Origin of the sequence: Pseudomonas sp. TWI628 (genome assembly GCF_039673865.1) — a bacterium.
Lineage (GTDB): Bacteria > Pseudomonadota > Gammaproteobacteria > Pseudomonadales > Pseudomonadaceae > Aquipseudomonas.
The window spans coordinates 1-110,978 of sequence record NZ_JBDJMM010000020.1; the positions used below are offsets into that span (position 1 = coordinate 1).

Sequence of the window (110,978 nt, forward strand, 5' to 3'; positions counted from 1 at the left end):
ATCCCATCCCGAACTCAGCAGTGAAACGATGCATCGCCGATGGTAGTGTGGGGTTTCCCCATGTGAGAGTAGGTCATCGTCAAGATTCATTTCGCAAAACCCCTATCTGCGTATGCAGGTAGGGGTTTTGTCTTTTCTGGCTTTTACTGGGGCCAGTATCGGCAGCCAGCCGTGATATCGTTCCCCATTCTTCTCCCAGGGACTTTCCCATGCCCAACACCACCTCACTCCAGCCTGGTTTCATGATCGTCCACGGCAACCGCCTGGACGACCTGCGCAGTCTGGTGGTGAGTTGGATGCGCCGCTATCCGCTGGCACCGCTGGAAAACGAAATCGCCCTGGTACAGAGCAACGGCATTGCCCAATGGCTCAAGCTGGCCCTTGCCGAGGACCCACAGGACGATGACATGGGTGGTTGCGGTATTGCTGCTGCCATCGAAGTGCAACTGCCCGGTAGTTTCATGTGGCAGTTGTATCGCAAGGTGCTCGGGCGCGACGAGATCCCTGAAGTGTCGTTGCTCGACAAGGCACCGCTGACCTGGCGCCTGATGCGCCTGCTGCCAGCACTGATCGAGCGCCCACATTTCGAACCGCTGCGCCGCTTCCTCACTGATGATAATGACCTGCGCAAGCGCTATCAGCTGGCCGAGCGCCTGGCCGACCTGTTCGACCAATACCAGGTCTACCGCGCCGACTGGCTCAAGGACTGGGCAGCCGGCGAGCACATCCTCAATACCGCCCGTGGTGAGCGCAAGCCCCTCGCCCCAGGCAACCGCTGGCAGGCCGAACTGTGGCGAGCATTGCTCGAGGATGTCGGTGAACAGGGCATGGCGCAAAGCCGGGCAGGGGTGCATCAGCGCTTCATCGAACGCATCAACAGCCTGGACACCGCACCTCACGGGCTCCCTTCGCGGGTCATCGTGTTCGGCATTTCTTCTTTGCCTGCCCAAGCATTGGAGGCACTTGCCGGTTTGTCCCGGTTCAGCCAGGTATTGCTCTGCGTTCACAACCCCTGCCGCCACCATTGGGCGGACATCGTTGCCGACAAGGACCTGCTGCGTCACCAGTACAAGCGCCAGCAGCGCAAGCAAGGCATGCCCATGCAGTTGGATGACGAATCGCTGCATCAGCATGCCCACCCGCTGCTGGCTGCCTGGGGCAAGCAAGGCCGCGATTACATCAACCTGCTGGACAGCTATGACGACCCTGGCAGCTACCAGGGCGTATTCAGCGACGGCCGTATCGACCTGTTCAGCGAAGGCCAGCCCACCACGCTGCTGAACCAGTTGCAGGACGATATTCTAGAATTGCGCCCGCTCGCTGAAACCCGTGAGTTGTGGCCCGAGGTCGACCTGGCCAAGGACCGCTCGGTGCGTTTCCACGTGGCGCACAGCCCGCAGCGCGAGGTGGAAATCCTCCACGATCAGTTACTGGCCCGCTTCAGCGCCGACCCTACGCTACGGCCACGTGACGTCATCGTCATGCTCCCGGCAATCGACACTTACGCGCCGCATATCCGTGCGGTGTTTGGGCAATTGCAGCGCAACGACCCGCGCTACATCCCGTTCACCCTGACCGACCAAGGCCAGCGGGGCCGCGATCCTCTGCTGATTGCCCTGGAACACCTGCTCAAGCTCCCGGACAGCCGCTTCGCCGTCAGCGAAGTGCTCGACTTGCTCGACGTCCCGGCGGTCCGTGCGCGTTTCGGCATCCGCGAAAGCGACTTGCCCACCCTGCACCGCTGGATCGAAGGCGCGGGTATTCGCTGGGGTTTGAATGCCGACCAGCGTGCCACCCTCGGGTTGCCCCAGGGCCTGGAGCAGAACAGTTGGCGCTTTGGCCTGCGGCGCATGCTGTTGGGTTACGCAGTGGGCGTGGGGGAGGGATGCGACGGCATCGAACCCTACGATGAAATCGGCGGCCTGGATGCCGCCTTGATTGGGCCCTTGGTAGCGCTGCTCGATGCCCTGGAGGTAGCCAACCAGGCCTTGTCCCAGCCCGCCACTGCCAGCGAGTGGGGCGAACGCCTCAACGCTTTGCTGCAAGTGTTCTTCCTCGCCGAGGAGGAGCACGACGAATATCTCTTGATGCAACTGCAGGAATTGCGCGATAGCTGGCTGGAAGTCTGCGAAACCGTAGGCCTGCAGGACCAACTGCCCCTCACGGTGATCCGCGAGGCCTGGCTGTCGGGCCTCGATGAGGGCAAGCTGTCCCAGCGTTTTCTCGCCGGCTCGGTGAACTTCTGCACCTTGATGCCAATGCGGGCAATTCCTTTCCGCGTCGTCTGCCTGCTGGGCATGAACGATGGCGACTACCCGCGTGCCCAGCCGCCGCTGGACTTCGACCTGATGGCCAGCGACTACCGTCCCGGTGATCGTTCACGTCGCGAGGACGACCGTTACCTGCTGCTCGAAGCGCTGCTGTCGGCACGTGACCAGCTCTATATCAGCTGGGTGGGTCGTAGCATCCGTGATAACAGTGAGCGACCGGCCTCGGTGTTGATCGGCCAGCTGCGCGATCACCTGGCTGCCGGTTGGCGCCTCAAGGGCGATGCTGACGGCGAGCAACTGCTCCAGGCATTGACCCAGGAGCACCCGCTGCAGCCTTTCAGTGCGCGCTATTTCCAGAAAGGCAGTGCGCTGTTCAGCTATGCCCACGAGTGGCAATTGCTGCACCAGCAGACCACTGACGACGAGCAGCCAGTTCTCGGCCTGCCACCTTACGTCAGCGATGAAGCGCTGACGCTGAACCAGTTGCAGGACTTCTTGCGTCACCCAGTACGGCATTTCTTCAGCCAGCGCCTGAAAGTGTTCTTCGAAGCTCTGGAAGCGCCCACGCCAGACGAAGAGCCATTCGTCCTCGACGCATTGCAACGCTACAGCGCCAGCGAAAGCCTGTTGAGCGCCGCCCTGAGCGACCCGGACAACGCCGAACGCGCACTGCAGGCCCAGGCCCGCCGCCTGCAAGCCTGCGGCATGCTGCCCCTGGCGGGGTTTGGTGAACTGCTGCAGGCCGAACTGATCCAGCCTTTGCCCGATCTGCTGCAACGTCATCGCCAACTGTTGCAGCGTTGGCCAACGGTGGTCGACGGCGCGCTGCCGATCCATTTCGAACATGCAAACCATCGTCTTGAGGGCTGGCTGGGCCGGGTCTATCAGGCCGACGATCAAAGCCTGTTGAGCATCACCACGGTGCCCAACACCATCAGCGCCGGGCGCAACAACCTCAAGTGGCACCGCCTGATTGCCAGCTGGGTGATGCACCTTGCCGCCTGCGCCGCGGGTTATCCGCTGCACAGCGCACTGTTGGCCAGTGACATCACACTGCTGCTCGGCCCCTTGCCGCAGGCTCAGGCTGCCGAACAACTGGGGCACCTGCTGGTAGCGCGCCAGGCGGCGATGAATGCACCGCTGCCTGTAGCTGCCAAGACCGCCTTTGCCTGGCTGGCTCAGGACGATCCGGACAAGGCCCAGGCCGCCGCTGCCCGTGCCTATGAGGGGGATGGCCGCACCAGTTTCGGCGAGCGTAGCGAAAGCGTTGCGCTGGCCCGGCAGTTCCGCGATTTCGCCGCGCTCAGCGCCGACGAAACCTTCGAAGGCTGGTGTGAAGCCTTGTACCGCCCCCTGTTCAGCGCCGCCTGGCAAGCCCAGGGCAATCCGGAGAGTGAAGCATGACCCAGGCCCGTCCCCTGGCATTGAGTTTTCCCCTGCATGGCAGCCAGCTGATCGAAGCCAGTGCCGGCACGGGCAAGACGTTCACCATTTCCGCGCTGTACCTGCGCCTGATCCTTGGCCACGGCGGTGAGCAAGGCTTTGGCCGCGAACTGCTGCCGCCGCAGATTCTCGTGGTGACCTTCACCGACGCCGCCACCAAGGAGCTGCGCGAGCGTATCCGCGCCCGCCTGGCCGAGGCTGCGCGCTTCTTCCGCGGCGAGCTGGAAGGTGGCGACCCGCTGTTGCACCAGCTGCGCGACGACTATGCCGAAGAATACTGGCCACGCTGCGCCAATCGCCTGGAAGTCGCTGTGCAGTGGATGGATGAAGCAGCGGTATCGACCATCCATGGCTGGTGCCAGCGCATGCTCCGCGAGCATGCCTTCGACAGCGGCAGCCTGTTTACCCAGAGCCTGGAAACCGACCACAGCGACTTGCTCGGCCAGGTCATGCGCGATTACTGGCGGCGCTTTTGCTATGGCATGCACGGCGAAGCGCTGAACTGGGTGCGCAGCCATTGGGTCAGCCCCGATGCCCTGCTGCCGCGCATCCGCCCGCTGTTCGGCCGTGTGCGTGCACAGCAGGACGAAGCCGAACCGCAAGCGCTGATCGATGGCGCGCTGCAACAGCGGGTTGAGCAGTTGCGCCAACTCAAGGCGCCTTGGGCGAAATGGGCGCATGAGCTGCAGCAGATCTGCCGCGACGCCGTGGCCGCGAAACAGGCCGATGGCCGCAAATTGCAGGCGCGCTTCTTCGAGCCCTGGTTCGAGAAACTGCGCACCTGGGTCGGTGATGAACAAGAGGTGGAGCTCGACCTGGGTACCGGCTTTACCCGCCTGACCCCGGCCGGGATGGCCGAAGCCTGGAAAGCCGGTGATCCGCCCGACCATCCGGGGCTGCATGCCATGCAGAACCTGCCGCAACAGCTGCAAGCCCTGGTCAGCCCGGAAGCGCGTTTGCTCGAACACGCAGCGGCCTGGGTTGCGGCGCGCTTCGAAGTGGAAAAACGCCGCCGTGCCGAAATGGGCTTTGACGATATGCTGCTACGCCTGCAGCAGGCGTTGGGCACGGAGTCGGGCGAACGCCTGGCGGCGCTGATCCGCGAGCAGTTCCCGGTGGCGTTGATCGACGAGTTCCAGGACACCGACCCGGTCCAGTACGGCATCTTCGAAAGCATCTATCGCATCAGCGAGAACAACCCGGAAACCGGCCTGTTCATGATCGGCGACCCCAAGCAGGCGATCTACGCCTTCCGTGGCGCCGATATCTACACCTACCTGTCGGCCCGGCGCGCCACCGCCGGCCGACTGCATAGCCTGGACACCAACTACCGTTCCAGCCAGGCGATGGTCGCGGCGGTCAACCAGGTGTTTCTGCAGGCCGAAGCCCGCGAGTTGGGCAAGGGCGCCTTCCTGTTCCGCGAAGCCGACGACAACCCGTTGCCGTTCGTCGAGGTTCGCGCCAAGGGCCGCAGCGAACGCCTGCTGATCGACGGCGAGGCGTGTGCGGCACTGCAATGCTGGCAGCTGGAGAGCGAAGAGCCGGTTTCCAGCACGCTCTACCGCCAGCAGCTCGCCGCCAGCTGCGCGAGCCATATCGTTAGCGTATTGAATGGCGGCCAGCGCGGGGTAACCGGCTTCAGCGATGACCAGGGCGGGCTGCGCCCGTGCCAGCCTTCGGACATCGCCATCCTGGTGCGTGACGGCCATGAAGCGCAACGGGTGCGCAGCGAACTTGCCGCCCGCGATGTGCGCAGCGTGTACCTTTCCGACAAGGATTCGGTGTTCGCCGCCCAGGAGGCCCATGACTTGCTGGCCTGGCTCAAGGCCTGCGCCGAGCCGGACTCCGAACGCCTGCTCAAGGCCGCACTGGCCAGCCTGACCCTGGAGCTGTCGCTGGCTGAACTTGATCAGCTGAACCAGGACGAGCGGGTATGGGAAGGCTGGGTCATGCGTTTCCGTCGCTACCGTGAGATCTGGCAGCGCCAGGGAGTGCTGCCCATGCTGCGGCACCTGCTGCACGACTTCGAACTGCCGCGCATGCTGATCGGCCGCACGGATGGCGAACGGGTGCTGACCAACCTGCTGCACCTGGCCGAATTGCTGCAGCAGGCGGCCGGCGAGCTCGACGGTGAACAGGCGCTGATCCGTCACCTGGCCGAGCACCTGGCCAACTCCGGCCAAGCTGGCGAAGAACAGATCCTGCGCCTGGAGAGCGACGAGCAATTGGTCAAGGTGGTGACCATCCACAAGTCCAAGGGCCTGGAATACCCGCTGGTCTACCTGCCGTTCATCTGTACCAGCAAGCCGGTGGACGGCAGCCGCCTGCCACTGTCCTGGCACGACAGCCTGGGTAATGCACAGTTGACGCTGACGCCCGATGCAGCGCAGATCGCCCTGGCCGACGAAGAACGCCTGGCCGAAGACCTGCGCCTGCTCTATGTAGCCCTGACACGTGCCCAGCACGCCTGCTGGCTGGGGGTCGCCGACCTCAAGCGCGGTAACCAGAAGAGCTCGCAGCTGCACCGCTCGGCGCTCGGTTACCTGCTCGGTGGCGGCCAGGCACTGCCTGGCTCGGAGCACCTCAAGACGTGGCTGCAGCACTTGCTGGCAGGCTGCGAGACTATTGCCTGCCCGGCACTGCCGCAGGCTGGCGATGAGCGCTACCGTGCGTCCCAGGCCGAGCACCAGCTGTTACCCGCGCGCAAGCCACGGCGGGCTGCCGCCGAGCATTGGTGGATCGCGTCCTACAGTGCCTTGCGCGTTGGCGAACAGACCCTCGGCGCCGACAGCTCGCAGGCCCAGCAACTGCTCGATGACGAAGTTGCCGATACCCAGCTGATTCGCGAAGTGCCTGCCGAGGGTGGCGACATCCATCGCTTCCCTCGCGGCCCCAACCCGGGCACCTTCCTCCATGGGCTGCTGGAGTGGGCCGGCCGTGAAGGCTTTGCTGAAGTCGCCGGTAACCCCAAGCTCATCGAGCGTACGGTTGGCCAGCGTTGCAACCGCCGCGACTGGGCCGGCTGGATCCCGACACTCAGCCAATGGCTGCAGCGCCTGCTCAACGAGCCCATGCCGGCCGGCCCTTCGCAGCTGAAGCTGGCGCAATTGCAGCATTACCAGATCGAGATGGAGTTCTGGTTCGCCAGCCACAACGTCGACGCCGAGCAGCTCGACCGCCTGGTAGCCCGGCATACCCACCCCGGCGCAGCTCGCCCGGCTGCGCAGCCGACGGTGCTCAACGGCATGTTCAAAGGCTTCATCGACCTGGCCTACGAGCTCGACGGGCGCTACTACGTGGCGGACTACAAGTCCAACTGGCTCGGCCCGGACATCCAGGCCTACGACACCCAGGCCATGGAAAAAGCCATCCTCGAACATCGCTATGACCTGCAGTACGTGCTTTACCTGCTGGCCCTGCATCGCCAGCTGCGGGCACGGCTACCTGATTACGATTACGACCGCCATGTCGGCGGTGCCCTGTTCATCTTCCTGCGCGGCGCCAGCAGCAGTGGCCACGGTGTATATTTCGCCAAACCGCCACGCGAGCTGATCGATGCCCTCGACGCGCTGTTCCGTGGCGTGCACGCGCCCGAACAACAGGACCTGTTTGCCGGAGCCGCGCCATGAGCCGAACCCTCGACGATCTCTTGCCTACGCCACTGCACGCTGAGCACCTGCTGGCCCTGGCCCCCCAGCACAACAGTGCGGACCTGTTGCAGTTGCTCGATCGCTGGGTAGAGCGGGGCTGGCTGCGTGCGCTCGACCGGGCGTTCGTCAGCTTTCTTGAAGAGCGTGCTCCGGGCAGCGACCCGTTGCTCTTGCTGGCGGCAGCACTGGCCAGCCACCAACTAGGCCACGGGCATGTCTGCCTCGACCTGCAACAGACCCTCGCCGAGCCGGATTTCGCACTGTCGCTACCGCCGGAAGGCGATGCCCTGACCGGCCCGTTGCTGTTGCCCTCGCAACTGCTGGCCAACCTCGGCCTGCCCACCTGGCTGCAACGCATTGCCGCCAGCCAGCTGGTGGCGGCTGGCGATACGCCGGGCCAGCATGCGCGCCCGCTGGTGCTCAGCGGCCAACGCCTGTACCTGCGCCGCTACTGGAGCTATGAGCGGCAGATCGACCAGACCCTGCGCCAACGCCTGAGCCAGGACGAAGCGGCCCCGGCCGACCTGCCTGCGCGCCTGGCGCAGTTGTTCGACGAAGGCGCCCTGGCTGGCCAAGTGGACTGGCAGAAGCTCGCCTGCGCGCTGGCTACCCGTGCAGGCTTCAGCATCATCACCGGCGGCCCCGGCACCGGCAAGACCACCACGGTGGTGCGCTTGCTGGCACTGCTGCAGGCGCCTGCGGTGGAGCAGGGCAGGCCGTTGCGCATTCGCCTTGCCGCGCCGACCGGCAAGGCCGCCGCACGCCTGACCGAGTCCATCGGCCAGCAGGTTGAAAGGTTGCAGGTCAGCGCCGAGGTGCGCGGGCAGATCCCCACCGACGTCAGCACCGTGCACCGCCTGCTCGGCAGCCGCCCAGGCTCGCGGCATTTCCGTCACCATGCCGGCAACCCGCTGCCGCTGGATGTGCTGGTGGTCGACGAAGCGTCGATGATCGACCTGGAGATGATGGCCAACCTGCTGGAGGCATTGCCGCCCAAAGCACGGTTGATTCTGCTGGGGGACAAGGACCAGCTGGCCTCGGTCGAGGCGGGCGCCGTGCTCGGCGACCTGTGCCGGGATGCCGAAGAGGGCTGTTATTCGCCCGCGACCCAGGCCTGGCTGGAGCAGATTGGTGGTCAATCGCTGGCCGCCAGTGGCCTGAAAGCCGGCGATGCGCAACGCAATCCTTTAGCCCAGCAGGTGGTGATGCTGCGCTTCTCGCGACGTTTTGGTGAAGGCAGTGGTATCGGCCAGCTGGCGCGCCTGGTCAACCGCCAGGAGGCCCTGGCGGCACGCGACCTGCTGAGCATGCCGCCAGCAGACGTGTTCGGCCTGGCGCTGCGCGGCGAGCAGGATCGGGCCTTCGACCGCCTGATTCTCGACGGCCTCAACCGCGGTAACGATGGGCCCCAGGGCTATCGCAGCTACCTGCGCGCCATTGGCCGCTATCGCCCGGCACCGGGCAGCGCATTCGACGATCCGCGCTGGGAGCAGTGGGCCGCCAAGGTGCTGCACAGTTTCGAAGACTTCCAGCTGCTGTGCGCCGTGCGCAAGGGCGCCTGGGGTGTCGAAGGCCTCAACGAGCGGGTGGCGCGGGTGCTGCACAACGCCGGGCTGATCGACAGCCAGCAGCCCTGGTATGAAGGCCGCCCGGTGCTGGTGACGCGCAACGACTATGGCTTGGGCTTGATGAACGGTGACATCGGCATCGCTCTGCGCCTGCCGGATGAGCACGGTGAAGCGCTGCTGCGAGTGGCTTTCCCGCGCAACGACGGCAGTGGTGGGGTGCGCTTCGTCCTGCCCAGCCGTCTCAACGAGGTGGAAACCGTTTACGCCATGACCGTGCACAAGTCCCAGGGCTCGGAGTTCAGCCACACCGCGCTGGTCCTGCCGGATGCGCTCAACCCGGTGCTGACCAAGGAGCTGGTGTATACCGGTATCACCCGGGCCAAGCATTGCTTCAGCCTGATCGAACCGCGCCAGGGCATTTTCGAGGAAGCGGTGCTGCGCAAGGTACGGCGTATTTCCGGCCTCATGCTCGAACAGGTCTGACGCTCCTACGGATAGCCAGCGTTGTGCTATCGTTGCGCCGACTTCAGACAGGATTTTTGAGAGAATTCTCACATGACAGGCGCCAGGGAGTGGTTGACAGGCTGTGCGCTTTCGCTGCTGCTAGTTGCCCTGTCGCTATTGGCCGGTCCCGTCCAGGCGGACGGTTCGGCCACCTCCGCTCAGGCCCAGCAACGTGCCAGGGCGGTAACCCAGGTGGTCCTGGGTATCCTCAGCTATGCGCGCTGGCCGACCGAGCCAGTGCCCTTGCGCCTGTGCCTGGTCGGCCCCACCGAATATGCCGACGACCTGATCAAAGGCAACGTGCAGAATTCTGGCCAACCCTTGCAGGTACGCCGCCTGCTGGCCGACGACCGGCAGGTCGCCCAGGCCTGTGACGCCGTGTACATCGGCAAGCTCGACGATGCCCAGCGCGACCGCCTGTTCCAGGCCGTCAGTGGCCACCCGGTATTGAGCATCAGCGAAGCCGACGACCCGTGCACGGTGGGTAGCCTGTTCTGCCTGCGCGTCGGCGATCAGCAGGTCGCTTTCGAGGTCAACCTCGACTCCGTGGCCCGTTCCGGTGTGCGCATCCATCCCAGCGTGTTGCAGCTGTCACGGCGTCGCGGAGCTGTGCCATGAAGCGCTCGGCCAGGAAGGCTGGCGTGCGTCCAACCTTGCGCTCGGTACTCGGCCGTGGCCACCTCAGCGTGGCCCTCATGGCGGTGGGCCTTGCCGGTATCTCGCTGACCCTGCTCGGCGTGCTGGCCCTGCGAGCCTACGCCAACCACAACCTGCACCTGATTGCCCGCTCGATCAACTACACCGTCGAAGCCGCCGTGGTGTTCGACGACAGCGCAGCGGCTAACGAGGCGCTGGAATTGATCGCCAAAACCGAAGAAGTGGCGGACGCCAAGGTATTCAACAACGATGGGGAGCAGCTGGCGCACTGGCAGCGCCGCGAAGAAGGCGTGCTCGGGCACCTTGAGGCGCAAGTGGCGACGGCCTTGCTGGATGAGCCGATCAACCTGCCGATCCTGCACCAGCAACAGAAAGTTGGGCATATCGAACTGGTCGGCCAGGGTCGCAGCCTGCTGCTGTTCCTGCTCAGCGGCCTGGGTGGCATCCTGTTCTGTACGATCCTCAGTGCCTTCGTTGCCTTGTACCTGTCGCGGCGTCTGCTCGGCGACATCGTCCGCCCCCTGCGCGCCCTGGCCAGCGTCGCCCACGCTGCCCGTCGCGAGCGCAGCTTCGACCGCCGTGTGCCAGAAGCGCCCATTGCCGAGCTCAACGAACTGGGCAACGACTTCAATGCCTTGCTTGATGAACTGGAGGTCTGGCACAGCCACCTGCAGAACGAGAACGCCACCCTGGCCCACCAGGCCAGCCACGACAGCCTCACCGGCCTGCCCAACCGTGCGTTCTTCGAGGGCCGCCTCAGCCGCAGCCTGCGTAACGCCGCACGGCAGCAAGACCATTTGGCGTTGCTGTTCCTCGACAGTGACCACTTCAAGCAGATCAACGACAGCCTCGGCCATGCCGTGGGCGACGAAGTGCTGATCAACGTGGCCGACCGCGTGCGTGCGCAACTGCGCGAGCACGACCTGGTGGCCCGCCTGGGCGGTGACGAGTTCGCCGTGCTGCTGACCCCACTTCATTCGCGCGAAGACGCCGAACGCATCGCCGAGAAGATCATCGCCAGCATGCAACTGCCGATGCTGCTCGATGGCGGCGAAAGCCTCACCACGTCGCTCAGTGTCGGCATCGCGTATTACCCGGATGATGGCAGTGACCCTGCCAGCCTCCTCAATGCCGCAGATGCGGCGATGTACCAGGCCAAGCGCAAGCGCCGTGGCCAGTGGCAAGCGGCGCAGACGGAACGGTCCGCCGCCGATTTCCGGAACAGGAGTTGAACCGTGATACAGCGTTTGCGTTTTTCTTTCGCCGTGATGTTGCTGGCCTTGCTGGTATTGGCAGGGTGCCAGAGCACGCCCCCCAAAGGGCTGACCGCCGAGCAGATTGCCGTGCTCAAGCGTGAAGGTTTTGCCCCCACCGACGAGGGCTGGGCGTTCGACCTGTCGGGCAAGGTGCTGTTCGGTAGCGACCTGGACAGCCTCAACGGCGCGAGCCAGGCGATCGTCGAGCGGATCGGCAAGGCCTTGCTGGGCGTGGGCATTGAGCGTGTGCGGGTCGATGGCCATGCCGATGCCTCGGGCAAGGCGGCGTACAACCAGCAGCTGTCCGAGCGGCGTGCGCAGAGTGTGGCCAAGGCGTTGATTGACGTTGGCATGCAGGCGCAGAACATTCATACCCGCGGGCTGGGTAGCACGCAGCCGGTGGCGGACAACCGCACCAGTGCCGGGCGGACCGAGAACCGACGGGTGTCGATTGTGGTGGCGTCTTATTGACATAGCTGCAAAGAATGCAGCGCGGTGTAGCTGACAGGTGCCTGCCTTGAGGCTTTCGGCGCCTATGAGTCCCGCGCCGTCCGCGCGGCGCTCGGTCTCATAGGCGCTGAAATGCTCTGGCGAACCCCCAGAGGCCCCCATCAATCCTGAGCGAAGCGCATTTCTCGGGTCTCACCCATCAACAACGGCGCATTCGCCTCGGTCACCCCGCGAATGTAGTCCCACAACAAGGTAATCCGCTTCAACTTCCTCAAATCCTCCCGGCAATACATCCAGAACTGCCGCGTCACCTCGATCTCCTCCGGCAACACCGTCACCAGCCGCGCATCCTGCGCCGCCAGGAAGCACGGCAATATCGCCAACCCACGTCCCTGCAACGCCGCCGTGTACTGGGCAATCACACTGGTACTGCGCAAATGTGCATTGGCATTGGGAATCAGGTTGGCCAGGTACAGCAACTCCGAACTGAACGCCAGGTCGTCCACATAGCTGATGAACGGGTGGCTCACCAGGTCGCTGACCTGGCGGATCGGCGCATGGCTGTCGAGGTAGTCCTGGGTCGCATACAGCCGTAGCCGGTAGTCGCACAGCTTGCAGCACACATAAGGCCCATGCTCCGGTCGCTCCAGCGCGATGACGATGTCCGCTTCGCGCTTGGACAGGCTGATGAAGTGCGGCAGCGGCAGGATATCCACCGAGATCGCCGGGTAGGCATCGACGAAATGGCTCAGCTGCGGGGTGATGAAAAAGCTACCGAAGCCCTCGGTGCACCCCATGCGCACATGCCCCGACAGCGCCACGCCCGAGCCGGAAACCTGCTCGCAGGCCATGTGCAAGGTGCTCTCGATCGACTCCGCGTAGCCCAGCAGGCGTTGCCCCTCGGCGGTCAGGACGAAGCCGTTGGTGCGTGACTTCTCGAACAGCAGCGTGCCCAACGCCCCCTCCAGCGAGCTGATGCGCCGCGACACCGTGGTGTAGTCGACGGCCAGGCGTTTGGCCGCGCTGCTGGCTTTGCGCGTGCGCGCCACTTCAAGGAAGAACTTCAGGTCGTCCCAGTTCAGCGAACTGAGGGAGGTCAGGTCTTTTTGCATGTTGATCCGGTTTTTTTGTGCGTTCTTGTTGGATGTTTGCACATCTATACTCGAAAAAAGCCCCAAGGCGCCACCTCGCGTTTGCCCGGCGCTGGCGATCTCGTCCTGACAATAATTCCAAGGAGAACGCAGATGAACGCACCACAATCCCCTGACAAGACCAAGGTCGAGCAGGTCAAGCTGCTGATCGACGGCCAGTGGGTCGAGTCGAAAACCAGCGAATGGCGCGATATCGTCAACCCGGCCACCCAAGAGGTGCTGGCGCGGGTACCGTTCGCCACTGTCGAAGAAGTGGATGCCGCCGTGGCTGCGGGCCAGCGCGCCTTCAAGACCTGGCGTGACACCCCGATCGGCGCACGCATGCGCATCATGCTCAAGCTGCAGGCACTGATCCGCGAACACACCAAGCGCATCGCCCAGGTGCTCAGTGCCGAACAGGGCAAGACCCTCGCCGACGCCGAAGGCGACATTTTCCGCGGCCTGGAAGTGGTCGAGCACGCGGCCTCCATCGGCACCCTGCAGATGGGCGAGTTCGCCGAGAACGTCGCCAGTGGCGTGGACACCTACACCCTGCGCCAGCCGATCGGCGTCTGCGCCGGCATCACTCCGTTCAACTTCCCGGCGATGATCCCGCTGTGGATGTTCCCGATGGCCATCGTCTGCGGCAACACCTTCGTCCTCAAGCCTTCCGAGCAGGACCCGCTGTCGACCATGCTGCTGGTCGAGTTGGCGCTGGAAGCCGGTGTGCCGGCGGGCGTGCTCAACGTGGTGCACGGCGGCAAGCAGGTGGTGGATGCGATCTGCACCCACCAGGACATCAAGGCGATTTCCTTCGTTGGCTCGACCGAAGTCGGTACCCATGTGTACAACCTGGCCAGCCAGCACGGCAAGCGTGTGCAGTCGATGATGGGCGCGAAGAACCACGCCGTGGTGCTGCCAGACGCCAACCGCACGCAAACCGTCAATGCCTTGGTCGGTGCTGCCTTCGGCGCGGCAGGCCAGCGCTGCATGGCCACCTCGGTGGCGGTGCTGGTAGGCAAGGCGCGTGAGTGGCTGCCGGACATCAAGGACGCGGCCAGCAAACTCAAGGTCAACGCCGGTTGCGAGCCGGGCACCGATGTCGGCCCGGTGGTTTCCAAGCGCGCCAAGGAGCGTGTGCTGGGCCTGATCGAAAGCGGTATCAAGGAAGGCGCCAAGCTTGAACTCGATGGCCGTGGCGTGACGGTGCCAGGCTACGAGCAAGGCAACTTCGTCGGCCCGACCCTGTTCTCCGGGGTGAAGACCGACATGCAGGTGTACACCCAGGAAATCTTCGGCCCGGTGCTGGTGACCCTGGAAGTCGACACCCTCGACGAAGCCATCGCCCTGGTCAACGCCAACCCGTTCGGCAACGGCACTGGCCTGTTCACCCAGAGCGGCGCGGCGGCGCGCAAGTTCCAGAGCGAGATCGACATCGGCCAGGTCGGTATCAACATCCCGATTCCGGTACCGGTACCGTACTTCAGCTTCACCGGCTCGCGCGGCTCCAAGCTCGGCGACCTGGGCCCATACGGCAAGCAAGTGGTGCAGTTCTACACTCAGACCAAGACCGTCACCGCCCGCTGGTTCGATGACGACAGCGTCAATGACGGTGTGAACACCACCATCAGCCTGCGCTAAGGAGCACGCCATGCGTATCGCATTCATCGGCCTGGGCAACATGGGCGCGCCCATGGCCCGCAACCTGATCAAGGCCGGGCACCAGCTGAACCTGTTTGACCTGAACAAGACCGTGCTGGCCGAGCTCGCCGAACTCGGCGGCCAGGTCAGCGCCTCGCCGAAGGACGCGGCGGCCAGCAGCGAGCTGGTGATCACCATGCTGCCGGCGGCGGCCCATGTGCGCGCTGTGTACCTCAACGAAGACGACGGTGTGCTGGCCGGTATCCGCCCAGGCACGCCGACCCTGGATTGCAGCACCATCGACCCACAGACCGCGCGTGAGGTGTCCAAGGCGGCCGCCGCCAAAGGTGTGGACATGGGCGATGCGCCGGTGTCCGGAGGTACCGGCGGCGCCGCGGCGGGCACACTGACCTTCATGGTCGGCGCCAGCAACGAGCTGTTCGCCACCTTCAAGCCGGTGCTGGAGCAGATGGGCCGCAACATCGTGCATTGCGGTGAAGTGGGTACCGGGCAGATCGCCAAGATCTGCAACAACCTGCTGCTGGGCATCTCGATGATTGGCGTGTCCGAGGCCATGGCCCTGGGCAATGCGCTGGGCATCGACACCAAGGTGCTGGCGGGGATCATCAACAGCTCGACCGGGCGTTGCTGGAGTTCCGATACCTACAACCCGTGGCCGGGCATCATCGAGACTGCGCCCGCGTCGCGGGGGTATACCGGTGGGTTTGGCGCCGAGCTGATGCTCAAGGACCTGGGGCTGGCCACCGAGGCAGCGCGCCAGGCGCACCAGCCGGTGATTTTGGGCGCCGTGGCCCAGCAGTTGTATCAGGCCATGAGCCTGCGCGGTGAAGGCGGCAAGGACTTCTCGGCGATCGTCGAGGGCTACCGCAAGAAGGATTGACGAGCGAGGCTTCATCGCGGGCCGGGCGGCCTTCCCTCTGTAACTGCGCACCAGAGGGAAGGGCACCCGCCCCGCGATGTTTTTTGAGCATTATTTAGGTAAGGGGGGTAAGTAATGCATGAAAACTCCCAAACCAAAAAATGCGATAGTCAATATCAAAAGCGAGGAGCCCAAGAAGATTAGAAGGGTCTTGATTTTTGAAGGAAGATTATTTATTTCCTTGACGTCAATGAGGTTTTTTCGTGCATAGAATTTAGGAATGAGCAGGATGAATGATATATTCGTTAGTCGAAAGAATTTTCCCATCAAGCCAGCATGTAGCCAGAGTTTTTTTTCGCCGGTTATTGCATTGCAATTTAATAAAAATCCTTCATTGTAATCAATTTTGCGATGGGCGATATATATTGTTAATGCTAGGTTCAAGAAAAGTAAAGTTGTGACTGTCATGCTGTAGACTAAAAAAATCCAGTGCATGAGTGTCATTTTGCTACTGCCTCGTATAGAAGTTCTCCAGCCCAGGCACCTGCTTCATTCCCAAATTTTCCGCCTGCCATTCCCCCCCACTGTACCGCCGAATATCCCACAAGCGAGTGCTTCAAGGCCCCGCTCTGCGACGTCTTTTCAAACTATAGCGATATCTAGTTTTGTACATCTTGTAAGGAGTTGCTCGGTTAGCTTTGAAGATACAGGTAATGGGATATTAAAAGAGATGGGAAGAGAGTTATGTGCAGCGTCCAGAGCGTTACAAGTAGAGTCTTCGTTTTTCTAGGGAATGATTCAACCTCTTTTTGCTCCACCAGTTTTCTTTTTGTGAACACTGATGGTAGTACGAGTACTGTTGAAATTGCCCCGGTCCGCATTAGTTTCCCGATCAGCCCGGCTCGCTCGTAGGTCGCTCTGTTTTGTATGATGTATTGGCTGTTAGGGAATAATGACTCAAAGTACTCGGTGCTCCGGGCGGCGATAATGCACTGTATTGTCATGGTGACGATGATCAGGTTAATGATGATTGCCGCGATTAACCCTTCATCGACAATGCTCACCTTGAAACTCCCCTATACAGAAACTCACCGTAGATTTCACCTTGCCACTCTCCAACTTTTCCACCAATCGTTGCCCCAGTACCGCCAATTACTACTGCACAGACCAGTCCACCCGTGCCTGCCGTCGACAAGCCGATCGCGGCGCATAGTGCAGGGGCTAAGAGAGTACCAGCCGCATAACCACCAACGCTTCCGCCTGCGAGCCCTCCTATTAGTGAGCCTCCTTACGGACCACCGTATTGGCAATGTGTGAATTCAGGACATCAAACTTTTCCAGGGAATGACCGGTCAGCGCCAGGTCGGATTTCAGCCTGTGATAGTTTTGCAGCTTGAGGTTGAGGTACGCGCGAGCTTCAGACATGGCAGCACCCTCACGCGTATTTTCTGTTGCCGATTCGGTCCCAGCCCCCGGCGATATTGCCGCCGCCACTGCCATCGTGGCGGCGTTGCTGGGTGTAAGTGGTCTTGATACGCCCGTAATTGATCTGCACCACTTCCAATGGCACTCCAGTGTCCACGGCCTGCGAATACTCGGCGATGATCACTTCTTCGAGGATGATTTCGAAGTACCTGAGCTTGTCACCACCAGCACGGCAGAGGGCAAGCTTCACCTCTTTCAGATGCTGGCCCGTGCAACTGGCTTCCATCAGTTTGCAACTGGCACTGTCGAGGTATTTGGTGAAAGTGAAGTTGGTAACGGAAGTCCTGCCCGATGTTGCGCCACCTGCAGAACTGGCAGTGGCAGAGGTACTTTGGCTGACGCCAAAGTCGTAGCCCAGCACTTCAATCCATTTGCTGTATTTTTCGTCCAGTGCTTCGCCTGGAATACTGTCGATCTGAATGTAGGCGTCGAAGGCCATGATTACTCTCCTTGACATTGTTTTGGATGGGCAATGCTGCCCGGCGATTCGGGCGACCTGTGCAGGCTAGGTCTGGGAGAGAGCGAGGGCAATACGCTATGGGGCGGTGTGGCGCAATTCAGAAAAGGACTACAAGCAGGGGGATTCAAGCTGAGGGTAAATGTCAGAAGATGTTGCTGAAGTTCAATGGGTTTATGGCTGTTTTGCTATTTCTGCTCCCGATGTTCAACAGAGTGATGGCCCTGTAGGAAGTTTCGCGCTTTCCACAGGGCCTACATCGAGTTGGCAAAAAAAATCAGGCGAAGACGAAGTACTTGCGCACAGTCTCGACCACTTCCCAGGTGCCTTTCATCCCTGGCTCGATCACGAACACATCACCCGCTTTCAGGTGCTTCGGCTCTTCGCCTTCCGGGGTGATGATGCAGTAGCCATCGAGGAAGTGGCAGAACTCCCACTTCTCGTAGTTGACCTCGAACTTGCCCGGGGTGCAGATCCAGGTGCCCATGATCTTGCTGCCGTCGGCCGACAGGTAGGCGTTGAGGTTGACGGTGTGCGGATCGCCGCCGATGCGCTTCCACTTGGTGGCGTCCACGACCGGCGTCGGGCAGGTTTCGCGCAGGACGGTGATGAAATCGGACATGGCACAACTCCTGGTGACTGGCTGAATGACTGGTCACCATAGGGCCATTGGCCGAGCCGCAGTTGCCTGGGCTCGACGTCCAGCTGCCTGCCCGCGCTATGCCAGGGCATTGACCTCGACGGTGATGTGGGCCAGCTCCTCGTGCACGCTCAACGCCTGGCGCACGCTGTCGGCGCTCAGTGCGGCCTGGCTGGCCAGGCTGAGGATGCAGGCGTACTGGTCCTTGCCCACGCGCCACACGTGCAGGTCGGTGATGGTGGCGGGCACCGGCAGTTCGGCGACCACTTCGCGAATTTCCTCGACCACTGGCGCATCCATCTCGGCATCCAGCAAGACGCGGCCGGTATCGCGCAGCAGGCCGCGAGCCCAGAGCGCCACCAGCACCGCACCGACCAGGCCCATCACCGGGTCGAGCCAACCGGCGCCCCAGAACTTGCCGGCCAGCAGGGCGACGATCGCCAGCACCGACGTGGCGGCGTCGGCGATCACGTGCAGGTAGGCCGAGCGCAGGTTCAGGTCGTGGTGGTGATGGCCGTGGTGGTGGTGGTCATGGCCATGGTCATGGTGGTGATGATCGTGGTCGTCGCGCAGCAGCCAGGCGCAGATCAGGTTCACGGCCAGGCCGATCACCGCGATGAAGATCGCCTCGTCATAGTGGATCGGCCCTGGCGTCAGCAGGCGCTCGGCCGACTGGAAGGCCATCAGCCCGGCCACACCGAGCAGCAGCAGGGCGCTGGAGTAGCCGCCGAGGATCTCGATCTTCCAGGTGCCAAAAGCGAAGCGTTGGTCCTTGGCATAACGACGCGCGGCAGCGTAGGCCAGCAGCGACAACCCCAGGGCCAGGGCGTGCGAGCTCATGTGCCAGCCGTCGGCGAGCAGGGCCATGGAGTTGAAGAACCAGCCCCCGGCGATTTCCGCCACCATCATGATCGCCGTCAGCCACACGGCCAGGCGTGTCTTGCGCTCGGCGCCGAGGTTGCTGGTGTGGAACTGGTGGCTGTGCTGCCAGCGGCCTGAGGTTTGTGTCGCCATGGTTTATCATGCTCCCGGAAAGTCGAGAAATATACTATACCCCAGTATACCTATCATCTTGTGAGTGAGAAATGGCACATACGATCAAGAGCAAGAAGCAGCTGCTGACCCGCGTGCGCAAGATCAAAGGCCAGGCCGCTGCCCTGGAGACCGCACTGGAGCAGGACAAGGACTGCCTGGCGATCCTCCAGCAGATCGCTGCCGTGCGCGGCGCGGTGAACGGGCTGATGACCGAAGTCATGGAAGGGCACATCCGCGAACACCTGGTGGCGGAAGGGCTGAGTGCCGAAGAACGGCAGGAAGAGGCGGACAAGGTGGCGGCGTTGTTGCGGTCTTATCTGAAGTGATACCCCCTGGGGGTATATGGCAGGAGTTCCATTTTCCCACGAGACGATCAGTTGAGAGCTACAACACAGTCCTAACCAGCTCATATGGCCAATCCCGATTACGTTGGCGGGGTTTGGGCTGTTGTGGACTGCAAGGACTTCGCCTGCCTTAGCGGCGGTTCGACGCCTCGATAAACGTTTGGGCCTGGATCAATCGTTCAACCAACCCCGCCGAATAGCCTGGCAACCCGGCAAAATCCCGTGCGCACAACAGCAACCGTCGGTTGGCCCAATCCTCTCGCAGCGCCACCCAGTGCATCGGCAACACCCCCTTCCAGCGCTGCACCGATGCCAGCGGCACCACGCCGATACCGGCACCACCGGCGACCATGCGAATCACCCCGTCAAACCCTTCGGCCCGCACCCGTACTTGCATGCGGTGGCCTTCGCGCAGGGCCTGTTCCTCCAGGTACAGCGCCAGGGCGCTGTTCGCCCCCAGCCCGACATGGCCGTGGGCAAGGCAATCGACGAAGCTCGGGGCGGGCGCTGCGGCGAGGGGATGATCCAGCGGAGTCACCAGCACCAGCGGATCATCGCGAAACGGCAAGGTCTGCAGATGGGTGCTGGGCGCTGCGGTGGAAATGATGCCCAGATCCGCCATGCCCTGAGTGATCGCCTGCACGATGCGCAGGCTGGGCAGCTCCTGCACATCGACGCTGATCCCAGGGTTGTCGGCGAGGTAGCTGGCCAGCAGTTCCGGTAGGTATTCGGTCAGCGCCGCCGTGTTGCACAGCAGCCGCACCTGCCCTTGCTGGCCCTTGGCATAGTGAGCCAGGTCGAACTGCAGACGCTCGACTTGCTGGCCGATCAGTCGCGCATGCTGCAGCAGCGCCTGCCCGGCGGGTGTCGGCTGCACGCCACGGCGATTGCGCTCGAGCAAAGGTGTGCCAAGCGAGGCCTCCATCGCGCGGATACGTGCACTGGCCGCTGGCAGCGACAGATGGCTGCGGCGGGCGCCAGCGGTGATGTTGCCGCATTCGGCAGTGTGCTGGAAAAGCCGAAGGTCGATCAGGTCGAAATGCATCTGCCTCTGTCCTGGCAAGAGTCTGGCTGAGTATATGGCAGATTTTCACACCATCCGCTGCGCGCCATCATGGCGGCCATGGATACCTTGATCGCTTTCTACCAGAACATTGGCCCGGCAATGACGCTGCTGGTGGTCATCACCTTCCTGCTGGCCGGTGCTGTCAAAGGTGTGATCGGCCTCGGCCTGCCGACCATCGCCATGGGCTTGCTGGGGCTGGCTATGCCACCGGCGCAGGCTGCGGCGCTTCTGATCGTTCCGTCGACGCTGACCAACCTTTGGCAACTCGCAGCCGGAGGGCATCTGCCGGCGCTGCTGCGCAGGCTTGGGCCGATGCTGGCGATGATCTTCGTCGGTACCTTGCTGGGCAGTGCCTGGCTGGGTATCAACAGCGGGCCCTGGGCGGTGCATGCGTTGGGGGCGGCGCTGGTGATCTACGCGCTGTACGGGCTGGCAGGCCCGGCGTTGCGGCTGGCGCCGAAGCGGGAAGGCTGGCTGGGGCCGGTCTGTGGGCTGGTGACCGGTGTGGTCACTGCGGCCACTGGCGTTTTCGTAATGCCTGCGGTGCCTTACCTGCAGAGCCTGGGCCTGAGCCGCGACGAGATGATCCAGGCGCTGGGCCTGTCGTTCACGGTCTCGACCCTGGCGTTGGCCTTCGGCCTGGCGGGGCAGGATGCCCTGGGTGGGCAAGCGTTGGGTGCTTCGTTGCTGATGCTGGCGCCGGCGTTGCTGGGCATGCTCGCGGGGCAGTGGCTGCGCCAGCGCATCAGCGCAGCGCTGTTCAAGCGCTGCTTCTTCATAGGCCTGGCCGCACTGGGCGGCCACCTGCTGATCAACGGTTAGCGGACGAGGCGCTGAGCATGACGATCGGCTGGATGTCGAAATCGCGCTCCAGGTAGTCCATGCGCTTTTCGAAGAACTCGACCATGTGCGGCAGTGCCGAGTGCTCGTCCAGCGCGGCCTTGTTTGCCCACACCTCATAGAAGACGAACAGGCTCGGGTCCTGCTGGTCGCGCAGCATGTGGTATTCGATGCAGCCCGGCTCCTGGCGGCTTGGCTCGACATAGGCACGGAACAGGGTTTCGAACGCTTCGGCCATTTCCGGACGGGTCTTGGCCTTGAGGATGAATGCGTGCTGCTGGCTCATTGATCGTACTCACTGAAGAAGGGTGAATCGATTTTACGGCAATAATTAAGTCTATATTCGTGACTTCAGGTCAATTGTATTTTGCCCTGTACCTGCTGTATCCCACGCCCGCGAGCCATTACTGTGCCGGTCATCCATTTATGACGCGAGGCCCAGCATGAAAAAGATCCTTCTGCTCAATGGCGGCAAACAGTTCGCTCACTCCGACGGCCGCCTCAACCAGACCCTGCACGACGCCGCCCTGGCGCATCTGGACCGTGCCGGTTTCGATGTGCAGCAAACCTTCATCGACGGTGGCTACGACGCCCAGGCCGAGGTCGAGAAATTCCTCTGGGCCGATGTGATCATCTACCAGATGCCAGGCTGGTGGATGGGCGCGCCGTGGACCGTGAAGAAGTACATCGACGATGTCTTCACCGCCGGCCACGGCAGCCTCTATGCCAACGACGGCCGCACCCGCTCCGATCACTCGCAGAAGTACGGCAGCGGTGGCCTGGTGCACGGCAAGCAGTACATGCTGTCATTGACCTGGAACGCGCCACAGCAAGCGTTCGATGACCCGAGCGACTTCTTCGAGGGCAAGGGTGTGGATGCGGTGTATTTCCCGTTCCACAAGGCCAACCAGTTCCTCGGCATGACCGGCCTGCCGACCTTCCTTGCGGTAGATGTGATGAAACGCCCGGATGTGCCGGCAGCCCTGGCGGCCTATGAAGCTCATCTGGACAAGGTGTTCGGCAAGGCTATCTAATCCCTGCACGGACCCAGCACAGGCGCTCAAGTGAAAACCCGATCCGAAGAACTCCAGGTATTCGTTGCCGTCATCGACTGCGGCTCGATTTCTGCCGCTGCCGAGCAGATGGGCCAGACCCCATCCGCTGTCAGCCGCACGCTGTCACGCCTGGAAGCCAAGCTCGGCACCACCTTGGTCAACCGCACCACCCGGCGCATGGACCTCACCGAAGAAGGCCGCTTCTTCCTTGAGCGTTCGCGCCGGGTGCTGGAGCAGATGGACGAGATGGAGGAGCGCCTGTCGATGAACCGCCAGACCCCGTCCGGGCGCCTGCGCATCAACGCCGCGGCGCCGTTCATGCTGCACGCCATCCTGCCGTGGATCGGCGAGTTCCGCCGCCAGTACCCCGGCATCGAACTGGAGCTCAACACCGACGACCTGATCATCGACCTGCTGGAACAGAGCACCGACGTGGCCATCCGCATCGGCGATCTCGCCGACTCCAGCCTGCATGCCCGCTCCCTCGGCTGCAGCCCGGTACAGGTGCTGGCGAGCCCGGAGTACCTGGCACAGCACGGCACACCGGAAAAGGTCGAAGACCTGAACAATCACTGCCTGCTCGGCTTCAGCCAGCCCGAGTCGCTCAACCAGTGGCCGTTGCGCCACGCCCAGGGCGACCGCTGGGGCATCCGCCCGGCATTGATCGCGTCCAGTGGCGAGACCCTGCGCCAGCTGGCGCTGGCCGGGGAGGGCATCGTCGCCCTGTCGCACTTCATGACCCACGAAGACATCCGCGCCGGCCGCCTCAAGGTGCTGCTGAGCGAGGCCAGCAACGGCTACCGCCAGCCGATTCACGCGGTGTACTACCGCAACACGCAGCTGGCCTTGCGCATTCAGTGCTTCCTCGACTTCATCCAGCGCAAGCTGGCCATGTACGCCTGCTGAGTTGCCTGAACGCGACAGATTCTGTCCACAGGCGGCGAAACTTCCTACGTGTGATTGCACAGTCAGAGCGCTTCGGCCTTACTGACTGCTCAACAAAAACAACACCAAGGAAGTGTCATGCGTATTGTCCCGTTCCACTACCTGGCTCTGGCAGCCGCGATCCTGAGCTGTTCCTCGACTTATGCTGCCACGTTGGACGGCGGCGCGGTGGCCGCGCCCGATCAATATGGTGCACAGGTAGCCGCCGATATTCTCAAGAAGGGCGGCAACGCGGTGGATGCTGCGGTAGCGACAGCCTTCACCCTGGCGGTGACCTACCCCGAGGCGGGTAACATCGGCGGCGGTGGCTTCATGACCCTGTTCGTCGACGGCAAGCCGTACTTCCTCGACTATCGCGAAGTGGCGCCAAAGGCCGCCACGCGCAACATGTACCTGGACGACAAGGGCGAGGTGATCGAGAACCTGAGCTTGGTCGGCGTACGCGCCGCAGGCGTGCCCGGTACGGTGATGGGCCTGTGGGAAGCCCACCAGAAATTCGGCAAGCTGCCCTGGAGCGAGCTGCTGACCCCGGCCATTGGCTATGCGAAAAACGGCTTCAAGGTCGCCGAAAAACAGTACCAGTACCGCAACGATGCCCAGGGCATGTTCAAGACCGCGACCAACTTCAACGACTATTTTGGCAACATGAAGGTCGGTGAACTGTTCAAACAGCCGGAAATGGCCCAGACCCTCGAACGCATCGCCGACAAAGGCGTGAGCGAGTTCTACCAGGGCAAGACCGCCGACCTGCTGGTGGCGCAGATGCAGGCCGACAAGGGCCTGATCACCAAGGAAGATCTGAAGGATTACAAGGCCGTGTGGCGTGAGCCGATGGCCCTGAGCTGGCGCGGCAATGTGGTCTACACCGCGCCGCCACCAAGCTCCGGCGGCGTCGCCTTGGCCCAGCTGCTGGGCATCAAGGAAGACCGGGCGGCGGACTTCAAGGGGGTGGCGCACAACTCGGCGCAGTACATCCATCTGCTGTCGGAGATCGAGAAACGCGTGTTCGCCGACCGCGCCGACTACCTGGGCGACCCGGCGTTCACCCAGGTGCCGGTCGACCAGTTGGTGGCCAAGGACTACCTGGCCAAGCGCGCCGCCCAGGTCAACCCGAAGGCCATCTCCGAAACCGACAAGGTCAAGCCAGGCCTGGAGCCGCACCAGACCACGCACTTCTCGATCGTCGACAAGCAGGGCAACGCGGTCAGCAACACCTACACCCTGAACCTCGATTATGGCAGCGGCGTGGTTGTCAAGGGTGCGGGCTTCCTGCTCAACGACGAGATGGACGACTTCAGCGCCAAGCCTGGCGCCGCAAATGCCTTTGGCGTGGTCGGCGGTGACGCCAACGCCATCGAACCGGGCAAGCGCATGCTGTCGTCGATGAGCCCGAGCCTGATGACTCGCGATGGCAAGGTCGAGCTGGTGATCGGGACGCCGGGTGGTTCGCGGATCTTTACCTCGATCTTCCAGGTGATGAACAACCTGTACGACTACGGCATGCCGCTGGAGAAGGCCGTGGCGGCGCAGCGTGTGCACCACCAGTTGCTGCCCAAGGACACCATCTACTTTGACAGCTATGCGCCGTTGACTGGCCCGGTGGCCGATGAGCTGAAGAAGATGGGCTATGTACTGGAGGATCAGGGCTGGGAGATGGGGGATATCCAGGCGATCCGGGTGAACGGGGCACAGCTTGAGACTGCGTCCGATCCGCGCGGGCGCGGGGTGGGGATGATCGTCAAGTAACGCTGCATAGGCAGTGCTGACGCATTCGCGGGTTTACCCGCGAATGCGATCTGAAGGTCAGACGCGGAACTGGCTGACCAGCATCTGCAAGTGACCTCCCAGGCGCGCCAGTTCTACGCTGGACGCCGCCGTCTCATCACTGGCCGCCGCGGTCTGCTCCGACACATCCCGTACATTCAGGATGCTGCGGCTGATTTCTTCAGCCACCGCACTCTGCTGCTCGGCCGCCGCCGCGATCTGCTGGTTCATCGACTGGATGCTCGACACCGTGCTGGTGATGTTCTCCAGCGAAGCACCAGCCTTGCGCGCCAGCTCCACACTGCTGTCGGTCAAGGTGCGGCTGCCCTGCATGGCATTGGCCACCTGCAGAGTGCCGTGCTGCAGGCTGGCCACCAGTTCTTCGATCTCTTCGGTGGACTTCTGCGTACGCTGGGCCAGGCCACGTACTTCGTCGGCGACCACGGCAAAACCACGGCCGGCTTCACCGGCACGGGCCGCTTCGATCGCGGCGTTGAGCGCCAGCAGGTTGGTCTGCTCGGCCACCGACTTGATCACGTCCATCACGCTGCCGATCTTCTGGCTTTCCTGCTGCAGCAGGTTCATGGCCTCGGTGGAGCGGTGCACTTCCTCGGCCAGGCGTTCGATCTGGCTGATCGCCTCGCCAACCACGCGGTCACCGGCACGGGCCTCGTCGTCGGCACCGGTGGCGGCATGGGAAGCCTGCTCGGCGTTGCGCGCCACTTCCTGAACGGTAGCGGCCATTTCATGCATGGCGGTGGCCACCTGGTCGGTTTCGACCTTCTGGCTGTTGGCACCGGCGCTGGTCTGTTCGGTCACCGCCGACAGCTCTTCGGCGGCGCTGGCGATCTGGGTGACGCCGTCACGGATGCCGCTGATCAGCTCGCGCAGGGTCGTGCCCATGCGTGCGATGCCTTGTTGCAGCACGCCGATTTCGTCGCGGCGGGTGACGCGCAGGTCGTGGGTCAGGTCGCCACCGGCGATGCGTTCCACCGCTTGCAGGGTATCGCGCAGCGGGCGGGTGATCTGGCGGGTGATGACCACGGCGGCGATGACACCAGCCAGCAGGGCCAGCAGCGTGGCGATGGCCTGCAGGCTGCGGGCCTGGGCGCTCTCGGCATCGCGGCGTTCCAGCTGGATGCTGTACAGCGCGTCGCTGCGCTTGACGATATCGGCACCCTGCACGGTCATTTCTGCGCGGGCGACGGTGATTTCGGCGACCGCATCGCGGAACTGGCGCACGGCATCGCGGTAGGCCTGCACCGATTGCTCGAACTGCTGCACGCGGGTGGCTTCAGCTGGCAGCTGGCGCTTGAGGTTGTCGATATCGGCCAGCGCACCTTCCAGCTGGCGCAGGGCGGCCTGCTCGTTGGCGCTGGTGTTGTCGGCGATGTAGCCGCGCACGTCGACGCGCACTTGCAGCAATTGCTGGCGTGCCTTGCTGATCAGCTGGTACTGGGCCAGGCGCACGCTGTCGACCTCGGGACGGGACATGACGTCCTGGCTGAGCGATTCCATGGCGTCATCGGCCTTGGCGGCCGACACGTTCATCGCATCACGGGCAGCCAGCGAGCTCTTGTAGCCGGCGCGCATCTTGTTCAGCGACACCTTGTACTCGCTGATGGTTTGCCCCAGCTCCTTGAGCAGCGCGACGTTGGCCGGGCTGGTGAAAGTGGTGACCAGGTATTGCTGCTGCTTGCTGAAGGCGTCGAGCTTGGCCTGGGTGTTGGCAGCGGCGGCGTCATCGCCATTGGCGATCATGTATTGCAGGCGCGCAATGCGCAGGTCGGTCAGGTCCTTGTTGAGCTGGCCGATGTCGCCCATCCAGTTGCTGCGGTCAATCAGGCTGCCCAGGCTGGTCCAGCCAGTCAGGGCCAGCAGGCCGGTTAGAAACAGCACCAGGCCGAAGCCCAGGCCAAGTTTGAGGTTGACGCTGATGTTGGCAAACCAGCTGTTCATGCACGCTCTCCAGAAAATTCATTCGCTCACTTGATCATCAATCGCAGGGCGTTGTTGTTCTGGGGCCCGCTGATTCGTGCAGGTGTTATCGGCACGGCACAGCGAAAGCTGAATCGCTTTTTCAGCTGATTTGCAATGTTGTGAAAACGTTTGCGTTTTGGAGATCGCTGAGGGCCGCAAAGCGGACCCCAGGATTTCAAAGGCTACGCGCGCCGAAGGTATCGCAGCTGTTCACATTCCCTTGGGCAAACCCGGCCTTGAACCAGCGCACCCGCTGCGCCGAGGTGCCATGGGTGAACGAATCGGGCACCACGCGCCCTTGACCCTGCTGCTGCAGGCGGTCATCACCAATGGCATTGGCCGCATTCAGCGCCTCTTCAACATCACCCGGCTCCAGCCAGTTCAGCCGCTTCTGCGCCTGATACGCCCACACGCCGGCCAGGCAGTCAGCCTGCAGTTCCTGGCGCACCAGCAGGCCATTGTCGCCTTCCATGCGCTGGCCGTTGCGCCGTGCGGCATCGACCTTGGCCGATACACCCAGCAAGGTCTGCACGTGGTGGCCGATCTCGTGGGCGATCACGTAGGCCTGGGCGAAGTCGCCGGCCGCAGCGAAGCGGGTTTCCATTTCGCGGAAGAACGACATGTCCAGGTAGACCCGCTGATCGGCCGGGCAATAGAACGGCCCGACTGCTGCGGAAGCAAAGCCGCAGGCCGAATTCACCTGGCCGCTGAACAGCACCAGCTTGGGGTCGCGGTACTGCTTGCCGGCCTGGGCAAACAGGGCCTTCCAGGTGTCTTCCGTGTCGCCGAGGATCGAGGCGACGAACTGCGCTTGTTCGTCGTTGGCCGGCGGTGCCTTGCCGCCAGCACCGCTCGGCGCTGCTTGCTGTTGCTGTTGATCCATCTGCCCGGCGAGCTGGCCAAGGATCTGCAAGGGGTCCTGGCCGGTCAGCCAGCCGATGCCGACGATCAGCAGCACTGCGCCGAGCCCCAACCCCTTGCCGCCGCCAAAGCGCATGCCACCGCCACCGCCACCTTCGCCGCGAGCATCGACCACGTTGTCGCTGCGCCGGCCTTTTCGCCATTCCATGAGGTGCTCTCCAGAGCGTGAAACATGGGGATAAAGATTAGATCACCCCAGGCAAAGCCACTAATACATAACCATTCGGTTATGTAATTGGCGGCTGATTTCAATATTCATCCCGCGCGACCTATCTGAAACTGCAAGTCCGCCTGCCGTGTACAGGCGTTTTCATAATTCCAAGAGAGGAATCCGGCATGCCCGCCCAGGACAACAGCCGCTTTGTGATCCGTGATCGCAACTGGCACCCCAAGGCCCTGACGCCCGACTACAAGACTTCCATTGCCCGCTCGCCGCGCCAGGCACTGGTCAGCATCCCGCAGTCGATCAGCGAAACCACCGGCCCGGACTTTTCCCACCTGGGCTTCGGTGCCCATGACCATGACCTGCTGCTGAACTTCAATAACGGTGGCCTGCCGATCGGCGAGCGCATCATCGTTGCCGGCCGCGTCGTCGACCAGTACGGCAAGCCTGTGCCGAATACCCTGGTGGAGATGTGGCAAGCCAACGCCGGTGGCCGCTATCGCCACAAGAACGACCGCTACCTGGCGCCGCTGGACCCGAACTTCGGTGGCGTCGGACGTTGCCTGACCGACCGCGACGGCTACTACAGCTTCCGCACCATCAAGCCGGGCCCGTACCCATGGCGCAACGGCCCGAACGACTGGCGCCCGGCGCACATCCACTTCGCCATCAGCGGCCCGTCGATCGCCACCAAGCTGATCACCCAGTTGTATTTCGAAGGTGACCCGCTGATCCCGATGTGCCCGATCGTCAAGTCGATCGCCAACCCTGAAGCCGTCCAGCAGTTGATCGCCAAGCTCGACATGAGCAACGCCAACCCGATGGACTGCCTGGCGTACCGCTTCGACATCGTGCTGCGCGGCCAGCGCAAGACCCACTTCGAAAACTGCTGAGGACCCCGCCATGCCAATCGAACTGCTGCCGGAAACCCCCTCGCAGACCGCCGGCCCCTACGTGCACATCGGCCTGGCCCTGGAAGCGGCCGGTAACCCGACCCGTGATCAGGAAATCTGGAACCGCCTGGCCAAACCAGACGCCCCGGGTGAGCACATCCTGTTGATCGGCCAGGTGTATGACGGCAATGGCCACCTGGTGCGTGATTCGTTCCTGGAACTGTGGCAGGCCGACGCCAATGGCCAGTACCAGGATGCCTACAACCTGGAAAACGCCTTCAACAGCTTTGGCCGCACCGCCACCACCTTCGATGCCGGTGAGTGGACTGTGCACACGGTCAAGCCAGGTGTGGTGAACAATGCTGCGGGCGTGCCAATGGCGCCGCACATCAACATCAGCCTGTTTGCCCGGGGGATCAACATCCATCTGCACACGCGCCTGTATTTCGATGATGAGGCCCAGGCCAATGCCAAGTGCCCGGTGCTCAACCTGATCGAGCAGCCGCAGCGCCGCGAGACCTTGATTGCCAAGCGTTGCGAGGTAGATGGGAAGACGGCGTATCGCTTCGATATCCGTATTCAGGGGGAAGGGGAGACGGTCTTCTTCGACTTCTGATTCAAGATTTTTGGGGCCGCTTTGCGGCCCATCGCCGGCAAGCGCGGCTCCCACATTGGCCGGTGTACGCCGATCAAGGTGGGAGCCGCGCTTGCCGGCGATGGGCTGCAAGGCAGCCCCGGCGATCTGAAAGTCAGCGCCGAACCAGCAGGACGCCACTTTCCATATGGTGGGTGTAGGGGAACTGGTCGAACAGCGCACAACGCTCGATGCGGTGCGTGTCCTGCAACTGGGCAATGTTCGCCGCCAGCGTCTCCGGATTGCACGAGATGTACAGAATCCTTTCAAAACGCCGGGTCAGTTCGCAGGTGTCCGGGTCCATCCCTGCCCGCGGCGGGTCGACGAACACGGTGCCGAACTCGTAGCTTTTCAGGTCGATCCCTTCCAGCCGGCGGAACGGCCGCACCTCGTTCAGCGCCTGGGTCAGCTCTTCCGCCGACAGGCGCACCAGCCGCACGTTATCCACAGCGTTCTCGTCAAGGTTGCTCAGCGCGGCATTGACCGAGGTCTTGCTGATCTCGGTGGCCAGCACCTGGCGCACGCGGGTGGCCAGCGGCAGGGTGAAGTTGCCGTTGCCGCAATACAGCTCCAGCAAGTCGTCCTCACGCTCGCCGATAGCCTCGAACGCCCAGCTCAGCATCTTCTGGTTCACCGCGCCGTTGGGCTGGGTGAACGCGCCTTCTGGCTGGCGGTAGCTGAATACGCGACCGGCGACATCGAGCTTTTCCACCGCATAGTCGCGGCCGATCACCAGGCGCTTGCCCTTCGAACGGCCGATCACGCTCACGCCGAGGTCTTCGGCCAGCTGACGGGCAGCCACTTCCCAAGCTTCGTCCAGCGGGCGGTGGTAGCACATCGTGACCATGGCGTCGCCGGCCAGGGTGGTGAGGAACTCCACCTGGAACAGGCGATTGCCCAGTTCCTCGCTGGCCTGCCAAGCGGCTTTCAGGCGCGGCATCAGCTCATTGATGCGTTGGCTGGCGATGGGGAAGTCGTCGATCAGGATCGCCTTGTGCTTGTCGCCCGGGGCGAACATCGCGTAGTGGCGCTGGCCATCCTCGCGCCACAGGCGGAACTCGGCGCGCAGGCGGTAATGCTCGCGCGGTGAGTCGAAAACGGCCGGTTCCGGCGCGCCGAAGGGCGCCAGCAGCTCGCGCAGGCGGGCGACTTTGCCTTCCAGCTGGGTGTCGTAGGCGGTGGGATCGAAGACAGCACTCATGCGTTGAACCAGCCCAGCTTGATGACGAACAGAATGGAAAGGATCACCAGGGCCGGGTTCAGGTCGCGGTGGCGGCCAGAGATCAGCTTGACGGCGGTCCAGGAAATGAAACCGAAGGCGATGCCGTTGGCGATCGAGTAAGTCAGCGGCATGGCCAAGGCGGTCACCACCACCGGTGCGGCCTCGGTGACGTCGTCCCAGTTGATTTCCGCCAGGCCCGAAGTCATCAGCACGGCGACGAACAGCAGCGCCGGGGCCGTGGCAAAGGCCGGCACGCTACCGGCCAGCGGTGCGAAGAACAGCGCCAGGAGGAACAGGATGGCGACCACGATGGCGGTCAGGCCGGTGCGGCCCCCGGCGCTTACGCCAGCTGCGGATTCGATATAGCTGGTGGTGGTCGAGGTGCCCAGCAGCGAACCTGCCATGGCGGCGGTGCTGTCGGCGATCAGGGCACGACCCATCTTCGGCATGTGGCCGTCCTTGCCCATCAGGCCGGCGCGCTTGGCCACACCGATCAGGGTGCCGGAGTTGTCGAACAGGTCGACGAACAGGAAGGCGAAGATCACGCTGACCAGGCCCACGTCGAGGGCGCCCTTGATGTCCAGCTGGAGGAAGGTCGGTGCCAGCGATGGCGGCATCGAGACCACGCCACCGAACGGCGTCACGCCCATCAGGATCGAGGCGATGGTCACGGCCAGAATGCCGATCAGCACGGCGCCACGGACCTTCAGCGACTCGAGGCCGACGATCAGGAAGAAGCCCAGCGTGGCGAGGATCGGCGCCGGCTGCTTGAGGTCGCCCAGGCCCACCAGGGTCGCCGGGTTATCGACGACGATGCCGGCGTTATGCAGGGCGATGAACGCCAGGAACAGGCCGATACCTGCAGCAATCGCCGAACGCAGCGGCAGCGGGATGCTGTTCACGATCCACTCGCGGATACGGAAGATCGACAGCAGGAAGAACATCACCGCCGAGAGGAACACCGCGCCCAGTGCCACCTGCCAGGTGTGGCCCATGTGCAGGACCACCGTGTAGGTGAAGAATGCGTTCAGGCCCATGCCCGGCGCCAGGGCGATCGGGTAGTTGGCGATCAGGCCCATGGTGGTCGAGCCGATGGCGGCAGCCAGGCAGGTGGCGACGAAGATCGCGCCTTTGTCCATGCCGGTCTCGCCGAGGATGCTCGGGTTGACGAACAGGATGTAGGCCATGGCCAGGAAGGTGGTGACGCCCGCAAGAATCTCGGTGCGCACATTGGTGTTGTGTGCTTTTAGTTGAAACAGCCTTTCCAGCATGCCCGCTCCCCAGGGCGCCCTCGCGCCGTGAATGTATCGACCCCATCAGCAAAGCACAGACCGTAGCCGATGCCGTGGTTTTGTGTGGGGCGGAAAAAAGCCGCGCATCATACCAGCATGCTCGGCGGGGGCCTATCGCCGTTGGGAGCAGGCAAGCGATCAGCCGTTGTGCAAGCGATCGCGCTTGGCCAGCGAGGGGAACAGTTTTATCCACACCCCGGTCACCACCAGGGTGCCGACCCCGCCCAGCACCACCGCCGGCACCGTGCCGAACCAGTGCGCCGTCACCCCGGATTCGAACTCACCCAGCTGGTTCGAAGCGCCGATGAACAACCCGTTCACCGCGCTCACCCGCCCACGCATCTCGTCTGGTGTCTCCAACTGCACGAAGGCACCGCGGATCACCATGCTGATCATGTCCGCCGCGCCCAGCACTACCAGCACCGCCAGCGAGAACCAGAACGAGGTCGACAGGCCAAAGGCGATGGTTGCCACGCCGAACAGCCCGACCGCAGTGAACATGGTGCGGCCGACCTTGCGTTCGACCGGGAACCGCGCCAGCCACAGCGACATCAGCAGTGCCCCCACCGCTGGCGCCGAGCGCAGCAGGCCCAGGCCCCACGGGCCGGTAAGCAGGATGTCCTTGGCAAACACCGGCAGCAGGGCGGTGGCGCCACCGAGCAGCACCGCGAACAGGTCCAGCGAGATGGCCCCGAGGATGTCGGGCCGGCTGCGGATGAAGCGGATTCCGGCCATCAGTGATTCAATACTGGCGCGGCCACGCTGCGGCACCTGCTGGCGTGAGTCGAGGCTGAGCATCAGCAGGCAGGCGATGGCGTACAGGGCGACAGTCGGGCCGTACACCCAGATGCTGCCGAAGGCGTACAGCAAGCCACCCACGGCCGGGGCGACGATGGTGGCCGCTTGGGTCGCCGAGGCCGAGGCCGCCACCGCCCGCGGAAACAGCCCCGGCGGCACCACGTTGGGCAGCAGCGCCTGGGTTGCCGGCATCTCGAACGAGCGGGTGGCACCGAGCAGGAAGGCCAGAACGAAGATCAGCTCACGGCTGACGTTGTCGGTGGCGCTGCCCACCGCCAGTGCCAGTGCAATCAGCCCTTGCAAGGTCTGGCACAGCGCCGCGACCTTGCGCCGGTCATAGCGGTCGGCGACGTGCCCGGTGTGCAGCATGAACAGCACCCGCGGGGCGAATTCGACCAGGCCGACCAAGCCCAGGTCGAGCACATTGCCGGTCAGCTGGTAGAGGTGCCAGCCAATGGCCACGGTGAGCATCTGGAAGCCGCTGGCGGTGAACACCCGGGCCAGCCAGAAGGCGATGAAAGGGCGGTGATGACGCAACAACTGCGGTGCGGAATCGGACATCGGAAACCTGTTGGCCTCGGCGCAGTAGAGGGGCCCGCAGCGTATCATCTGTTTGTAACAACCGGTTACTGTTTACCGTGATCGGCACTTTTTCAAGTCGCGCGAAAGGGGGTGGGGCAACCGGTCACGCGGCAAACCACCACACGGCCCTGCGGGCCATTCGGGACTATGCTTCCTAGCAGTCGTTGATCTGGATCAATCGTTGCTCTTGCAACAAACGGGCAACAAACGGGCAACAAACGGACAACGAATTGGCCTTTGGGCCGGAATCCCTGCGATCGAACAGAACAATTCCAACGTGCCGCACTCGACTACCGTGGGGGCAGTGGGCGACGGGGCCACAGGCCCGGACGCCGGATTATCTGAAGAGGAAGCACCATGTTCGGAATAGAGGCCTTAGAGCTCGCCCGAATGCAGTTTGCCTTTACCGTGTCGTTCCACATCCTGTTCCCGGCCATCACCATCGGCCTGGCGAGCTACCTGGCAGTCCTCGAAGGCCTATGGCTGCGGACCCACAACCAGGTCTACCGTGACCTCTACCACTTCTGGTCGAAGATCTTCGCCGTCAACTTCGGCATGGGCGTGGTCTCCGGCCTGGTCATGGCCTACCAGTTCGGCACCAACTGGAGCCGTTTCTCCGACTTCGCAGGCGCCATTACCGGCCCGTTGCTCACCTATGAAGTGCTCACCGCCTTCTTCCTGGAGGCAGGTTTCCTTGGCGTCATGCTGTTCGGCTGGAACCGTGTTGGCCGTGGCCTGCACTTCTTTTCCACGGTGATGGTCGCGCTCGGCACCCTGGTCTCGACCTTCTGGATTCTCGCCTCCAACAGCTGGATGCAGACCCCGCAGGGCCACGAGATCATTGATGGCCGGGTGGTGCCGGTGGACTGGCTGGCGGTAGTGTTCAACCCGTCGTTCCCCTATCGGCTGATGCACATGGCCACCGCCGCGTTCGTTTCCACGGCGTTCTTCGTCGGTGCTTCGGCGGCCTGGCACCTGCTGCGCGGGCGTGACAACCCGGCCGTGCGCAAGATGCTGTCGATGGCCATGTGGATGGCCCTGATCGTGGCCCCCATCCAGGCGGTGATCGGTGACTTCCATGGGCTCAACACCCTCAAGCACCAGCCGGTGAAGATCGCCGCGATCGAGGGCCACTGGGAGAACGTGCCCGGTGAGCCGACCCCGCTGATCCTGTTCGGCATCCCCGACATGAAGGCCGAAACCACCCGCTTCAAAGTCGAGATCCCGGCGCTCGGCAGCCTGATCCTGACCCACAGCCTGGACAAGCAGGTGCCGGCGATGAAGGAGTTCCCGCCTGAGGACCGGCCCAACTCGACCATTGTGTTCTGGTCGTTCCGGGTCATGGTCGGGCTCGGCTTCCTGATGATCTTCGTCGGCCTGTGGAGCCTGTGGCTGCGCAAACGCGGCACCCTCTATACCTCGCGGCCGTTCCTGTACCTGGCCCTGTGGATGGGCCCGTCCGGGCTGATCGCACTGCTCGCCGGCTGGTTCACCACCGAAATCGGCCGCCAGCCGTGGGTGGTGTATGGCCTGATGCGCACCGCTGATGGTGTGTCCAACCACAGTTATGCACAGCTCGGCTTCACCCTGGTGGCGTTCGTGGTGGTGTACTTCGCCCTGTTCGGCACTGGCCTGGGCTACATGATGCGCCTGGTGCGCAAAGGTCCGCAGACCGGCGAGGGTGATGAACACAACCCCGGGGGGCCTGGCACCCAACGTACGCCGGCGCGGCCGCTGTCCGCCGCCGATGAGGGCCATGAGGCCGAGTCCGCCAGCCTGAGCAAGGGGAACTGAGCCATGGGTATCGACCTTCCGCTGATCTGGGCCGTGATCATCATCTTCGGCGTCATGATGTACGTGGTGATGGATGGTTTCGACCTGGGGATCGGCATGCTCTTCCCTTTTGTCAAAGGCGAGCGTGACCGCGATGTGATGATGAATACCGTCGCCCCCGTCTGGGACGGCAACGAAACCTGGTTGGTGCTGGGCGGCGCCGGGCTGTTCGGGGCGTTCCCGATGGCCTATGCCGTGGTACTCGAAGCGCTGTACCTGCCGCTGATCATGATGCTGATCGGCCTGATCTTCCGTGGCGTGGCCTTCGAGTTCCGCTTCAAGGCCAAGGCCGACAAGCGTCATGTGTGGGACAAGGCCTTCATCGGCGGCTCGCTGGTCGCCACCTTCTTCCAGGGCGTGGCGCTGGGCGCCTTCCTCGAAGGCTTCAAGGTGGTCGACCGGCACTTCGCCGGTGGCACCCTCGACTGGCTGACACCGTTCAGTCTGTTCTGCGGCCTTGGGCTGATCGTCGCCTACACCCTGCTGGGCTGTACCTGGCTGATCATGAAGACCGAGGGCGATCTGCAACTGAAGATGCATGACCTCGCCCGGCCGCTGGCGCTGGTGCTGCTGGCGGTGATCGGTATCGTCAGCCTGTGGACCCCGATCGCTTATCCACAGATCGCCGACCGCTGGTTCAGCATGCCCAACCTGTTCTGGTTCATGCCGGTGCCGCTGCTGGTGCTGGTGACCTTCTACGGCTTGCTCAAGGCGGTGGCGCGCAATGCGCACTACACGCCGTTCCTGCTGACCCTGGTGCTGATCTTCCTGGGTTACAGCGGGCTGGGCATCAGCCTGTGGCCGAACATCATCCCGCCGTCGATCTCGATCTGGGATGCCGCCGCGCCGCCGCAGAGCCAGGGCTTCATGCTGGTGGGCACGCTGTTCATCCTGCCGTTCATCCTCATGTACACCTTCTGGAGCTACTACGTGTTCCGTGGCAAGGTGACCCATGAAGATGGCTATCACTAGGAGGGCCACAGGATGACCGGTAAACATGGCCTGGAAGACAAGAAACCGCTGTGGCAGCGGCTGGGTTGGCTGGTGTTGATCTGGGCGATGAGCGTGGCGGCCCTGGGCGTGGCCGCCTGGGTGATGCGGCTGTTCATGGGGGCAGCAGGCCTCACCACCCATTGAGTGAAAGGGGGGCGCCTGGCGCCCCCTGCCTTATTTGCGGGCCTTGAGGATCACGAACTTCGGCGTCGCAGCGACTTGCTCCACGCCACGGAACAGCCGCGCCAGCTTGCTGTGATAACCCAGGTGGCGGTTGCCGACGATATACAGCGCGCCGCCCACCACCAGCGCCTCGCGTGCCTGCTGGAACATGCGCCAGGCGAGGAAGTCACCCACCACCTGCTGTTGATGGAAAGGTGGGTTGCACAGCACCACGTCCAGCGACTGTTTTTCCACCCCGGCCAGGCCATCCCCCGGCATAACCGTGACTGGCCGCTCACCCAAGGCTGCCTGCCAGTTCTCCAGCGCCGACTGCACCGCCATGTACGATTCATCGACCAGGGTGAACTGCGCATCCGGGTTGGCCAGCGCGCTGGCAATGGCCAGCACGCCGTTGCCGCAGCCCAGGTCGGCTACGCGGGCGTTGCCCAGGTCGCGCGGCAGGTGGGGCAGAAAGGCACGGGTGCCGATATCCAGGCCTTCGCGGCAGAACACGTTGGCATGGTTGAGCAGTTCCAGTGCCGGCGTGTCGAGCCGGTAGCAAGTGGGGTAGGGCGACTTTGCAGCGGGGCGTTCGGCAACCGTGGCGGTCAGCAGGCGGGCCTTTTTCTGCGCCAGCGAAGCCTGCACCGGGCCGATGTACTTTTCCATCAGGTCGCCGGCCGCACGCGGCAGGTGCTTGATCATGGCTCCGGCAATCACCTGGGCGCCGGGTGCCAGGTGGCCTTGCAGGCGGATCAGTTGTTCTTCGAGCAGGGCCAGGGTCTTCGGCACGCGCACCAGCACACGGTCAAACGGTCCTTGCCAGTGCTCGCTGGCCGGCACGAAGGGTACGCTGTCGAACGCCTTGCCATTGCGCGCCAGGTTTTTCTCCAGCGCCATGTGCGCCAGGTGCGAGTCGCCGCTGCTGACTACCTGCAGATGATCGACCAGGCTGGCGGCCAAGGCGCCGAAGCTGTCGTTGAGCACCAGTACCCGGCTGGCAGCGCCCAGGCCCTGGGCATGCAACTGCTCGAGCAGGTATTCATCGGCGGCATCGAAGGCCTGCAGCGGGTCGTTGGCCTGGTCCGGCTGGCGGATCAGGTCGAGTTCGGCGTAGGAGGTGGTCAACAGGGGCATGGCGTCTGGCTCGGGTACGGATCTGCCCATGGCGGTTCGCCACGAGCTTTGCTGCGCGATTCTACAGGGCTTTGCCCGAGGCCGCAGGCCTGGCTACTGTTCGATCAGGCCGCGCATCATGGCGATGGCGATGGCGCCGGCCTTGTTGGCGGCGTTGGTCTTGGTGATGACGCTGCGGATATGGAAGTTAACCGTGCTTTGCGACAGTGACAGGATGCAGGCGACGTCGGCGGCGGTCTTGCCGGCGGCCGACCACTTGAGCACTTCGATTTCGCGCTCGCTCATTTTCAGCGGCGCGCTGAGCTTGGACAGGTGATATTCGCTGATGATCGCGTGCAGGGTGTGGCACAGCCACTGCACCTTGCCGGCTTTGTCGTACAGCTCGGCGATGTTCACTGCGTTGCTTGGCCGGCAAATGCTGACCTGGCTCTCATTATGCTGAAGGTCATGCAAGGACTGCGTCCAGCCATGGCGCAGCCCGTGTGCGCAAGCTTGCTCGCGGAAGTCGGGTACTTCGCGGTACAGGTCGTCGGTCCATACTACCGGCATGGTCGAGGAGTGGCTTCGGGCCGCCGCTGCGTCCCGTTTGTAGAAGTCGTCACGCTGGTAGCGCTCGATCCATGCGACTGGATAGTTGCTGTAGAGGTACAGCCGTGGCGATTGCGCTGCCAGTTGAATGCGGACTTTCAGCCCCAGAAACATCATGTCCAGGTCTTGCGCCAGGTGCACAGCGAGGTCAAAAACCTTTTGCGGTGTGCTTTCGCTGATCAGCTGATGGAGATGCTCGTGATTCCATTGAAGCATCTGTCTCACTCCCTCGACGGTTACTGTTCCAATCCGTTTGCATACCGGGAGGATTGTAGGAAAAGTCCGAGCGTTGTGTTGGGATTTTTTGTTATAGAAGCCGCATCTTTCATTAAACCTGACGCGATCACCGTGTTGTGGCCCTACATTCCAGCGGTTTTTATCCGGGCCGCTTTGCGCGACACTGGGCGCACGCCTTACACGGAGCCCGACATGACCGCCAGTGCCGACAAATTTACCCGCCAGACCCTGCTCGACGTCCAGCCGCTGACGCCGAACCTGTTCAGCCTGCGGGTTACGCGCGATCCAGGGTTTCGCTTCCGGGCCGGCCAGTTCGCTCGGCTGGGCGTGACCAAGGCCGATGGCAGCGTGGTCTGGCGTGCCTATTCGATGGTCAGTGCCCCCCATGATGAATACCTCGATTTCTTTTCAATCGTGGTGCCGGGTGGCGAATTCACCAGCGAGCTGAGCCGCCTGGGCGAGGGCGATACCTTGTTGATCGACCGTCAGGCGTTCGGCTACCTGACCCTTGATCGCTTTGTCGGTGGCCGAGACCTGTGGCTGCTGGCGACCGGCACCGGCATCGCGCCCTTCATGTCGATCCTGCAGGACTTTGAAGCCTGGGAGCGTTTCGACGCCATCAAGCTGGTGTATTCGGTGCGCGAGGCGAAAGAGCTGGCGTATGTAGACGACATCGCCGGGTTGGAGCAGCGTGATTACCTGGCCGAATTCGCTGGCAAGCTGCAGTTCATTCCAGTGGTGACCCGTGAGCAGCACCCAGGGGCATTGAATGCGCGTATCACCACGCTGATCGAGAATGGCGAGCTGGAAAAGGCGGCGGGCCTGGCGCTGTCGCCCGAGCATTCGCGGATCATGCTGTGTGGCAACCCTGAGATGATCGACGAGACGCGCAAGGTGCTCAAGGCGCGTGACCTGCAACTGAGCCTGAGCAAGCGGCCGGGGCAGGTGGCGGTGGAAAACTACTGGTGATGCAAAGGGGCCGCCATGCGGCCCCCGCTATTTCAAGGCAAGCGATTCTGATTCTGCGCCTTGAGCAGGTCGCGAATCTCGGTCAGCAAGGTTTCCTGCGGCGTCGGTACCGGCGGTGCGGACGGCGCTGCGGCTTCTTCACGCTTGAGCTGGTTGATCGCTTTCACGCCCATGAAGATGGCGAAGGCAACGATGATGAAGTCGATCACGGTCTGGATGAACTTGCCATAGGCCAGCACCACGGCCGGTACATCACCTTCGGCAGCCTTCAGGGTGATTGCCAGGTCGCTGAAGTCGACGCCGCCGATCAGCAGCCCCAGTGGTGGCATCACCACGTCTCCGACGAACGAGGAGACGATCTTGCCAAAGGCCGCGCCGATGATGATACCGACCGCCATGTCGACGACATTACCTTTGACCGCGAAGGCCTTGAACTCACTGAGCATGCCCATGTTTGATTCCTTGTAACAAATGGTGAGGTTAACGCAGTGTAAGCCACTTGAACGCTTCATGCGTTGGCATCAGGGGTACTGACTGCGGTTAGAACGAATAGTTTTGTCGCATCTCGACCGGTTCGAGACACGTCGGCCTCGGCTATCATGGCGGTTTTTTCCAGGAGACCCTGCCCATGGCCAAGGCCAAGCGCTTGTATGGCTGCACCGAGTGCGGCGCGACCTTCCCCAAATGGGCCGGCCAGTGTGCCGACTGCGGGGCCTGGAACACCCTGGTCGAAACCATGATCGAGAGCGGCGGTGCGGCGGCCCCCAGCGGACGCGCCGGCTGGACCGGGCAGCAGGCGCAGATCAAGACCCTGGCCGAAGTCAGCGTCGAAGAGATCCCGCGCTTCACCACCAGCAGCACCGAACTCGACCGCGTGCTCGGCGGTGGCCTGGTCGATGGTTCGGTGGTGCTGATCGGCGGTGACCCGGGGATCGGCAAGTCGACCATCCTGCTGCAAACCCTGTGCAACATCGCCACAGCAATGCCCGCGTTGTACGTCACCGGTGAAGAGTCGCAGCAACAGGTGGCCATGCGCTCGCGGCGCCTGGGCCTGCCTCAGGAGCAGCTCAAGGTGATGACCGAGACCTGCATCGAAACCATCATCGCCACCGCGCGGGTGGAAAAGCCCCGGGTCATGGTGATCGACTCGATCCAGACCATCTTTACCGAGCAGTTGCAGTCCGCCCCCGGCGGCGTGGCCCAGGTCCGCGAGAGCACGGCGTTGCTGGTGCGTTATGCCAAGCAGAGCGGCACGGCAATCTTCCTGGTCGGCCACGTCACCAAGGAAGGCTCGCTGGCCGGGCCGCGCGTGCTGGAACACATGGTCGATACCGTGCTGTATTTCGAGGGCGAGTCCGACGGCCGCCTGCGCCTGTTGCGGGCTGTGAAGAACCGCTTTGGCGCGGTCAACGAACTGGGCGTGTTCGGCATGACCGACCGTGGCTTGAAAGAGGTGTCCAACCCGTCGGCAATCTTCCTCAACCGTACCCAGGAAGAAGTGCCCGGTAGCGTGGTCATGGCCACCTGGGAAGGTACCCGGCCGATGCTGGTCGAGGTGCAGGCGCTGGTCGATGACAGCCACCTGGCCAACCCGCGGCGGGTCACCTTGGGCCTGGACCAGAACCGCCTGGCCATGCTGCTGGCGGTATTGCACCGGCATGGTGGCATTCCCACCCACGACCAGGACGTGTTCCTCAACGTGGTCGGTGGGGTGAAGGTGCTGGAAACGGCCTCGGACCTGGCGTTGCTGGCAGCGGTGATGTCCAGCCTGCGCAACCGGCCGTTGGCCCATGGGCTGCTGGTGTTTGGCGAGATCGGCTTGTCTGGCGAGGTGCGGCCTGTGCCCAGTGGCCAGGAGCGCCTGAAAGAAGCGGCCAAGCATGGCTTCAAGCGTGCCATCGTGCCCAAGGGCAATGCGCCGAAGGAGCCGCCGGCGGGGTTGCAGGTGATTGCCGTGACCCGCCTGGAGCAGGCGCTGGATGCATTGTTCGAATAAATGAAAAAGGGGGAGCCGATGATGCGCATCGGCTCCCCCTACCTCACCGCTCAGTCAGCGATCAATGTTCGGCAACCGCACTGCGCCTGGGCGCCTGGTTGCCGTGCTCGTCAAGCTCCATCACTGGCACTTCGTTGCCATCGGCATCAAACAGCTTGCCATCCTTGAAGTAGTCGCCATCACGCAGGCAGGAGATGTCCGAGTACTGGATCGTGCGCTCGTAGGCCGCAGCGAATACCGACTGGTTCTCCGAGTTGCCCGTCTTGAAGTGGTTGAACAGCAGGTTCAGCAGGATGGCCATGATTGCCGCCGAGCTGATACCCGAGTGGAAGATGGTCTCGAACCAGTTCGGGAAGTTGTGGTAGAAGGTCGGCGCGGCGATCGGGATCATGCCGAAGCCCAGCGAGGCAGCGACGATGATCAAGTTGACGTTGTTCTTGTAGTTGACCTTCGACAGGGTGCGGATGCCGCTGGCGGCCACGGTGCCGAACAGCACGATGCCCGCGCCACCCAGTACCGGAGTCGGTACGGCGGCAATCACCCGGCCCATCACCGGCAGCAGGCCAAGCACCACCAGGATCACGCCACCGGTGGCCACCACGTAGCGGCTCTTGACCCCGGTCACGGCCACCAGGCCGACGTTCTGGGCAAAGGCGCTCTGGGTGAATGAACCGAAGATCGGCGCCAGGATGCTCGATGCCATGTCGGCACGCAGGCCGTTGCCCAGGCGCTTGGAGTCGACCTTGGTGTCGATGATTTCACCCACGGCGAGGATGTCGGCCGAGGTTTCCACCAAGGTCACCATGATCACGATGCACATCGACAGGATCGCGGCGATGTGGAATTCCGGCATGCCGAAATGGAACGGGGTGGGGAAGGCGAACATCGGGCCCTGGCTGACCTTGCTGAAATCGGTCATGCCCAGCGCCCAGGCGATCAGCGTGCCGACCACCATGGCCATCAGGATCGACAGCCGCGAGATGGTTGCGCTGCCCAGCTTGCTCAGCACCAGCACGATAGCGAAGGTCAGGCCGGCCAGGCCGATGTTGGCCACGCTGCCGAACTCCGGTGAGGCGCTATTGCCGCCCATCACCCAGCGCGCGGCAACCGGCATCAGGGTCAGGCCGATGGTGGTGATGACGATACCGGTCACCAGCGGCGGGAAGAACTTGGTAATACGCGAGAACACCGGGGTGATCAGGAAACCGATCACCGAAGCTGCCATGACCGCGCCGAGCACGCCCGGCAGGCCACCACCGCCCTCGCTGCTGAGGATGGCGCCCATGGTCGCCACGCCAGCGAACGACACGCCCTGCACCAGCGGCAACTGGCAACCGAAGAATGGGATGCCCAGCGTTTGCAGCAAGGTTGCCAGGCCACCGGCAAACAGCGAAGCGGCGATCAACATGCCGATCTCGGCACCGTTGAGGCCGGCTGCCTGACCCAGGATCAGGGGTACCGCGACGATCCCGCCATACATGGTCAGCACATGCTGCAGACCATAGGCCAGGTTGGCACCCAGCCCGAGGTTTTCGTCCTCGGGGCGCTGGGCGGGAGACGTGCTAGGGGACGTAGTCATGGAGCAGGCTCTCTGTTTATTGTTGTGGCGCTACTGTAGACACTTCCTACAAATCATTGCTACATAAATTGTATACAATATTTTGATTGGAGCGCGAACAGCTGGCCTTGCAATGTGTGCAGAACCTCAATGCAGAAGGCGTACCAAGTTATTCAATGCGGTGCTAGAGGGGTGTGTACAAAGCACTGCTACCCAGGCAGAAAGCTGTCTGGGTAGACAAGAAACAGAAGGTGGGAAGGCTGTTAGCCAGCTAACAGATTCTATTCTTCGATGAGTTCGCGCAGCTCGCGCATCATTTCGGTGCCATCGGCCAGGTTCAATTCCACAAGACGGTGCAAATGGGACATTGAGTCGACGTCGATGTACAGGCAGATGAAGCCCAGGCGGGTGGGCTCCTCATGGCGCAGTTCCACCTGCATTTGTACCCGCACCTCGGGGTTCAGGTGGATGACCGCATCGAAGTCCTGGGTCAGGTCGGCGTCCCAGGGTTCGGGGCATTTGACCAGCATGCCCTTGAGCGACACATCCAACAGTTTTACCGGCCAGCGGCGGTCGCCCTGGCGCAGTTCGGTGGGGGCATCGAAATCGATGCGCTGGAAGCGGCGGCGTTCGTCGTGATCGCTCATGGGCAGGTCCTCGGGTGACATCCTGACTATAGTTAGTTGGATATGTGCATCAGGTACCGCAATCTGGCCGCAGAGGCTCTAGACCAAAGCAAGTGTGGCAATGCGCGATGACACGCCCTAGACTCGATGGGCGGTCTTTTCCAATCCACCAGCTGGAAGCAAACCATGAACAACAATAATAGCCTGCTACGCCACATTCCGTGGCTGGCGCTGGCAGTCATAGGAGCCTGCGCGCTGGGTGTGGTTGCCCTGCGTCGCGGCGAGGCGATCAATGCCTTGTGGATCGTGGTCGCCGCGGTGGCCATCTACCTGGTCGCCTACCGTTACTACAGCCTGTTCATCGCCACCAAGGTGATGCAACTCGACCCTCGCCGAGCCACCCCGGCGGTGCTCAACAACGACGGTCTGGACTACGTTCCGACCAACAAGCACATTCTTTTCGGTCACCACTTCGCCGCCATCGCTGGCGCCGGCCCCTTGGTCGGCCCGGTACTCGCCGCGCAGATGGGCTACCTGCCCGGCACGCTGTGGCTGATCGCCGGCGTGGTGCTGGCCGGTGCGGTGCAGGACTTCATGGTCCTGTTCCTCTCCACCCGCCGCAACGGCCGCTCGCTGGGCGACATGGTGCGTGAGGAGATGGGCCGCATCCCGGGGACCATCGCCCTGTTCGGCTGCTTCCTGATCATGATCATCATCCTCGCGGTGCTGGCGCTGATCGTGGTCAAGGCCCTGGCCGAGAGCCCATGGGGCATGTTCACGGTGATGGCGACCATCCCGATCGCGATGTTCATGGGCGTCTACATGCGTTACATCCGCCCGGGCCGCATCGGCGAGATCTCGGTGGTCGGTGTGGTACTGCTGCTGGCGTCGATCTGGCTGGGTGGCCAGATTGCAGCCGATCCGGTCTGGGGCCCGGCGTTCACCTTCACGGGCGTGCAGATCACCTGGATGCTGGTCGGCTACGGCTTCGTTGCCGCTGTGTTGCCGGTATGGCTGGTACTGGCACCGCGTGACTACCTGTCGACCTTCCTCAAGATCGGTACCATCATCGCCCTGGCCATCGGCATCCTGGTGACCATGCCCGAGCTGAAAATGCCGGCGCTGACCCAGTTCACCGACGGCACCGGCCCGGTGTGGAAGGGCACTCTGTTCCCGTTCCTGTTCATCACCATCGCCTGCGGCGCGGTGTCTGGCTTCCATGCGCTGATCTCCTCGGGGACCACGCCGAAGCTGCTGGACAACGAAGCCAACGCCCGTTACATCGGCTACGGCGGCATGCTGATGGAATCGTTCGTCGCCATCATGGCCATGGTTGCCGCCTCGGTGATCGAGCCGGGCGTGTACTTCGCCATGAACAGCCCGGCCGCGGTGGTTGGCGCCGACGTGGCTTCGGTGGCGCAAACGGTCAGCAGCTGGGGCTTCATGATTACCCCTGAGCAGCTCGAAGCGGTGGCCCGCGACATCGGCGAGCACACGGTTCTCGCCCGTGCCGGTGGCGCACCGACCCTGGCGGTGGGTATCGCGCAGATCCTGCACCAGGTGCTGCCGGGTGAAAACACCATGGCCTTCTGGTACCACTTCGCGATCCTGTTCGAGGCGCTGTTCATCCTCACTGCAGTGGATGCCGGTACCCGTGCCGGTCGCTTCATGCTGCAAGACCTGCTGGGCAGCTTCGTGCCGGCCCTCAAGCGTACCGAGTCGTGGACTGCCAACCTGATCGGTACCGCCGGTTGCGTGGCGCTGTGGGGCTACCTGCTGTACCAGGGCGTGATCGACCCGCTGGGCGGCATCAACACCCTGTGGCCGCTGTTCGGTATCTCCAACCAGATGCTGGCCGGTATCGCCCTGATGCTCGGCACCGTGGTGCTGATCAAGATGAAGCGCGAGCGCTATATCTGGGTCACCCTGCTGCCGGCTGCCTGGCTGCTGATCTGCACCACCGCCGCAGGCCTGATCAAGCTGTTCGACCCGAACCCGGCTGTCGGCTTCCTGGCCCTGGCCAAGAAGTACAGCACTGCGCTGGACGCAGGCCAGGTACTGGCCCCGGCCAAGAACATCGATCAGATGCAGCACGTGATCTTCAACGCCTACACCAACGCCGGCCTGACCATTCTGTTCCTGCTGGTGGTGTTCAGTGTGCTGTTCTTCGCGCTCAAGGTCGGCTACGCCGCCCTCGGCCGCAAAGAGCGCACCGACAAGGAAACCCCGTTCCAGGCCCTGCCTGACGCTTGAGAGGACTGCAGTGATGTTCAACGACCTGGGTCGACTGGGTAAGTACCTGGGGCAGGCAGCCCGCCTGATGGTCGGCATGCCCGACTACGACAACTACGTCGAGCACATGCGCAACAAGCACCCGGACAAACCGGTGATGACGTACGAGGCGTTCTTCCGCGAACGCCAGGAAGCACGTTACGGTGGCAAGTCCGGGCCCAAGTGCTGTTGAACCTGCAACTTGCATGAACCTGTGGGAGGCCGGGCAACCGGCCTCCCACAATCATTTTCTGCTTCAGGAGATTTCTGCGTGCAGACGCCCATTCCCGTTACTGTTCTCACCGGCTTTCTCGGTGCTGGCAAGACCACGCTGCTCAAGCACATGCTCAAGGCCGAACACGGCCTGAAGATCGCCGTGATCGAGAATGAGTTCAGCGAGGCCGGTATCGACAGCCAGTTGCTGGGCGACGAGCCGGTACAGGTCATGACCCTGGCCAACGGCTGTGTGTGCTGCAGCATCCACGGCGACCTGACCCGTGCCCTGTACCTGCTGCTCGAACGCCTGGATGCCGGCGAGATCGCCTTCGACCGCCTGGTGATCGAATGCACCGGCCTGGCCGACCCGGCACCGGTGGCGCAGACCTTCTTCATCGAAGAAGAACTGCGCGATCGCTACATCCTCGACGGCATCATCACCTTGGTCGATGCTGCCCACGCCGAGGTGCACCTGACCCAGACCATCGCCCAGGCCCAGGTCGGTTTTGCCGATCGCCTGCTGCTGAGCAAGACCGACCTGGTCGAACCGGCTGCACTGGAGGCCCTGCGTGAGCGCCTGGCACGGATCAATGGCCGGGCGGCGATCCGCGTGGTTGAACATGGCCGCATCGACCTGGCCGAGCTGCTCGATGTGCGCGGCTTCAACCTGAATCCGGACCTGGGCGCCAACCTCAAGCCGAGCCTGCGCCCGCTGCTCAAGCCGGCCACGCCGGACCGGATTTCCACCTTGGTGCTGCGCACCGAGACCGCCCTGGACATCGACCGCCTCAGCGATTTCATGAACGAACTGCTGGAGGAGCACGGCAAGCAGTTGCTGCGCTACAAGGGCGTGCTGAACATTGCCGGCGAGGACCGTCGCCTGGTGTTCCAGGGGGTGCTCAAGCTCTACGGCTTCGACTGGGATGCCGAATGGGCAGCCGACGAGAACCGCGAGAGCGTGATGGTGTTCATCGCCGATGAACTGCCCGAAGCTAAGATTCGGGCTGGGTTCGAGGCGCTGGCTGCGGGCTGAGCGGGCGCGGCGGCTGAGCCTCGAACCACTGCGGCCACGAGCTGCGGTGGCGTGTCTGGACCTCGATGCACGGGATCAGCCGCTCGGTGAGCACGGCGGTTTGCCGCACGGCCTTGGCGGTGCGGTACTTGACGCTGTGGATGCACTCGCGGTCGCCAAACTCGCAGCGGTTCAGCGCCGTACCACCGCAAGGGCCGTTGGCCAGGCCTTTGGGGCAGGTTTCCGGGCACGTATAGAGGGTGTCCTCCAGGCGGCAGCGGCCGCAGGTATCGCAGCCGGTCAGCGGGCGTTTGACCGCCCGTTCCAGCCCGTGCAGCACCCGGGCCCCACGTCTGGTTGCCCAGAGTGGCTGGCGCACGGCCCAACCGAACGCTTTGCTGAGCCAGTTGGCGCGGCTGAACAGCAGCGAATGGGCGGCGTGCAACACGTGATAACGGGCTTTCTCTTTACTTGAGGCAGTGACGGTCGATTCGCCCCGGCGCCAGTTGCCCGGTGGCGGGTGGAACGTGACGATGGGCAGGCCGGGCATCTGCCAACTGTCGGCCCAGGCCGGCGCCCAGTGTTCTAGAGAGTGGATCTGCGCCTGCCAGTGTTCCAGGCGCTCCTCCAGTGCCCGCAGTTGCTTGAGCTCGTGAATCCCCGACAGGTGCACGCCGGCATAGCCCATCAGCTTCACGCCGATGATCTGCAAGGCCAGGCGATCGACGCTGCGCGCCTGGGCAAAGGCCTTGGACACCTGGCTTTCGGCTTCGAGCAGGTCGTTCATCGAAGGGGTGACGGTCACGCCCGCCACATGCTCGAGCATGGCGGCGCGGCCGTGGGTCAGGCTCATCAGGCAGGCCAGCATCGGTTTGGGCGAGGCCTGGCGTTGCATCCAGTGGATGGCTTCCTGGTGCTTGCTGGCGTCGAAGCCCAGTTGCAGGGTGAGGAAGTCGGCGCCCGCGGCGAGCTTCTTCTCGGCCTTGAAGTACTGTGCACCACCTTCTTCCTCGTGGTACTTGAACGGGTTCAGTGCCGCGCCGAGCAACCAGTGCGGGCAGGCCTGGCGCGCAATCAGCAAGGCCGCGACCGACTCCAGGTAGCGTACCGGGCGTTCACCAGGCTGGTGGCCGGGCAGGCGGTCGCCGGTCAGCAGCAACAACTGATCGAGGCCGGCGGCGTCCATGCGCTGCAGCTGAGCCAAAAGATGATGGCGTTCGCGGTCTTTGCCAGAGAAGTGCGGCAAGGCGGGGAGCGGGGTGTTGAACGAGGCGAGGGCATCCAGTGGCGACATGTCCAGCGGGCTGCCCACGCGGTCGCCGATGGCGACGGTCATCGGCCAGCCGCACAACTGCCCACGGGCCATGATCGCTTCCATCGCGGCGAAGCGTTCCGCCGAGGGCTTGGGGACGAATTCCATGACGCAGACGAAGTGGTTATCGCGCAGCGCGGCTTTCAGCAGGCTCATGGCTCGAGGGCACCTGGAGTATTCAGGTTGGCATTGTGCGGCAGGTTGTCGGTCGGGCTCATGTCTGAATACGTAGGGTGCTGCTCTGAACAAGACATTCAGGTTCGTCGGCATCATGAGCAATTCTTGAGTTCATCTCAAATTTAATGAGTTTGTCTCAGCCGCTCGCGGGTCGGAAAATGCCCTCATTCATTTCGGTACTCTTTTTCGGATCTCTGAGGGACAAGACATGGCACTGGCGCATAACCTGGGCTTTCCACGCTTTGGCAGTGACCGCGAGCTGCGTGCCCGCCACTGGCAAGTGCAGAAGGACGCCGGCATCGAACTGCTGCCAGTTGGCGATTTCGCCTGGTGCGATCAGCCGTTTGCCCAACGCTGGGAGCAGCTGTTCGACGAAGTGACCGAAGCCAAGGCTTTGGGCCATGCAGTCAAACCGGTAGTGATCGGCCCTTTGACCTACCTGTGGCAGGCCAGCAAAGACCACGCCGACCTCGACGCGCTGGAACACCTGCTGCCGCTGTATGACCTGGGCCTGAACCGCCTGGCTGCCCTGGGGGCCGAATGGGTGCAGATCGATGAGCCGATCCTGGCCCAGGAACTGCCGCAGGAATGGAAAAACGCTTTCGAACGTGTCTACAACATCCTGCAGCGTGCTCCGCTGAAGAAGCTGATCGCCACCTACTTCGGTGGCCTGGAAGGCAACCTCGGCCTGGCCGTCAACCTGCCGGTCGATGGCCTGCACGTCGACTTGGTGCAGGCCCCCGACCAGTACCAGACTCTCCTCGACCGGCTGCCGGCCTACAAGGTGCTGTCGCTCGGCCTGGTCGACGGCCGCAACGCCTCGCCATGTGACCTGGAAAATACCCTGAATCTGCTGCGCGATGCCCACGACCGCCTGGGTGAGCGGCTGTGGGTGGGCACAGCCTGCCCATTGCTGCACAGCCCGGTGGAGCAGGCCGTGCACAAGTGCCAGGAAGTCGCGCTGCTGGCCAGGGCCGTCAATGAAGCGGCTGCCCGCGAGTTGCGCGCTACTGCCTGATCATCGCTCGATCGCCAGGGCGACACCCTGGCCACCACCAATGCACAGGGTAGCCAGCCCTTTCCTGGCATCACGCTTGATCATTTCATGCAGCAAGGTCACCAGCACCCGGCACCCGGAAGCACCAATCGGATGCCCCAGGGCAATCGCCCCGCCATTGACGTTGACCTTGCTCGCCTCCCATTCCAGCGCCTTGCCCACCGCCAGTGCCTGTGCGGCAAAGGCCTCGTTGGCTTCGATCAGGTCAAGGTCGGCCAGTTGCCAGCCAGCCTTGTCCAGGCAGCGCTGGGTCGCCGACACCGGGCCGATGCCCATGATCGCCGGGTCCACGCCCGCGCTGGCATAACTGGCAATCTTCGCCAGCACCGGCAGCCCCAGGGCCTGGGCCTTGCTGGCGCTCATCAGCAGCACCGCAGCGGCGCCGTCGTTGAGGCTGGAGGCGTTGCCGGCGGTGACGCTGCCGTCCTTCTTGAAGGCCGGGCGCAGCTTGGCCAGCGATTCGGCGGTGGTGTCTGGACGCGGTTGTTCATCACGGTCGAAGACTTTCGGCTCGCCTTTTTTCTGCGGCATCACGATCGGCGTGATCTCGTCCTTGAAACGGCCCGCTTCGATCGCCGCCACGGCCTTGCGCTGCGACTCGGCGGCGAAGGCGTCCTGCTGCTCACGGCTGAGGCCGTATTTTTCCACCAGGTTCTCGGCGGTGATGCCCATGTGGTAGTCGTTGAAGGCATCCCACAGGCCGTCGCTGATCATGCTGTCGATCAGCTGGCCATGGCCCATGCGCTGGCCAGTCCGTGCCGATGGCATCACATACGGCGCCAGGCTCATGTTCTCCTGGCCACCGGCAATCACCACCTCGGCGTCACCACAGCGGATCGCCTGCGCCGCCAGGTGCAGGGCTTTCAGGCCCGAGCCGCAGACCTTGTTCAGGGTCAGTGCTGGCACGCTGTAGGGCAGGCCGGCCTTGATCGCGGCCTGGCGCGCCGGGTTTTGCCCGGCACCAGCGGTGAGCACCTGACCGAGGATCACTTCATCGACCTGGGCCGGGTCCAGCCGGGTCTGCTCCAGCAGCTGCATGATCACTGCTGCACCGAGGTCGACGGCCGGCACATTGGCCAGGGCACCCTGGAAGCTGCCGATGGCGGTACGGGTTGCGGCGACGATGACCACGTCGTTCATGTTGTTGTTCTCCGGGCAATGGGCGTAGTGCTGCCAGCATCGGCGGGTTTGGTTGATTTGTTAAGTTTGATTTTCTTTGTGATTGATGTGAAAAGCCAATCAATGAGGGCTGGGCTCGTCGCGGGACATTCAGGCCCCCCCGCAGCCAGCGAAGATCAGGCAGCCGGACACTGATGTGTCACACAATGAATCCCCCCGCCACCCGCCGCAATCGCGTCGATATCCAGCTGCACGATATCCCGCCCCGGATACAGTACGGCGAGTAACGCCCGGGCTTTCTCATCGGCCTGCACATCGCCGAACTGCGGAGCGATGATCGCGCCGTTGATCACGAAGTAGTTGATATACCCCGCCGCAAAATCATTGTTGCCCTGGCTGAACCTGTTGCGCCGCCCGCGCATGGGCGGCGATACCACATGCACCTGCAAGCGCCTGCCTTCGGCATCGGTGGCTCTCTTGAGGATCTCAAGATGCTTGCGGGTCACCGCGTGGTCATAGGAGGCCGGGTCGTTGTCCAGGTTGGCGATCACCACCCCCGGGCGCACAAAGCGGGCATAGAAGTCCACATGCCCGTCGGTGATGTCTTCGCCGGCGATACCCGGCAGCCAGATGACCTTGCTCAACCCCAGGCGCGCCTTGAGCTCGGCCTCGACGTCGGCCTTGCTCCAGCCCGGGTTGCGGTTGGCGTTGATCCAGCTGCTCTCGGTCATGATGCCGGTGCCGTGGCCGTCCACCTCGATGGCGCCGCCTTCGCCCACCAGCTCGCTGCGCTGGTAGCGGGCGTCGGCCAGGGTGGCCACGCGCCTGGCCAGCTGCGCGTCGTTCTGGTGGCGCTGCTTGTTGCCCCAGCCGTTGAAGTTGAAATCCACCGCGGCGACGGCGCCGTCATCGTCGACGACGAAGTTGGCGCCGATGTCGCGCATCCAGATGTCGTCCAGACTGCATTCGACAAAGCGTATGTTGTGGCTGGCGCAGTGCCGCTCGGCCAGTCCGCGTTCGCTGGGGCGGCAGAACACGGTCACTGGCTGGTAGCGGGCGATGGCCTGGGCGATGCGGCCCAGGGCGGCTTGCACGTCGGCGGTGAAGTCTTCCCAGATGGCCTCCTGGGCACCAAAGGCGATGAATGCACGCTGCTGCGGCTCGCCCTCGTCGGGCATGAACCAGCGCCCGGGTTGCTCGGCGCGGGCCAGGCCCAGCGGCAGGCCGAGGCCGGCTCCCAGGCCTGCGGCCAGCGACAGTTGCAGGAAGGTTCTACGGCTGGGCATGGGTCAGTCCTGTGCAGTCTTGAAGCGGGTCCACACACGCATGCGTGCACGCATGTCGGCCTGTGGAATATCCCGGCCCGGAATCAGCCGGGCGTAGGTGGCTTCGTCGAGGTAGATGTCGGGGTTGTCGCGCATGCGCGGGTCCACCGCCTGGCGAGCCTTGGCGCTGGCCGTGGGGTAGCCGGTGAAGTTGCTGATGGCGGCCATGTTCGCCGGGCGCATGACGAAGTTGATGAAACGATAGGCGTATTCCGGGTGCTGGGCATCCGCCGGAATGGCCATGGTGTCCATCCACACCGTGGTGCCCTGGCGCGGTACGCGGTACTGGAAGTCGAGGTGCTTGCCGGCAGAGTCGGCGGCGCGCTGGGCCTGGATCACGTCGCCGCTGTAACCCAGCGACAGGCACAGGTTCTCGTTGACCAGTTCGGTCACCGGTTGCGACTGGAACTTGCGTATGTACGGGCGCACCGCCTTGAGCAGTTCGCTGGCGGCGGCCAGGTCTTCACGCTTGGCGCTGCGCGGTTCGCGGCCCAGGTAATTGAGCACCACGGCCAGCACTTCATCGGGCGAGTCGATGATCGAGATGCCGCAATCGGCGAACTTGGCGGCCAGCTCTGGTTTGAACAGCAGGTCGAGGTTGTCCAGCGGCGCATCGGGCATGCGCTGGCGGACTTTCTCGGCATTCGCGGTCAGGCCGATGGTGCCCCAGGTGTAGGGCACCGTCGCCTGGCTGGCTTTCGGGTACTGGGCATGCAGCTTGCGCAGGCCGGGCTCGATATCGTCCAGGGCTTCCAGGCGGCTGTGGTCGAGTGGCTGCAGGCTGCCGGCACGCATCAGGCGCTCAGCCACGGTATCGCCGGGGAATACCAGGTCGTAGCCACTGCGCCCGGACATCAGTTTGGCTTCGAGTACCTCGCTGCCGTCCATCACGTCGTAGATCACCTGGATGCCGGTTTCGGCGGTGAATTGCTTGAGGGTGTCCCCGGCGAAGTAATCGGCCCAGTTGTACAGGCGCAGGGTGGGCTGGTCGGCCTGGGCCTGGCTGGCGCAGATCGCCAGGGCCAGTGCTGCGAAAACGTGGCGTTTCATGCTCAGGGCCTCAGGCTGTGATATCCCCAACGCCATCGGCTACCAGGAGAAGGAGTACTTCAGCCCCGGCGACACCGGTTTCAAGATTTGGGACACCGCCTTCGGCCGCCTGGGCATCGGTATCTGCTGGGACCAGTGGGTCTTGCGGTACACACCCAGCAGTTGGCCGTCGGTATCGGCCACGGTCAGCGAGTTGAAGAAGGCATTGCCGGCCCGTTCATACCAGCTCAGCGGCAGCACCACACCCAGCTCGCCGGCCAGGGCGGCGAAACGCTGAAGGATCGGGCTGCTCGGGTAGGGCTCGGCCAGTGCCTGGTGCTTGTGGTCCTGCTCGATGCAGAAGTAGGTCGTGGCGAACAGCTCTTGCAGCAGGATCACCTGAGCGCCCTCGGCGGCAGCCTGGCGTACCAGTTGCTCGGCGCGGTCGAGGTTGTCGGGCAGGTTCCAACTGCAGGGCATCTGGGTGGTGGCGATACGCAGAAGGCTCATGGCTGCACCTCTGGCTGCTGTTGGGTGATGCAGTGGATACCGCCGCCGCCGTGGGCGATGGCATCGATGCGCACCGGCACGATTTCACGGCCCGGGAAGGCGTGTGCGAGTTGCTCGGCGGCGTCCTGGTCGGCGGCGATGCCGTAGGCCGGCATGATGATCGCGCCGTTGGCGATGTAGAAGTTGGTGTAGGACGCGCAGAACACTTCGGCGTCCTGGTCGACTGCGGCGCTGGCTTCATAGAGGTCGAGCAGTTCGAAATGGCGGCCCTGTGCATCGGTAGCGAGTTCCAGGGCGCGGCGGTTTTCGCGGACCACGTCGGCATAGACCGAGCCGTGATCGTGGGTGGCATCGACCAGCAGCACACCTGGGCGGGCAAAGGCACACACGCCATCGACATGGCCGTCGGTCATGTCGCCGGTGACGTACTGCGGGTCGCCAGGCAGCCAGATGGTCTTGCGGATGCCCAGGTAACGGGCGAAACAGGCCTCGAATTCGGCCTTGTCGATACCGGGGTTGCGGTTGCGGTTGAGCAGCACCGATTCGGTGGTGATCAGCGTGCCTTCACCGTCGACATGAATCGCGCCGCCTTCGTTGCACAGGAAGGTGCTGAAACCGTCCAGGCCCAGCTGATCGAGGATGCGGCGGCCGAGGCTGCGGTCCTGTTCGTGCCGGGACTTGCCGCCCCAGGCATTGAAGCGCCAGCTCAGCCCGGCCAGGCCGTGCTGTGGGTGGCAGACGAAACTCGGGCCGCTGTCACGGCACCAACTGTCGTCCACCGCCAGTTCGATCAGTTCGATGTTGGCACCGCACAGGGTGCGGGCACTTTGCAGGGCAGAAGGGTCGACGACCATCTTCACCGGCTCGAAGCGGGCAATGGCTGCCGCTACACGGGCGTAGTCGCGCTGCACGTCGGCCAGGCTGACGCGCCAGCCGCTTTCCCATAGCGCCTGGTTGTGTGGCCAGACCATCCAGGTCGCCGCGTGGCGGGCCCATTCGGCAGGCATGCGCCAGCCGCTGTCGAGGGACAGATGCATAGTGAACTCCGATCTATTAAGGATTTTTATCAACGAAGCCCGCCGTCGCGGGTGTTGGTGTCCATGCTATGGCTATGAAGACACGGCGACAAACGATAGATTTAGCCGATATCTGATTAGCAGGGCTTATCGATCATGCTCAAACACTGGCCACCGCTCAATGCACTCAGGGGCTTTGAAGCGGCCGCACGGCTTGGTAGTTTCCACAAGGCTGCCGAAGCCCTGAACCTCACCCAGTCGGCGATCAGCCAGCAGATCCGCAGCCTGGAAACCTACCTGGAACAGCCACTGTTCTACCGCAGTGGCCGCAGCGTCAGCCTGACCGATGCCGGGCATGACCTGCTCAGCACCACCCAGTCCATGTTGCAGCACCTGGCCGTGGGCATTCGCCGCCTGGAGCAGTACCGCAAGCCCAATCAACTGGTGGTCAACACCAGCCCGGCCTTCGCCCGGCACTGGCTGTTGCCGCGCCTGGCCGATTTCCATCAGCGTTGCCCGCAGGTCGATCTGTGGCTGTTTACCAGCTTCGAAGTGCCGGACATGGCCAGCGAAACCATCGACCTGGCCATTCGCGACGACCTTAGTGCCCAGGCCGAGTGCAGCTTTACCGTGCTGCATCACGACCAACTGTATCCCGCCTGCCACCCTGGGTTGCTGCAAACCCCTGCGCAGCAGCGCACCACCCTGCATGGCGAGCGCGAAATGGACTGGAGCCATTGGCAACTGGAAGGCGGCGAGGAGGTGGGGCAGCAGGGCAAGGGGCTGAATTTCTCCGACCCTGGGTTGCTGCTGGATGCCGCAAGCGAAGGGCTGGGTGTTGCCCTGGTCAGCCAGTTGCTGGCGCAGCGGGCGGTGGGCGAGGGGCGCCTGCAGGCGCTGTCTGCGCAGCGGGTGCGCGGGCCGACCTGGGCCTGCCTGGTGCACCGGGACAGCCAGGACGATCCGCTGGCCCGGCAGTTTCTGGGTTGGCTACGCGGTGAGTTGCAGGCATGACCGGCGTTTGAATCCCCTCAAACACCCCGTAATATGTGTCGGATAACCTGCGGGGGTAGTCTCACCCTCTGATCAATCGGAATCGCCCCTGTGGCGCTTTCCCCGGCATAAACCTGACGAGGTACAGACATTGGCCATCATTCATCCTAAGGTTCGCGGTTTCATCTGCACCACGACTCACCCGAAGGGCTGCGAGCTCAACGTCCGTGACCAGATCGAAGCCACCCGCAAGCTGGGCGTGCGCGAGGATGGCCCGAAGAAGGTCCTGGTCATCGGTGCTTCCAGCGGCTACGGCCTGGCTGCCCGCATCACTGCGGCCTTCGGCTTCAAGGCCGACACCCTGGGCGTGTTCTTCGAAAAGCCAGGTACCGAGACCAAGGCCGGTACCGCTGGCTGGTACAACGCCGCTGCCTTCGACAAGTTCGCCAAGGCCGAGGGCCTGTACAGCAAGTCGATCAATGGTGACGCCTTCTCCGATGAAGCCCGTGCCAAGGTCATCGAGCTGATCAAGAACGAAATGGGTGGCAAGGTCGACCTGGTCATCTACTCGCTGGCTTCGCCCGTGCGCAAGCTGCCGCAAACCGGTGAAGTGATCCGTTCCGCGCTGAAGCCGATCGGCCAGCCGTACAAGTCGACCGCCATCGACACCAACAAGGACGCCATCATCGAGGCCAGCATCGAGCCGGCCTCCGAGCAGGAAATCGCCGACACCGTTACCGTCATGGGCGGCCAGGACTGGCAGCTGTGGATCGACGCCCTGGCGGGCGCTGAGGTGCTGGCCGAAGGCGCGCGCACCGTAGCCTTCAGCTACATCGGCACCGAAATCACCTGGCCGATCTACTGGCACGGCGCCCTGGGCCAGGCCAAGCAGGACCTGGACGAAACCGCACTGCGCCTGGACAAGAAGCTGGCCGCTGAAGTCAAGGGCGGCGCCAACGTGGCGGTGCTCAAGTCGGTGGTCACCCAGGCCAGCTCGGCCATCCCGGTGATGCCGCTGTACCTGTCTATGGTGTTCAAGATCATGCAGGAAAAGGGTGTGCACGAAGGCACCCAGGACCAGCTGGATCGCATGTTCCGCGATCGCCTGTACCGCGCCGATGGCGCCCCGGCCGAAGTGGACGAAAAAGCTCGCCTGCGCCTGGACGACTGGGAACTGCGCGACGACGTGCAGGACGCGTGCAAGGCCATGTGGCCACAAGTGACCACCGAGAACCTGTTCGAGCTGACCGACTACGCCGGTTACAAGAAGCAGTTCCTCAACCTGTTCGGCTTCGAGCGCGCTGACGTCAACTACGACGAAGACGTGGCCACCGATGTGAAGTTCGACTGCATCGAGCTGTAAGTCGATGTAAAAGATGGGGGCCAATACAGGCCCCCATTTTTTTTGCTAGTTTTGGCGCACAACAACAGGAAGTGCGCCATGAGCAGCCTCACCCAACCCGCCACTGCCTTTCGCCAGGCCACGGCCGACGGCTACAGCCTCGGCGGCTTTTGCTGGCGCCACGCCCAGGCAGATGCCCAGCGCCCGCTGGTGATCATCAACGCGGCCACCTCGGTGCGCTGCCGCTATTACTCGCGCTTTGCCGACTACCTGTTCGCCCAAGGCTGCGATGTACTGACCTACGACTATCGCGGTATCGGTGAATCACGCCCGCACTCGCTGCGCGGCTTCCAGGCGTCGTGGAGCGATTGGGGCCGGCTGGATTTCGAAGCCATGCTGGCGCACGCCGCCGAGCATTTTCCCGGCCAGCCGGTGGATGTGGTGGGCCACAGTTTCGGTGGCTGCGCCGTGGGCCTGGCGCCGTCGGCCGGGCAGGTGCGGCGGGTGGTGATGGTCGGCGCGCAGTTCGCCTACTGGCGCGACTATGCCGCCGACCAGCGCTGGCGGCTGTTTGGCAAATGGCATGTGGTGATGCCGTTGCTGACCCGTGCGTTCGGTTACTTCCCCGGCAAGCGCCTGGGGTGGCTGGAGGACACCCCGGCGGGTGTCGTGCATGACTGGGCCACGCGCACACCGCGTTATGAGCAGCGCCCGAGCGGGCGCGGCCTGGCCATGCTGCCTTTCGCCCAAGTGCAGGCCGCAACGCTGGCCATCAGCCTGACGGACGATCCGTTTGGCACGGTGGCGGCGACCGAGCGGTTATTGGCGTACCTGTCAGCGGCGCAGCGGCTGCATTTGCGGATTGCGCCTGTGGATATCTCGGTCGATGAGATTGGCCATTTTGCGTTCTTCCATGACCGGTTTCGCGAAAACCTGTGGCCGATTGCGTTGCAGTGGTTGCAGCAGGGCGGGCTGGCAGATGGCGTGCCGGGGACGAATATCAGTTGAAATGCTGGGCCGCAAAGCGGCCCTCGCCATCTCAAGCTTTGCGCGAAAGCGGCAGCTCGGCGAACTTCACACCGGCCAGCCCGTGCTTGATCAGCGCACGGATGTTGCCATGGTCACTGCCCTCAGGGGTGGCCAGCACGTCGCGGTAGTGCTCGCCGAAGGCCAGCAGCGCTTCCTGGTCGCTCAGGCCTTCCAGCAGGGCCAGGCCCAGGGTCTTGCACGAACCTTCGTTCTGCCCGGCGGCATTCTCCACGCCACCGTTGTTGAAGGCCTGGGGCTGGTAGCTGTAGTTGCCGGCGATGAACGCCAAGGTATCGGCGAAGACGTGTTGGCCGCTGGCCAGGCTGCTGCGCAGGGTGTTCAGATCAGTCACGAGGTTTTCCTTGTTCAAACGCCGCTTGCTGCTCGGCGCTGGCTTCTTTCTGGTATTGGGCTTTCCACTCGGCGTAGGGCATGCCGTATACCGCTTCGCGGGCGTCATCCAGGCTGATGTCGACCTCGCGCTCGTCAGCGGCGGCCTTGTACCACTTGGACAGGCAGTTGCGGCAGAAGCCGGAAAGGTTCATCAGGTCGATGTTCTGCACGTCGGTGCGTTTCTGCAGGTGTTCGACCAGGCGCCGGAACGCGGCGGCTTCGAGTTCGAGCTGTTGTTGCTCAGTCATGGCAGTCTCTCAGATCATGCGGTTCTTCAGGTGGCGGCCACCGTTGATGACCACCTGGCTACCGGTACTGTACTGGCTGGCGAGCAGGTATTTCACCGTCTCGATCAGTGGCCCGGCGCCGGGTTCGAATTCCAGCAGGGCCTTTTTCAGGGTCTGCTGGCGGTAGGCCTCGTCACCGCCTTCCTTGAGGATCAGCAGGCCGGGGAGGATACCGTTGACGTGCACCTTGGGCGCGTATTTTTCGGCGAACGACAGCACCATGTTCTGCAGTGCAGCCTTGGTCGCGGCGTAGCCGATGTGGCCTTTGCTGCCGCGTGAGGAGGTTTCGTCGCAGATGTGGATGATATCGGCCTTGTCGACCTTGTTCAGCAGCTCGCCGAGCGCCAGGTTCAGGTGGTACGGCGCTTCGACGTGCAGGCGGAACATGGTGTCGAGGTTGTCGAGGCCGTCGTCGAGCCACAGCGAGGCGTTGTGGATGATTGCACGCAGGCCGTCGTAGTTGCGCTGCAGGTGGTCGATCAACGCTTCACGGTCGGCCCTGACGCAGAGGTCGGCCTGGAACTGCACGATGTTCGGGTGCGCGGACTGCGGCTGGAGGCTGCGGCTGGCACTGACCACCGTATGGCCGGCCTGAGCCAGCTCGAGGGCCAGGGCCAGCCCGACGCGCTGGCTGGCGCCGGTAACGAGAATAGGGCTGTTCATGTGCGGGCGGTCAACTTGTCTGTCCTGTCGTTGCCGCCCAGCATACCCGAACTGTTCGCGCTTGTATGACCTCGCCTCAGCGGCTGCGCAGCGCCGGGCTGGCGGTTGGCGTGGCGTGCAGCCAGTTGGCCAGCAGGCGGGTAGACAAGGGGATGAAGAAGTAGACCATGACCGGCGTCAGGGCCAGCGTGCTGAGCATGACCCGGGGTAGCAGCTCGAACGTTGCGAGCCAATGGCCGAACAGGACGTTGAACAGCAGCGAGACCGGGAAGAAGGCCAGCCAGATGGCCACGGCCTGCTTCCAGCGCGGTGGTTTTTGCACCGTATTAGTGCCGAACCAGTCGTCAATGCCGCTGACGCGCCTCTCTTTGGGGCGTTCGAACAGGCCGTTACCGCGAGCCAGCCAGGCCCGGCGCGATGCGGAGTGCTCCCAGGCGTGCAGGGTAGGCTCGTCGCTAAAGCGGAAAATGATCTGGAATTCGTCGTTGTCGCGGGGTGGGGCGAGGATGCCCGAGCCGAGGTAACCGGGGAAGTCGGTGGCCAGCTGCTCGCCTTCGTGCAGCCAGGCCAGCAGGTCCTGGTAGCGGCCATGGGCGGCGCGGCGCGACACCATCAGGGTGACGGGTGGGGTAGACATCGTGTATCTCCTGGCGACGGGGCTGGCGGGTAGCCGGCCCCTTGGCTGCGTGGCCCGGGGTGGTGGGCAACGTCAGCCTGCATGCAAGAATCGGGCGCGAAGCATCCTGCTGGTGACAATACGGCCTTAACAATTGTTCGCAAACGGTTGCTGGCTCGCACTGCATGATGTCGTAGTAGAATGCCCGTTCAACTTCCGCACACAGGTTACTCAGTGCAGATGAACAAACAGGGACGTAGCTCGGAAATCGAGGCAGGCCTGCACCACCAGGACCTGTTCCCCATTCGTGAGGTTTCCCGCCTGACCGGCGTCAACGCCGTGACCCTGCGTGCATGGGAGCGCCGCTACGGGCTGATCCAGCCGACACGCACCGAAAGTGGTCACCGGTTGTATTCCCAGGCGGATATCGAACAGGTCCGGAGCATCCTGGGTTGGCTCGAACGTGGCGTTGCAGTCAGCAAGGTTGGCGGCATTCTGGCCCGCGGCCAGGCCGCCGCCCAGGGCGTGATTTCGCCTGACTGCAGGGCACAGTGGCAGGCTCAGGTGCGCAAGGCTGTGAATCGCTTCGACGCGTCGAGCCTGGACCTGCTGTTCGACCAGGTGTTCGCGACAATCGCCCTGGACCAGGTGTTCAGCGAAGTGTTCTTGCCCGTCTGGCATGATCTGGCGGCGGGGCAGGGGGCATTCGGCCAGGCCAGCGAGTGGCTGTTCCTCGACCAGTTCCTGCGTGGCCGGGTGTTCTCCCGTTTGCAGCTTTCTCGTCAGCCGCGCGTCCGCCATGTGCTGCTGGCCCCGCTTCCCGGGCTGTGCCATGAACTGGAACTGCTGGTGACCGGCTTGCTTCTGGGCAGTGAGGACATCGGCGTGAGTCTGCTCATGCCCGGCCAGTCGCTGGAAGAATTGCCGCTGGTGTGTGAGCGCCTGCGGCCGGATGCCCTGGTGCTGTTTGCCAACCATTCGCCCACAGTCGAATTGAACAAGCGCCTGAGGCGCCTGGCAGCAGGCCTGGAATGCCCATTGCTGTTAGCTGGCGAGGCGGCCGAAAACGCCCAGGACAGTCTCGCCGGCAGCCCGGTTGCGTGCCTGGGTGCGCAAAGCGAGTTGATGCGGCGCCGCTTGCGGCAGTATCTGGCCGGTCAGCTCGATACCTGATCGTGCAGTTCTGGATGGGCCTGGCGGTGGGCCTGCAGGATGTACTCACGCAGCCGGTCGATTTCTTCGGCGGGGCTGCGGCTGAGGTCGTAGGCGGCCAGGTCCGGGCCGATACGCCGGCGCAGCCTGCCATGCAGGCCGATCGGGCTGATGCCATGCGGGGCAAAATGCAGGTCGAAACGCGATGGGGCTTTGGCCAGGCCACGCACCTCGAGCAACGCACCCTTGAATGAAATATCCCGGACCAGCAGGCTACTGGCCTTGCCCTTGGCATCCAGCAGTGCGCTGGGCTGCTCCATCGACAGGCGCCAGGGGCGCAGCATCGGGCCGTCGTCTTCGTAGATTTCCGGTGAGCCGATCTGCAGGTGAACGGCATGGAACTCGTCTTCCACCAGCTGCAGCGGGAAGCTGATCTGCTGGTTGTTGAATTGCGCCTGCAGGGTCACCTGCTCGTTGGCCACCAGGCGGGCGAGCAGGGACTGGATATGGCGGTCGCCATTGACCAGCAGGCTCGACACCGGGTCGGCCAGGTTCAATTGCGGGGAATGCTGCATGTCCTGGATGAAATCCAGTTCGTCCTGAGTCAGGAGCGTTTCTGCTTGCATGATCGAACTCGGTGATGAGGATTTCTTCAACGGGAATTGACCGTGCTCAAAGCGCTTGGTTCAGCCGCGTTCGTCGGAATTCCGACGAGCGTGCATTTCGGCCAGTTCGCGCTCAAGTTCTACCTGGCGGCTGACGTCTTTCTGGATACCGATGAAGTAGGTGCGCTGATCGGCATCGTGCCTCACCGGGGTGATCGACAGCTCGTTCCAGAACGCGCTGCCATCCTTGCGGTAGTTGCGCAGTATTTCACGGCAGGGACGGCCTTCGGCCAAGGCCTTGCGAATGCGTGCCCGGCCCAGTTGATCGCGATCATCGGCCTGCAGGAAGCGGCAATCCTGGTAGAGGATTTCGTCACGGCTATAGCCGGTCAGGCGTTCGAAGGCCGCATTCACGTAGATCAGGATGGTGTCGTCGCCTTCCTGTTCGGCGACCACGATCCCGTCGTTGGATGCGTCGACCATCGATTGCAGCAGCTGCGCGTTGATCATGTCCGGACCATGGGGCAATGAAGGGGACTTTGGTAGAGCCGGCCTTTTGCCAGCGCCGAATGCTAGTATCCTACGTTTTCACTCAGTTTCGGAATCCTCTTCCTGATGAAAGTCGCCATTATTTCCGGCTCGGTGTACGGCACCGCCGAAGAAGTTGCCCGCCACGCCGAGTCGTTGCTCAAGGCTGCAGGCTTTGAAGCCTGGCATGCTGCCCGTGCTACCCAGCAGGATCTCGAGGGTTTTGCCCCTGAAGCGTTGCTCGCGGTGACTTCGACCACTGGCATGGGTGAATTGCCGGATAACCTGATGCCGCTGTTCAGCAGCATTCGCGACACCCTGCCCGCGGCCTGGCGGGGGCTGCCGGGCGCGGTGATTGCCCTGGGTGATTCGAGCTATGGCGATACCTACTGCGGCGGTGGCGAGCAGCTGCGCGAACTGTTTGCCGAGCTGGGGGTACGGGAAGTGCTGCCGATGCTCAAGCTCGATGCCAGCGAGACCGTGACTCCAGAAGCTGATGCCGAGCCATGGCTGGCAGCGCTTGCTCAAGCACTGAAAGCCTGAGGTATTTCGTCAGCCTGCGCTGGCCGGCTCATGCTTGCTCCCGCAGCAATGCGAGCCAGGCCTGTGCCGCGCGCGACAGGTAGGCTCCACGCCGCCAGATGAAAGCGATATCCCAGCGCAGATCCGTCGGCGCCCTCAGCGGCAAGCGCACCACCCCGGGGCGCTCCAGCGCTTTTGCTACCACACGGGGCAGCAGCACCACGCCCTGGCCCGCCGCGACCAGCGCCACCAGGAAGTCCGCCTGGCCGCTGCGGCCACCTTCCTTCGGGGTGAAGCCTTGCTGCTGGCAAGCCTTGAGCAAGCGATCGTTGAGCACGAAGCTGCGCTGGTAGAGCAGGAAGGGTGTATCCGCCAACTGCTTCAGGCTCACCTGGTCCAGCCCGGCCAGCGCATGCCCGGTTGGTAACAGGGCATCCAATGGTTCATTGCAAAACGGCTGGTACTCGAACGCCGGGTCGCTCGGGGTGAGGCTGCCGCCCAGCTCCAGTTCGCCATTCCTCACCGCCTGTTCGATGCTAAGGCTGCCGCCTTCAAGCAACTGAATGGCGATGTTCGGATGGCGCCTGCGGTATTCGGCGAACAACCCGGCGAACAAGGTATCGCTGCCCAGCATCGGCAAGCCCAGGCGCAACTCGCCGCGCGCCATCTGGCTGAGATCGTCCAGCTCACTGAGCAGCTCCTGACGCTGGCGCAGCAGCGCTTCGCCGCGCTCCAGCACGATGCGCCCGGCTGCCGTCAGATGCAGCTGCGAGGCCTGGCGCTCAAGCAGCGGCTGGCCCACATCTTGCTCCAGCTGGGCGACCTGCTTGCTCACGGCGGACTGGCTGATATGCAAGGTCTGGGCGGCTTGGGTAAAGCCGCCGCGATGGACCACTTCGATGAAACTGCGCAGCTGTTTGAATTCCATGCTCGTGATTCCATTGTGGAATGGCTGCAAGTCTAACAATTCGCTTTTGGCCTAGGCAGCCAAATCTTAAAATGAGGGCCTGTCGAGGAACCGCTGCCCATGAAACCCGCATTATTGAAAAAGCCCCTGCGCCTGCTCGCCGAGCTGGCGGTCCTGCTGGCCTTGTTCCTGTTCGGTGGCCAACTGGCCACCTGGCTGGGTTGGCCGATCCCTGGCGGGGTGATGGGCCTGGGCCTGCTGTTGCTGCTGTTCGCCTGCGGCGTGCTCAAGCCGGCCACCTTGCAACTGGGGGCTGGCTGGCTGATGGCGGAAATGCTGCTGTTCTTCATCCCGGCCCTGATGAGCCTGCTCGATTACGGCAGCCTGGTGCGCAGCGAAGGTTGGCGCATCCTGCTGGTCATCGCTGTGAGTACCCTGATGGTCATGGTGGTGACTGCCGTGACCGTGGAACTGGTCTGCCGCTGGAGGCTGCGCCATGAGCCTTGAACCCATGCCGCTGTTCTGGCTGGCACTGACCTTGGTGGCCTACCTGGCCAGCCGCTGGCTCTATCGGCGCACCGGGCGCTACCTGATGTCGCCACTGATCCTGGTCCCGGCCTTGCTGTTGGCGGTGGCCGTGCCGCTGCACACGGCCTACGCCGAATATTCGCGCAACACCCATTGGCTGATGAGTGTGCTGGGCCCGGTGACCGTCGCCTTTGCCGTGCCGATCTGGCAACAGCGGGCGATGCTGGCGCGGCATTGGCCGGCGCTGCTGGTGGGCATGGTGGCGGGCAGCGCGGCGTCGATCGCCAGTTCGTGGAGCCTGGCGCACCTGTTGGCACTGGATGATGCGATCAGCCTGTCGCTGGTGCCGCGTTCGATCACCACGCCCTTTGCCATGCCGCTGGCCCATGACCTGGGCGGCGTGCCAGAGCTGACAGCGGTATTCGTGATGTTCACCGGGGTGCTCGGTGCGATGTTCGGCGGCGTGCTGCTGCGCTGGTTGCCGCTGCGTACACCGCTGGCGCGGGGTGCACTGTTCGGTGTGGGCGCGCATGGTGCCGGGGTCAGTCGGGCTCAGGAAGTGGGCCGTGAAGAGGGTTCGGTGGCCGGCCTGGTCATGGTCCTCACCGGGCTGCTCAACCTGTTCGCCGCACCGCTGCTGGTGATCCTGCTGTGACCGTTCGTGCCACTGACCCGCTCGGTCATCAAGCTGGCTGGTAACGCAAGTTTCATCTGCTGGGCTGCTGATTACACTCAACCTCGACATAGAGAGCACATGAAAGTGCCGAGGTGACATGCAATGACCGCAGCCTTGCCCTATTCCGACACCACCACTCCACCGGGACAACTCTGATGCCTATGGCCGAGATTCCATTGCGCGTCTGGCGTACCCGGGGACAAAGTTTTTCATTCCGGGGCCAGAGCATCCGCTACTGGACCGCAGGGCAAGGAGAGCCCCTGCTTCTGTTGCATGGATTTCCCACCGCGAGCTGGGATTGGCATTACCTGTGGGCTCCGCTGAGCCAGCGCTTCCGGGTGATTGCCTGCGACATGCTCGGCTTTGGCGATTCCGCCAAGCCACTCAACCACTACTACAGCCTGATGGAGCAAGCGGACCTGCAGCAGGCTCTGCTGACGCATCTGGACATTGACCAGCCGATGCACCTGCTGGCGCACGACTACGGTGGCAGCGTGGCTCAGGAACTGCTGTCGCGCCACCACGAACAGCGCGCCGACATCGCCAGCTGCGTGTTCCTCAACAGTGGGCTGTTCCCGGAAAGCTGTCAGATACCACGGGTCCAGAAGCTGCTGCTCAGCCGCCTGGGCTGGCTGGTGGGGCGTTCGTTCGGGCGCGACGACCTGGTGCGCAACGTGACCCAGATCTACGGCCCGTGCACCCACCCCAGTGAAAGCGCGCTGGACGATTGCTGGAGCCTGATTGCCGCCAACAACGGCACGCGCATCCTCCACAAGCTGGTGGGCTACCAGCCTGAGCGCAGGCAGCATCGCGAGCGCTGGGTCGGGGCATTGCAGCGCGAGGGTGTACCGCTGCGGTTCATAAACGGCATCGCCGACCCGTTGTCCGGCGCGGATATGGTCGAGCGCTATCGGCAGCTGGTGCCTAACCCCGATATCGTGCAACTGCAAGGGATCGGCCATTACCCGCACACCGAAGCGCCAGCGCAGGTGCTGCGCCATTACCTGGCCTTTCGCGAACAGTTGCTGAGCTACCTGCCGCAGAAAGTTGCTTGGTCCTGAACCCGCTATCTCACAGGCGCTACACCTATCAAGCCATGCACACGCCCATAAAAAAGGCCGCTGCAAACGCAGCGGCCAATCGAGACGTTAGATCAAGGAGCTTCAAAATCAACGTCGGTGAACCTCGCGGGCCTGAAAGGCGGGGGGAGAGCCCTTCATGCCGGCCAGTGAGGTAAGAATAAGCGCTTGATCCTGTGGGAAAAATAGCGGCTTGTGACATTCACCTTTACGTTTCGGGCAACAGTGCCGGGCGGGTGTTTCAGGCCGCTGGCGAGTAGCCCATGCGCCAACTGGTGTCCCGCGCTGCCGCCAGCAGGCGCTGTGCTGCCGGGCCGTGTTCATCGGCATGGAAGATCGAGGTCGGGCCGACTACCGTCATCACCGCCGCGATCTGCCCCATGGCGTTGAACACCGGCGCAGACAACGCATCCACACCTGGCATCAACAGGCCGTGCACGTGGTGCAAGCCCCGTTCGCGGATCTCTGCCAGCAAGCCTTGGTAATCGCTGGCGCTTTGCTGCAGCACTGCCAGTTCGCGGTCACGCAACTCCACGGTCTCCCGCTCGGGCAGATGGGCGGCAAACACCAGGCCGGTGGAGGAACTGAGCAGGGGCAGCACCGAGCCTATCTGGGTCACCACCGTGACCGCACGCACGGCGGGCTCGATGCTCACCACCGTAGCGCCCTGGTTGCCCCATACCGCGATGAAGCAACTCTCGTTCAGCTCATCGCGCAGTTGCGACAGCGGCAGCGCCGCCACTTTCAGCACATCGATGCTGCCCAGTGCCGCCAGCCCCACGCGCAACGCCTCACGCCCCAGGCCATAGTGGTTGGTGGCGGCATCCTGCTCGGCAAAACCACTGGCGATCAGCGCCTGCAGGTAGCGGTGCACCTTGCTTGCCGGCATCTGCACATGCTCGGCCAGGCGCGACAGCGAGGTGGACGGGGACAGTTCAGCGAGGGCCTTGAGGATGTCGGTGCCGACTTCCGCCGAGCGGACTTTCTGCTTGCCGTTGTCGGCGGGGGAGCTGGCTTTGGCCATGGGTAGGAAGCTTCCGGATTTTTCGCGTCGCGCCTTTATAGCTTGACGCCTGGCGGGGAGCAAATTACGTTATTCGTAATCAGATTACGATAAAAACAAAATCCGGAGGCTTCGATGAACCGCGACACGTCCCCCGATCTTCAGTACCTGAGCGGTTTCGGCAACGAATTCGCCAGCGAAGCCCTGGCTGGCGCCCTGCCGGTCGGGCAAAACTCGCCACAGAAGGCTCCCTACGGCTTGTATGCCGAGCTGCTGTCGGGCACTGCGTTCACCATGGCCCGCAGTGAACTGCGCCGTACCTGGCTGTACCGCATCCGCCCCTCGGCCTTGCACCCGCGCTTCGAGCGCCTGCAGCGCCAGCCATTGGCCGGCCCGCTGGGCGCGGTCACGCCCAACCGCCTGCGCTGGAACCCGCAGCCCATCCCCAGCGAGCCAACCGATTTCATCGAAGGCTGGCTGCCAATGGTGGCCAACTCGGCCGCCGAAAAGCCGGCCGGGGTCAGCATCTACATCTACCGCGCCAACCGCTCCATGCAGCGGGTGTTCTTCAACGCCGACGGCGAACTGCTGCTGGTGCCGGAACAGGGCCGCCTGCGCATCGCCACCGAACTGGGCGTGATGGATGTCGAGCCTCTGGAAATCGCCGTGATTCCGCGGGGCATGAAGTTCCGTGTCGAATTGCCCGATGGCCAGGCCCGCGGCTACATTGCCGAAAACCACGGCGCGCCGCTGCGCCTGCCTGACCTGGGGCCGATCGGCAGCAATGGCCTGGCCAACCCGCGTGATTTCCTCACCCCGGTGGCGCACTACGAAGAAGTTGATGGCCCGGTGCAGCTGGTGCAGAAGTTCCTGGGTGAGCATTGGGCCTGTCAGCTGCAGCACTCGCCGCTGGACGTGGTCGCCTGGCACGGCAGCAACGTGCCCTACAAGTATGACCTGCGCCGTTTCAACACCCTCGGCACGGTCAGCTTCGATCATCCGGACCCGTCGATCTTCACCGTGCTGACTTCCCCGACCAGTGTGCACGGCATGGCCAACATGGATTTCGTGATTTTCCCGCCGCGCTGGATGGTGGCCGAGAACACCTTCCGTCCACCGTGGTTCCACCGCAACCTGATGAACGAATTCATGGGCCTGATCAACGGTGCCTACGACGCCAAGGCCGAAGGTTTCCTGCCGGGCGGTGCCTCGCTGCATGGGGTGATGAGCGCCCACGGGCCGGATGCCGAAACCTGCGAAAAGGCCATCGCCGCCGAGCTGGCACCGCACAAGATCGACAACACCATGGCTTTCATGTTCGAGACCAGCCAGGTGCTGCGCCCGAGCCTGCAGGCACTCGACAGCCCGCAGTTGCAGGCCGACTACGATAGTTGCTGGGCCACCTTGCCGAGCACCTTCAACCCGAACCGGAGATAACCCATGAACCAGACCGCCATTGCCCGTAGCTGGGTCGAGCACGCCAACGGGCACAGCGACTTCCCGCTGCAGAACCTGCCGCTGGGCATCTTCAGTCGCCCAGGTGAAGCGCTGCGCTGTGGCGTCGCTATCGGCGATGCCATCCTTGACCTGGAAGCCGCGTTGGCTGCGTGCCTGTTCGATGGCCAGGCCAAAGCAGCAGTGCAAGCCACCCGCGGCGGTGCGCTGAACGCGTTCTTCGCGCTGGGGCGGGATGCCCGGGTGGCGCTGCGTGAGCGTCTGCTGGTGCTGCTGGGCGAACACAGCGAACATCAGGCAGCGCTCAAGGCTGCGCTGTATCCGGCCAGTGAGTGCCAGCTGCACCTGCCGGCCAAGGTCGGCGACTACACCGACTTCTACGTCGGTATCCAGCACGCCACCAACGTTGGCAAGCTGTTCCGCCCCGACAACCCGCTGCTGCCCAACTACAAGTACGTACCGATCGGCTACCATGGCCGCGCTTCGACCTTGCGCCCATCGGGTACCGAGGTCCGGCGCCCGAAAGGCCAGACTCTGCCGGCCGGCCACACCGAGCCGAGCTTCGGCCCCTGCGCGCGGCTGGACTACGAACTGGAGCTGGGCATCTGGATCGGCCAGGGCAACGACATGGGCCAGGCCATTCCTATCGCCGAAGCTGATCAGCACCTTGCCGGCCTGTGCCTGCTCAACGACTGGTCGGCGCGGGATATCCAGGCCTGGGAATACCAGCCACTGGGCCCGTTCCTGTCGAAGAGTTTCATCACCACGATTTCGCCGTGGGTAGTCACCGCCGAGGCCCTGGAGCCCTTCCGCTGTGCTCAGCCGGCCCGTCCGGAAGGCGACCCGCAGCCGCTGCCTTACTTGCTCGATCAGCGTGACCAGGCCAATGGCGCCTTCGATATCGAACTGGAAGTGCTGCTGCTCACCGAGCGCATGCGCGAGCAGGGTATGCCGGCTCAGCGCCTGGCCTTGAGCAACACCTTGAACATGTACTGGACCGTGGCCCAGCTGATCGCCCATCACAGTGTCAACGGCTGCCAGCTGCAGCCTGGCGACCTGTTCGGTTCCGGCACGCTGTCGGGTGCCTCTCCTGATTCGTACGGCAGCCTGCTGGAGACCACCGTGGGCGGCAAACAGCCGGTGGAGCTGGCCAGTGGTGAAATCCGCAAGTTCCTCGAAGACGGTGACGAAATCATCCTGCGTGCCCGCTGCAAGCGTGATGGCGTGGCCAGCATCGGCTTCGGCGAATGCCGCGGCAAGGTCATCGCGGCCAACTGAGGGAGCAGGCCATGGAGCTGTATACCTATTACCGTTCCACCTCTTCCTACCGGGTGCGCATTGCCCTGGCGTTGAAGGGCCTGGCGTACCAGGCCCTGCCGGTCAACCTGCTCAAGGGCGACCAGCGCGGTGATGCTTACGTCGCGGTGAACCCGCAAGGCCGGGTGCCGGCCTTGCGCACCGACGACGGTGAACTGCTGGTGCAGTCGCCTGCGATCATCGAGTACCTGGAAGAGGTTTATCCACAGCCGGCGTTGCTGCCGGCTGGCGCTGCAATACGTGCCAAGGTGCGTGGTGTGGCGGCGATCATCGGCTGCGATGTGCATCCATTGCACAACGTGAGTGTGCTCAACCAACTGCGCCAGCTGGGTCACGATGAGGCGCAGGTCAGCCAGTGGATCGCCCACTGGATCGGCCAGGGGCTGGCCGCCGTGGAGCAGTTGATTGGCGATCATGGTTATTGCTTTGGCGATGAGCCGGGGCTGGCGGATGTGTACCTGATTCCGCAGTTGTACGCGGCCGAGCGCTTCAATATCGACCTCAGCCGCTATCCACGCATCGCCCGGGTCGCGGCACTGGCCAAGGGGCATCCGGCGTTCGCCAAGGCGCATCCGTCCTGTCAGGTGGACACGCCGGCTCAGTGAAGCGAACGGTTCACCGTCGGTAGTTTGCCGATACGTTCGGAGAGCTTCAGGCGCTGGACCGGATCGTCGGTCAGCAGCAATGCATGCTCCAGGTCGAAACGTTCGGCGTGGGGGCAGTCCAGGTGTTGATACAGCGTTGCGCGGGTCATGTAGTCACTGACCTGGGCCGGGCCCAGTTGCATGACCCGTTCGGCGTCGATCAGCGCGGCCAGGTGATTGTCGTTGCTGATATGCAACTGGCGCAGGTTGCGCGACAGGCGCTGCAGCATCTGCGTGGCGCTGGCGCTGCGCAGGTGTTCGGCCGTCAGCGGCACATGCGGGCCGAACTGGCGCGCCAGCAACTCGCGGCAATCATTGGGGTACAGGCGGCGGCCCCCGCAAGGGTCGAGCAGGTGATCGGCACCGGGCACGCGCAACAGGAAGTGCCCAGGGAACGCCACGCCTTCCAGTGGTATCGACAGGCGCCGGGCCAGTTCCAGGGTAAGGATGGCCAGGGCCAGGGGCTGGCCGCGTCGGCGTTGCAGTACCTTGTCCAGCAACGCTGCTTGCGGGCGCAGGGGGTGGTATTCGTCCTGCTGAAAACCCAGTGCATTGAGCTGGCGCAGCAGCGGCTGGGCCAGTTCGGACAACGGCAGCATGGGCAGGCAGGCACTGATCTGCCCTTGCAGGTTTTGCAGTGTGGCAAGGCTGGCCGCAGGCTCGACCTTTCGATCATGCTCGACGGCGATCCACAACGCAGCTTCCAGCAGGGCGACCGGCTCGCGCTCCAGGCAGGCCAGGCAGGCTTGACGTGGCTTCATGGGGTTCTCCACACACGCTTGAGTATTAGCTGCGGGGCGTGGATTCGTCCAGTGGTCCGCCCGCAGTGTCGGCATCTGGCGCGTGCCTATACTGGTAGGAGCACCTCGTTGGGGAGCCCGTCGATGTTCGCGCTGATGCAAAGCACCCGTACCCAGTCGCTGCACCTGTTCATTGACCCGCCCACTGGCCTCAAGGCCGTCGTGGCGATTCACAGCGAGAAATTGGGCCCGGCGGTGGGTGGTTGCCGCTACCTACCCTATGCCGATGACGAGAGCGCCATGACCGACGCCATTCGCCTGGCCCAGGGCATGAGCTACAAGGCCGCGCTGGCGGGCTTGCCGTTGGGTGGCGGCAAGGCGGTGATCATGCGCAACCCGCATGTGGAAAACCGCGCGGCACTGTTCGAGGCGTTCGGCCGTTTCATCGATACCCTGCAGGGGCGATTCATCATTGCCGTGGACAGCGGTACTTCGACCCTGGACATGGACTGCATCGCCCAGAGCACACCGCATGTCACCAGTACCACGGCTTCTGGCGACCCGTCACCGCATGCCGCCATGGGCGTGTTCGCTGGCATCCGTGCCACCTCTCAGGCACGCCTGGGCAGCAGCAACCTCGAAGGCCTGCGCGTGGCCGTGCAGGGGCTTGGGAATGTTGGTTATGCACTGGCCGAGCAGCTGCATGCGGCGGGCGCGGAGTTGCTGGTCAGCGACCTGGACCCTGGCCGGGTGCGCCTGGCGGTGGAGCAGTTCAATGCTCATCCGGTAACCAATGACGCCCTGATCAGCACCCCCTGCGATATTTTCGCGCCCTGTGGCGTTGGGCCGGTGCTCAATGGCCAGACGGTGATGCAACTGCGTTGTGCGGCGGTGGCGGGGGCGGCAAACAATCAGCTGACCACCTTGCAGGTGGCTGATCAGTTGGAGGCGCGCGGCATCCTGTATGCCCCCGACTATGTGATCAATGCCGGCGGCCTGATCTACGTGGCGCTGAAGCATCGCGGAGGTGACCTGGGCACCATCACCGCGCACCTGGCGCGGATACCGACGCGGCTGACCGAGGTGTTCGGCCATGCCCAGGCGGAAAAGCGCTCGCCGGCCAGGGTGGCGCAGATGCTGGCCGAGCGCTTGCTGTACGGTTGAGGTCCCGGCCGCAGGGTGCCTCAATCATGCATCAGCCATGGCCTCAGGTCCTTGAGGTTGGAGACCACGATCTGTTGCGCTTCAGGGCTGGTCGCCACATTGCGTGGGTCGATCTGATAACGCTGCAGCACATACTTCACCAGAGCCCTGCGGCTAGGCACGACCAGCTGCCCTTCAATCATGCCGAAGTCGGCTTCGATGATCGCCTTCTGCGCCTCGCTCAAACGCCCATCGGGCTCGAAGATCACCGGAATCTCGGCATTCCAGTCTTCGTCCTGTGCCCGGGTGTTGGGTGACTCATCCAGCAGGTCCGGCTGCCCGCGCAAACGGCTGAGTACGAAGTCGCGGTACTGGCCGTTCTTTTCACAGTACGCCCGCACATGCCAGCGCATGCCGGTGTAGACCAACGTGTGCGGCGCGATGAGGCGCACCTCGACATTTGGCGTGTTGAGTGAAACGTACTCGGTTTCCAGGCGCAGGCCTTCACGGCAGGCCTTGAGCAGGGGGCGCAGAACCTCCGGCCGAATGGGCCGGTCCGGCACCTCCAGCACCTTGGTGTGGGCATAGGCCAGTGCCAGGCCGTCAATGTGCGGGGCGCGTTCACCGTTCTGATACAGCAGGTGCAAGTAAGCGCTTGCGCTGTCCTCGATGAACTTGGGCTTGAACTGCTTGCTGGGTACATAACCCTTGAGCTGTTTGTCATACGCCAGATTCTTCGGCGCATGCTCGGTGATGTAGGTGTTGATGTCCTTGGATGCCTGCTGCCGGCTGATGCCAAAACTCTGCATCAGATGGCCGGTGGTCAGGCGGCCTTCCCACCAGGCGACGGTCTCGATCAGCTTGTAGCGCAGTGCCAGGTCCCAGCGTACCTGCTCGACGGTTTGCTTGCGTTTCATGGCCTCTCCTGAGAAAGCATGCCGGGCGGCATATCGAAAGCGTGATTATGTGTAAAGTTTAAGGTCACGTCTATCGTATGGTCTTGTCATCATCTTGACCTTACGTGTTTTTTGGTCGCGCCAGGTGCATTTGCCCATCACATGCCTTTGCTGCTTGGACGGCTCCCTTTTGTGATGATGTCAAAAAGCTACTTTTGCTCCGGATGCCCTACCCGAAAACCGCTTCCTTGAAGCCTCCCCACGTGCATGAGTAGTTTACCTGTATAAGTCTACATTCTAGATCTGTCTTCAAACTCTACATATATTTTCCTCGTCTTCAGGGCACATCGGCTCACTCAAGGAAAAGGAAATGAATATGTGGGAAGTGATTGCGACAGGTGCAGTTGTGGTGATGGGCATCATTCTGCTGGTGCTGCTGTATCAGAGTTTGAGGCTGCACGAACTGTGGAAGATGGGGCTTGCCTGCCAGAAGAACGCGCGTTGGGCGCAGATCTGGGAGGCAGAGAACCGCGAGCTGCGCTCGGCGCTGCGCGCAGAGCAGGCACAGATCGAACAACTGCAGAGGAAGGTGGTGCTTTTGCAGGAGTTGATCCCGGCCCAAGGGTAAGGAAGGGGCATGAAAAGACGTGAGCGGATCAAGGTTTGCTGCGGGCATACGTGCCGTGAGCCGAGCGAAGGTGGCCGGTGTCTAGCCCCTCGCCTCGAATCGCACGGTTGCAACGCTTTCGAGGGGGGCTTACTCGGCCCCTTTTTCCGCTGTATCCAGGTCAGCCAACGCCGCCGCATTGCTCTTGAACGCCGCAGCAAACACCGCCCGGTTCTTGGCCATGAAGATGCTTGCCTCTTCGGCAATGTTTTCATCCAGCCCAGGTACATGTTTCACCAGAACCTGAGTTAGCACCTCGGCCAGTTCCAGCATCTGGTCATGGGCGTCTGCGAGTTTGCGGTCCAAGAACGTGGTCTCCAAATCGCGCGTGCTGCGGTAAAGAATCTCAACAGCCATACGAGGCCTCTCGGTCAGTGGTAGCAGGGGGCGCTTTCGTGCGCCTGCTGCTTTGCGGTTCAGTTGCTATCCAGGCAGTCGGGCAGAATGCTCTCACCTGATACTGTATCGATATACAGTAATGGCAAGGCAGTCATTTCGCAACCAGAAATTGTAGCTGTGCTGAATTCGCACGCCGCCCGTGCCTTGCGGCAATCGGTCGCCTTCCAAGGCAGGGGCCTGGCCCTTTAACTGCATGGCACAAGCGTCACAGGCGTGACGCATCATCCTTCATGTCGTATCGGGGAATCGCACATCGTGGATATCAAATGGGCTGAAAAACTGCGCAAGGGCCTGCACGGCTCGGCCGACGCGCTGGGCAACCTGTGTGTGGAAGCGTTCCACTACCTGGCGCTGTTCGGCATTGGCGCGATTACCGCCTACGCGGCGGTTGTGACCTTCCTGGACATGCTCGGCAAGGGTGGGGTCAGCGTCGATGACATCCTGCTGCTGTTCATCTACCTGGAGCTCGGGGCGATGGTCGGTATCTACTTCAAGACCAACCACATGCCGATCCGCTTCCTGCTGTATGTGGCGATCACCGCGCTGACGCGCCTGCTGATCGGCGATGTGTCGCACCACAAGGCGCCGGACGAAGGGCTGCTGTACGTGTGCGGGGGCATCTTGCTGCTGGCGTTCTCGATCCTGGTGGTGCGCTACGCCTCGTACCGCTACCCCTCGACCAAGGTGCTGGACGCCAGCGGCAATGAGGTGGAGGAGGGCAAGTAGCCCTCAGTTGGCCAGGCCGACGGCCGTCAGGTGACGAGGCTCGTGGTGGCTGCCACGGGTCAGCGCGGCGAGGACCTGCAACGGGTTCTGCCCCAGCTCGATGGCCAGGCCCAGGCGGATACTGTCGATCACCCGTTGCAGGCGCACCGGGTCGTTGCGCTGGGCCTGGCTGATCAGGCGCTTGGCGACCACGCCGGCGTCGTCGGAAAGGGTCAGCATGATGCTGCCGTCCAGCCGTTCGATGCTCAGGTTGACCCGGTATTCCGGGGCGAAGGCAGCGCTGATCTGTTCGAATGGGTTGTTCATGGTCGGGGTCTGCAATGAATGACTGCAGAAATTGACCGGAAAACCCGCAGGTTGGTTCAGGCCCATTGATCGCTGCAAACGAAAACGCCCGGCACAGGCCGGGCGTTGTTGGTTCTTGCAGATGGTCAGGCCTCGGGGTCACTCAGTTCCAGTGCACCGCGCTTGCTGCGCAGCTTGCCGTAGAAGTGTTCCAGCGCATTGTTCAGCTTGCTGGCGGCACCGTCGACCGCCAGGTCCAGTGAGGTGGCGGTATGGGTCACGGAAATCGGCTGATGGCCTTTCGGGCGAGCCTCCAACTGGCAGCGTTTGTCATGTAGGCCGGGCTTGGCGCCGTTCTCGTCGCGCAGATGCACCTCGATGCGGGTGAGGTCGTCGTCATAGCGTTCGAGGGTGGCTTCCAGCGTACTGCGGACCCACTCGTTGAGACGGATGTTGCCTTCGATATGGTTGCTGCTGTTGACCTGGATTTGCATGATTCCAATCCTTATTCAGCTTGCTCGCATGGAGGCGTGCCTAGGCCATTGAGGGCCTTGGTATTTCTGCGCCTCTTGACTCTAAGGTCAGGCAACGGCGAAACGAATTCAAGCCCTTTTTGAAAATAAATTTTCTGTAGCAAATTCACTGAAGGGGGACTGCTTCGCAGCTCATCGCCGGCAAGCGCGGCTGCCACAGGATGGCGCAGGCCTCAAAAATTGCACCCACCCTGTGGGAGCCGCGCTTGCCGGCGATGGGCCGCAAAACGGCCCCGGTTTTTTCAGGCAAAAGAAAATCAAATACACGTAAATTAGCCCGCTTCGCGATACAGAACCAGCTCTGTCAGCGCCTTGGTCATCTGCACATGCTGCACGGCATTCACCAGCATGCCGATGCCGGGTGTGCCGGCATTGCCACAAATGTATTCATCCAGGGTGTCTTCGAGGCCGCACAGGATCTGCAGGGTGTGGATAAGTGCATCGACCGATGGGATGTCGTTGTCGATGGTGTAGAAGCGGGAGGAAGGTTTGGCCTTGGGTGGGTCGGGAACAATTTTCTTCATCGTGAAATGCTCGTGTAGTGAGATGAAATCACCACCTGCATCTTTTCTCACGAGATTAGGGTGGCAACCGTACGAGGGTGAGAAATCCGAGACACGAGCACTCGGCCAGACCGAAGCCTGCCTGCGTACGGCCGCCATAAAGCGTTACCGCAAGTCGTGAAGTCGGGTTTCTCACGCCCGGTCACCTGATTCAGGCGACCCGGAAACGTTATCCCTGAGATGTTCCAGCGGCAATGCAGCGACTTCCGACGAGGCTTGTAGGATAAGTCGACGCTTGATCCAAATTGAAGCATTTGGTTTCAAGTTCAGAATTGTCGTACGGGGGGAAGGATCCAGCAGAGATCGGGTCAGGGCCACCAGGGGGTCGCCGCGAGCCTTGCAGCGCTCGGTCTCATAGGCGCTGAGTATCTGTCGGCGAACACCCGACAGCCTCCATACAAATTTTGCTTATGAGAATTAAACTCATTACTATTACACCCCCATTCCCCGGACTCACGCCATGAAGCGCTCCGCCGCCGGACTCCCTCTCCGCTATCGCCTGGCCGTGGTTTCACGCAGCCTGGCGGCATTGCTGGGCGGCTATCTGCTGGCGTCGCTGGCCAGTGTCTGCCTGGCCCTGCTGCTGCCATTGCCCCAGGTCGACGCCACGCTGACCGGCCTGATGCTCTCGTTCGTGTTCTACCTGCTGGCCTTCATCTGGTGCTTCGCCTGCCGCAGCGCCTTGCGTGCCTGGCTTGGCGTGCTACTGCCGAGCCTGGTGCTGGGGCTGCTCGGTGGGTTCGCCTACTGGATGAAAAACCCATGAAGGAAGGCTTCCGCCAGGCCATGGCCTGGCTGCACACCTGGACCGGCCTGATCTTCGGCTGGCTGCTGTTCGCCATCTTTCTCACTGGCACCTTGTCGTATTTCAAGCAGGAGGTCAGCCACTGGGCGCAGCCGGAAGTGCGCCGCCATGCGCTCGACCCGGTCGCCAGCCTGGGCCTGGCCCAGCGCTATCTGGAGAGCAACGCCGCGCACTCGGGCAGCTGGATGATCCGCCTGCCGAGCGAGCGCGACGCCGCCTTGACCGTGGGCTGGCGTGACCCCGAGGGTGGGCGCCGGGGCTTTGTCAGGAAGGCTCTGGACGCACAGAACGGGCAGCCGGTCGCGGCGCGTGACAGCCGTGGCGGCGAGTTCTTCTACCGCTTCCATTTCGAACTGCAGATGCCGTATCCGTGGGGCCGCTGGCTGTCGACACTGTGCGCCTTCATCATGCTGCTGGGGCTGGTCACCGGGATCATCACCCACAAGAAGCTCTTCAAGGAGTTCTTCACTTTCCGCCCTGGCAAGGGCCAGCGCTCGTGGCTGGATGGCCACAACGCCATCGGCGTGCTGGTGTTGCCGTTCCACCTGATGATCAGCTACAGCAGCCTGGTGCTGTTCATGTACATGGTCATGCCGGCCAGCATCATGGCCAGCTATGGCAATACCAGCGGTTATTTCAATGACCTGTTCGGCCGCGACGAGGCGCCGAAGGTGGCCAATGTCGCCACGCCATTGGTGCCGCTGGCGAACCTCTATGCCAAGGTCCAGGCGCAAGTGCCGGGGGCGCGCATGGGCTTCATCCAGGTACAGAACGCGGGTGATCGCAACGCACGGGTTACCTTTACCCAGTCGTCGGCGGACAACGTCCCCTATAAGCGCAGTGCCAGCTGGACCTTCGATGGTGCCACTGGCGAACTGCTGCAACAGGGCGCACCGGAAAGCGCCACGATGTTGACCTCTTTCAGTTTCGCGGGCCTGCACATGGGCAATTACGCCGGGCCCTGGCTGCGCTGGTTGTACTTCGCCTTCGGGCTCGCCGGCACGGCGGTGATCGGCACCGGCCTGGTCATGTGGCTGGGCAAGCGCCAGCTCAAGCATGCCAAGAGTGAACGCCTGCCGGGCGAACTGCGCCTGGTCGAAGTGCTCAACATCGCCAGCATGAGCGGCCTGGTCCTGGCCGTGGCCGGCTTCTTCTGGTCCAACCGGTTGCTGCCGGTGGCACTGCAAGGACGGGCCGACTGGGAGGTGAACACGTTCTTCCTGGTCTGGCTGGCGTCGCTGCTGCATGCCGTGCTGCGCCCGGGGCGCAAGGCCTGGGCCGAGCAACTGGCACTGGGCGCACTGGCTTTCGCCCTGTTGCCCTTGCTCAACGCCCTGAGCACCGGTCAAGGCTTGAACGTCTCTGTGCCAGCTGGCGACTGGGCCATGGCCGGGTTCGACCTTGCCGCCCTGGCGTGTGGGCTGTTCCTGGCCTGGGTTGCGAGCAAGATGCTGCGCCCACCGAAGCCCGTCGCAAAATGTGCGCCGAAGGCGGCCAAGGTTTCGCCCGAAAGGGTCGAGGTGCAGCGATGCTGAGCATTGCCCTGATCGGTTTCGCCGGTTTCGCCGCGCTGTGCCTGGCGATGGAAAAGCACTTTAGCGAGCTGCTCAAGCGCAAGCCTGGCCACGGTCAGTTGCGTGCATTGCGCGTTGGCGGCTGGCTGCTGCTGATGCTGTCGCTGGTCCTCTGCGTTCAATGGCGTGGTTGGGCTCATGGTCTGGTGGAGTGGTTCGCACTGTTGATGGCCGGCGTCACTCTTTGGGTGTTCGGCTTGCCCTATTTGCCACGTGTGCTGCTGGGCCTGGCTGCTGTCAGCCTCGTGCTGGGCCCACTGTTGGCCGTGTTTGCCGGGTGATGCCATGAGCGAAACCGACAGCGAAAGCACCCGCGCGCGTTTCGTCGAGGTGTTCCAGGCCCAGCGTGCGCGCATGGAGGCGCTGGTCAGCCGCCGGGTCGGCTGCCGTGCCACCGCGTCCGACCTGGTCCAGGAGCTGTTCCTGCGCTTCTGGCGCCGCCCCGAGGTCAAGGTCGAGGCGCTCGACACTTACCTGTTGCGCTGTGCCGGCAACCTGGCCATCGATCACCTGCGCAGTGAGGGCAGCCGAGAACGCGTCGCTGAAGCCTTGCTACCGCTGGGTGAAGCGGGCCAGGCCCAGGCGCCGGAGCAGGCCGTCGAGGTCGATCATGACCTGCAGCGTGTGGAAGCCGCCCTGCGTGCGCTGCCTGAGCGCACCCGGCAGATCTTTTTGCTCAACCGCGTCCACGGCTGCAAGTACGGTGAAATCGCCACCGCCATGCAGCTTTCCCAGAGCAGCGTGGAGAAGCATATGATGCGCGCCCTCGAAGCGTGCAAGGCGAGTGTTGCCGAGCCCGCGACCTTCACTCGCAGGCCTGGGAGCGCCCGCCGATGAGCCATCCAGACCCGATCACCGCTGCGCAGTCCGCGGCGGCCTTGCAGTGGCTGATGCGGATCAACCAACAGCCAGCGGCTTCGCACAGCGCAGCGTTCAAACGCTGGTTGCTGGAGGACCCGAAGCATCGCGAAGCCTATGCCGAGGCCCAGTGGCTGTGGCAGCTCAGCGAAGCACCGGCAGCGCGTCTGGCCGAGGAACAACACGCAGACCTGCAACACTACTTGCGGGCCATGGCCAAGCCGCCTGGCAAGGGCCATTGGCGGCGCGCCGGCATGGCGTTGGCTGCGGCGTGCCTGGTGCTGGCTGTGACTATGGCGGGTGGCTGGCGGCCGAGTGACTGGTTGCTGAACCTGCAGGCCGATTTCAGCAGCAGTGATGCGATTCGCCAGGTGACCCTGGCGGACCAGTCGCAGGTGACCCTGGATGCGGGCAGCGCCATCGCCGTCGACTTCCAGCAGGGTGAACGCCGCGTGCGCCTGTTGCATGGCGCAGCGTTCTTCCAGGTTACCCATACCGGTCAGCCATTCGTGGTAGAGGCCGCTGGCGGCGAGGTAAGGGTGCTGGGCACGCAGTTCGAAGTGCGTGACCAGGGGCAGGGTGCGCAGGTCATCGTGCGTAGCGGGCGTGTGGCAGTTATCCCGGCGGCTGGGCAGGCCGGTCAGGTGCTGACGGCCAACCAGCAACTGGCATTTGCCGACGGGCATGCAGGCGAATTGGCGAGCGTGGACAGCGACAGCCGCCTGGCCTGGCGCCAAGGCTGGCTGAACTATTACCAGGTGCCGCTGGCGCAGGTGGTGGCAGACCTGGGCCGCTACTACCCCGGCCGCATCGTGTTGCTCGACGGCGAGTTGGCGCAGCGCAAGGTCAGCGGCAGCTTCCCGGTGGATGAGCCTCTGGCGGCACTGGACTCGCTGGGCAAGGTGCTGGGTTTCTCGCGGCAAACCTTGTTGGGGCGGCTGACCGTTATCCGCTGACAAAAAAACTTCACAAGTGGGTGAGGTAACTGGAGTTGGCATCCGTGTAATGAGTGGAAGTGCGATTCATTCGCAGTAATAGCCACCTCACAGGTCAGCGTCCATGAAGTTCACCCCGCGTTGCGTTCCCCTCTGGCTCGGCCTTTCTGCATGCTCGGCCATCACCGCTGCCCCTGGCCTCATGGCCGCCGAGCAACGCCAGCTGCACAGCTTCGCCATGGCCAGCCAGCCGCTGGCTCAGGCCCTCAACGCTTTCAGCCGTGCCACTGGCCAGAGTGTGGTCTACACCCTCGAATTGCCCGGCGTGCAGGCCCCGGCCGTCAACGGCGCGTTCAGCGCCGAAGAGGCCCTGCAACAGTTGCTGGGCAACAGCGGCCTGACCTGGCGCCGCCTCGACGCACGCACCCTGACGCTCGAACCTGTGGATACCTCCGGCGCCCTCAACCTGCAGGCCACCACCGTGACCTCGCAGATGGACAGCTACAGTTATCAGCCGCCCGCCAGTGCCTCGATCATGCGCGGCCAGGGCCCGTCCCAGGACATCCCCCAAGCGATCAACGTTGTGCCGGCCCAGGTCATCCGCGACCAGGCCCCCCGCAACCTCGACGACGCCCTGGCCAACGTCAGCGGCATCACCCAAGGCAACAACTTCGGTGGCACCTCCGACACGGTGATGAAGCGCGGCTTCGGTGACAACCGCGATGGCTCGATCATGCGTGACGGCATGCCGCTGGTGCAGGGCCGCAACCTCAGTGCCAGCACCGAGCGGGTCGAAGTGCTCAAGGGCCCGGCCTCGCTGCTGTATGGCATCCAGGACCCGGGCGGGGTGATCAACGTGGTCAGCAAGCGCCCGCAACTGCAGCAGTACAACGCCCTGACGGTACGCGGTTCCACCTACGGCAGCGGCAAGAACGGCAGCGGCGGTGGTTTCGACAGCACCGGCGCGCTGGGCGACAGCAACTTCGCCTACCGCCTGATCGTCGATCACGAGGATGAGGACTACTGGCGCAACTTCGGCGTGCACCGCGAGTCGTTGGTAGCACCGTCGCTGGCCTGGCTCGGCGACGACACTCAGGTGGTGCTGGCCTACGAGCACCGTGAATTCCTCTACCCGTTCGACCGCGGTACGGCATTCGGCAGCAACGGCCACCCGCTGGACATTCCGGCTACCCGCCGCCTGGACGAACCGTTCAACGACATGGAGGGGCGCTCCGACCTGTACCGCCTGGAGGTCGACCACCAACTGGCCGACGACTGGAAACTGCACTTGGGCTACAGCTTCAACCGCGAGACCTACGATGCCAGCCAGGTTCGCGTTACCGCTGTGAATGAGGCCAAGGGCACGCTGACGCGCAGCATCGACGGCACCCACAACGCCATGAGCCGCGACCAGTTCGTCACCCTCAGCCTCAATGGCAATGTCGAACTGGCCGGCATGCAGAATGACCTGCTGTTTGGCATCGACCACGAAGACCGCAAGATCTTTCGTGGCGACCTGATCCGTCAGACCGCTCGATCTACCTTCAGCTACGTGAACCCGGTCTACGGCCAGGAAGTGGAGGGCACCACGGTGCGTGCAAGCGACAGCGACCAGACCGACAAGCTGCGCACCGACGCCTTGTTCGTGCAGGACGCGCTGCACCTGGACGAGCACTGGATTCTGGTGGCAGGGGCGCGTTACCAGCAGTACGACCAGTACGCCGGCCGTGGCCGCCCGTTCAAGGCCAATACCGACAGCAACGGCCAAGCCTGGGTGCCGCATGCGGGCATCGTCTACAAGGTCGATGAGCAGCTGTCGTTGTATGGCAGCTACAGCGAGTCATTCAAGCCCAACTCCAGCATCGCCCCGCTGACCGGTGGCGTGGTGCTGGATTCGTCGGTGGCGCCGGAGGAGGGCAAGTCCTGGGAGCTGGGCGCCAAGCTGGACATGCCGGGCAGCCTCACCGGGACCCTGGCGCTGTTCGATATCACCAAGCGCAACGTGCTGGTTTCCAACTTCGACAGTGGCACCGGCGAGACGGTCTACAGCAGCGCCGGGGAAGTCAGCTCACGCGGCGTGGAACTTGACCTGACCGGGCAGCTCAGCGAGCGCTGGAGCCTGATCGGCAGTTACGCCTATACCGATGCCAAGGTGACCAAGGACCCCGACCTTGAGGGCAACCGCCTGCAGAACGTGGCCAGGCATAGCGGTTCGGTGTCGGCGGTGTATGACTTCGGCAGCCTGTTTGGCGGCGATCGCCTGCGTTTGGGGGCCGGGGCGCGTTATGTGGGCGAGCGGCCAGGGAACTCGACCAATACCTTCGACCTGCCGAGCTACACCGTGGCCGATGCGTTCGCCAGCTACGAGACCAAGCTTGACGAGCACAACGTGCGCTTGCAGCTGAACGTGAAGAACCTGTTCGACAAGGTCTACTACAGCTCGGCGGTGAACCAGTACTTCGTCGCCATTGGCGATGCGCGGCAGGTAAGCCTGTCCAGCACCTTCGAGTTCTGACCTGCGGGAGCGGCTTTAGCCGCGAATGGCCATACGATACTCGCCAGGGGTTGCACCGAACGCCTGGCGAAAGCGATTGCTGAAATGGCTGGCACTGGCAAACCCGCACAGCAGTGCCACCTGGCCCAACGGCACCTCACCCAGGCGCAACAACTGGCAGGCCCGGTGCAGCCGTCGCGCCAGCAGGTACTGATGCGGCGGCAAGCCGAAACTGGTGCGGAACATCCGCGCAAAGTGATACTCGGACAGGTTGCAGCGCAGTGCCAGTTCACCCAGGGTAATCGGCTGGTCGAGGTGCGCCTCGATGTACTCCACCAGTTGCCGGCGCAGGCTCGGCGCCAACCCGCCTTTCAGGCGCAACCCCTGGCGCAGGCCAACCTGGCTGAGCACGGCATGGTCGACGATCTCGTGGGCCAGGCTGCTGGCCAGCAACCGTTCGGCGGGCTCATCCCAGTCCAGGGTGATCAACTGGCGAAAACGCACGGCTTGCTGCGGGTCATCGAGGAAGGTCGCTTCCTGCAGCTGCAGTTCACGTGGCTCACGGTCGAGCAGGCGCACACAGCCCAGGGCGAACTGCGCTTCGCTGATGTACAGATGGGCCAGGCGAATCGCACCGTTCACCACCCAGTTCGACTCTTGCCCCGCCGGCATGATGCACAGCTTGTTTGGCGCGCCCTTGTCGGCCGGGCGCTGGCGGCGAAAGGTGCCGGTGCCGTCGGCGATGTAGCACGACAGCGTGTGATGGCTCGGTGCCTGGTAGTCGCGCGCGTCGTCGCGGTTGCTCCACAACGCTGCCGCCAGCCCGTCGCCCAAGTGCGCGCTCAGCTCCAGCCGGGCGTTGGGCGAGGCGTGCATGGCGTTGAACACTTGCAGCTGGGTGAGCGGGGTCATGGGCGGTTCCTCTGGGCTCATCCTACTGCGCCAATCTGTCGCTGACAGCCACCTGTGAGCGAAAAGCGCAAGTTTGTGCAAGCGCATGGCGGTGGGCAGGGAGAACACTGATGGCGTTGAATCTGAAAGGCCCAAGGAACCGCCGCCATGAACCTGTCCCTGTACCTGCTCACCGTCCTGATCTGGGGCACCACCTGGATTGCCTTGAAACTGCAACTGGGCGTAGTCGCCATCCCGGTGTCGATCATCTACCGCTTCGCCCTGGCCGGCCTGATCCTGTTCGCCATTCTTCTGCTCAGCCGCCGCTTGCAGCCGATGAACCGGCGTGGCCACCTGATCTGCCTGGCGCAGGGCTTGTGCCTGTTCTGTGTCAACTTCATGTGCTTCCTCACCGCCAGCCAGTGGGTCGCCAGCGGCCTGATCGCCGTGGTGTTCTCCACCGCCACCTTGTGGAATGCCCTCAATGCCCGGATCTTCTTCGGCCAGAAGATCGCCAGCAATGTCCTCGCGGGCGGTGCGCTTGGCTTGCTCGGCCTGGGCCTGCTGTTCTGGCCCGAGCTGTCGCACCACGCGGCCAGCCGCGAAACCCTCTACGGCCTGGGCCTGGCACTGCTTGGCACGCTGTGTTTCTCGGCTGGCAACATGCTCTCCAGCATGCAGCAGAGGGCCGGGCTCAAGCCCATGACCACCAATGCCTGGGGCATGCTCTATGGCGCGGCAATGCTGGCGGTGTATTGCCTCGTCAGCGGCATCCCTTTCGCCATGGAATGGAACACCCGCTACATCGGCTCGCTGCTGTATCTGGTCATCCCCGGCTCGGTGATCGGCTTCACCGCCTACCTGACCCTGGTCGGGCGCATGGGGCCGGAGCGGGCGGCCTATTGCACCGTGCTGTTCCCGCTGGTGGCGCTGAACGTGTCGGCGTTTGCCGAGGGCTATCAGTGGACGACACCGGCGCTATTGGGGCTGGTGGCGGTGATGGCGGGCAATGTGCTGGTCTTTCGTAAAGTCAGGGTCAGACCTTCGGTTGTGATCGAGGCCACACGCTGAATGCACGTTTGACAACTGGTAGAAATGACAGGTGTGTGTCCGAGTATCCCGATTCAGAATTGTCGAGCGCAGTTCATTTGGGATCAGCCCATGTCATCTACACAGGCAGGAAGCCAATCTCTTGCATTCAACCAGGTATGGCTGATCATCTCGCTGGCGTTGGCGTTTCATATCGTGCCGCTGCTCATGGCCGATCACTTGTATCTGGACGATTACTGGCGCACCGTTCTTGCTGAAAATGACTGGACCAGCCAAGGACGACCATTGACCGCTGCCCTGTTGGCCTTTCTGGGGTTTGCCAATGGTGCGCCAAACATCTATCCGCTGCCATTGCTACTCGCACTGCCAATCGTTGCCTACTCGCTCGCCCGGCTTGGTCGGCATTGGTACTCGACACCGTCTGTTGCCCACGTACTGGTGTTACTGCCCTTGTGGTACCAGCCTTTTTTCCTGCAGAACCTGTCCTATCAGTTTGACGGCGCCGCCATGGCGCTGGCGCTGATGGCGAGTATCCTGGCCATAACGGTAACTACCGAAGCCATGAAGTCCTGGTTTCTGGGATGCCTGCTGGTGGCCACGGCGGTGGCTTTCTATCAGGTCGCCGTCAATGTGTTCATTGGCTTGTGCTGCCTGGACATCATGCGTCAAGTAATGGATGGGGCGTCGTTCAGTTGCATCAGGCGTCAGGCAGCGCAGCGACTGACACAGCTGATGGCGGGTTGCTTGCTCTATTACGTGGCCTGCTCAAGGATGATCACGGTGCCGCGAGGTAGATTGCTTACTTTCGATGGGCACTGGCCGGAGCTGATCAGAGGACGTTTGTCAGATGTTTGCGCTGACCTACGTCTGCTGGCCACGCCCCAGACAACCTTGTTCATGGAAGCTTTGCTGGTATTGGCAGGCGTTGCCCTCGTGACAGAGTTGGCATGCCTTTGGCGGCGGCCGTGTTCACGGTGGGAGCAGTTGGGGTTGACGGTGGCTCTCTTGTTGCCGGTACCTGTGATCTATGTTTCGATCACAGGCGTCATGCTTCTATTTGCCGATTATGATCACGCTGCCCGGACGTTGATGGGGTTCGGGGTCGCTTGCGTGATGGTGCTGTTACTGGTGCAACGCGCATTGATGCGATTGCCGCGCATCCAGATAGCAATTTTGCTGATCCCCAGTTTGTTCATGCTGTCGATCGCGTTCGCGTACGGGCGGGTGCAGTCGATGCAGAAGGAATTGAACCAGGCCCTGGCTCATTCGATTGCTCAGGATCTGTTTTCAAGGAGCGAGCTGGGCTCATTGGACCGCTACTACCTGGACGGGCAATGGATCAGCCAACGCTGGTTGCCAAGTGCACAAGGCTTGTTCCGGACGCTACCGGTGCTGACCCATGTACAGGGTGTCAATGGTTACGTGATGGTGCTGCCCGAGATGTTGACCTTTGCCGGCGTTGCCAATGTCGGACCGGCACTGGGCGGATCTGCGCCGATGAGCCGTCGACAAGTACTGGACCTCAGCCCGATCCCTGTGGTCGAACGAGCGCTTTACGAGATTCACAGAGTGGGCAACACAGGATATGTGCTGATGAAGGCGCCGCCGGTCAACTCAGCGGCTCCTTCTCATGCACTTCCAGGCCTGCGCCACGAATAGTGCGGTTCAGCAGCCCTTCCACACTTGCGGATTCACCAGATCGCGCGGCCGCTCGCCGAGCAGCGCCGCACGCAGGTTGTCCATCGCCCGGTTGGCCATGGCCTCACGGGTTTCGGCAGTCGCCGAACCAATGTGTGGCAAGGTCAGCGCATTGGGCAGCTGGAACAGTGGCGACTCGCTCAGCGGCTCCTTCTCGTACACATCCAGGCCGGCGCCACGAATAGTGCCGTTCTGCAGCGCCTCGATCAGCGCCGCCTCGTCGACCACCGGGCCGCGGGCGATGTTGATCAGGAACGCGCTCGGTTTCATCAGCTTCAGTTCACGGGCGCCGATCAACTTGCGCGTGGCATCGGACAGCGGCACCACCAGGCAGACGAAGTCGGATTCGGCCAGCAACTGATCGAGGCTGCGGAACTGGGCGCCCAGTTCCTGCTCCAGTGCAGTCTTGCGGCTGTTGCCGGCATACAGGATCGACATGTTGAAGCCGAAGTGGCCACGGCGGGCGATCGCGGCGCCAATGTTACCCAGGCCGACGATGCCCAGCGTCTTGCCATGTACATCGCTACCGAAGTGCGATGGGGCGACCGTGGCCTGCCAGTGGCCGGCCTTGGTCCAGGCGTCCAGCTCGGCGGTGCGCCGGGCACAGCCCATGATCAGCGAAAAACCCAGGTCGGCGGTGCTTTCGGTGAGCACGTCTGGGGTGTTGGTCAGGGCAATGCCGCGCTCGTTGAAATAGTCGACGTCGTAGTTGTCATAGCCGACCGAGACGCTCGACACCACTTCGAGCTTGCCCGCACCTTCGAGCTGAGCGCGGCCGAGCTTGCGGCCGGCGCCGATCAGGCCGTGGGCCTCGGGCAGGGCTTCGTTGAACTGGGCACTGATGTCACCGAGCTTGGGGTTCGGCACGATCACGTTGAAGTCTTGCTGCAGGCGCTCGGCCATGGCCGGGGTGATGCGGCTGAAGGCCAGGACGGTCTTTTTCATCGGGCAACTTCTCGGGGCGGTGGGTCGGGTTGATTGGTTAGCAACCTACCATTGTCCACCGCCACCGTGCAGCAGCTTTTTCAGTTGGCGATCAGCATTTCATGGGTTTTCAGGTCGGCTTCATGGGCCGCCAGAATCTCCGGCAGCGAGTTGCGCAGGTACTCGACCCAGGTCTTGATCTTGGCATCCAGGTACTGGCGCGAAGGGTAGATGGCATACAGGTTCAGCTCCTGCAGCCGGTACTCTGGCATCACCCGCACCAGGCTGCCGTCGCGCAAGCCGTCGATCACCGAGTAGATCGGCAACACGCCCATGCCCATGCCACTGCGGATCGCGGTTTTCATCGCATCCGCCGAGTTGACCTGGAACGGCGAGCTGGTGATGTTGACCAGTTCCTGGCCTTCCGGGCCGTCGAACAGCCATTTTTCCAGCGGGATCACCGGGCTGACCATGCGCAGGCAGGAATGCTGGAGCAGGTCGATCGGTTTGTGCGCAAAACCGTGCTTGGCCACGTACTCGGGCGAGGCGCAGACAATGCTGTAGGTGATGCCCAGGCGCTGCGAGACGAAACCGGAATCCGGCAGCTCGGTGGCCAGCACGATGGACACGTCGTAGCCCTCGTCGAGCAGGTCGGGCACGCGGTTGGCCATGGTCAGGTCGAAAGTCACGTCCGGGTGCGACTCGCGGTAGCGGGCGATGGCATCGACCACGAAGTGCTGGCCGACTCCGGTCATTGAATGCACCTTCAGTTGGCCCGCTGGCCGGGCATGGGCATCGCTGGCCTCGGCTTCGGCTTCTTCGACGTAGGTGAGGATCTGTTCACAGCGCATCAGGTAACGCTTGCCTGCCTCGGTCAGGGCGATGCGCCGGGTGGTGCGGTTGAGCAGCCGGGTTTGCAGATGGGCTTCCAGGTTGGAGACCGCCCGCGACACGTTCGCGGTGGTCGTATCCAGTTGCGCCGCAGCAGCGGTAAAGCTGCCTAGCTGGGCTACGCAACTGAAAGCACGCATGTTTTGCAGGGTGTCCATGGGTCACTCTCAAGATAGAGGACAAAATTGTGTCACGAAGTAACGCGAATGTGCGTTCGACCAAAGCCGGATTATCGCTGTTTCGGTAACAAAGATTCGCAGGAATATACGCTTATCGCCAGTACGGCGGCCCCCTAGAATTGCCCGGCCCCTTCACCTCTTCCTCGGGAAATCGCAGCTGTGCCGCGTCGCATCATCAGAACGCTTCAAGTGTTCAGTGCCTGTGCCCTTAGTCTCGCCTTGAGCGGCTGTATCGGAACCTGGGGTATCGCCCCGCAAAGCAAGACCCTGCAAGCCAATACCTTGACCACCGACGCGGCCATTCGCCAAGCAGCCAGCGATGCGCACTGGCCTGACCAGCGCTGGTGGCAGGCCTATGGCGACCCACAACTCGACCGCTGGATCGACCTGGCGGTGGCCGGTAGCCCGAGCCTGGCCATGGCGGCGGCGCGTGTGCGTGAAGCCAAGGCCATGGCCGGTGTGGTCGAGTCGGCGGAAAAGCTCCAGGTCAACGGTGATGCCACGCTCAAGCGGCACAACTGGCCCGAGGACCAGTTCTACGGCCCTGGCGCGCTGTCGGGCGCCAACACCTGGGACAACAACGCCGCCTTCGGCTTCAGCTACGCGCTGGACCTGTGGGGCCGCGAACGCAACGCCAGCGAGCAGGCGGTGGACCAGGCGCACATGAGCGCGGCCGAAGCCCGCCAGGCGCAGCTGGAACTGCAGAACAACGTGGTACGCGCCTACATTCAGCTGAGCCTGCATTTCGCCCAACGTGACATCGTCAAGGCCGAGCTGGAACAGCAGGAGCAGATCCTGGCCCTGGCCAAGCGCCGCCTGGACGGCGGCATCGGCACCCATTTCGAGGTCAGCCAGGCCGAGGCACCGCTGCCCGAAACCCATCGCCAGCTTGACAGCCTCGACGAAGAAATCGCCTTGACCCGTAACCAGCTGGCGGCGTTGGCCGGCAAGGGTCCAGGGGAGGGCGCGCAGTTGCAGCGCCCGACCCTGACCTTGGCGGCGCCACTGAAGCTGCCATCGAACCTGCCCGCCGAACTGGTCGGCCAGCGCCCCGATGTGGTCGCCAGCCGCTGGCAGGTGGCGGCCCAGGCCCGTGGCATCGACGTCGCTCACGCCGGCTTCTTCCCCAACGTCGACCTGGTCGGCAGCCTCGGCTTCATGGCCACCGGTGGTGGCCCGCTGGAATTCCTGACCGGGCGCAAGTTCAACTACAACGTTGGCCCGGCGATCAGCCTGCCGATCTTCGACGGTGGCCGCCTGCGCTCGCAGCTGGGCGTAGCTTCGGCCGGTTATGACGTGGCCGTGGCGCGCTACAACCAGACCGTGGTCGGCGCGCTGAAGAACATTTCCGACCAGCTGATCCGCCGTGAGTCGATGAAAGAGCAGTCGCACTTCGCCGCCGAGTCGGTGGCCGCTGCGCAGAAGACCTACGACATTTCCACGGTGGCCTTCCAGCGTGGCCTGACCGATTACCTCAACGTGCTCAATGCGCAAACCCTGCTGTTCCGCCAACAGCAGGTGCAGCAGCAGGTGCAGGCCGCGCGCCTGATCGCCCATGCCGAACTGGTCACCGCCCTGGGCGGCGGCCTGCAGGCCGGCCAGGACGTGCCGAAGGAAGAACGCCAGGCCGCGCCGAAAACCCCGGCCACCCTGGCCATTTTCGACAAGAAGCCGGATAACGCCGAATGAGCACTTCCAGTTTGCCCGTGCGCTGGCTGCAAAGCCTGGAATGGCGCCGGGGCTTCTTCGCCTGGGCGCGCACCGACGGCGTCACTTGGGTGTACATCTTCAAGGTGCTGGCGGCCGCGTTCATCACCCTGTGGCTGGCCATGCGCCTGGAGCTGCCGCAACCGCGCACGGCGATGATCACCGTGTTCATCGTCATGCAGCCGCAAAGCGGCCATGTGTTCGCCAAGAGCTTCTACCGGGTGCTCGGCACCCTGGCCGGCTCGGCGATGATGGTCGCACTGATCGCCCTCTTCCCGCAGAACACCGAACTGTTCCTGCCCAGCCTGGCCGTGTGGGTTGGCCTGTGCTCGGCCGGCGCCATGCGCTACCGCACCTTCCGCGCCTATGGCTTCGTCCTTGCCGGCTATACCGCGGCGATGATCGGCCTGCCTGTATTGCAGCACCCGGACCAGGCGTTCATGGCGGCCGTGTGGCGGGTGCTGGAGATCGCCCTGGGCATCCTGGTGTCGACCTTCGTCAGCGCCGCGATCCTGCCGCAGTCGGCCAGTGCCGCCATGCGCAACGCCCTGTACCAGCGCTTCGGGGTATTCGCCGGGGTGGTGGTGGAAGCCCTGCGCGGCGACAGCCAGCGGGACCGCTTCGAGACCAGCAACGTGCGCTTCGTCGCCGAAGCGGTGGGGCTGGAGAGCCTGCGCAACGTCACCGCCTTTGAAGACCCGCACATGCGTCGCCGCTCTGGCCGCCTGGTGCGCATGAACAGCGAGTTCATGGCCATCACCACGCGCTTCAACGCCTTGCACCGCCTGCTGGAGCGCCTGCGCGCGCGCGGCCCGCTGCAGATCGTCGGCGCCATCGAGCCCGGCCTGAACACCTTGGTGGAGCTGCTGCAGCCTTATGTGGGCCGGGCCCTGACCGACGCCGATGCGCTGCGCCTGACGCTGGAGCTGGCGGCCTACAAGGAAGGCCTGCAGGCGCAGGTGCGTGGCCTGCGCGCCGACTATATGGCAACTGAGCCTAGCGAATCCGACCTGCTCGACTTCCACACCGCGTTCGAGCTGCTCTACCGCTTCGTCGACGAGATGTACAGCTACGCCGAAACCCACGCCTCGCTGGCCGCGCACAAGCACGAACGCGAGCAGTGGGACGAGCCCTACGTGGCGCAGACCAGCTGGCTGGTGTCGCTGGCCGCCGGTGTGCGAGCCTCGGCAGTGCTGTTGCTGCTGGGCAGCTACTGGCTGACGAGCGACTGGCCGAGCGGCGCCATGATGACCCTGATCGCCACCGTCACCGTGGGCCTCTCGGCGGCCTCGCCGAACCCCAAGCGCATGTCGTTCCAGATGGCCTGCGGCACGGCGATCGGAGCCTTCATCGGCTTCTTCGAAACCTTCTTCGTGTTCCCCTGGATCGACGGCTTTGCGCTGCTGTGCATGGTCCTGGCGCCGGTGTTCGTGCTCGGTGCGTTCCTGTCGTCGCGACCAGCATACGCCGGTTACGGCATCGGCCTGCTGGTGTTCTTCGCCATCGGCTCGGTGCCGAACAACCTCACCGTCTACGACCCGTACAGCTTCATCAACGACTACATCGGCATGGTCATCGGCATGTTCGTCTGCGCTGCGGCCGGCGCGATCATCCTGCCACCGAACAGCCGCTGGCTGTGGAGCCGCCTGGAGCAGGAGCTGCGCGGGCAGGTACTGTTCGCCATCAGCGGCCGCCTGCGCGGCCTCGGTTCGGCCTTCGAAAGCCGCACCCGCGACCTGTTGCACCAGGCCTATGGCCTGGCTGCCGGCAAGCCGCAGGTACAGAGCCAGCTGATGGGCTGGATGTTCACCGTGCTGGAGATCGGCCACGCCATCATCGAACTGCGCAAGGAACAGGCCCGCGCGCCGATCCACCCGGCCTACGCCGAGTCGCAGCCGTGGCGCCAGGCCATTCGTGTCATGGGCCGTGCCCTGGCCCGCCTGTTCCTGCAGCCCAGTGCCAGCAACCACGAGCGCGCCCTGGTCGCGGTGGACCACGCCATTGCTCGCGTGCAGGCCACCGACGAACCGTTTGCCCGGCACTTCGACACTTCGGTGCTGCGCCGGGCGCAGAGCTACCTGCACTTCATCCGTTCATCCCTGCTGGACCCACAGTCGCCGCTGGCACCGGCGAAAGGATTACATCATGCCCCGTGAGATCGCCTTCCATGGCGTGTACATGCCCACCATGACCCTGATGTTCCTGTTCGCCCTGGGCCTGGCCTGGGGCCTTGACCGGTTCATCGCCAGCCATGATGGCTACCGTTTCTTCTGGCACCCGGCGCTGCTGCGCCTGAGCCTGTTCGTCTGCCTGTTCGGCGCCTTGGCGCTGTCGCTCTACTGGTGAGAATCCTTCGATGAAAAAGTTCTTCAGCCTGATCGCCACCCTGCTGGTGCTGACTGCTGCCGTGGTGATCGGTCGCCAGTTGTGGTTGCACTACATGACCACACCGTGGACCCGCGACGGCCGCGTGCGCGCCGACATCATCAACGTCGCCGCCGATGTGCCGGGCTATGTGGTGGACGTCCCGGTCAAGGACAACCAGCGGGTGAAGAAGGGCGACCTGCTGATCCAGATCGACCCCGAGCACTACCAGTTGGCGGTCGATCAGGCCAAGGCCCTGGTCGCTTCGCGCAAGGCCACCTGGGAAATGCGCAAGGTCAACGCCAAGCGCCGCGCCGACATGGACAACCTGGTGATCTCCAGGGAAAACCGTGACGACGCCAGCAACATCGCCAACTCCGCCCAGGCCGACTACCAGCAGGCCCAGGCTGAACTGGCGGCGGCCGAGCTGAACCTCAAGCGCACCCATATCGTCGCTACGGTGGACGGTTACGTGACCAACCTGAACATCCACAAGGGTGACTATGCGCGTACCGGTGAAGCGGTGATGGCGGTGGTCGACGAGAATTCGTTCTGGGTGTACGGCTTCTTCGAGGAGACCAAGTTGCCGCATGTGAAGGTCGGCGACCAGGCCGAGCTGCAGATGATGAGCGGCGAGCGTATCAAGGGGCATGTGGAGAGCATCGCCCGCGGCATCTACGACCGCGACAACCCGCAGAGCCGCGAACTGATCGCCGATGTGAACCCGACCTTCAACTGGGTGCGCCTGGCACAGCGGGTGCCGGTGCGCATTCACATCGATGAGGTTCCAGACGGGTTTCTGCTGGCGGCGGGGACGACCTGTACGGTGGTGGTGAAGCCGGGCGAGGAATAAAGCTGATCAAGTGGCATGTCGTGAGCACGCTAATCGTTAAAGGGGCACTCGGAGAGGTTTAGGAAACGGCCTACTTGAATCAGGGAAAAGTCGATGGGGGCAGCTATTGGCGTTGTATTTCCAGGGGAGCAGTCTGGGGCGCCATGAAAACCATCCGTCGCCTGTCCGAGGAAGTGTCCCCGATGCCCGATAAACCTTTGGCCCTGATCGATACGCCCCAGGGTTATAGCGCCTGGCTAGCTGATCTGAAACTCCGTATTCATAAAGCCCAGCAAAAGGCCAGCCTTGCCGTGAATCGAGAGCTGGTAGGGCTTTACTGGCGTCTTGGGCGAGATATCGTCGAACGCCAAGCTGCTCAAGGTTGGGGAGCCAAGGTCATAGAGCGGCTGGCTCATGACCTGAAAACCGCCTTCCCCGCGATGAAGGGCTTCTCTCGAGCCAATCTGATGTACATGCGAGCGTTTGCTGAAGCTTGGCCAGATGAGGCAATTGTCCAACAGGCTGTTGGACAATTGCCTTGGGGGCACAATCTGGTGTTGCTGACGAAGCTCAAGAAGTCGGACGAGAGGCTTGCATATGCGGTGCGGGCATCGAAGTGCGGGTGGTCGCGATCAACCTTGCAGATGCACATTGAGTCCAGATTGCTGGAGAGGGAAGGCAATGCCACCTCTAATTTTTCAGCGCGGTTACAATCCCCTGGCACTGACCTGGCTGGTCAATTTCTCAAGGATCCCTACCTGTTCGACTTCCTGAATGTTGCTCAGGAAGCCAGTGAGCGAGAGATCGAAGCAGCACTGGTAGAGCACATCACTCAGTTTCTGCTTGAGTTGGGAGCAGGTTTTGCCTTCGTTGGACGACAGGTACATGTGGAAGTTGGAGGTGATGACTTTTACATCGATCTGCTGTTTTATCACCTGAAGCTGCGCTGCTATGTGGTGATAGAGCTGAAGGCCGAAAAGTTCAAGCCGGAGCATCTTGGGCAACTTAGCTTTTACCTCACGGCAGTTGACTTACAGATGAAGCTGGAGCAAGACAACCCCACGATTGGCTTGCTGCTCTGCAAAGGCAAGAACAAGGTGGTCGCCGAGTACGCCTTGCGTGGCAAGGCTCAGCCGATTGGTGTCGCCGAATTTCAGTTGACCGATGCGTTGCCGGAAGAGCTACAGACAAGCTTGCCCAGTATCGAGCAGATCGAGCGGGAGCTGGCTAGTCGTCAACAGTGAATGCTGTTATCTGGGCCTGGCACGCGCAGGCCCGCACTCTTTCAGCAATTGATCCCAATCGTCTGGAGGGTGGCCGGTCAGCAGCATCTTCTGAAAGACCTTGTAAGCGTCGTCGCTGCTGTCGTAGGCCCGCTTGCACGATTCGTCATTGACCCAGGCCAGCACGATGATCCGACTGGCGGCGTGGTAGCGAAAGAACAACCGGTACTGCTGGAAGAACTTTGCTCTGAACCAGTGCTTGTGGTCGCCACCCAGTGTTGTGCCTTGCCGGTACTCCACTTTGGTCGGGTCCTGCGGAATCACATCAAATGCCAAGCGCCTGATGGCCGCCAGCCGCTTGAAAGCATTCTTCGTCGTGTAACCCGCCGGGTCTTTCTGCATCTGGGCCTGAACTTGCGCGCTGAGCGCTTCCAGTTTGGCCAGGAACAGCGGGTGGGCAAAGACAGTCCATCCATGAATTACAAGCGGCTTCCTGTTCGCATCACTCATTCATCTTCCGCCGACAGAGGTTGATCCAGGTCGACCTCTGCATCACCCACGAGTTTGTCGAGGCGAGCGATGAGGCCAGCATCGACAACCTGCAGCCGTTGAGGATTGGTTGCGATGTCGTGAGCCAGAAAATTCAGGAACTGGCCTAGCACGGGATCGTCCTCGGTTGCCTCTGCGCGGGTGAGTATTACCCCTCCGTCAGGGCGAATCGAGTAATGGATCTTGTCACGCTTTTTCAAACCTAAAGCACGACGCACGGTTTCAGGAACGGTGGTCTGGTAGCGATCGGTAAGCGTGGACTCGACTTCGAAAGTGGTAGCCATGGGCAGTGTCCATAGAGATACAACGATGCCCATCAAGGTAATGCGATTGCATTGCCTGGTCAATGCAGATGCATTACCTGACTGATCAACGGTTCAAGCAGCCCCCACCAACACCGGTACCTTGACCCGGTCAATCACCTTCGTGCTAATCGACGGGTCCAGCAACCGCCCCAGCCGCGACAAGTGGCGGTGGCCCATGATGATCAGTTCGCAGTCCAGTTCCTGTGCCTTGGCGACGATCGCCTCGACCGGCTGCCCGGCCACCATGCAGCCGTGGCTGCTGAAGCCGGCTTGTTGCAGCAGCTCCACCGCTTCGGCCACGGCGCGGTCGCCCAAGCGTTGCTCCTCGCAGGCGGCGGGGTATTCCTCCAGTTCCTCGGCGGTGTAGGGCGCGGGCTTGGCGTGCACGGCGAAGGTCGAGTCGATGGCCAGCAGCACATGCAGTTCGTGTTCGCCGGGGCGGCAGTAGCGGCGGGCGAGGGTGAGCAGGGCAGTGGAGGCGGGGGAGGCGTCGATGGCGATCAGGACGGGGCTGGGCATGCGGGATCCTTGGCTGAGGCTGGCTGATGTGCCAATGCTTCATTTATGGCCGAACATGGCCATTGAATAAATGCCCCACCACGCACGAGCGCATTGCGTCTGGTGCAATCCGCCAACCTGCTACCATCGCCTTTCCCCACAGCTGTAACGGAAAACGGCCATGCAACTCCCGGACATGAACCTGCTTGTCGCCCTCGATGCCTTGCTCGACGAAGGCAGCGTGGTCGGCGCCGCGCAGCGCATGAACCTGAGCCCGGCGGCGATGAGCCGTACCCTGGGGCGTATCCGTGAGGCCCTGGGCGACCCGATCCTGGTGCGCGCCGGCCGTGGCCTGGTGCCGACGCCGCGGGCGCTGGCCCTGCGCGAGCAGGTGGCGGCGCTGGTGGAGCAGGCCGGCGAGGTGTTCCGCAGCGCCGATGAAGTCGACTTGTCCAGGCTCGATCGCGCCTTCAACATTCGCACCAATGACCTGTTCATCGCCTTGTATGGCGCCCAGCTGCTGCGGCGCATGCATGAACAGGCGCCGCGCACGGTGCTGCGCTTCGTACCGGAAAGCCCCGGCGGCGATGACGACAGCGTGCTGCGCGATGGGCGCACCGACCTGATCATCAGCTCCACCGTCGACCTGGGCCCGGAGATCAAGGTGCAGAGCCTGTTCCAGACTTACTATGTAGGCCTTGCCCGACGCGATCATCCGATCTTCGACCAAGCGATCACGCCGACCAGCTTTGCCAGTTATCCACAGATCAGCGTGTCCCGCCGTGGTCGCGCCAACGGGCCGATCGATGTCGAACTGGCCAATTTCAAGGTGCAGCGACGGGTAGCGCTGATCACCCCGAGTTTTCACTCTGCGCTGTTCTCGCTGCCGGATTCCGACCTGATCCTGCCCATGCCAGCCAATATCCTCAACAGCGTGCACAAGCTCGGGCTGCCGTTACGCTCGTTCGAGATCCCGGTTCCCTTGGAGCGGGTGACGGTGCTGCAGGCGTGGCACCCGCGCTTTCACAACGACCCGGCGCATCGCTGGCTGCGGCAGACCTTGAAGGCCTGTTGCAGCGTCGACCCCTGAGCCGGATTGCGCCTGGCGCAACATAAACCTGCCGAGAAGTCAGTTTTCGTCAGCATTCGACCTTCTTAGACTGGCTCCAGTCGCAAATTTGTTGCTGGAGATGTCTGCCCATGAGTTCCCTGTCCGCCCCTTCTGCCGCGATTGCTGCCGCCCCCGCGCCGGCCGCGCCTGCGCAGACGGCGTTCGGCCTGCGGGTGGTGGTCGGGCTGTTCGGTGTATTGCTGGCGGTGCTCTGCGCCGGCCTCAACGAGTCGGTCACCAAGATCTCCCTCGCCGATATCCGCGGTGCCATGGGTATCGGTGCCGACGAAGGTGCCTGGCTGCTGGCCGTGTACAGCGCCGCCTCGGTGTCGGCCATGGCTTTCGCGCCCTGGCTGGCCACTACCTTCTCCCTGCGCCGCTTCACCATGAGCGCGGTCGGCCTGTTCGCCGTGCTAGGGCTGCTGCAACCGTTCGCCCCTAACCTGCACAGCCTGATGCTGCTGCGCGTGCTCCAGGGCTTCGCCTCGGGGGCCTTGCCGCCGATGCTGATGAGCGTGGCGCTGCGCTTCCTGCCACCCGGCATCAAGGTCTACGGCCTGGCCGGCTACGCCCTGACCGCCACCTTCGGGCCCAACCTCGGCACGCCGCTGGCGGGCTTGTGGACCGAGTACGTCGGCTGGCAGTGGGCGTTCTGGCAGATCATCCTGCCCTCGGCACTGGCCATGTTCTGCGTCGGCTGGGGCCTGCCGCAGGACCCATTGCGCCTGGAGCGCTTCAAGCAGTTCGACTGGCGCGGCGTGTTGCTCGGCTTGCCGGCTATCAGTTGCATCGTCCTCGGCCTGTCGCTGGGTGACCGCTGGGGCTGGTTCGATTCGCCGCTGATCTGCTGGTTGCTGGGCGGTGGCGTGCTGCTGCTGGTGCTGTTCATGTACAACGAGTGGTCCGAGCCGCTGCCGTTCTTCCAGCTGCGCATGCTGCAGCGGCGCAATCTCAGCTTCGCCCTGCTGACCCTGGCCGGGGTGCTGATCGTGTTGTCCGGCGTGGGCAGCATTCCGTCGGCGTACCTGGCGCAGATCCAGGGCTACCGCCCGGCGCAAACCAGCCCGCTGATGATGCTGGTGGCCATGCCGCAGCTGATCGCCCTGCCGCTGACCGCTGCGCTGTGCAACATCCGGGCGGTGGACTGCCGCTGGGTACTGGCTACCGGCCTGGCGATGCTGGCGGTGTCGTGCGTGGGCAGCAGCCTGCTGACCAGCGAGTGGATTCGCGGTGATTTCTACCCGTTCTACCTGCTGCAGGTGTTCGGCCAGCCGATGGCCGTGCTGCCGCTGCTGATGCTCTCCACCAACGGCATGACCCCGCCGGAAGGCCCGTTCGCCTCCAGCTGGTTCAACACCGTCAAAGGCCTGGCCGCAGTGATTGCCGGTGGCTTGCTGGATGCCTTGGGCACCCTGCGCCGGCACTTCCATTCCAACCACCTGGTGGACAGCCTGGGCAACGCCCCGCTGATCGACGACAACGCTGTGGGCCTTGCCAAGCGCATTCACGACCAGGCGCTGGTGCTGACCTCGGCCGACCTGTACCTGGTCATGGCCTGCATCGCCGTGGCACTGATCTGCCTGATTCCTTTCGTGCCTACCCGGGTCTATCCGCCGCGCGCGGTGGCCTGAACCCTGGATGAATTCGAGACACTGAACATGACCAACAACCGTAAAACCCTTCTCATCGGCTCGGTGCTCGCCGTGGCCGTGCTGGCCGGAATCGTCGGCCCCTGGCTGTTTGGCAGCGACCATCGACAGAGCACCAATGATGCCTACGTGATCGCCGATTACACCGTGGTCGCGCCCAAGGTCGCCGGCTTCATCAAGGAGGTGCTGGTCGAAGACAACCAGCAGGTCCAGGCCGGCCAGTTGCTGGCGACCATCGATGCCCGTGATTATCAGGCCGCGCTGGATGCTGCCCAGGCCCAGTTGTTGGTGGCCAAGGCGCAAAGCGCCGATGCCCGCGCCACCCTGGAGCGCCAGGCGGCAGTGATTGCCCAGGCCCAGGCGGCGGTGACGGCGGCCCAGGCCGAAGCGGCGTTCGCCGACCATGAGGTCAACCGCTACAGCCGCCTGGCCGAGCAGGGCGCCGGTACCGTGCAGAACGCCCAGCAGGCGCGCAGCCGGGTCGACCAGGCCCGTGCGCGGCTGGCCAATGCCCAGGCGGCGCTGCTGGCAACACGCAAGCAGGTGGACATCCTCACGGCCCAGGTGGCCAGCGCCGATGGCCAGTTGAAACGCGCCGAAGCCGGCCTGGAGAAGGCCCAGCTGGACCTGTCCTACACGCGCATCATCGCGCCGGTCGACGGCATGGTCGGCGAGCGCGCACTGCGCGTCGGCGCCTTCGTCAACCCGGGGGCACGCCTGCTGTCGGTGGTGCCGCTGCAGCATGCCTATGTGGTCGGCAACTTCCAGGAAACCCAGCTGACCCATGTGCAGCCAGGCCAGCCGGTCCGCATCAGCGTCGACACCTTCGCCGGTGAAACCCTCAAGGGCCATGTCGAGAGCATCGCCCCGGCAACCGGCGTGACTTTCGCTGCGGTGAAACCGGACAACGCTACCGGCAACTTCACCAAGGTGGTGCAGCGCATTCCGGTGAAGATTGTTTTCGATGACGGCCAACCGCTGCTCGAACGCCTGCGTGTGGGCATGTCGGTCGAGGCAACCATCGACACCCACGGCGACAAACTGGCCGGCAAAGAGGTGAGCGCCCGATGAAACCTGCCGTACGTTTCAGCCCGCTGCTGCTGGCCGTGCTGCTGGCCGGCTGCACCCTCGGGCCGGACTTTCAGCGCCCCGACAGCCAAGCACCACAGCAATGGGCAGCGCTGCAAGGCCAAGCCGCTGCCAGCCAGCCACAAGCCGAGCCGCTGGAACTGCGCTGGTGGGAAACCTTTCATGATGCCCGCCTGAGCGCACTGATCCAGCGCGTTGCCGACAACAACCTCGACCTGCAGATGGCCAGTGCCCGCCTGCTGCAAAGCCGCGCCCTGCGAAGCACGGTGGCGGCCGATGAAACGCCATCAGTCGATGCCAATGTCGGTTACAGCCGTGCCCGCAACAGTGCCGAAGGCCTGAGCGACCCGTCTGGCAATGCCGGCAAGTCAGCCTTCAACCTCTGGCAGGGCGACCTGGTGGCCGGTTGGGAGCTGGACCTCTGGGGCCGTGTGCGGCGCCAGGTGGAAGCGGCCGATGCCACCGTGGAAGTGGCCGAGAACGACCGCCGTGGCGTGCTGCTGGCGCTGCTCTCGGAAACGGCCGGCAACTACATTCAGCTGCGTGCCGTGCAGCACACCCTGGACGTGACCCGTGACAACCTCAAGGTCGCCGAGCACAGCCTTAAGCTTTCCCAGGATCGCCAGGCCGAAGGTGTCGCCACCCGGCTCGACGTGGCCCAGGCCAGTGCCCAGGTGGCGTCCATCGAGGCGCGTCTGGCAAGCCTTGAAGCTCGGCGCGACGACCTGATCAACGCCCTCAGCCTGCTTGCCGCCGAACCGCCGCGCAGCCTGCAGGCCGATTTGCTGCAGGGCGGTGAGCTGCCGGCGCCGCAGCAGAAGTTCGCCATCGGCCTGCCGTCCGAGCTGGCCGAACGGCGCCCGGACATCCGCCAGGCCGAAGCGCGCCTGCATGCCGCCACCGCGAGCATTGGTGTCGCCAAGGCCGATTTCTACCCCAGCATCCGTCTGTCTGGCAGCGTCGGTTTCCAGGCCATGCAACTGGCAGATTTTGGCGGCTGGGATTCGCGTCGCTTCGCCTTCGGCCCGCAGCTGTCGCTGCCGATCTTCGAGGGGGGCCGGCTCACGGGCACCCTGGAACTGCGCGAGGCGCAGCAGCAGGAAGCAGCGCTCAACTACCGCAAGGTGGTGCTCGGCGCCTGGCACGAAATCGACGATGTGCTACGCCTGTACAACGCCAGTCAGTTACGTCGTGATCACTTGGCCGAAGCGGTGCGGCAGAACCGCATCGCCTTGGAGACCGCACAGCGCCAGTATGTGGAAGGGGCGGTGGACTTTCTCAACGTGCTGACCGTGCAGGGGGCCTTGCTGGCCAGCGAAGAGCAGTGGATCGACAGTTCTGCAGCGGTGTCGCAGGCGCTGGTGGGGCTGTACAAGGCCCTGGGCGGTGGCTGGCAGGCGTTCGATGAGCAACCCCAGCATTCTCACAGCTAGAGAGGGAGCACAGATGCACATTACCTTGAACGGCAAGCGCGCCATCGTCAGCGGTTCCACCGCCGGCATCGGCCTGGCCATCGCCATCGGCCTGGCCGAGGCGGGCGCCGAAGTGGTACTCAACGGCCGTACCCAGGCCCGTGTCGATGAAGCACTCAAGGTGGTGCGTGAGCGGCTGCCGCAAGCGCGCATCATCGGCATCGCCGCTGACCTGGGCACCCAGGAGGGCGCGCAGAAGCTGTTCGACCAGGTGCCGCACACCGATATCCTGGTCAACAACCTCGGCATCTTCGAGCCCAAGCAGTTCTTCGAGATCATTGATGCCGACTGGCAGCGCTTCTTCGACGTCAACGTGCTCAGCGCCGTACGCCTGTCACGCCATTACGCCCCGGGCATGGCGGAACGCAAGTGGGGGCGGGTGATCTTCCTGTCCAGCGAGTCGGCGTTGCAGATCCCGACCGAGATGATTCATTACGGCATGACCAAGACGGCGTTGCTGGCGGTTTCCCGTGGCCTGGCCGAGACCCTGGCCGGTACCGGGGTGACCGTGAACGCGGTGCTGCCGGGGCCGACCCGCTCGGAGGGCGTGGGCGACTTCTTTGCCAAGCTGGCGCAGGAGCAGGGGGTTTCCAGCGATGAACTGGAGGCCAACTTCCTCGCCGAGCACCGGCCGACTTCGCTGATCAAGCGGCTGGCGACGGTGGAAGAGGTGGCCAACATGGTGGTGTACCTGGCATCGATGCAGGCCAGTGCAACTACCGGGGCTGCCTTGCGGGTAGATGGCGGGGTGCTGCGCTCCATTGCCTGATTCTCCGCTGCCTATGCTGGCCCTTTCGCGGGTAAACCCGCGAAGAGGCCGACACCGACATCAGAGTGGGCGCAGTAGCCCGAAGCGCTTGCGCAATGCCCAATCCAGCAACCGCCGCGGCAGCAAGCGGGCCATCAGCGGCAGCGCCGTGCTGCCATTGCCCAACCGCACCACCCCCGGCACCGGCGACTTGCCAACTGCCGTCAACACGCCCTGGGCAAACTCCGCCGCCGACATCGGCTTGTCCTGCGACGCCCGCGCCCGTGCCTGCACATGCTCGCGCAGCGGCCACCACGCCGAATCCGCCGCCAGCACCTGATTGGCCTGGCGCTGGGCATTGCTGGCGAACTGCGAGGCAATCGCCCCCGGCTGCACTTCCATCACCTGGATACCGAACGGCGCCAGCTCCAGGCGCAGGGCGTCGCTCAGGGCATGCACGGCGGCCTTGGACGCGCAGTAGGCCCCTGCGAAGGGCGTTACCAGCACCCCCGAGACACTGCCGATGTTCACCACCAAACCGCGTGCACGGCGTAGCAACGGGAACAGGGCGCGGGTGACCCCGACCACGGCGAAGACGTTGGTCTCGAACTGCTGGCGCAGGGCATCGACGCCGCCGTCGAGCAACGGGCCCATGGCGCCGTAACCGGCGTTGTTGATCAACATGTCGAGGCGCCCGTGTTGCGCTTCCAGCTCATCGGCCAGGCGCCTGAGCGCTTCGCCATCGTTCACGTCCAGTTGCCGTGCGGTGAAGCCGGCGGCGGACAGTTGCTCGACATCGTCGGGTTTGCGGGCCGTGGCCCAGACTTCGTGGCCGGCATCGCGGAAGGCGTCGGCCAGGGCGCGGCCGATGCCGCTGGAACAACCAGTGATCAGGACGGTGGGCATGGAGTAAGCCTTCGATTAATTGGCGAATGAGCCTTGCAGGTGTTCAGCGCGAAATTCCAGGGTCTGCGGCCGGTAACCGGAGCGCAGTGGCGGCAGTGGCAGGCAGTCCTTCCACTCGGCCCCTGGCTGCAGTTCACCTGGGCCACGGTAGCGCGGTGCGTTGTAGGTGTTTTCCGCCAGGTTCACGGTATCGCCCGGCGCATACGCCGCCACGCGCCAGCGCAGTTCGGTCAGTGGCACCTGGTTGCCGTTCTTCATGCGCACTTGCAGGGCGCGGTCGGCGGGGCAGTGTTCGGGGGCGTAGCTCAGGCGCAGGTCCAGGCGTGCCAGTTGCGAGGCTTCGCGGGTGTCCTGCCAGATGACGAACGATGCCACCAGGCCGAGGCCACAGATAGCCGCCAGGGTGATCGGCAGGGCCTTGGCCGGGTAGCGCAACAGCAGCACCAGCCAGGTGAGGATGAGAAAGGCACCGATGATCATGGGGCAGGCAGACCTTGGTTGCGCAGGTCTGACCATCGTAGCGCCAAATCGGGCTGGCCTCAAAAGGAAGGGGCCGCATGCGCGGCCCCTTGGGTGTTGCTTACTGCGCGATGGTCTTCACCGAAATGCCACGCTCGACCGGCGTGGACGTACGCCCATAGACATCCTCGAAGCGCTCGATGTCGTCCTCGCCGAGGTAGCTGCCGGACTGCACCTCGATGATCTCCAGGGGGATCTTGCCCGGGTTGCGCAGGCGGTGGACCGAGGCGATCGGGATGTAGGTCGACTGGTTCTCGGTGAGCAGGAACACGTTCTCGTCACAGGTCACCTCGGCGGTGCCGGACACCACGATCCAGTGCTCGGCGCGGTGGTGGTGCATCTGCAGCGACAGGCTGGCGCCCGGCTTGACGGTGATGTGCTTGACCTGGAAGCGGCCGCCCATGTCCACCGAATCGTACGAGCCCCACGGGCGATACACTTCCAGGTGGTTCTGGGTTTCGCTGCGGCCCTGCTCGTCGAGGGTCTTGACCATCTGCTTGACGCCCTGGACCTTGTCCTTGTGGGCGATCATCATCGCGTCCTTGGTCTCGACCACGACGATGTTCTCCAGGCCGATCACCGATACCAGCTTGCCGTTGCCGTGGATCATGCAGTTGCGGCTGTCCTGCACCACCACGTCGCCCTTGGTGACGTTGCCGTCGGCATCCTTGTCGTGCACTTCCCACAGCGACGACCAGCAGCCCACATCGCTCCAGCCGGCCGACATCGGCACCACGCAGGCACGCTGGGTCTTTTCCATCACCGCGTAGTCGATGGAGTTGTCCGGGCAGCAGGCGAAGGTGGCTTCGTCGATGCTCAGCACGTCGCCATCTTCGTCGCTGCGTTCCAGGGCCAGCAGGCAGGTGTCGTAGATATCGGAGTCGTGCTTTTTCAACTCCTCGAGGAAGCGGCTGGCACGGAACAGGAACATGCCGCTGTTCCAGAAGTAACCCCCGGCGGCGACGAACTCGGCGGCGCGCTTCTCGTCGGGCTTCTCGACGAACTGGGCGACCCGGGCCACGCCTTCAGGCAACAGCGCGTCCTGGCTGGAACGGATGTAGCCATAGCCGGTTTCCGGTTTGGTCGCCGGCACGCCGAACAGCACCATCTCGCCGCGCTCGGCCGCCACGGTGGCCAGGGCCAGGGCGCGTTGCAGGGCCTTCTGGTCGTCGATCACGTGGTCGGCGGGCAACACCAGCATCAAGTCGTCACGGCCTTCGTTGACCAGTTTCATGGCGGTCATTGCCACCGCTGGTGCGGTGTTGCGACCGAACGGCTCCATCAGGATGCCCTGGGTTTCCAGTTTCAGCGCCGCGAGCTGCTCCTGGACGATGAATTTGTGGTCCTTGTTGCAGACCACGATCGGGGTGTCCATGCCTTCGAAGCGCAGGCGCTCGATGGTCTGCTGGAACAGGGTGTGTTCACCGGTCAGCGCCAGGAACTGCTTGGGGAACTGCTTGCGCGACAGAGGCCACAGACGGGAACCGCTACCACCAGAAAGAATTACCGGGATCATCATGTTTCTCCAATAGTCGTTATGAGGCAGGGGGATCAGTTGCTAGCCACGGGGCGAGTTACCCACACCGGCGACAAGTTGCTGCCGGAACCCGTTACGTACAGCACGGCCGCTTCGCCACGCTCCAGGGCGACCGGTTTCAGGTCGCTGACTTTCTTGTTGCCTTCGAACAAGGCCAGGTTGACCTTGACCGGATTGATCTCACGTTCGCCACGGCCCTTGGTGGCCACCGCCGGCACCACTTCGGTCTTGCCGTCGGCGGTCTTCAGGGTTACCGCCTGGTCGCTCAGGTTCTGCACGCGCACCAGGGCTTTCTGCTTGTTCTTGAACGGTGGTTCTTCGATCAGCTGCGGGCTGCCGCTGCTGCTGTTGACCAGGGTGTAGTACTTGTCCGCGGCCAGCTTCACCGGCACGCTCTTGCCGCCGACCTGGGCGGTGTAGTCACCACCCGGCAGGAAGCTGAAGTCGCTGCTGGCCTGGGCGCCGACCTGTTTGATCTGGGTGTTGCCGACGCTGGCCGCAGCCGGGGCGCTGGCGGCGTTGTACAGGCGCACGAAGGTCGAGCCTTTCGGCGCGCTCGGGCCGTACAGGGCGGCGTCGGCACCGGCGAAGGCCTGCATGGAAGCAAGGGAAAGGCCGGCCGCGAGGGTGAGGGCTTTGGCAATGGAAGTCTTGGTAGTCATGTGCATTTCCTCTCTATCGATCAGTGATTCGTCCGGGTGGACGACAAGGCCAGGTTTTCTTCGGATTTACGGGAGTTCTTCAGTTGCGCGATCCACTGCGGATCGAAGCTGCTGAGGTCGTTGGTCATTGGCAGATAACGTTCGGGGAATTCCCACACCACCACTTGTGGCGCGGCGTTCTTGAAGGCATCGCTCTGCAGGTACTTGAGCATCGGCAGCAGCGGGCCGTGGCCGTCTTCGGCGTAATTGGCGACGTCGCTGTGCAGCGCCTGCTGCAGCGCGCCGAGGAAGTTCCAGTGCGGGTTGGCGCTGTAGCTGGTGCCCACCAGGGCGACCGGGATCTGGCTGTCGGCGAACAAGGCGTCGCCGCCTGCGCCTTCGGCCTCGGCTGGACGCGTGGTGCGTTGCTGCAGGTTGTCCGGGGCCGGCAGCAGGTTGCTGAACAGCGGGTCCAGGGGCAGGAAGTTGGTCAGGTCGCCCTTGTACGGGGCGGTGTTGCCGGCTTCGGTGATGAAGGTCTGCGGGTCGCCGTTGAGCAGGCTCTGGCGGCTGACCGCCTCGGCCAGCGCCTGCGCTGCCACTTCGGCGCCCATCGGCGTCCAATGGGTGTCGGTGCGCAGGAACACCTGGCCACGGGCCTTGGCCTGTTCCAGTGCAGCCATCAGGTCAGGGGCGAACACGTTGGCCTGGCGCGCCTGGGCATGGAACCGGTTGTACAGGTCGTCATGCAGGCTGGCGGGTTGCTCCTTGCCAATGTATTCGGAATACACCCGTGCCTTGGCCGGGATGATCGCCAGCACCAGCTGGCTGCCATGCTTCTGCAGGGTGTCACGCACACCGCGGATCAGTGCCAGGTTGTCTTGCATCAGTTGCTCGGCACCGGCGGTGGGCTTGAACTCTTCGTCGCTGAACAGCCACTGGTCGCGGCCCAGCACCACGCCCGGGCGGCCTTCGTTGAACAGCTTGAAGTCCAGCGCGGCCCAGAGGTTGGTGCCCAGGCGCTTGATCGGGAACTGGTCGTCGTAATGGGTCTCGGCGGCCTTGGCCAGCTTGCCGTTGAGCAGGGTCATCTGCTCGGTGCGGTGGAAGCTCTCGAAGCCACCGGTGGACCAGGCGCCCATGCCCACCAGCAGGCCGAGGAACGACAGGGAATAGGTGACGCGTAATGTCCGGGTCATGTCATCCACCTCAGAACTGGAAGTACAGGAACGGCGAGTAGCTTTGCGCCGAAAGCTTGAGGATCGAGGCCACGAACAGCAGCAGGATCAGGGCGCGGGTCATCACCCGGGTCCAGTCCAGGCCGATCGAGCCGTCGGCATTCACCTGCACCGGGGTGGCCTTGGCGGCTGGCTTGGCGTTGCGGTAGAAGTCGCGCAGGCCGAAGAACGCCAGGGTGAGGTAGGCAATCACCAGGGTCGCTACCTGCAGGCCGGTGAGCTGGGCGCGGTTGAGTTCCGACAGCTGCCACTCGCCGAAGCTGAACATGGCGCCGTACATGCGGGCGGCGACGTGCAGGTTCTCGGCGCGGAAGATCACCCAGCCGACCACCACCAGCAGGAAGGTGAAGGCCCACTTGACCGGGTTGAAGCGCTGCGGGTTGGTGTCGATGCCCAGCGCCCGCTCGATCGCCAGCCACATGCCGTGCCAGGCGCCCCAGATGATGTAGGTGAAGTTGGCACCGTGCCACAGGCCGCCCAGCAGCATGGTCAGGAACAGGTTGCGGTAGGTGTTGAAGGTGCCTTTGCGGTTACCGCCCAGGGTGATGTACAGGTAGTCGCGCAGCCAGGTCGACAGGCTGATGTGCCAGCGCCGCCAGAACTCGGTGATCGACTGGCTGATGTACGGCTGCTTGAAGTTTTCCATGAAACGGAAGCCCATCATCAGCCCCAGGCCGATGGCCATGTCGCTGTAGCCGCTGAAGTCGAAGTACAGCTGCGCGGTGTAGGCCAGGGCGCCGAGCCAGGCGTCGCCGGTGGTCGGGTTCTGCAGGGCAAAGCAATGGTCGGCCACCACCGCCAGGGTGTCGGCGATGAACACTTTCTTGATGAAGCCCTGCATGAAGCGGGTGCAGCCTTCAGAAAACTTGTCCAGGGTGTGGGTGCGGTTGTTGAACTGGTCGACCAGGTCCTTGAAGCGCAGCACCGGGCCTGCGATCAGGTGCGGGAAGATCGCCACGAACGCCGCGAAGTCGATCAGGTTGCGGGTGGCCGGGGTGTCGCCGCGGTACACGTCGATGATGTAGCTGATCGACTCGAAGATGTAGAACGAGATACCGATCGGCAGCAGCACGTGGGTGAGGATGAACGGTTCCAGGCCGAACGAGCTGATGATCGCGTTGAGGCTGTCGACGCCGAAGTTGGCGTACTTGAAGTAGCCGAGGATCGCCAGGTCCACGCCGACGCCGAGCAGCAGCCAGCGCTGGGCCGGCTTGGTGCGCACGCCGGCGGCGCCGACTTTCAGGCCGATCCAGTAGTTCCACAGGGTTACGCCGGCGAACAGGGCGAGGAAGTCGACCCGCCACCAGGCATAGAAGATGTAACTGGCGACCAGCAGCAGCAGGTTGCGATAGCGTTGCCCGCTCAAGTAGTACAGGCCGAGGAAGATCGGCAAGAACAGGAACAGGAACACGTTGGACGAGAAGACCATCCCGGTTCTCCTTGTTGTTCACAGCATCCGGGGCACAGCGCCCCCCAAACCCCCCACGCAAAAGGTGGGGGGACCTAGCCCCCGTGGGGGCGCGTTATTGCTTCGATTCCGCGCTCGGGTCGTAGACCCGGGTCATGTCACCGCCGAGCCTGAAACTGTTGAACGGCTGCATGTGCTGCTTGCGCTGCAGGGTGTCGCCGACGCAGTGGTACAGCGCGCACCAGGGCTCGAGCCAGGAGTACTTGCTGTCTACCTTGAGGTCGGTCAGGTCCTGCTTCTCGCCGGCCCGCTCCTTGAAGTGGCTTGGGTCGCGGGCCCCGGCCAGTACGCCTTCGCCCAGGCGTTGCAGGGCGAAGTTGTTCTCGGCGCGCAGGTCCACGCCGTTGGCCTGAGCGAAGCTGGCGATCATCGCCAGCGGCGGCAGGGCGTAGTTGTGATAGGCGAGGGCGCGCTGCTTGCGCTTGACCTCGTTGGGCAGGAAGCCCTGGTCATCGACCTGGTTGGCGCCGATCTTGTATTCCTTCACGGCCCAGTCGAACAGGTCGCGGCGGTCGGTGGCCACGGCGGTGGCCATCACCGACCAGGCAGCCCAGTAGCTGTGGTTGTTGATCTTCTCCAGCGGCAGGTCGCTCCAGTCGCGCACGGTCTGTTCGGCGAGGCGGGCGAACCACTTCTCGATCAGCTCGGCCTCGGCCTGGTGAGCGGCCAGCGGCTGCGAGTCGGAGAACTTCAGGCGCAGCCACGACCCGCTCATGCTGCCCAGCGCCCATTTGCGCATGGACTTGCCGGTGTGGTTGTAGTCGGTGGACAGCAGCGCATCGGCGCGTGCCCAGGTACCGAGCCAGGCCAGGGTGCAGTCCAGTTGCGCCGGGCGGCCGTCACGCATGTACTGGCCAACCATCTTGCTCACGCCCTTTTCGAGCGTGGTGATGTCCTCGGTGGACTTGCGGAAGGCTTTTTCCGAGGCGACGTTGAGCGTTGCCCGGGCCTTGTCCGAGCCTTCGTACTTGCTGCGGAACTGCAGCGCTCCGGTGTACGGCTTGGGGGCCGGATCGCAGCGGAAGTTGCCGTCACCGGTCTTGAGCTTCTCGATGCCCTCGTAGTAACCCTGCGGTGGCACCAGCGCGGCCTGTGCGGCGCCGCCGAACAGTGCAAGGGTGAGCAGGGCGGGGCTGAAGACTCGCTTGAGCATGGTCATGATCGCCTCACTGGCCGGCCTGCGCGGTCTGCGCGGGCACGGCGAAGTTGTTGCGTTTGCAGAGCTTGGCTTCGACTTTCTGGGTGCCGCTTTCCGGCCCCTGGACTTCGAAGGCCAGCAGGTTCTGGCTGGCCCAGTCCTCGTCTTCGCGCATCTGGAAAACGAAGCGGCCATCGGTGTCGGAGGTTTCCGGCTTCTCCAGCTTGATGTCCTCGTGGCGGCCGTTGAGGTACCACAGGGTCGCTTGCAGCACCTTCACCGAAGGATCTTCGAACTTGATGTCCATCTGCAGGTTGCGGTTGACCAGGTCCTTGATCACGCCGCCCTTGCCGTTGACCATCAGCTCGTTCTTGCCGGGTTTGAGTGTGGTGCTGGCGCTCATCAGCGCCGGGCGCGCATCGCAGCCGTCGTCGAGCAGGCCGAGAATCTGCCGCCAGATGGTTTCCTGGTCCAGGCGGTACAGCGGCGAGAATTCCCAGATGAGGATCTTCGGTGGGTTCTTCTGGAACTCCTCGCTGCCCAGGTACTGGATCATCGAACCTTCCAGGCCACCACCGGGGAAGGCAACGTTGAGCACGTCGGCGCCGATGTACTGTTCAAGGAAGCCGCTGAAGTTGTAGTTCTTGCCACTGTGGCTGGTGCCGACCAGGGTGATCTGGGCGTTGCCGCTGTCACCGAACAGGTCGTCGCCGCCGCCGTCCGAGCCTTTCGGCTCGGTGGCGAACTGGTCCATGTACTGCACTGCGTAGCTGGTACCGCAGAGCTGGCCGGCCACATTGTGCAGGGTGCCGGTCTTGCCCATGCGCCCGGACTTGTGGGTTTCGAATTCCTTGCGCGGGATGCCTTCGAAGGCCGGCATCTTGTGCACCGTGTCGGCCACGATTTTTGCCGCGCGCTCGGCGCCGTATGGCGTCCAGTGCTGGTCACCGCGGAAGTAGAAATCCTTGCCCTGGTCGGCAGCGGCCAGCTGCTCGTTGGTCAGCGGCGACAGGTCGGGCACGTTGTAGCCCATGCTGGCGAAGCGCTTGAGCATGGCCTGGTAGTTGCCCAGCGCCTTCTGGTAGTCGAAGGCAGCTTTCTCTTCAGGCTTGAGCATGTTGCGGTTCACCAGGCCGCGGGTCGGCTGGTAGACCACGACCAGTTCCACACCGCGCTTCTTGAATGCATCGTGCACCTGCTGCAGGCGCTTGTAGCCGGCCGGCGTGGTGTTGAACTCGGTACGCAGGTCTTCGCGGGTACGGAACAGCCAGTCGCCCTGGGCCTGC

At 63.4% G+C, this 110,978-nt stretch carries 106 protein-coding genes, 1 rRNA gene and 3 pseudogenes (1 of these 110 running past the window's edge); 58 read left to right on the forward strand and 52 right to left on the reverse strand.

All coding sequences use genetic code 11. From position 1 onward, the window contains the following. The 7 genes from rrf to ABE528_RS16740 all read left to right on the forward strand — a co-directional run. A 5S ribosomal RNA gene (gene rrf, locus ABE528_RS16710) occupies positions 1-85 on the forward strand; the annotation flags it as partial. 124 nt (positions 86-209) lie between these two features. Beyond that, positions 210-3,674 carry an exodeoxyribonuclease V subunit gamma gene (gene recC, locus ABE528_RS16715; RefSeq protein ID WP_346653538.1) on the forward strand — a complete coding sequence of 1,155 codons (3,465 nt, stop codon included), beginning with the start codon at positions 210-212 and terminating at the stop codon, positions 3,672-3,674. Then, positions 3,671-7,342: an exodeoxyribonuclease V subunit beta gene (gene recB / locus ABE528_RS16720; protein ID WP_346653539.1), complete on the forward strand. Its 3,672-nt coding sequence runs from the start codon at positions 3,671-3,673 to the stop codon at positions 7,340-7,342. Before recC ends, recB begins: the two co-directional genes overlap by 4 nt. Next, positions 7,339-9,414, forward strand: coding sequence for an exodeoxyribonuclease V subunit alpha (gene recD / locus ABE528_RS16725; protein ID WP_346653540.1), 2,076 nt, complete (start codon positions 7,339-7,341; stop codon positions 9,412-9,414). The genes recB and recD overlap by 4 nt, the downstream gene beginning before the upstream one ends. A 72-nt stretch (positions 9,415-9,486) precedes the next feature. Next, positions 9,487-10,053, forward strand: a complete 567-nt coding sequence (locus ABE528_RS16730) for a YfiR family protein (RefSeq protein WP_346653541.1) — start codon at positions 9,487-9,489, stop codon at positions 10,051-10,053. Then, a complete protein-coding gene (locus ABE528_RS16735) occupies positions 10,050-11,324 on the forward strand; it encodes a diguanylate cyclase (RefSeq protein WP_346653542.1) in 1,275 nt (424 codons plus the stop codon). Before ABE528_RS16730 ends, ABE528_RS16735 begins: the two co-directional genes overlap by 4 nt. Before the next feature lie 3 nt (positions 11,325-11,327). Then, on the forward strand, positions 11,328-11,819 hold the full coding sequence (locus ABE528_RS16740) for an OmpA family protein (RefSeq protein ID WP_346653543.1): 492 nt from the start codon (positions 11,328-11,330) through the stop codon (positions 11,817-11,819). 140 nt (positions 11,820-11,959) lie between these two features. Here ABE528_RS16740 and ABE528_RS16745 read toward each other — a convergent pair whose 3' ends face one another. Continuing rightward, positions 11,960-12,910, reverse strand: coding sequence for a LysR family transcriptional regulator (locus ABE528_RS16745; RefSeq protein ID WP_152956997.1), 951 nt, complete (start codon positions 12,908-12,910; stop codon positions 11,960-11,962). Positions 12,911-13,042: 132 nt separating this feature from the next. Here ABE528_RS16745 and ABE528_RS16750 point away from each other — a divergent pair, with 132 nt between their 5' ends. Together ABE528_RS16750 and mmsB are read left to right on the forward strand one after the other, a co-directional pair. Next, on the forward strand, positions 13,043-14,569 hold the full coding sequence (locus ABE528_RS16750; protein WP_346653544.1) for a CoA-acylating methylmalonate-semialdehyde dehydrogenase: 1,527 nt from the start codon (positions 13,043-13,045) through the stop codon (positions 14,567-14,569). 10 nt (positions 14,570-14,579) lie between these two features. After that, complete coding sequence (mmsB, locus tag ABE528_RS16755) at positions 14,580-15,470, forward strand: 3-hydroxyisobutyrate dehydrogenase (RefSeq protein ID WP_152956999.1); 891 nt, start codon at positions 14,580-14,582, stop codon at positions 15,468-15,470. Between the two features lie 671 nt (positions 15,471-16,141). Here the strand turns inward: mmsB and ABE528_RS16760 are convergent. From ABE528_RS16760 to dmeF, 5 genes are all read right to left on the reverse strand, one after another. Next, positions 16,142-16,513: a hypothetical protein gene (locus ABE528_RS16760; RefSeq protein WP_346653545.1), complete on the reverse strand. Its 372-nt coding sequence runs from the start codon at positions 16,511-16,513 to the stop codon at positions 16,142-16,144. A 211-nt stretch (positions 16,514-16,724) separates the two neighbouring features. Then, complete coding sequence (locus ABE528_RS16765) at positions 16,725-16,874, reverse strand: hypothetical protein (RefSeq protein ID WP_346653546.1); 150 nt, start codon at positions 16,872-16,874, stop codon at positions 16,725-16,727. Between the two features lie 10 nt (positions 16,875-16,884). Next, positions 16,885-17,373, reverse strand: coding sequence for a type VI secretion system tube protein Hcp (locus tag ABE528_RS16770; protein ID WP_152957001.1), 489 nt, complete (start codon positions 17,371-17,373; stop codon positions 16,885-16,887). Positions 17,374-17,668: 295 nt separating this feature from the next. Continuing rightward, positions 17,669-18,013, reverse strand: coding sequence for a cupin domain-containing protein (locus ABE528_RS16775; RefSeq protein WP_003258412.1), 345 nt, complete (start codon positions 18,011-18,013; stop codon positions 17,669-17,671). 96 nt (positions 18,014-18,109) lie between these two features. Then, the gene (gene dmeF, locus ABE528_RS16780) at positions 18,110-19,045 is read right to left on the reverse strand and encodes a CDF family Co(II)/Ni(II) efflux transporter DmeF (RefSeq protein ID WP_346653547.1); all 936 of its coding nucleotides are present in this window, start codon (positions 19,043-19,045) and stop codon (positions 18,110-18,112) included. A 71-nt stretch (positions 19,046-19,116) separates the two neighbouring features. Between dmeF and ABE528_RS16785 the strand changes: the two genes are divergently transcribed. After that, the gene (locus ABE528_RS16785; protein WP_110639471.1) at positions 19,117-19,392 is read left to right on the forward strand and encodes a metal/formaldehyde-sensitive transcriptional repressor; all 276 of its coding nucleotides are present in this window, start codon (positions 19,117-19,119) and stop codon (positions 19,390-19,392) included. A 148-nt stretch (positions 19,393-19,540) separates the two neighbouring features. Here the strand turns inward: ABE528_RS16785 and ABE528_RS16790 are convergent, their stop codons facing one another. Then, positions 19,541-20,455 carry a LysR substrate-binding domain-containing protein gene (locus ABE528_RS16790; RefSeq protein ID WP_346653548.1) on the reverse strand — a complete coding sequence of 305 codons (915 nt, stop codon included), beginning with the start codon at positions 20,453-20,455 and terminating at the stop codon, positions 19,541-19,543. Between the two features lie 78 nt (positions 20,456-20,533). On the opposite strand from ABE528_RS16790, the gene ABE528_RS16795 reads away from it, so the two are divergent. Next, positions 20,534-21,298 (forward strand): sulfite exporter TauE/SafE family protein, encoded by a 765-nt coding sequence (locus ABE528_RS16795; RefSeq protein WP_346653549.1) that lies wholly within the window; start codon positions 20,534-20,536, stop codon positions 21,296-21,298. On the opposite strand, the gene ABE528_RS16800 is transcribed toward ABE528_RS16795, so the two are convergent. Then, the gene (locus ABE528_RS16800; RefSeq protein ID WP_346653550.1) at positions 21,288-21,602 is read right to left on the reverse strand and encodes a putative quinol monooxygenase; all 315 of its coding nucleotides are present in this window, start codon (positions 21,600-21,602) and stop codon (positions 21,288-21,290) included. The genes ABE528_RS16795 and ABE528_RS16800 overlap by 11 nt on opposite strands. A gap of 157 nt (positions 21,603-21,759) precedes the next feature. Here ABE528_RS16800 and ABE528_RS16805 point away from each other — a divergent pair, with 157 nt between their 5' ends. From ABE528_RS16805 to ggt, 3 genes are all read left to right on the forward strand, one after another. After that, a complete protein-coding gene (locus tag ABE528_RS16805; protein ID WP_060508731.1) occupies positions 21,760-22,350 on the forward strand; it encodes an NAD(P)H-dependent oxidoreductase in 591 nt (196 codons plus the stop codon). 30 nt (positions 22,351-22,380) lie between these two features. After that, a complete protein-coding gene (locus ABE528_RS16810) occupies positions 22,381-23,277 on the forward strand; it encodes a LysR family transcriptional regulator (protein WP_346653551.1) in 897 nt (298 codons plus the stop codon). A 117-nt stretch (positions 23,278-23,394) separates the two neighbouring features. Then, a complete protein-coding gene (ggt, locus tag ABE528_RS16815) occupies positions 23,395-25,062 on the forward strand; it encodes a gamma-glutamyltransferase (RefSeq protein ID WP_346653552.1) in 1,668 nt (555 codons plus the stop codon). 57 nt (positions 25,063-25,119) lie between these two features. Here ggt and ABE528_RS16820 read toward each other — a convergent pair whose 3' ends face one another. Further along, a complete protein-coding gene (locus ABE528_RS16820) occupies positions 25,120-27,039 on the reverse strand; it encodes a methyl-accepting chemotaxis protein (protein ID WP_346653553.1) in 1,920 nt (639 codons plus the stop codon). A 196-nt stretch (positions 27,040-27,235) separates the two neighbouring features. Next, positions 27,236-28,129 (reverse strand): neutral zinc metallopeptidase, encoded by an 894-nt coding sequence (locus ABE528_RS16825; RefSeq protein ID WP_346653554.1) that lies wholly within the window; start codon positions 28,127-28,129, stop codon positions 27,236-27,238. 188 nt (positions 28,130-28,317) lie between these two features. Here ABE528_RS16825 and pcaH point away from each other — a divergent pair, with 188 nt between their 5' ends. Together pcaH and pcaG are read left to right on the forward strand one after the other, a co-directional pair. Continuing rightward, positions 28,318-29,037, forward strand: coding sequence for a protocatechuate 3,4-dioxygenase subunit beta (gene pcaH / locus ABE528_RS16830; RefSeq protein ID WP_051100860.1), 720 nt, complete (start codon positions 28,318-28,320; stop codon positions 29,035-29,037). A 10-nt stretch (positions 29,038-29,047) separates the two neighbouring features. Further along, positions 29,048-29,653 (forward strand): protocatechuate 3,4-dioxygenase subunit alpha, encoded by a 606-nt coding sequence (gene pcaG / locus ABE528_RS16835; RefSeq protein WP_152957010.1) that lies wholly within the window; start codon positions 29,048-29,050, stop codon positions 29,651-29,653. A gap of 133 nt (positions 29,654-29,786) precedes the next feature. Here pcaG and trmA read toward each other — a convergent pair whose 3' ends face one another. The 3 genes from trmA to ABE528_RS16850 all read right to left on the reverse strand — a co-directional run bounded on the left by trmA (position 29,787) and on the right by ABE528_RS16850 (position 33,544). After that, complete coding sequence (gene trmA, locus ABE528_RS16840; protein WP_152957011.1) at positions 29,787-30,872, reverse strand: tRNA (uridine(54)-C5)-methyltransferase TrmA; 1,086 nt, start codon at positions 30,870-30,872, stop codon at positions 29,787-29,789. Next, positions 30,869-32,164 (reverse strand): NCS2 family permease, encoded by a 1,296-nt coding sequence (locus ABE528_RS16845; protein WP_346653555.1) that lies wholly within the window; start codon positions 32,162-32,164, stop codon positions 30,869-30,871. The genes trmA and ABE528_RS16845 overlap by 4 nt, the downstream gene beginning before the upstream one ends. 159 nt (positions 32,165-32,323) lie before the next feature. Beyond that, positions 32,324-33,544: an MFS transporter gene (locus ABE528_RS16850; RefSeq protein WP_152957012.1), complete on the reverse strand. Its 1,221-nt coding sequence runs from the start codon at positions 33,542-33,544 to the stop codon at positions 32,324-32,326. A gap of 378 nt (positions 33,545-33,922) precedes the next feature. Between ABE528_RS16850 and ABE528_RS16855 the strand changes: the two genes are divergently transcribed. The 3 genes from ABE528_RS16855 to ABE528_RS16865 are packed head-to-tail and all read left to right on the forward strand — an operon-like array spanning position 33,923 to position 36,535. Then, positions 33,923-35,359 carry a cytochrome ubiquinol oxidase subunit I gene (locus tag ABE528_RS16855; RefSeq protein WP_152957013.1) on the forward strand — a complete coding sequence of 479 codons (1,437 nt, stop codon included), beginning with the start codon at positions 33,923-33,925 and terminating at the stop codon, positions 35,357-35,359. A gap of 3 nt (positions 35,360-35,362) precedes the next feature. Further along, a complete protein-coding gene (gene cydB, locus ABE528_RS16860) occupies positions 35,363-36,370 on the forward strand; it encodes a cytochrome d ubiquinol oxidase subunit II (protein WP_346653556.1) in 1,008 nt (335 codons plus the stop codon). A gap of 12 nt (positions 36,371-36,382) precedes the next feature. Further along, on the forward strand, positions 36,383-36,535 hold the full coding sequence (locus ABE528_RS16865; protein ID WP_152957014.1) for a DUF2474 domain-containing protein: 153 nt from the start codon (positions 36,383-36,385) through the stop codon (positions 36,533-36,535). Positions 36,536-36,565: 30 nt separating this feature from the next. On the opposite strand, the gene ABE528_RS16870 is transcribed toward ABE528_RS16865, so the two are convergent. Both ABE528_RS16870 and ABE528_RS16875 read right to left on the reverse strand, forming a co-directional pair. Next, positions 36,566-37,690 (reverse strand): methyltransferase, encoded by a 1,125-nt coding sequence (locus tag ABE528_RS16870; RefSeq protein ID WP_346653557.1) that lies wholly within the window; start codon positions 37,688-37,690, stop codon positions 36,566-36,568. A 93-nt stretch (positions 37,691-37,783) separates the two neighbouring features. Continuing rightward, the gene (locus tag ABE528_RS16875) at positions 37,784-38,494 is read right to left on the reverse strand and encodes an autoinducer binding domain-containing protein (RefSeq protein WP_346653558.1); all 711 of its coding nucleotides are present in this window, start codon (positions 38,492-38,494) and stop codon (positions 37,784-37,786) included. Positions 38,495-38,707: 213 nt separating this feature from the next. Between ABE528_RS16875 and ABE528_RS16880 the strand changes: the two genes are divergently transcribed. After that, positions 38,708-39,484, forward strand: coding sequence for a ferredoxin--NADP reductase (locus tag ABE528_RS16880; RefSeq protein ID WP_152957016.1), 777 nt, complete (start codon positions 38,708-38,710; stop codon positions 39,482-39,484). A 32-nt stretch (positions 39,485-39,516) separates the two neighbouring features. Here ABE528_RS16880 and mscL read toward each other — a convergent pair whose 3' ends face one another. Beyond that, positions 39,517-39,936, reverse strand: a complete 420-nt coding sequence (gene mscL / locus ABE528_RS16885; protein ID WP_152957017.1) for a large-conductance mechanosensitive channel protein MscL — start codon at positions 39,934-39,936, stop codon at positions 39,517-39,519. A gap of 176 nt (positions 39,937-40,112) precedes the next feature. Between mscL and radA the strand changes: the two genes are divergently transcribed. Continuing rightward, complete coding sequence (radA, locus tag ABE528_RS16890) at positions 40,113-41,480, forward strand: DNA repair protein RadA (protein WP_152957018.1); 1,368 nt, start codon at positions 40,113-40,115, stop codon at positions 41,478-41,480. A gap of 61 nt (positions 41,481-41,541) precedes the next feature. Here radA and ABE528_RS16895 read toward each other — a convergent pair whose 3' ends face one another. Together ABE528_RS16895 and ABE528_RS16900 are read right to left on the reverse strand one after the other, a co-directional pair. Continuing rightward, positions 41,542-43,059: a nucleobase:cation symporter-2 family protein gene (locus tag ABE528_RS16895; RefSeq protein ID WP_152957019.1), complete on the reverse strand. Its 1,518-nt coding sequence runs from the start codon at positions 43,057-43,059 to the stop codon at positions 41,542-41,544. A 260-nt stretch (positions 43,060-43,319) separates the two neighbouring features. Then, the gene (locus ABE528_RS16900; RefSeq protein WP_152957020.1) at positions 43,320-43,685 is read right to left on the reverse strand and encodes a PilZ domain-containing protein; all 366 of its coding nucleotides are present in this window, start codon (positions 43,683-43,685) and stop codon (positions 43,320-43,322) included. A 165-nt stretch (positions 43,686-43,850) separates the two neighbouring features. Here ABE528_RS16900 and ABE528_RS16905 point away from each other — a divergent pair, with 165 nt between their 5' ends. From ABE528_RS16905 to yjiA, 3 genes are all read left to right on the forward strand, one after another. Then, positions 43,851-45,917: a carbon starvation CstA family protein gene (locus ABE528_RS16905; RefSeq protein ID WP_060508693.1), complete on the forward strand. Its 2,067-nt coding sequence runs from the start codon at positions 43,851-43,853 to the stop codon at positions 45,915-45,917. 13 nt (positions 45,918-45,930) lie between these two features. Beyond that, positions 45,931-46,128: a YbdD/YjiX family protein gene (locus tag ABE528_RS16910; RefSeq protein WP_054887128.1), complete on the forward strand. Its 198-nt coding sequence runs from the start codon at positions 45,931-45,933 to the stop codon at positions 46,126-46,128. 78 nt (positions 46,129-46,206) lie between these two features. Next, positions 46,207-47,184, forward strand: coding sequence for a GTPase (yjiA, locus tag ABE528_RS16915; protein WP_346653559.1), 978 nt, complete (start codon positions 46,207-46,209; stop codon positions 47,182-47,184). Here yjiA and ABE528_RS16920 read toward each other — a convergent pair. Next, positions 47,144-48,631 carry a methylenetetrahydrofolate reductase C-terminal domain-containing protein gene (locus tag ABE528_RS16920; protein ID WP_346653560.1) on the reverse strand — a complete coding sequence of 496 codons (1,488 nt, stop codon included), beginning with the start codon at positions 48,629-48,631 and terminating at the stop codon, positions 47,144-47,146. The two genes, yjiA and ABE528_RS16920, sit on opposite strands and share 41 nt — an antisense overlap. Positions 48,632-48,860: 229 nt before the next feature. Between ABE528_RS16920 and ABE528_RS16925 the strand changes: the two are divergent. Continuing rightward, positions 48,861-49,634: pseudogene (locus ABE528_RS16925) on the forward strand (5-methyltetrahydropteroyltriglutamate--homocysteine methyltransferase); the annotation flags it as partial. Between the two features lie 36 nt (positions 49,635-49,670). On the opposite strand, the gene ABE528_RS16930 reads toward ABE528_RS16925, so the two are convergent. From ABE528_RS16930 to ABE528_RS16940, 3 genes are all read right to left on the reverse strand, one after another. Next, complete coding sequence (locus tag ABE528_RS16930; protein ID WP_346653561.1) at positions 49,671-50,849, reverse strand: acetyl-CoA C-acetyltransferase; 1,179 nt, start codon at positions 50,847-50,849, stop codon at positions 49,671-49,673. A 155-nt stretch (positions 50,850-51,004) separates the two neighbouring features. Further along, positions 51,005-52,114 carry an agmatine deiminase family protein gene (locus tag ABE528_RS16935; protein ID WP_346653562.1) on the reverse strand — a complete coding sequence of 370 codons (1,110 nt, stop codon included), beginning with the start codon at positions 52,112-52,114 and terminating at the stop codon, positions 51,005-51,007. A 3-nt stretch (positions 52,115-52,117) separates the two neighbouring features. Continuing rightward, positions 52,118-53,203, reverse strand: a complete 1,086-nt coding sequence (locus ABE528_RS16940; RefSeq protein ID WP_346653563.1) for an extracellular solute-binding protein — start codon at positions 53,201-53,203, stop codon at positions 52,118-52,120. A gap of 22 nt (positions 53,204-53,225) precedes the next feature. On the opposite strand from ABE528_RS16940, the pseudogene ABE528_RS16945 reads away from it, so the two are divergent. After that, positions 53,226-53,342 (forward strand): annotated as a pseudogene (locus ABE528_RS16945) (nitrilase-related carbon-nitrogen hydrolase); the annotation flags it as partial. Here the strand turns inward: ABE528_RS16945 and ABE528_RS16950 are convergent. Further along, a pseudogene (locus tag ABE528_RS16950) lies at positions 53,339-53,692 on the reverse strand (nitrilase-related carbon-nitrogen hydrolase); the annotation flags it as partial. The pseudogenes ABE528_RS16945 and ABE528_RS16950 overlap by 4 nt on opposite strands. Continuing rightward, positions 53,689-54,729 (reverse strand): agmatine deiminase family protein, encoded by a 1,041-nt coding sequence (locus tag ABE528_RS16955; protein ID WP_152957027.1) that lies wholly within the window; start codon positions 54,727-54,729, stop codon positions 53,689-53,691. The pseudogene ABE528_RS16950 and the gene ABE528_RS16955, both read right to left, overlap by 4 nt. A gap of 135 nt (positions 54,730-54,864) precedes the next feature. On the opposite strand from ABE528_RS16955, the gene ABE528_RS16960 reads away from it, so the two are divergent. The 3 genes from ABE528_RS16960 (at position 54,865) to ABE528_RS16970 (ending at position 58,051) form a co-directional block, all read left to right on the forward strand. Further along, positions 54,865-55,722 (forward strand): LysR substrate-binding domain-containing protein, encoded by an 858-nt coding sequence (locus ABE528_RS16960; RefSeq protein WP_346653564.1) that lies wholly within the window; start codon positions 54,865-54,867, stop codon positions 55,720-55,722. A gap of 130 nt (positions 55,723-55,852) precedes the next feature. Further along, on the forward strand, positions 55,853-57,064 hold the full coding sequence (gene fabV / locus ABE528_RS16965; protein WP_152957029.1) for an enoyl-ACP reductase FabV: 1,212 nt from the start codon (positions 55,853-55,855) through the stop codon (positions 57,062-57,064). A gap of 78 nt (positions 57,065-57,142) precedes the next feature. Continuing rightward, positions 57,143-58,051 carry an alpha/beta fold hydrolase gene (locus ABE528_RS16970; RefSeq protein ID WP_346653565.1) on the forward strand — a complete coding sequence of 303 codons (909 nt, stop codon included), beginning with the start codon at positions 57,143-57,145 and terminating at the stop codon, positions 58,049-58,051. Between the two features lie 31 nt (positions 58,052-58,082). On the opposite strand, the gene ABE528_RS16975 is transcribed toward ABE528_RS16970, so the two are convergent. The 4 genes from ABE528_RS16975 to ABE528_RS16990 form a co-directional block, all read right to left on the reverse strand. Beyond that, a complete protein-coding gene (locus ABE528_RS16975) occupies positions 58,083-58,424 on the reverse strand; it encodes a HopJ type III effector protein (protein WP_261941555.1) in 342 nt (113 codons plus the stop codon). Further along, complete coding sequence (locus ABE528_RS16980; RefSeq protein WP_346653566.1) at positions 58,417-58,713, reverse strand: DUF1244 domain-containing protein; 297 nt, start codon at positions 58,711-58,713, stop codon at positions 58,417-58,419. The genes ABE528_RS16975 and ABE528_RS16980 overlap by 8 nt, the downstream gene beginning before the upstream one ends. 9 nt (positions 58,714-58,722) lie before the next feature. Next, complete coding sequence (gene folM / locus ABE528_RS16985; RefSeq protein WP_152957033.1) at positions 58,723-59,415, reverse strand: dihydromonapterin reductase; 693 nt, start codon at positions 59,413-59,415, stop codon at positions 58,723-58,725. Positions 59,416-59,491: 76 nt separating this feature from the next. Next, positions 59,492-60,052 (reverse strand): antibiotic biosynthesis monooxygenase, encoded by a 561-nt coding sequence (locus ABE528_RS16990; RefSeq protein ID WP_152957034.1) that lies wholly within the window; start codon positions 60,050-60,052, stop codon positions 59,492-59,494. Between the two features lie 219 nt (positions 60,053-60,271). Between ABE528_RS16990 and ABE528_RS16995 the strand changes: the two genes are divergently transcribed. Then, positions 60,272-61,204, forward strand: coding sequence for a MerR family transcriptional regulator (locus tag ABE528_RS16995; protein ID WP_346653567.1), 933 nt, complete (start codon positions 60,272-60,274; stop codon positions 61,202-61,204). Here the strand turns inward: ABE528_RS16995 and ABE528_RS17000 are convergent. Continuing rightward, positions 61,189-61,809 carry a hypothetical protein gene (locus ABE528_RS17000; RefSeq protein ID WP_346653568.1) on the reverse strand — a complete coding sequence of 207 codons (621 nt, stop codon included), beginning with the start codon at positions 61,807-61,809 and terminating at the stop codon, positions 61,189-61,191. The two genes, ABE528_RS16995 and ABE528_RS17000, sit on opposite strands and share 16 nt — an antisense overlap. 60 nt (positions 61,810-61,869) lie before the next feature. Continuing rightward, positions 61,870-62,298 (reverse strand): PAS domain S-box protein, encoded by a 429-nt coding sequence (locus ABE528_RS17005; RefSeq protein ID WP_103449064.1) that lies wholly within the window; start codon positions 62,296-62,298, stop codon positions 61,870-61,872. Positions 62,299-62,403: 105 nt separating this feature from the next. Between ABE528_RS17005 and ABE528_RS17010 the strand changes: the two genes are divergently transcribed. Beyond that, complete coding sequence (locus ABE528_RS17010) at positions 62,404-62,859, forward strand: flavodoxin (protein ID WP_152957037.1); 456 nt, start codon at positions 62,404-62,406, stop codon at positions 62,857-62,859. A 28-nt stretch (positions 62,860-62,887) separates the two neighbouring features. On the opposite strand, the gene ABE528_RS17015 is transcribed toward ABE528_RS17010, so the two are convergent. Continuing rightward, complete coding sequence (locus tag ABE528_RS17015; protein WP_152957038.1) at positions 62,888-63,766, reverse strand: LysR family transcriptional regulator; 879 nt, start codon at positions 63,764-63,766, stop codon at positions 62,888-62,890. 99 nt (positions 63,767-63,865) lie between these two features. On the opposite strand from ABE528_RS17015, the gene ABE528_RS17020 reads away from it, so the two are divergent. The 3 genes from ABE528_RS17020 (at position 63,866) to ABE528_RS17030 (ending at position 66,010) form a co-directional block, all read left to right on the forward strand. After that, positions 63,866-64,252, forward strand: a complete 387-nt coding sequence (locus ABE528_RS17020; protein ID WP_346653569.1) for a CidA/LrgA family protein — start codon at positions 63,866-63,868, stop codon at positions 64,250-64,252. Further along, positions 64,242-64,928, forward strand: coding sequence for an LrgB family protein (locus ABE528_RS17025; protein ID WP_152957039.1), 687 nt, complete (start codon positions 64,242-64,244; stop codon positions 64,926-64,928). The genes ABE528_RS17020 and ABE528_RS17025 overlap by 11 nt, the downstream gene beginning before the upstream one ends. A 176-nt stretch (positions 64,929-65,104) precedes the next feature. Then, complete coding sequence (locus ABE528_RS17030; RefSeq protein ID WP_152957040.1) at positions 65,105-66,010, forward strand: alpha/beta hydrolase; 906 nt, start codon at positions 65,105-65,107, stop codon at positions 66,008-66,010. A gap of 259 nt (positions 66,011-66,269) precedes the next feature. Here ABE528_RS17030 and ABE528_RS17035 read toward each other — a convergent pair whose 3' ends face one another. Then, on the reverse strand, positions 66,270-67,052 hold the full coding sequence (locus ABE528_RS17035) for an IclR family transcriptional regulator (protein ID WP_152957041.1): 783 nt from the start codon (positions 67,050-67,052) through the stop codon (positions 66,270-66,272). A gap of 114 nt (positions 67,053-67,166) precedes the next feature. Here ABE528_RS17035 and hmgA point away from each other — a divergent pair, with 114 nt between their 5' ends. The 3 genes from hmgA to maiA are packed head-to-tail and all read left to right on the forward strand — an operon-like array spanning position 67,167 to position 70,408. Then, entirely contained in the window at positions 67,167-68,468 is a 1,302-nt protein-coding gene (hmgA, locus tag ABE528_RS17040) for a homogentisate 1,2-dioxygenase (protein ID WP_346653570.1), read from the forward strand. 3 nt (positions 68,469-68,471) lie between these two features. Continuing rightward, positions 68,472-69,764 carry a fumarylacetoacetase gene (gene fahA, locus ABE528_RS17045; protein ID WP_152957043.1) on the forward strand — a complete coding sequence of 431 codons (1,293 nt, stop codon included), beginning with the start codon at positions 68,472-68,474 and terminating at the stop codon, positions 69,762-69,764. An 11-nt stretch (positions 69,765-69,775) separates the two neighbouring features. After that, positions 69,776-70,408: a maleylacetoacetate isomerase gene (gene maiA / locus ABE528_RS17050; protein WP_346653571.1), complete on the forward strand. Its 633-nt coding sequence runs from the start codon at positions 69,776-69,778 to the stop codon at positions 70,406-70,408. Here the strand turns inward: maiA and ABE528_RS17055 are convergent. Then, positions 70,402-71,208 (reverse strand): tetratricopeptide repeat protein, encoded by an 807-nt coding sequence (locus ABE528_RS17055; RefSeq protein ID WP_346653572.1) that lies wholly within the window; start codon positions 71,206-71,208, stop codon positions 70,402-70,404. The genes maiA and ABE528_RS17055 overlap by 7 nt on opposite strands. A gap of 123 nt (positions 71,209-71,331) precedes the next feature. Here ABE528_RS17055 and ABE528_RS17060 point away from each other — a divergent pair, with 123 nt between their 5' ends. Next, entirely contained in the window at positions 71,332-72,351 is a 1,020-nt protein-coding gene (locus tag ABE528_RS17060) for a Glu/Leu/Phe/Val dehydrogenase dimerization domain-containing protein (protein ID WP_085675006.1), read from the forward strand. A 20-nt stretch (positions 72,352-72,371) separates the two neighbouring features. Here ABE528_RS17060 and ABE528_RS17065 read toward each other — a convergent pair whose 3' ends face one another. Then, positions 72,372-73,247, reverse strand: coding sequence for a WYL domain-containing protein (locus ABE528_RS17065; RefSeq protein ID WP_346653573.1), 876 nt, complete (start codon positions 73,245-73,247; stop codon positions 72,372-72,374). A gap of 349 nt (positions 73,248-73,596) precedes the next feature. Here ABE528_RS17065 and ABE528_RS17070 point away from each other — a divergent pair, with 349 nt between their 5' ends. Continuing rightward, positions 73,597-73,854, forward strand: a complete 258-nt coding sequence (locus tag ABE528_RS17070; RefSeq protein WP_346653574.1) for a hypothetical protein — start codon at positions 73,597-73,599, stop codon at positions 73,852-73,854. A gap of 129 nt (positions 73,855-73,983) precedes the next feature. On the opposite strand, the gene ABE528_RS17075 is transcribed toward ABE528_RS17070, so the two are convergent. Beyond that, positions 73,984-74,250: a YebG family protein gene (locus tag ABE528_RS17075; RefSeq protein WP_346653575.1), complete on the reverse strand. Its 267-nt coding sequence runs from the start codon at positions 74,248-74,250 to the stop codon at positions 73,984-73,986. Positions 74,251-74,547: 297 nt separating this feature from the next. On the opposite strand from ABE528_RS17075, the gene ABE528_RS17080 reads away from it, so the two are divergent. Then, complete coding sequence (locus ABE528_RS17080) at positions 74,548-75,018, forward strand: phosphate-starvation-inducible PsiE family protein (RefSeq protein WP_346653576.1); 471 nt, start codon at positions 74,548-74,550, stop codon at positions 75,016-75,018. A gap of 3 nt (positions 75,019-75,021) precedes the next feature. Here the strand turns inward: ABE528_RS17080 and ABE528_RS17085 are convergent, their stop codons facing one another. The 3 genes from ABE528_RS17085 to ABE528_RS17095 form a co-directional block, all read right to left on the reverse strand. Further along, positions 75,022-75,324: a DUF3509 domain-containing protein gene (locus ABE528_RS17085; RefSeq protein ID WP_346653577.1), complete on the reverse strand. Its 303-nt coding sequence runs from the start codon at positions 75,322-75,324 to the stop codon at positions 75,022-75,024. A 125-nt stretch (positions 75,325-75,449) separates the two neighbouring features. Further along, on the reverse strand, positions 75,450-75,797 hold the full coding sequence (locus tag ABE528_RS17090) for an HPF/RaiA family ribosome-associated protein (RefSeq protein ID WP_152957050.1): 348 nt from the start codon (positions 75,795-75,797) through the stop codon (positions 75,450-75,452). A gap of 311 nt (positions 75,798-76,108) precedes the next feature. Next, on the reverse strand, positions 76,109-76,360 hold the full coding sequence (locus ABE528_RS17095) for a hypothetical protein (RefSeq protein ID WP_346653578.1): 252 nt from the start codon (positions 76,358-76,360) through the stop codon (positions 76,109-76,111). A 499-nt stretch (positions 76,361-76,859) separates the two neighbouring features. On the opposite strand from ABE528_RS17095, the gene ABE528_RS17100 reads away from it, so the two are divergent. The 6 genes from ABE528_RS17100 (at position 76,860) to ABE528_RS17125 (ending at position 83,086) form a co-directional block, all read left to right on the forward strand. Beyond that, the gene (locus ABE528_RS17100; protein ID WP_346653579.1) at positions 76,860-77,165 is read left to right on the forward strand and encodes a DUF3649 domain-containing protein; all 306 of its coding nucleotides are present in this window, start codon (positions 76,860-76,862) and stop codon (positions 77,163-77,165) included. Further along, positions 77,162-78,739 (forward strand): PepSY-associated TM helix domain-containing protein, encoded by a 1,578-nt coding sequence (locus tag ABE528_RS17105; RefSeq protein ID WP_346653580.1) that lies wholly within the window; start codon positions 77,162-77,164, stop codon positions 78,737-78,739. The genes ABE528_RS17100 and ABE528_RS17105 overlap by 4 nt, the downstream gene beginning before the upstream one ends. Beyond that, on the forward strand, positions 78,733-79,059 hold the full coding sequence (locus ABE528_RS17110) for a DUF3325 domain-containing protein (RefSeq protein WP_152957053.1): 327 nt from the start codon (positions 78,733-78,735) through the stop codon (positions 79,057-79,059). The genes ABE528_RS17105 and ABE528_RS17110 overlap by 7 nt, the downstream gene beginning before the upstream one ends. Positions 79,060-79,063: 4 nt before the next feature. Then, positions 79,064-79,615, forward strand: a complete 552-nt coding sequence (locus tag ABE528_RS17115) for a sigma-70 family RNA polymerase sigma factor (protein WP_346653581.1) — start codon at positions 79,064-79,066, stop codon at positions 79,613-79,615. Next, positions 79,612-80,592: a FecR domain-containing protein gene (locus ABE528_RS17120; protein ID WP_346653582.1), complete on the forward strand. Its 981-nt coding sequence runs from the start codon at positions 79,612-79,614 to the stop codon at positions 80,590-80,592. Before ABE528_RS17115 ends, ABE528_RS17120 begins: the two co-directional genes overlap by 4 nt. Before the next feature lie 103 nt (positions 80,593-80,695). Next, positions 80,696-83,086 carry a TonB-dependent receptor gene (locus ABE528_RS17125; protein ID WP_346653583.1) on the forward strand — a complete coding sequence of 797 codons (2,391 nt, stop codon included), beginning with the start codon at positions 80,696-80,698 and terminating at the stop codon, positions 83,084-83,086. 15 nt (positions 83,087-83,101) lie between these two features. Here ABE528_RS17125 and ABE528_RS17130 read toward each other — a convergent pair whose 3' ends face one another. After that, entirely contained in the window at positions 83,102-83,977 is an 876-nt protein-coding gene (locus tag ABE528_RS17130; protein WP_152957057.1) for an AraC family transcriptional regulator, read from the reverse strand. A gap of 147 nt (positions 83,978-84,124) precedes the next feature. Between ABE528_RS17130 and ABE528_RS17135 the strand changes: the two genes are divergently transcribed. Both ABE528_RS17135 and ABE528_RS17140 read left to right on the forward strand, forming a co-directional pair. After that, the gene (locus tag ABE528_RS17135; protein ID WP_346653584.1) at positions 84,125-85,027 is read left to right on the forward strand and encodes a DMT family transporter; all 903 of its coding nucleotides are present in this window, start codon (positions 84,125-84,127) and stop codon (positions 85,025-85,027) included. 90 nt (positions 85,028-85,117) lie between these two features. Continuing rightward, on the forward strand, positions 85,118-86,665 hold the full coding sequence (locus ABE528_RS17140) for a glucosyltransferase domain-containing protein (RefSeq protein ID WP_346653585.1): 1,548 nt from the start codon (positions 85,118-85,120) through the stop codon (positions 86,663-86,665). Between the two features lie 6 nt (positions 86,666-86,671). Here ABE528_RS17140 and ABE528_RS17145 read toward each other — a convergent pair whose 3' ends face one another. Both ABE528_RS17145 and ABE528_RS17150 read right to left on the reverse strand, forming a co-directional pair. Continuing rightward, entirely contained in the window at positions 86,672-87,649 is a 978-nt protein-coding gene (locus ABE528_RS17145; protein WP_346653586.1) for a D-glycerate dehydrogenase, read from the reverse strand. A gap of 80 nt (positions 87,650-87,729) precedes the next feature. Continuing rightward, a complete protein-coding gene (locus ABE528_RS17150; RefSeq protein ID WP_152954886.1) occupies positions 87,730-88,677 on the reverse strand; it encodes a LysR family transcriptional regulator in 948 nt (315 codons plus the stop codon). A gap of 180 nt (positions 88,678-88,857) precedes the next feature. Here ABE528_RS17150 and ABE528_RS17155 point away from each other — a divergent pair, with 180 nt between their 5' ends. The 5 genes from ABE528_RS17155 (at position 88,858) to ABE528_RS17175 (ending at position 94,845) form a co-directional block, all read left to right on the forward strand. Continuing rightward, positions 88,858-90,387, forward strand: coding sequence for an efflux transporter outer membrane subunit (locus tag ABE528_RS17155; RefSeq protein ID WP_346653587.1), 1,530 nt, complete (start codon positions 88,858-88,860; stop codon positions 90,385-90,387). Beyond that, positions 90,384-92,561: an FUSC family protein gene (locus tag ABE528_RS17160; protein ID WP_346653588.1), complete on the forward strand. Its 2,178-nt coding sequence runs from the start codon at positions 90,384-90,386 to the stop codon at positions 92,559-92,561. Before ABE528_RS17155 ends, ABE528_RS17160 begins: the two co-directional genes overlap by 4 nt. Then, positions 92,551-92,751 (forward strand): DUF1656 domain-containing protein, encoded by a 201-nt coding sequence (locus ABE528_RS17165; RefSeq protein ID WP_008097766.1) that lies wholly within the window; start codon positions 92,551-92,553, stop codon positions 92,749-92,751. The genes ABE528_RS17160 and ABE528_RS17165 overlap by 11 nt, the downstream gene beginning before the upstream one ends. 10 nt (positions 92,752-92,761) lie before the next feature. Beyond that, on the forward strand, positions 92,762-93,622 hold the full coding sequence (locus ABE528_RS17170; RefSeq protein ID WP_152954883.1) for an HlyD family secretion protein: 861 nt from the start codon (positions 92,762-92,764) through the stop codon (positions 93,620-93,622). A gap of 182 nt (positions 93,623-93,804) precedes the next feature. After that, positions 93,805-94,845, forward strand: coding sequence for a PDDEXK nuclease domain-containing protein (locus ABE528_RS17175; protein ID WP_346653607.1), 1,041 nt, complete (start codon positions 93,805-93,807; stop codon positions 94,843-94,845). 6 nt (positions 94,846-94,851) lie between these two features. Here the strand turns inward: ABE528_RS17175 and ABE528_RS17180 are convergent, their stop codons facing one another. From ABE528_RS17180 to ABE528_RS17190, 3 genes are all read right to left on the reverse strand, one after another. After that, positions 94,852-95,334: a type II toxin-antitoxin system YhaV family toxin gene (locus tag ABE528_RS17180; RefSeq protein WP_346653589.1), complete on the reverse strand. Its 483-nt coding sequence runs from the start codon at positions 95,332-95,334 to the stop codon at positions 94,852-94,854. Beyond that, on the reverse strand, positions 95,331-95,657 hold the full coding sequence (locus tag ABE528_RS17185) for a type II toxin-antitoxin system PrlF family antitoxin (RefSeq protein ID WP_152954881.1): 327 nt from the start codon (positions 95,655-95,657) through the stop codon (positions 95,331-95,333). The genes ABE528_RS17180 and ABE528_RS17185 overlap by 4 nt, the downstream gene beginning before the upstream one ends. A 93-nt stretch (positions 95,658-95,750) precedes the next feature. Continuing rightward, on the reverse strand, positions 95,751-96,197 hold the full coding sequence (locus ABE528_RS17190) for a universal stress protein (RefSeq protein WP_152954880.1): 447 nt from the start codon (positions 96,195-96,197) through the stop codon (positions 95,751-95,753). A 160-nt stretch (positions 96,198-96,357) separates the two neighbouring features. Between ABE528_RS17190 and ABE528_RS17195 the strand changes: the two genes are divergently transcribed. The 5 genes from ABE528_RS17195 (at position 96,358) to ABE528_RS17215 (ending at position 102,266) form a co-directional block, all read left to right on the forward strand. Further along, positions 96,358-97,266 carry a LysR family transcriptional regulator gene (locus tag ABE528_RS17195; RefSeq protein WP_152954879.1) on the forward strand — a complete coding sequence of 303 codons (909 nt, stop codon included), beginning with the start codon at positions 96,358-96,360 and terminating at the stop codon, positions 97,264-97,266. Positions 97,267-97,376: 110 nt separating this feature from the next. Continuing rightward, complete coding sequence (locus ABE528_RS17200; protein WP_346653590.1) at positions 97,377-98,918, forward strand: MFS transporter; 1,542 nt, start codon at positions 97,377-97,379, stop codon at positions 98,916-98,918. Positions 98,919-98,945: 27 nt separating this feature from the next. Continuing rightward, positions 98,946-100,007 carry an HlyD family secretion protein gene (locus tag ABE528_RS17205; RefSeq protein ID WP_346653591.1) on the forward strand — a complete coding sequence of 354 codons (1,062 nt, stop codon included), beginning with the start codon at positions 98,946-98,948 and terminating at the stop codon, positions 100,005-100,007. Beyond that, positions 100,004-101,458, forward strand: coding sequence for an efflux transporter outer membrane subunit (locus ABE528_RS17210; protein ID WP_346653592.1), 1,455 nt, complete (start codon positions 100,004-100,006; stop codon positions 101,456-101,458). Before ABE528_RS17205 ends, ABE528_RS17210 begins: the two co-directional genes overlap by 4 nt. Before the next feature lie 13 nt (positions 101,459-101,471). Then, on the forward strand, positions 101,472-102,266 hold the full coding sequence (locus tag ABE528_RS17215) for an SDR family oxidoreductase (protein ID WP_346653593.1): 795 nt from the start codon (positions 101,472-101,474) through the stop codon (positions 102,264-102,266). 60 nt (positions 102,267-102,326) lie between these two features. Here the strand turns inward: ABE528_RS17215 and ABE528_RS17220 are convergent, their stop codons facing one another. From ABE528_RS17220 to ABE528_RS17255, 8 genes are all read right to left on the reverse strand, one after another. Next, complete coding sequence (locus ABE528_RS17220) at positions 102,327-103,151, reverse strand: SDR family oxidoreductase (protein WP_346653594.1); 825 nt, start codon at positions 103,149-103,151, stop codon at positions 102,327-102,329. 15 nt (positions 103,152-103,166) lie between these two features. After that, positions 103,167-103,631, reverse strand: coding sequence for a multidrug transporter (locus ABE528_RS17225; protein WP_346653595.1), 465 nt, complete (start codon positions 103,629-103,631; stop codon positions 103,167-103,169). Between the two features lie 100 nt (positions 103,632-103,731). Continuing rightward, positions 103,732-105,186: a mannose-1-phosphate guanylyltransferase/mannose-6-phosphate isomerase gene (locus ABE528_RS17230; protein ID WP_152954910.1), complete on the reverse strand. Its 1,455-nt coding sequence runs from the start codon at positions 105,184-105,186 to the stop codon at positions 103,732-103,734. 35 nt (positions 105,187-105,221) lie between these two features. After that, positions 105,222-105,869, reverse strand: a complete 648-nt coding sequence (locus tag ABE528_RS17235; protein ID WP_346653596.1) for an alginate O-acetyltransferase AlgF — start codon at positions 105,867-105,869, stop codon at positions 105,222-105,224. Between the two features lie 20 nt (positions 105,870-105,889). After that, complete coding sequence (locus ABE528_RS17240) at positions 105,890-107,047, reverse strand: alginate O-acetyltransferase (protein WP_152954871.1); 1,158 nt, start codon at positions 107,045-107,047, stop codon at positions 105,890-105,892. Between the two features lie 10 nt (positions 107,048-107,057). After that, the gene (locus ABE528_RS17245) at positions 107,058-108,515 is read right to left on the reverse strand and encodes an MBOAT family protein (protein ID WP_152954870.1); all 1,458 of its coding nucleotides are present in this window, start codon (positions 108,513-108,515) and stop codon (positions 107,058-107,060) included. A gap of 94 nt (positions 108,516-108,609) precedes the next feature. Next, on the reverse strand, positions 108,610-109,713 hold the full coding sequence (locus tag ABE528_RS17250; RefSeq protein ID WP_346653597.1) for a mannuronate-specific alginate lyase: 1,104 nt from the start codon (positions 109,711-109,713) through the stop codon (positions 108,610-108,612). A gap of 7 nt (positions 109,714-109,720) precedes the next feature. Further along, on the reverse strand, positions 109,721-110,978 hold the 3' portion of the coding sequence (locus ABE528_RS17255; RefSeq protein ID WP_346653598.1) for an alginate O-acetyltransferase. The gene runs 185 nt beyond the window's last position; the window shows 1,258 of its 1,443 coding nt (coding positions 186-1,443); its start codon lies beyond the right edge, outside the window; the stop codon is at positions 109,721-109,723.

Excerpts from the sequence above, each read along its gene's own strand:
- pcaH (WP_051100860.1), top strand. The coding sequence starts at position 28,318 with ATGCCCGCCCAGGACAACAGCCGCTTTGTGATCCGTGATCGCAACTGG.
- ABE528_RS16905 (WP_060508693.1), top strand. The coding sequence starts at position 43,851 with ATGAACAACAATAATAGCCTGCTACGCCACATTCCGTGGCTGGCGCTG.
- ABE528_RS17135 (WP_346653584.1), top strand. The coding sequence starts at position 84,125 with ATGAACCTGTCCCTGTACCTGCTCACCGTCCTGATCTGGGGCACCACC.
- ABE528_RS16745 (WP_152956997.1), bottom strand. The coding sequence starts at position 12,910 with ATGCAAAAAGACCTGACCTCCCTCAGTTCGCTGAACTGGGACGACCTG.
- ABE528_RS17115 (WP_346653581.1), top strand. The coding sequence starts at position 79,064 with ATGAGCGAAACCGACAGCGAAAGCACCCGCGCGCGTTTCGTCGAGGTG.
- ABE528_RS17200 (WP_346653590.1), top strand. The coding sequence starts at position 97,377 with ATGAGTTCCCTGTCCGCCCCTTCTGCCGCGATTGCTGCCGCCCCCGCG.
- ggt (WP_346653552.1), top strand. The coding sequence starts at position 23,395 with ATGCGTATTGTCCCGTTCCACTACCTGGCTCTGGCAGCCGCGATCCTG.
- ABE528_RS16800 (WP_346653550.1), bottom strand. The coding sequence starts at position 21,602 with ATGAGCCAGCAGCACGCATTCATCCTCAAGGCCAAGACCCGTCCGGAA.
- fahA (WP_152957043.1), top strand. The coding sequence starts at position 68,472 with ATGAACCAGACCGCCATTGCCCGTAGCTGGGTCGAGCACGCCAACGGG.
- ABE528_RS17175 (WP_346653607.1), top strand. The coding sequence starts at position 93,805 with ATGCCCGATAAACCTTTGGCCCTGATCGATACGCCCCAGGGTTATAGC.
- ABE528_RS17150 (WP_152954886.1), bottom strand. The coding sequence starts at position 88,677 with ATGGACACCCTGCAAAACATGCGTGCTTTCAGTTGCGTAGCCCAGCTA.
- ABE528_RS16735 (WP_346653542.1), top strand. The coding sequence starts at position 10,050 with ATGAAGCGCTCGGCCAGGAAGGCTGGCGTGCGTCCAACCTTGCGCTCG.
- maiA (WP_346653571.1), top strand. The coding sequence starts at position 69,776 with ATGGAGCTGTATACCTATTACCGTTCCACCTCTTCCTACCGGGTGCGC.
- ABE528_RS17235 (WP_346653596.1), bottom strand. The coding sequence starts at position 105,869 with ATGACTACCAAGACTTCCATTGCCAAAGCCCTCACCCTCGCGGCCGGC.
- ABE528_RS16920 (WP_346653560.1), bottom strand. The coding sequence starts at position 48,631 with ATGAGCCTGCTGAAAGCCGCGCTGCGCGATAACCACTTCGTCTGCGTC.
- ABE528_RS17145 (WP_346653586.1), bottom strand. The coding sequence starts at position 87,649 with ATGAAAAAGACCGTCCTGGCCTTCAGCCGCATCACCCCGGCCATGGCC.
- ABE528_RS16790 (WP_346653548.1), bottom strand. The coding sequence starts at position 20,455 with ATGCATTTCGACCTGATCGACCTTCGGCTTTTCCAGCACACTGCCGAA.
- ABE528_RS17060 (WP_085675006.1), top strand. The coding sequence starts at position 71,332 with ATGTTCGCGCTGATGCAAAGCACCCGTACCCAGTCGCTGCACCTGTTC.
- ABE528_RS17020 (WP_346653569.1), top strand. The coding sequence starts at position 63,866 with ATGAAACCCGCATTATTGAAAAAGCCCCTGCGCCTGCTCGCCGAGCTG.
- ABE528_RS16940 (WP_346653563.1), bottom strand. The coding sequence starts at position 53,203 with ATGAAACGCCACGTTTTCGCAGCACTGGCCCTGGCGATCTGCGCCAGC.
- radA (WP_152957018.1), top strand. The coding sequence starts at position 40,113 with ATGGCCAAGGCCAAGCGCTTGTATGGCTGCACCGAGTGCGGCGCGACC.
- ABE528_RS16770 (WP_152957001.1), bottom strand. The coding sequence starts at position 17,373 with ATGGCCTTCGACGCCTACATTCAGATCGACAGTATTCCAGGCGAAGCA.
- ABE528_RS17240 (WP_152954871.1), bottom strand. The coding sequence starts at position 107,047 with ATGACCCGGACATTACGCGTCACCTATTCCCTGTCGTTCCTCGGCCTG.
- ABE528_RS17185 (WP_152954881.1), bottom strand. The coding sequence starts at position 95,657 with ATGGCTACCACTTTCGAAGTCGAGTCCACGCTTACCGATCGCTACCAG.
- ABE528_RS17075 (WP_346653575.1), bottom strand. The coding sequence starts at position 74,250 with ATGGCTGTTGAGATTCTTTACCGCAGCACGCGCGATTTGGAGACCACG.
- ABE528_RS17205 (WP_346653591.1), top strand. The coding sequence starts at position 98,946 with ATGACCAACAACCGTAAAACCCTTCTCATCGGCTCGGTGCTCGCCGTG.
- ABE528_RS16850 (WP_152957012.1), bottom strand. The coding sequence starts at position 33,544 with ATGTCCGATTCCGCACCGCAGTTGTTGCGTCATCACCGCCCTTTCATC.
- ABE528_RS17000 (WP_346653568.1), bottom strand. The coding sequence starts at position 61,809 with ATGCAAGCAGAAACGCTCCTGACTCAGGACGAACTGGATTTCATCCAG.
- ABE528_RS17065 (WP_346653573.1), bottom strand. The coding sequence starts at position 73,247 with ATGAAACGCAAGCAAACCGTCGAGCAGGTACGCTGGGACCTGGCACTG.
- ABE528_RS17140 (WP_346653585.1), top strand. The coding sequence starts at position 85,118 with ATGTCATCTACACAGGCAGGAAGCCAATCTCTTGCATTCAACCAGGTA.
- ABE528_RS17160 (WP_346653588.1), top strand. The coding sequence starts at position 90,384 with ATGAGCACTTCCAGTTTGCCCGTGCGCTGGCTGCAAAGCCTGGAATGG.
- ABE528_RS16765 (WP_346653546.1), bottom strand. The coding sequence starts at position 16,874 with ATGTCTGAAGCTCGCGCGTACCTCAACCTCAAGCTGCAAAACTATCAC.
- folM (WP_152957033.1), bottom strand. The coding sequence starts at position 59,415 with ATGAACAGCCCTATTCTCGTTACCGGCGCCAGCCAGCGCGTCGGGCTG.
- ABE528_RS17215 (WP_346653593.1), top strand. The coding sequence starts at position 101,472 with ATGCACATTACCTTGAACGGCAAGCGCGCCATCGTCAGCGGTTCCACC.
- ABE528_RS17090 (WP_152957050.1), bottom strand. The coding sequence starts at position 75,797 with ATGCAAATCCAGGTCAACAGCAGCAACCATATCGAAGGCAACATCCGT.
- ABE528_RS17125 (WP_346653583.1), top strand. The coding sequence starts at position 80,696 with ATGAAGTTCACCCCGCGTTGCGTTCCCCTCTGGCTCGGCCTTTCTGCA.
- ABE528_RS17030 (WP_152957040.1), top strand. The coding sequence starts at position 65,105 with ATGCCTATGGCCGAGATTCCATTGCGCGTCTGGCGTACCCGGGGACAA.
- ABE528_RS17195 (WP_152954879.1), top strand. The coding sequence starts at position 96,358 with ATGCAACTCCCGGACATGAACCTGCTTGTCGCCCTCGATGCCTTGCTC.
- ABE528_RS17165 (WP_008097766.1), top strand. The coding sequence starts at position 92,551 with ATGCCCCGTGAGATCGCCTTCCATGGCGTGTACATGCCCACCATGACC.
- ABE528_RS16750 (WP_346653544.1), top strand. The coding sequence starts at position 13,043 with ATGAACGCACCACAATCCCCTGACAAGACCAAGGTCGAGCAGGTCAAG.
- ABE528_RS16820 (WP_346653553.1), bottom strand. The coding sequence starts at position 27,039 with ATGAACAGCTGGTTTGCCAACATCAGCGTCAACCTCAAACTTGGCCTG.
- ABE528_RS16730 (WP_346653541.1), top strand. The coding sequence starts at position 9,487 with ATGACAGGCGCCAGGGAGTGGTTGACAGGCTGTGCGCTTTCGCTGCTG.
- ABE528_RS17130 (WP_152957057.1), bottom strand. The coding sequence starts at position 83,977 with ATGACCCCGCTCACCCAGCTGCAAGTGTTCAACGCCATGCACGCCTCG.
- cydB (WP_346653556.1), top strand. The coding sequence starts at position 35,363 with ATGGGTATCGACCTTCCGCTGATCTGGGCCGTGATCATCATCTTCGGC.
- ABE528_RS16805 (WP_060508731.1), top strand. The coding sequence starts at position 21,760 with ATGAAAAAGATCCTTCTGCTCAATGGCGGCAAACAGTTCGCTCACTCC.
- ABE528_RS16855 (WP_152957013.1), top strand. The coding sequence starts at position 33,923 with ATGTTCGGAATAGAGGCCTTAGAGCTCGCCCGAATGCAGTTTGCCTTT.
- ABE528_RS17015 (WP_152957038.1), bottom strand. The coding sequence starts at position 63,766 with ATGGAATTCAAACAGCTGCGCAGTTTCATCGAAGTGGTCCATCGCGGC.
- ABE528_RS16980 (WP_346653566.1), bottom strand. The coding sequence starts at position 58,713 with ATGACTGAGCAACAACAGCTCGAACTCGAAGCCGCCGCGTTCCGGCGC.
- ABE528_RS17100 (WP_346653579.1), top strand. The coding sequence starts at position 76,860 with ATGAAGCGCTCCGCCGCCGGACTCCCTCTCCGCTATCGCCTGGCCGTG.
- ABE528_RS17225 (WP_346653595.1), bottom strand. The coding sequence starts at position 103,631 with ATGATCATCGGTGCCTTTCTCATCCTCACCTGGCTGGTGCTGCTGTTG.
- ABE528_RS16875 (WP_346653558.1), bottom strand. The coding sequence starts at position 38,494 with ATGCTTCAATGGAATCACGAGCATCTCCATCAGCTGATCAGCGAAAGC.
- ABE528_RS16990 (WP_152957034.1), bottom strand. The coding sequence starts at position 60,052 with ATGTCTACCCCACCCGTCACCCTGATGGTGTCGCGCCGCGCCGCCCAT.
- ABE528_RS17120 (WP_346653582.1), top strand. The coding sequence starts at position 79,612 with ATGAGCCATCCAGACCCGATCACCGCTGCGCAGTCCGCGGCGGCCTTG.
- ABE528_RS17005 (WP_103449064.1), bottom strand. The coding sequence starts at position 62,298 with ATGATCAACGCGCAGCTGCTGCAATCGATGGTCGACGCATCCAACGAC.
- ABE528_RS17010 (WP_152957037.1), top strand. The coding sequence starts at position 62,404 with ATGAAAGTCGCCATTATTTCCGGCTCGGTGTACGGCACCGCCGAAGAA.
- ABE528_RS17070 (WP_346653574.1), top strand. The coding sequence starts at position 73,597 with ATGAATATGTGGGAAGTGATTGCGACAGGTGCAGTTGTGGTGATGGGC.
- pcaG (WP_152957010.1), top strand. The coding sequence starts at position 29,048 with ATGCCAATCGAACTGCTGCCGGAAACCCCCTCGCAGACCGCCGGCCCC.
- ABE528_RS16960 (WP_346653564.1), top strand. The coding sequence starts at position 54,865 with ATGCTCAAACACTGGCCACCGCTCAATGCACTCAGGGGCTTTGAAGCG.
- ABE528_RS16865 (WP_152957014.1), top strand. The coding sequence starts at position 36,383 with ATGACCGGTAAACATGGCCTGGAAGACAAGAAACCGCTGTGGCAGCGG.
- ABE528_RS16900 (WP_152957020.1), bottom strand. The coding sequence starts at position 43,685 with ATGAGCGATCACGACGAACGCCGCCGCTTCCAGCGCATCGATTTCGAT.
- mmsB (WP_152956999.1), top strand. The coding sequence starts at position 14,580 with ATGCGTATCGCATTCATCGGCCTGGGCAACATGGGCGCGCCCATGGCC.
- trmA (WP_152957011.1), bottom strand. The coding sequence starts at position 30,872 with ATGAGTGCTGTCTTCGATCCCACCGCCTACGACACCCAGCTGGAAGGC.
- ABE528_RS17210 (WP_346653592.1), top strand. The coding sequence starts at position 100,004 with ATGAAACCTGCCGTACGTTTCAGCCCGCTGCTGCTGGCCGTGCTGCTG.
- ABE528_RS17025 (WP_152957039.1), top strand. The coding sequence starts at position 64,242 with ATGAGCCTTGAACCCATGCCGCTGTTCTGGCTGGCACTGACCTTGGTG.
- ABE528_RS16930 (WP_346653561.1), bottom strand. The coding sequence starts at position 50,849 with ATGAACGACGTGGTCATCGTCGCCGCAACCCGTACCGCCATCGGCAGC.
- recB (WP_346653539.1), top strand. The coding sequence starts at position 3,671 with ATGACCCAGGCCCGTCCCCTGGCATTGAGTTTTCCCCTGCATGGCAGC.
- ABE528_RS17220 (WP_346653594.1), bottom strand. The coding sequence starts at position 103,151 with ATGCCCACCGTCCTGATCACTGGTTGTTCCAGCGGCATCGGCCGCGCC.
- ABE528_RS16825 (WP_346653554.1), bottom strand. The coding sequence starts at position 28,129 with ATGGAATGGCGAAAAGGCCGGCGCAGCGACAACGTGGTCGATGCTCGC.
- ABE528_RS17180 (WP_346653589.1), bottom strand. The coding sequence starts at position 95,334 with ATGAGTGATGCGAACAGGAAGCCGCTTGTAATTCATGGATGGACTGTC.
- recC (WP_346653538.1), top strand. The coding sequence starts at position 210 with ATGCCCAACACCACCTCACTCCAGCCTGGTTTCATGATCGTCCACGGC.
- ABE528_RS16955 (WP_152957027.1), bottom strand. The coding sequence starts at position 54,729 with ATGCATCTGTCCCTCGACAGCGGCTGGCGCATGCCTGCCGAATGGGCC.
- recD (WP_346653540.1), top strand. The coding sequence starts at position 7,339 with ATGAGCCGAACCCTCGACGATCTCTTGCCTACGCCACTGCACGCTGAG.
- ABE528_RS17170 (WP_152954883.1), top strand. The coding sequence starts at position 92,762 with ATGAAAAAGTTCTTCAGCCTGATCGCCACCCTGCTGGTGCTGACTGCT.
- ABE528_RS16845 (WP_346653555.1), bottom strand. The coding sequence starts at position 32,164 with ATGCTGGAAAGGCTGTTTCAACTAAAAGCACACAACACCAATGTGCGC.
- ABE528_RS17245 (WP_152954870.1), bottom strand. The coding sequence starts at position 108,515 with ATGGTCTTCTCGTCCAACGTGTTCCTGTTCCTGTTCTTGCCGATCTTC.
- ABE528_RS17085 (WP_346653577.1), bottom strand. The coding sequence starts at position 75,324 with ATGAACAACCCATTCGAACAGATCAGCGCTGCCTTCGCCCCGGAATAC.
- ABE528_RS17110 (WP_152957053.1), top strand. The coding sequence starts at position 78,733 with ATGCTGAGCATTGCCCTGATCGGTTTCGCCGGTTTCGCCGCGCTGTGC.
- dmeF (WP_346653547.1), bottom strand. The coding sequence starts at position 19,045 with ATGGCGACACAAACCTCAGGCCGCTGGCAGCACAGCCACCAGTTCCAC.
- mscL (WP_152957017.1), bottom strand. The coding sequence starts at position 39,936 with ATGGGCATGCTCAGTGAGTTCAAGGCCTTCGCGGTCAAAGGTAATGTC.
- ABE528_RS17095 (WP_346653578.1), bottom strand. The coding sequence starts at position 76,360 with ATGAAGAAAATTGTTCCCGACCCACCCAAGGCCAAACCTTCCTCCCGC.
- ABE528_RS16775 (WP_003258412.1), bottom strand. The coding sequence starts at position 18,013 with ATGTCCGATTTCATCACCGTCCTGCGCGAAACCTGCCCGACGCCGGTC.
- ABE528_RS17055 (WP_346653572.1), bottom strand. The coding sequence starts at position 71,208 with ATGAAGCCACGTCAAGCCTGCCTGGCCTGCCTGGAGCGCGAGCCGGTC.
- ABE528_RS16795 (WP_346653549.1), top strand. The coding sequence starts at position 20,534 with ATGGATACCTTGATCGCTTTCTACCAGAACATTGGCCCGGCAATGACG.
- ABE528_RS16995 (WP_346653567.1), top strand. The coding sequence starts at position 60,272 with ATGAACAAACAGGGACGTAGCTCGGAAATCGAGGCAGGCCTGCACCAC.
- ABE528_RS17105 (WP_346653580.1), top strand. The coding sequence starts at position 77,162 with ATGAAGGAAGGCTTCCGCCAGGCCATGGCCTGGCTGCACACCTGGACC.
- ABE528_RS16870 (WP_346653557.1), bottom strand. The coding sequence starts at position 37,690 with ATGCCCCTGTTGACCACCTCCTACGCCGAACTCGACCTGATCCGCCAG.
- ABE528_RS16970 (WP_346653565.1), top strand. The coding sequence starts at position 57,143 with ATGAGCAGCCTCACCCAACCCGCCACTGCCTTTCGCCAGGCCACGGCC.
- ABE528_RS17250 (WP_346653597.1), bottom strand. The coding sequence starts at position 109,713 with ATGACCATGCTCAAGCGAGTCTTCAGCCCCGCCCTGCTCACCCTTGCA.
- ABE528_RS16880 (WP_152957016.1), top strand. The coding sequence starts at position 38,708 with ATGACCGCCAGTGCCGACAAATTTACCCGCCAGACCCTGCTCGACGTC.
- ABE528_RS17190 (WP_152954880.1), bottom strand. The coding sequence starts at position 96,197 with ATGCCCAGCCCCGTCCTGATCGCCATCGACGCCTCCCCCGCCTCCACT.
- ABE528_RS17035 (WP_152957041.1), bottom strand. The coding sequence starts at position 67,052 with ATGGCCAAAGCCAGCTCCCCCGCCGACAACGGCAAGCAGAAAGTCCGC.
- hmgA (WP_346653570.1), top strand. The coding sequence starts at position 67,167 with ATGAACCGCGACACGTCCCCCGATCTTCAGTACCTGAGCGGTTTCGGC.
- ABE528_RS16785 (WP_110639471.1), top strand. The coding sequence starts at position 19,117 with ATGGCACATACGATCAAGAGCAAGAAGCAGCTGCTGACCCGCGTGCGC.
- ABE528_RS17230 (WP_152954910.1), bottom strand. The coding sequence starts at position 105,186 with ATGATCCCGGTAATTCTTTCTGGTGGTAGCGGTTCCCGTCTGTGGCCT.
- ABE528_RS16935 (WP_346653562.1), bottom strand. The coding sequence starts at position 52,114 with ATGCCCAGCCGTAGAACCTTCCTGCAACTGTCGCTGGCCGCAGGCCTG.
- ABE528_RS16895 (WP_152957019.1), bottom strand. The coding sequence starts at position 43,059 with ATGACTACGTCCCCTAGCACGTCTCCCGCCCAGCGCCCCGAGGACGAA.
- ABE528_RS16910 (WP_054887128.1), top strand. The coding sequence starts at position 45,931 with ATGTTCAACGACCTGGGTCGACTGGGTAAGTACCTGGGGCAGGCAGCC.